A 115,343-nucleotide genomic window follows, 5' to 3' on the forward strand; every position below is an offset into this window, starting at 1 on the left:
TGGGGGTGTTGCGAAGGAATTTAATACTATTGCTATCGATGATGGGATTGCTATGGGGCATGATGGAATGCTTTATTCTTTACCTTCACGTGAAATTATTGCTGATTCTGTTGAATATATGGTCAATGCCCATTGTGCCGATGCTCTTGTTTGCATTTCCAATTGTGACAAAATTACACCTGGCATGTTGATGGCTTCCTTACGGTTGAATATCCCAACAATTTTTGTTTCAGGTGGCCCTATGGAAGCGGGCAAGATTAAATGGAAAGATCAAGATATTACTGTTGATTTAGTTGATTCAATGATCGTTGCGGCTGATGATCATAATTCAGAAGAGGAAGTTTCTGAAATGGAACGTGCCGCTTGTCCTACATGTGGTTCTTGTTCAGGTATGTTTACTGCCAATTCTATGAATTGTCTTACTGAAGCATTAGGGCTTTCTCTTCCTGGAAATGGATCAATGTTGGCTACGCATGCAGATCGTCAGCAGCTTTTTGAAGAGGCAGGCCGACGTATCGTCACATTGACAAAACGTTATTATGAACAAAACGATGAAACAGTTTTGCCGCGTTCTATCGCTTCACGCAAGGCTTTTGAAAATGCAATGATTGTAGATATTTCCATGGGTGGATCAACGAACACTGTCCTGCATCTTTTAGCGGCAGCACAGGAAGGCCAGGTGGATTTTACCATGGCTGATATTGATCGTCTTTCACGTCGTGTTCCTGTTTTGTGTAAAGTTGCGCCTGCTGTTGCTAATATTCATATGGAAGATGTTCATCGTGCTGGTGGTATTATGGGGCTTTTGGGTGAATTAGATGCAGCCGGGCTTATCGATACATCGACTTACACGGTTCATACAAAAACAATGAAAGAGGCTCTTTGTCGGTGGAATGTGAAACAAACCAATGAAAAAAGCATTTATGAATTCTATCGTGCAGCACCAGGAGGTGTATCAACGCAGGTAGCTTTTGGTCAAGCATCTCGTTATGATACTCTTGATCTTGATCGTGAAAAAGGTGTCATCCGTGATATTGCGCACGCTTATTCACAAGATGGAGGGCTGGCGGTTCTTTATGGGAATCTTGCAAAAGACGGTTGTATTGTGAAGACAGCAGGTGTTGATCAGTCGATTTTAACATTTAAAGGTCCTGCGCGAATTTTTGAAAGTCAAGATTCAGCCGTTTCAGCAATCTTGGCCGATAAAATTAAACCAGGTGACGTTGTTTTGATCCGTTATGAAGGTCCACGTGGTGGGCCTGGAATGCAAGAAATGCTCTACCCAACTAGCTATCTTAAGTCTAAAGGATTAGGGAAGGTTTGCGCGCTTGTAACAGATGGCCGCTTTTCAGGGGGGTCTTCAGGGCTTTCTATCGGTCACGTTTCACCAGAAGCTGCTGAAGGAGGTGCAATTGCTTTAGTGGAAGACGGCGATATCATAGAGATTGATATTCCTAACCGTATCATTCATTTGATGGTAGGTGACGCTGAGATTATACGCCGTCGTGTCAAGATGGAAGAAAAAGGAAACACTGCTTGGCAACCGGTTGAAGAACGTAAGCGTAAGGTTTCAAAGGCTCTAAAAGCTTATGCAGCTATGGCTACTTCTGCTGCTAAAGGTGCGGTTCGTAATATTTGATTTAAGTAAAAAATTTAATTTACTGCAGATAAGTGAAATTGACTAGAATTTTAATGTTTTTCATAATTTTTCTGATTGATCACTCTGTTTGTATAGGGGGGTATTATTGGCTATTTTGATTAAAGCTTAGAGGGATCAAAAATGTAATAATGCGATTTTTGATTGCTGCAGCTTTGTTTCTACTTCGTAGGGAGAACAAAAAGTTACCCCAAACAACACTATAAATAAGCTCTATTAAAATACCCAAAAAAGATCCTGGAGTTAAGAGATGAAATCAATTTACACTTGTCTATAAATTATACTGATCATAACAAAAAGTAATAATAATACAATGAGTTGTAAATATAAATGAAGAATAATAAAGTGATATACTTTGGATTTATCTTGACAAGGTGAGAGAGTTTACTAAAGGAACTTCTGTATCATAATGCCGATGATTAAATCACTTAGATGTAATTGATAAGGAAAAATCAGAAAAGTGAAGTTTACTTGTTAGATTGTTTATGCTTCAAATAAAAGATTATGGATACTTAAAAATAAAGAAAAATAAAAGAATTTAAAACTAAATGAAGCTTTTTTTTAAATATGACTAAGTAAATAATAAGAAATCTTTCTGCAGTTTATGAAAGAATTTATTGTGTATTCAGTTTTTTAAGGCGATAAAGCTCTTCTAGTGCAGCCTTAGGTGATAGTTCATCGGGATGGATGTTATTTAAAGCCTCTTTAATTGCATAATATTTATTTGTTTCTTCGGTTGTGGGGGACGTTGTTTGAGGAGAAAATAGCGGCAAATCATCAATTAATTTGTTTCCTTTTCCAGCCATTTCGCCTTTTTCTAATTGGTGTAGAACATCTGTAGCGCGAGTGATAACTGCTATGGGCAGTCCGGCAAGTTTTGCAACCTGTACTCCATAGGATCGGTCAGCAGCTCCTTTAGCGACTTCATGAAGAAAGATTACATCACCACTCCAATTTTTGACTTTCATTGTTACATTATGAAGGCGGTTGAGTTTTTTAGTCAGTGCTGTCATTTCATGAAAATGTGTGGCAAGAATAGCACGGCAGCGGTTTACCTCATGAAGATATTCAACGGCTGCCCAAGCAATTGAAAGGCCATCAAAGGTTGATGTGCCCCGCCCGATTTCATCAAGAATAACAAGAGAACGGTTACTAGCGTGATTGAGAATGGTTGCTGTTTCGACCATTTCCATCATAAATGTTGAACGCCCCCGTGCAAGATCATCAGAAGCACCAACACGACTAAATAAGCGGTCAACAACACCAATATGGGCTGAAGCAGCTGGAACAAAAGAGCCCATTTGTGCCATAATAGCAATGAGGGCATTTTGCCGTAAAAAAGTTGATTTTCCTCCCATGTTGGGACCTGTTAATAGCCAAATTGCTGCATATTGGTGATCTTCTTGTGCCGAAAGATCGCAATCATTAGCAACAAACGATTCTGCTGCTTGTTTTCGTAATGCTTGCTCTACAACGGGGTGGCGTCCTCCAGTGATCTGAAAGGTAAGCGAATCGTCAATTTTGGGACGACAATACCCTTGTTCTTCAGCTAAAGTAGCTAGAGCAACAGATACATCTAAAACAGCAAGCGCTTCAGAAGCTTCACGAATGAAATCAACGTGTGCGGTAATTTCATTAACGAGTGTATCAAAAATTTCTAATTCAAGCGTCATAGCGTGGTTTGCTGCGTGCGCAATACGGCTTTCGAGCTCAACAAGCTCTGTTGTGGTAAAACGCATAGCACTTGCCATTGTTTGCCGGTGGATAAAACGTTCTTTTGATTGTGGGTTATTTGTGAGAGCTGAAGCTTGTAAGCTTGTAACTTCAATGAAGTATCCTAGAATGTTGTTATGCTTAATTTTGAGTGTTTTAATATCTGTTTCTTGAGCGTATTGTGCTTGAAGTTCAGCAATAACACGACGGGATTCATCACGTAAACTGCGGGTTTCATCTAATTCTTGATGATAATTGGGACGAATAAAACCGCCATCACGTTTAAGAAGAGGCAGATCATCGGCTAATGCTTTTTCTAATTGAACATGCAAAGCAATGGGTAAATGTGAGAATATCTCTCGTACGTCACTTATTTCTTGAGGAGGCAATTCATTGCTTAGAAGTTGATTAAGTTCACTAATAATTTCAAAACCACGTTGAATTGTGGCTATGTCACGCGGACCTCCTCGACCAAGAGCTAAACGTGAAACTGCGCGCGGCATATCTGTCCCCCCTTTTAAAATGAGACGGATAGCTTTTACAAGGGAAGTATTGCTCAAAAAAAAGTCAATTGAATCAAGACGTTTATTAATGGTTAAGGGAGTAGTAAGCGGAGAAATTAAACGGTCAGCAAGAAGACGTGAGCCACCTCCTGTAACAGTACGGTCGATAGTTTTTAGTAAACTTCCATCACGTTGCCCAGATGTGGTACGAATAAGCTCAAGGTTAAGTCTAGTAGCTGCATCAATGAAAAGGGTGGCACTTTCATTTTGGCGCTCAGGTCGCATAAGAGGGGGGCGGTGAGTGATTTGTGTTTTTTCAATATAACGAATAGCCGCGGCGATTGCTGAGAGTTCTGCAGGTGAATAGTCTGCAATGCCTTCGAGAGTTGATAGTTTAAAATAACTGCAAATATCATGTTCAGCGGTTATTGTATCAAAAAGACTAAGTGGTTGAGGTGAGACGATACGGCCAAGAGCATTAAACAGCGATTTCTCTGATAGATCATGGAAAAATGAGTCGGCTACAATCACTTCTTGAGGATCTACGCACATAATATCTGTTAAGAGATTTTCATGGTGACTTTGTGTAACACGAAATATGCCCGTGGAAATATCAATCCAAGCAAGAGCAAAATCTTTTTTATCATTGGTTTTGGTGCGGGCAAGTGTCATCAAATAATTTGCGCGCGTTGGGTCAAGAAGCTTTTCTTCTGTGATGGTTCCGGGGGTAACAAGGCGCACAACATTACGCTGAACAACGGATTTTGAGCCGCGCTTTTTTGCTTCTGCAGGATCTTCTGTTTGTTCACATACTGCAACACGGTAGCCACAAGCAATAAGCTTTTGCAAGTAGTCATCTGCAGAATGAACAGGAACACCACACATGGGAATGTCTTCACCTAAATGTTTGCCACGTGTTGTGAGAGTGATCCCTAAAGCTTGGGAAGCTTCAATTGCATCATTGAAAAATAATTCATAAAAATCACCCATACGATAAAAAAGGAGAGAATCACTATTAACTGCCTTGATTTCTATATATTGCTCCATCATGGGTGTAAGGCGTTCTTGATGTGCAGTTGCAGACTGTGGAATTAAATTATTTTTATATTCAGCCTTTTCTGTCATTTTGACGTGCCCATTTCCTTTGATATAGGTTTTTACGCCCTTTTTTATTTACTTCAATGCATATCTTCATTATCTCTAAATTGAAACGTATAGTAAATTATCTATTTAAAGAAAGCATAGCGATTTTTAGCATATGAATCAAACTTTAAAATCAAGTAATTGCACTCGTTGGTAAGCGGAATATATACCGTTTTTGGAGACAAATAAGTAAGATGAAAAAAAGTGGAAAAGATCAAAAAACGTATAAAAAAGCTTATAGTGCAAGTGAGCAAGAAGCTCTTGATTTTCATAGCTGTGGTCGGCCAGGAAAGCTTGAAATTGTCGCAACAAAGTCTATGGCAACTCAGCGTGATTTAGCACTAGCTTATTCGCCGGGTGTGGCAGTTCCGGTTAAAGAAATCGCTCGCAATCCAGTATTGGCTTATGATTATACAGCAAAGGGCAATCTTGTTGCTGTTATATCAAATGGGACGGCTATCTTAGGTTTAGGAAACTTGGGGGCACTAGCATCTAAACCGGTGATGGAAGGAAAAGCGGTACTCTTTAAGCGTTTTTCAGATATCGATGCGATTGATTTAGAAATTGACACAAACGATACAGAAAGTTTTATCAATTTAGTGCGTCATTTGGAGCCATCTTTTGGTGGCATTAATCTTGAAGATATTAAGGCGCCTGATTGCTTTATTATCGAAAGCCGTTTGCGCGAGATAATGAATATTCCTGTTTTTCATGATGATCAACATGGAACAGCAGTTATTGTAGCTGCTGGCGTTCTCAATGCTTTGCATTTAACTGGGCGTGATATGAAGAATACGCGGTTGGTTTGTAATGGTGCTGGTTCTGCAGGGATTGCTTGTGTTGAACTCATCAAAGCAATGGGTTTTCCACCTGAAAATATTCTATTATGTGACACTAAAGGCGTTGTCTATAAAGGTCGTGAGGAGGGGATGAATCAGTGGAAATCTGCTCATGCTATCCAAACGGATAAACGTACTCTTGCTGAAGCGATGAAAGGAGCTGATATATTTTTCGGAGTTTCAGTTAAAGGCGCACTAACCCGTGAAATGGTCAAATCAATGGCTCCTCGACCAATTATTTTTGCTATGGCCAATCCCGATCCAGAAATTGCACCTGAAGAAGTTATGCAAGTACGTGATGACGCTATTATAGCAACAGGTCGATCGGATTATCCTAATCAAATTAATAATGTTCTTTGTTTTCCATATATATTTCGTGGTGCACTTGATGTGCGCGCGACAGTCATCAATGAAAGCATGAAAATTGCTGCAGCGAGAGCTATTGCAGATTTAGCGCATGAGGATGTACCAGATAGCGTTGCAGAAGCTTATCATGGAAATCGGCTAAAATTTGGCCCAAACTATATTATTCCCGTTCCATTTGATCCACGTTTGCTCACGGTTGTTTCAATTGCGGTAGCAAAAGCAGCAATGGAGAGTGGTGTTGCAAGAAAGCATATCGATGATTTAGAGGCTTATGAGCGTGATTTGAATGCTAGACGTGATCCCATCGCATCTACGATGCGTGGTGTTTATAATCATGTTCGTCAGGCGCCAAAGCAAATTGTTTTTGCAGAAGGCGAAGAGGAACAGGTAATGCGTGCAGCTGCCTCCTATGTTCATCAAAAATTGGGTAAGGCAATTTTGATTGGCCGTGAAAAGCAGATTAAAAATACTGCTGATGTTGCTGGAATTGATCTTGAACGTGAGGGTATTTCTATTATTAATGCTAAGCTATCTCAATATACGCATGCTTATGCTGATTATCTTTATAAAAAAATGCAACGCCAAGGTTGGTTATTGAGAGACTGCCATCGCCGTATCAATAATGATCGCAATTATTTTGCTGCTTGTATGGTAGCATTGGGTCATGCTGATGTAATGATTACAGGGGTAACCCGAAATTATGAAACAGCCTTAATGGATATACGCCGGGTAATTGATGAGAAACCAAAAGAACGATTGCTTGGTATCTCAATGGCTATTTGTCGTGAGCGAACTGTGTTTATTGCTGATACAGCTATATATGAACATCCTAGTGCCGAAGAACTTGCTGACATAGCTGAACAAACGGCCTCTTTTGTGCGTGGGTTGGGATATCAGCCACGGGTAGCATTTTTAGCATTCTCTACTTTTGGTTATATGAAAGGGCAGGTTACTCAGCACATCCAGAATGCTATCGATCTTTTGTATGAGCGTAAGGTTGATTTTGAATTTGATGGAGAAATGAGTGCTGATGTAGCACTCAATTCGAAATTAATGCAGCAATATCCTTTTATGAAATTAACAGAGCCTGCTAATATTTTGGTCATGCCTGGATATCATTCATCTTCAATTGCAAGTAAAATGTTACAAGAGCTTGGTCAAGCAACCATTATTGGTCCCATTTTAATTGGGCTAAAAAAATCTGTCCAAATTGTGCCGTTTAGTGGACACGATACAAATATCGTCAATATCGCGACACTAGCAGCTTATTATGCAGCAAAAATTGTTTAAAATTTCAGTATCTTCTTGAGACTGAAAAAATAAAAATAGATTATATTTGTTTTAAAACGATTTTTAAGATGATTGTGTTGAGTTATTCTTTTGTTCTTCAGCAATACGCTTTTGAAACAAAGCTGCAAAATCAATAGGATCGATGCGCAAGGGTGGAAAACCACCATTGTGAGTAGCATCGGATATGATTTGCCGGGCAAAAGGAAAAAGAAGACGAGGACATTCAATAAAAACCAATGGCATAACGTGTTCTTGTGGAATATTTTTAATATGGAAAATACCACCATAAATCAATTCTACATGAAATAATATTTCAGTATCATCAGCAGCTTTGACTGAAAGTGATAAGGTTACATCATAATTATCATTGCCAACTGGATTAGCATCGACATTTATGTTAATATCAATTTGTGGTGCTTTTTCTCGCGGACGCAATGACTGAGGGGCATTTGGATTTTCGAATGAAAAATCTTTTAAGTATTGGGTCAATACAGCAAAAACTGGCCCTTCATTCTTATTATTTATTTCACCTTCGGCCATATTAAACACCTTTCATATAGATACATATGTTTTTCAGGTTGCAAAATGAGATGGTTATCATGCTTTGTGCAAGGTTACAAGAAACGTTCTTTTTGTTTTTGTTATTTTTTGTTTTTGTTATAACTTTTCTATATTTTAATGATCATCATTTTTGTGCCAAGGAGATTCCTTGATATTATAGCTCTGATAATCTTCTGCGTTAAGTTCAATTATTTTTTCGGGTGCATTTTGAGTATTGGCACAGGTTTTGGCGTTAATTTTATTGTGTAATGATAAAAAGAGAAAACGGGTAAAGGTGCGTATAGGTTTTATAAGAAGTGATATTCCTAAAATATCGCTTATAAAACCAGGAAAAATAAGTAAAATCGCACCAATAATAATGAGAACATTATCAGCTATATAATCTTCTGACATATTTCCTTGGATAAGTTTTCGTTGTATATTTTTGAAAAGGCTAATACCCTGAATACGTAATAAAATACTTCCCATTATCATTGTTAAAAGGGTTAAACTCAAAGTTGCTAAAATTCCGATTTCATTTCCGACAAAAATAAAACCGGCAATTTCAACAAAAAGAACACTGAGGACAATAACCACAAAAAAGCGAGGCTTTATATGATAAAATTTTGTCACACGAAACTTCCCTTCTCAAAATTTTTATAGGAAAATTTATATATAGTTTCTTTTAAACTTAAATTAGAGACCATAAACACTATTTGAATGGTAGATTTATTTAATCTATATACTTATTGATAAATAATATTAACTGCAATGTTTATTGCAGATCACTTTAGGTTTGGAGATTGACAGCACCCATGGAATTTGACGTTGTACTTGTAATAGCTCTTGTTATTATGGTTGTTGTTTTTATGCAACTGCGTAATGTATTAGGAAAGCGGACTGGTTTTGAAAGACCTCCCTTTGATCCTTATTCTGGTTGTTCTAAAAAGCAGATTGAAACAGAGACAGTCGATCATAGTATTTCATTTCCTCATAAGACTAACACACAAAAGAAAGATTTTAGCGAAATTAATGCAATTGCACCAGAAGGGAGTGCGTTGAATGATGGTTTGCGGGCTATCTGTCAGGCCGATTCTAATTTTTCTCCTCAATTTTTTATCAACGGTGTTCAAATTGCTTATGAGATGATTATGACAGCTTTTGCGCAAGGCGATCGTGATCAGCTTAAGAATTTGCTTTCTCAGGATGTTTTTGAGAGTTTTTGTGCGGCGATTGAGCAGCGCAAAAAGAGGGAGGAGAAAGTCGAGTTCACTTTTGTCGGGATTAATAAAGTTGAATTTGTTGCAGCAGAAATGCAAAAAAGTGAAGAGTTTTTAACTGTGCGTATTGTCAGTGAAATTATTTCTGTGACTTATAATAAGCAAGACGAATGTATAGATGGTGATCCTGAAGCTATTGTAGAAATTAAAGATGTCTGGACTTTTGTTCGCAGCAGTCTATCACAGGATCCAAATTGGAAACTTTTTGCAACGGAAGATGGAAATTAAAAGGTTGTTCGTTTATTGAGTCTTTTTAGTCAAATTCAAGGAAAATTGCGGGATCAAAATGGTTAGAGGTCAAGAAGAAGAGAAGCATAAGCTATTGATGTTAGAAGATAGCTTTTTGTGGGAGAAAGTCTGTCGTACTATAATACCCCTTCATGATAGAAGCTCTTCTTTTATGAGAAAAGATGTTGAAAATATTGAACATAAAAAACTACAAGTAAGTCATGCTCTTCCATTCTCTCAACAAAATCCAAAACAATTAGCAATGGTTAAAAAAAGTAGAGGGACGGTAGAACAAACAGAAAAAATATATTTTTTCGATCGTACAACACATCGTAAAATTGCAAAGGGTCATTATCCTATTGAAGCGTGTATTGATCTTCATGGTTTTATACAGGATGAAGCTTATTTTTTCTTAAAAAAATTTCTACAATCATCTCAGCAGCGTGGATTGCGCTATGTTTTGGTTATTACAGGAAAAGGCCAATCACACGGGAGTAATGGCATTCTATGTCAGTATGTTCCTTATTGGTTATCAACACCAATTTTTCAATACTATATTCACGCATTTGAGAAAGCTTCTCGTCAGCATGGTGGAAATGGTGCACTTTATGTTCGGTTACGCAGTTTATATAAGGGAAAATAATTATAATGCTGTGGTTTGGAAAATTGTAGAAATCAATGTTTATTGTTGAATGAATTAAGAAGAAACAGCTCTTCTTTATCATAAGTGGAAATTATTCATGTTCTATTTCAGAAAATTCTTGTGGTTTAAAATAATAAGCTGTTGAACAAAATTCACATGTCACTGAAATTTGTTTGTTTTCGACTGTTTGAGCACGTTCTTTGGCAGAGAATTTATCTAATATCATTTTAATTTTTTTGCGCGAACAAGAACATTGGGCCACAATAGGAGAGGCTTTAAAAACTATAACGCCTTGTTCATGAAAAAGACGGAACAGTAATCGTTTAGGACCAACTTGAGGATCTGTAAGTTCTTCATTTTCAAGAGTTGCAGTAAGTACTTTAACTTCTTGCCATTGATCTTTAAGTTGGGCATGGGTTTTTGTTTCTTGTACTTGTTTATGTACTATATGCGTTTTATGATGAGGTGATGCCTGGGGCAAAAGTTGGGTTAAAATACCCCCTGCTCGCCAGGTTTTTGTTAATTTTCCTTGCTGATCATGATTGATTAACATGGTAACTGCCAGACGGATATCCGTAGAGATTTGTTCTGATTGATCAAAATAAGTACAGGCAACTTCTTGTAGATTTGACCCATCTAATGCAACAATTCCTTGATAGCGTTTCATATGGGAGCCTTGGTCAATGGTGAAAGCTAAAGTTCCTTTGCCAAGCAGCATTTTTGAAGATGTTTGTCCATTGATTATCGCTTGTTTTAAGTTTTTTTCATCAAAACGAGCATAACCACGCAGTTGATAGGGAGTAGTAAAGTCACATACCAGCATATTTACTGGTCCATTAGAATGGGTTTGTAAGATAAATTTGCCCTTAATTTTAAGTGAAGTTCCAAGCAGAACGGTTAAGACTAAAGCTTCTGCCAAAAGATAAGAAACAGGTTCAGGATATTGATGGCTTGTGAGAATAGAATTGACAGCTTCTCCAAGTTGTACAATACGTCCACGCACGTCAAGTTCTTCAATTTGAAAAGGAAGAACAATATCATTTCCATTCAAGTAGACATTATTAGAATAAGTTTTATTGTTGGCTTTTTCATTTTCTATGTTCATATCTTAAACTTTTTATAATTTATTTGAAGGTTATTGTGCAGAGAAAAACAGATCATGTAAACACCAGGAAAGAATCGCTTTTTGGGGATCGTTAATAAGCGTAATATGAACACCTCGTTCACGTGATCACTCAACATATTTCATTTGTGGTTTGCTACCTTTTGGTGTTGCAGTGCATAGATGAAAGTTAAAAAGAGCTGTCGTTTTGATTAAGGAATGGAGAACATTATTACCATCTCCCATCCAAGCAAATATTTTACCAGAAATTGGTCCACGATGTTCTTCATAAGTAAGAATATCTGCTAGAATTTGGCAAGGATGTGTGTCATCTGCGAGGGCGTTAATGATAGGAATTTGAGCATGTTGTGCTAGTTCAAGTATTCGGTAATATGCTGTAGTTTTTAGTGTCATGATGCCTAAAAAACGCGATAATACCCATACTGTATCAGTAATGGTTTCACTGTGACTAAGCTGCATCTCTAAAATTAGTTAACATAATTGTTTCTTCACCAAGCTATCGCATGCTGTTATCAAATGAAATGTGAGTGCATGTGAATGGGTTTTTCAAAAATCATTGCCAATGTTTTATCAACAAAGGTTTTTGAATTTTGCCCTGCTTTAAAAATTTTTTTAAGGATTGCGGCATAATCGATGATAGCGTGTGCTGTTTTCGGGGTTAAAATGGATAAGTCAGTGAAATGGCGAAAAGCATTTGTCATGAGATTACATTTATTTTTTGTTATGAATTTGTGAGAGGTGAGCAATTGCTTTCTCAATACGACGCAAGCCTTCATGTATTTCTTCGTCAGTTATGATGAGAGGGGGTAAGAAGCGTACAAAATTGTTGCTGGCACTAACACTTAAAATATGTTCATTTTCCAATGCGCTGATAACATCATTTTGGGGGATGATACACTGAATACCTATCATAAGACCTTTTCCTTGAATTGCGCAAATAACATCAGGATAAGTTTCAAGAATAGTTAAAAGTCCTTGTTTTAACTGATGAGCTACGTGTTGAACATGATTAAGAAAATCAGGCTCTGACACAATGTCAAGAACACTATTGCCAACAGCCATACCAAGAAGATTACCTCCAAAAGTTGAGCCATGTGTTCCCGGTGTCATACTTTTTGCAGCTTCATTTGTTGCAAGGCAAGCACCTAATGGAAAGCCACCACCCAGTCCTTTTGCTAAAGTAAGAATATCAGGTGTAATATCACTCCATTCATAGGCGAAAAGTTTACCTGTTCGTCCGATACCAGTTTGAACTTCATCTAAAATCAATAATAAGTTGTTTTCATCACATAGTTTGCGTAAAAGCCTTAGAGTTTCGAGAGGTACTACTCGTAGCCCCCCTTCTCCTTGAATGGGTTCAATAAGGATGGCTGCAGTATTTTTATTGATAGCATTACGTAAAGCTTTTTCATCCCCAAAAGGAACTTGAATAAAACCACTCACTTTAGGGCCAAAACCTTCAAGATATTTTTCTTGTCCGCTAGCAGCAAGTGTTGCAAGTGTGCGGCCATGAAATGCATCTTTAAAAGTGATAATTTCAAAACGCTCTGGTTGACCATGTGCATAGTGATAATGTCGGGCAGTTTTAAATGCACACTCTAATGCTTCTGCACCAGAGTTACAGAAAAAAACTTTATCAGCAAAGCTATTTGCACAAAGACGCGTAGCAAGGGTCTCTTGTTCAGGTGATTGAAAAAGATTGGAGATGTGCCAAAGTTTTTCAGCCTGTATTTTAAGGGCATCAATTAATTTTGGGTGAGCATACCCTAAAATATTAACAGCAACGCCAGATGTAAAATCAAGATAACGCTCTCCTTTGTCGGAAATAAGCCATACACCATTGCCTTGTTTAAAACACAAATTACGTCGAGCATAACTATTATACAGTGATTGTGTAGAGGTGCTTCCCATCATTATTTCCTTTATTTGTTAAGCACCGCGATCTGATAAATAAAAAATGCTACACTTATCAATGCAATGTAATCGGTACTTCAAAATCATTGATAAACTATCGCTCCAATTAATAAAAAGTCAATTAAGGTTTTTAAAAGATACGTTTACATGAAAAGGTCAGAGCAAAAGAAAGGATTTTCTCTATGATTGATTCGCAAGTTGGGGAAAACTTTTTAAAAAGACATTTCAAAAGGTAAAGACTCTTGTCATAGAGTCAGTGCATATTATAGTCTAAATAGACAAACAAGATTGTATTTACATTTGTAAATCTACAGATAAATGAAATCTTTTTGCACTTTATTTTAAAATATAAAAATTTGTTTAAAATAAAGTTAATACATTTGAAAATGCGATAGGGTGCATTTCAATGATATAATCAGAAAGGAGTTCTTGTATGGGTTGGACATGTGAACGCGTTGAACTTCTTAAGAAGTTTTGGAGTGAGGGTCTAAGTGCAAGTCAGATTGCTGCTCAGCTGGGTGGGGTCAGCAGAAATGCAGTAATCGGTAAAGTACACCGGCTAAAATTACCAGGGCGTGGTAAAACAACATCCGTGACATCGCGTGTACAAAAAACACCAGCAGGTGTTGGTTCATCAATGCCACGAATGCGCCGTGTTGCATCCTCTGTAGTTCCAGAAAGTCCTATTTCTTGCAGTGTTGGGGCAACAGCTTTGAAAATGGATTTTATAACCGAGGATGTGACAGCAGTTGATGTTATAGAGCAATCAAAAGTGGTTGTTCCTATTTCACGTCATCTTAATCTTTTGCAACTGAGTGAAAATACATGTAGATGGCCGGTCGGAGATCCTTTGTCGTCAGATTTTCATTTTTGTGGTGCTGATTCTGGTGAAGGAAATCCTTATTGCGCTTTTCATGCCAAGATAGCATTTCAACCAATGTCAGAAAAACGGCGAATAAGAATATAACTTAGATATTATCCTGTATCGGAGTTTGTACTTTATAAATAAATTTAGTTTAAAAAATAAAATTATTTTTTAAATCTAGGATTTTATAAAAGAGTTCTTTTGTAAAGATATATATTTAAATGAATATAAAATTTTCATTGGAATTTTTTGGATTCAAATTTCATTTTTGATGGTTATTATCGAATGATAATATGCATTAGTAAGTGTATAAATCATCGCAAAATTTAGGCAAAATTTTATTGTTCCACGGATATTTTTATCTATGGGCATTTTGATCTTTAAAGATGAAATTGTGTCATTCAGCCGGTATGTTTAATATTTGCTTTTTATTTTTTTATGTACTTTTACGATACAGATTTTCTTAAAACGAAGATAATGAGAATTTTGAGCAAGTTTGATAGCTACTATATTAAAACTGACTGTACATGTTTAATTATTATTAGTTTTAAGCAGTTTTTTGCTTCTATTCATAGAATTTTTTGTTACTTGTTAGCTGAATGTTGAGGCTATTATTGATATTACAGCAATAAAGCCTATCCATATATCGCTTATGATTAGTTTGGTAAAATATTTGAGCTATGGTTTATATGTGGAATTGGTAATGCTTAGAGAATTATAGTGTTAACCAAGTTGTAGTTATCTGAGAGATGAAATGCGTACTTATACAAGGAGTACACATAAAGTAAATAAAGCCAAACTAGACATACAGTGTCTACAAATTAGTTTTAAAATTCTATAAGAAAGCTAAGATGCATATTTTAGATACGGCAATGATTAAAATTAAAATATAATTGCTTATTTTATTTAATTTCTTAACAAAACACCAAAAGGTTAAAATTGTTTATTTGGGTGAAATAAATAATTTATCATAGCAGATTCTTTTACAGTTATCGCTTTTTCTATTTTTGGCAGAATTTCTGTTTGATAAATTTGCCATGTTAAAGGGCCAATATGTCTGGCAATGATGATATTTTCTTCGTTTAGAATAAAGGTTTCCGGTGGTCCATATACGCCCCAGTTAATGGCGGTATGGTTTGAAGTATCAAAAGCAGTAAATTTAAAAGGATTGCCAAAATGAGTTAAAAAACGTTTGGCATTTTCTTTGTTATCTTTAAAATTAATTCCGATAAGATCAAAACGATGATCTTTTGCGATTTTCATAAGAACGGGATGCTCTTTACGGCAAGGTGGACACCAGGATCCCCAAAAGTTAATTAATGTTATACGTCCTTTAAACTGTTCTGAATTTAAATAACCATTTCTATTTAACAAGGGAAGATGAGTTTTAGGAGCTGGTTTTCCAATTAATATATTTGAGGTGAGGAAGAGATCATTGGAGTGTTTATTTTTTATAGAGCTAAAGAGCAGTAAGATTAGTAGAAGAAAGAGCAAAAACGGTGCAAAAAGACCAAGTAAGGGAGGTAAAGATACGCTTTTTTTAAATTTGAATGGAGTGGTTTTCATTGCATTTTTCTTCCCAAATCATCTCTTTTGCTTGTAGTTGTTGCAGGATTTTTCTTTGGTATGCTCCTTTACGGAGAATATACCCAATAAAACAAAGAAGAGTGATTGCAGAAAGCATGTAGCTTAGAATGACGGTTTGTTCGTGGTGAAGAGTGCCAAGGAGAAAATCAATGCGCTGAGAAAAATTTTCTAAAAGTTTATTTTGAATGTTATTTGAGTTGGGCATGGTAAAGAGTTTTAATGTTAAATAATACGACGAGTTATTTTAGTTTGAAGTGTTTGAATATGACGACGGATGATTTCATTTTGCATGGCCATTAAATTTAATAAGATAAATAAAAGAATAAAACAAAACATCATGATTATAAGTGGCCAGAGCATGGGGCCATCAATTGTTGTGCCACCTAAACGTAAAAGTGATGCTGATTGATGAAGCGTATTCCACCAATTGACGGAAAATTTAATAATAGGAATATTAACTAATCCAATCAGTGTTAAAATTGCTGTAGCACGTGTGGCTTTTACTTGGTTATCAAAAGCACAGGCGAGCATGATAATAGCAAGATAAATAAAAAATAAGATCAAAACTGATGTTAATCTAGCATCCCATACCCACCATGTTCCCCATGTAGGGCGCCCCCAAAGGGCTCCTGTCATTAAGGCTAAGGCTGTAAAAATTGCTCCAATGGGAGCGTTACATTTGAGTGCTATATCAGCAAGATGATTATTCCAAATCAGGCTACTTAGTGCAGCAGCACTCATCATAATATAGCAAATTGTAGACAGCCACGCAAATGGTACATGAATGTACATAATCCTAACAGTAATACCTTGTTGATAGTCGTCAGGAGAATATATAATAAGAACTAATCCTAGGATAAGAAAAAACACTGTTGCGCCGGTTAACCAAGGTAAAACAGCACTGCTGATTTCCATAAAACGGGCTGAATTTGCAAGGAAAAGCTTCGTATTTTTTTGATGTGATAATTCATTCATAAGTTTATAATAAGCAAACTTTAGTTTTGCAGCAATTATCTTTTATTATTCTAATAAATATTTCAGTGTTATAGCTACTACAAAAGGGCTAAAGACACTCAAAAAAAGTGAGAAAGCAATAAGAAAAGCCAAGGCAGTAAAAAAGATGTTTGGTGTTATTGGGGCCGTCACAGCTGCAACACCAAAAATCATGATTGGGATTGTCCATGGCAGAATAATAATAAAAGTGAGAATAGTACTATGCGGCAATGATATTGCTAATGCTGCGCCAATAGCACCTATAAAAATGATAGAAGGTGTTCCACATAAAAGGGTGAGCATCGTTGCAAAAGTTGTTCTAGCATCTAAATAGAGCATAAATGCTAAAATAGGGGTGGTAAGAATAAGAGGAAGCATAGTTCCTGCCCAATGGGCAAGGCATTTGGTAAAAACAATAAGTGTTAAACTTTGTCTTTGAGTGGCAAGGATAAGTTGATCAAGATTTCCATCATCATAATCAATTTGAAACAGTTTATTAAGGTTAAGTAGGCTAGCTAGAAGAGCACCAAGCCATAATATACCTGGACCTATCCGTGCAAGAGTATCTGGATCTGGCCCGATGGCAAAAGGAATTATCATAATAACAGCAATAAAAAATAAGAGTTCTGTTAGCAAAGAAACTTGTGGCCCTAAAATTAATTTAAGATCTCGCCATAATAATGCTTTCATTTAAATGTTCTCTTCAAAAGGGTAGAAAATTCTCTAGGGCAATCGTATGGTTTTCTGAAAGACCAAGTGGTATATGGGTTGCAGTAATAATCATGCCACCTTGGTTGAGATGGTTCTGGAAAAGATTTGCAAAAATAATTTGAGTATGTCTATCAACACCAGATGTTGGTTCATCTAGAATCCAAACAGGACGATAGGATAGTAAAAGACGAGCAATAGCTACACGTCTTTTTTGTCCAGTTGATAAAACGCGAAAAGGTAAATGTCCAAGATCAGAAAGACCAATATCTGCAAGAGCTTCATGAGGAGTGCGCAAATATTGACCGTAAAACTCTGCCCAAAATTGCAAATTGTCAATGACTGACAAAGAGGATTTCATGGCATTTTGAATACTTAGATAATGACATACACTAGCTAAGGGGTATGTCTGTTTATGGTCTTTAAACACAACATACCCTTCAGTAGCTTCAAGAAGGCCGACAATGATTCGTAGTAATGTTGATTTTCCGATACCATTTGGGCCTGTAATTGTCATGAGTTGTTGTGGAAGTAAACAAAAAGAAAGGCCTTGAAATAAAATCTCTTTATTTCTATGTGCTGCTAAATTTTTACCTAATAACACCATGTAATTGCCTGTTATTCTACTTATTTTTACAGCTTTTATTACATTGTAAAATAAAAAACACGTTTTTTATGTAATTGTATCTAGAATAGTTCTAGGAATAGTTTTATAAGATGTATATTCTATCAGTTATCGATGTAGAATAGATTTTAGGATCGAGCTGCGAATTGACCGAGGAAAGCGGGGAATGAATAGCGGAAATGACTGCATTCGTATTCAAGCTGGGATTTTTATCTGCAGTTTGTGTTGTTCATTCCGGAAAATGGGTGAATGTATAACATAAGGATGAACAATCATGTCTCAAATTGATAGTTTTAATTGTCGTAAAACTTTAAGTATTGGTGGCAAAGAATACATTTATTATAGTTTGATTGAAGCAGAAAAAAACGGTCTTAAAGGTGTTTCTCACTTGCCATTTTCTATGAAAGTTCTTCTCGAAAATCTGCTACGATTTGAGGATGATCGTACAGTTAAAAAAGAAAATATTTTAAACATCGCTAATTGGTTGAATGATAAAGGCAGTGCTGGCACAGAAATCTCTTATCATCCTGCACGTGTTTTAATGCAAGATTTCACTGGTGTTCCTGCAATTGTTGATCTCGCTGCAATGCGCGACGCTATGATCAAAATTGGAGGGGACGCTAAAAAAATCAACCCTCTCATCCCTGTTGACCTTATAATCGACCATTCAATTATCGTTGATAATTTTGGCAATTCGATGGCATTTAAGAAGAATGTTGAGCGCGAGTATGAACGCAATGGTGAACGCTATCGCTTTCTTAAATGGGGGCAAAAAGCTTTTCAAAGTTTTCGTGTTGTTCCTCCAAGAACAGGAATTTGCCATCAGGTTAATCTAGAATATTTAGCGCAATGTGTGTGGATGAAAGATGAGGATGGTTGCCAGACGGTTTATCCTGACACATGTGTGGGAACTGATTCGCATACAACCATGGTGAATGGTTTGGGTGTTTTAGGTTGGGGTGTTGGTGGTATTGAAGCAGAAGCTGCCATGTTGGGACAGCCAGTTTCAATGTTATTACCTGAAGTTATTGGTTTTCGTTTAACTGGAAAGTTGAAGGAAGGTGTAACTGCTACTGACTTAGTTTTGAGGGTGACGCAAATTTTACGCCAAAAAGGTGTTGTTGGTAAATTTGTTGAATTTTTTGGTCCGGGCTTAGAATATATGACGCTTGCTGATCGGGCAACAATTGCAAATATGGCGCCTGAATATGGGGCAACCTGTGGTTTTTTCCCGATTGATAAAGAAACAATACGCTATCTCAATATGACAGGGCGCGATGAAAGTCGGATTGTTTTGGTGGAGGCTTATTCTAAGGCGCAAGGAATGTGGCGTGATGAAATGGGATCTGATCCTGTTTTTAGTGATGTAATTGAATTAGATATGGGAAGCATCGTGCCTTCTATGGCTGGTCCCAAGCGTCCTGAAGGGCGAGTTCCATTGGAAGATGTGGGGCAAGGTTTTGAGATGGCATTGGTCCATGATTATAAAAAAATTACTGGGCAGAATGATCGTTATAAGGTTGAAGGTGAGAAATATGCACTTGGTCATGGGGATGTAGTGATTGCTGCGATTACTTCTTGTACGAATACGTCAAATCCAAGTGTTCTTATTGCTGCTGGGCTTTTGGCGCGTAATGCTGTGGCAAAAGGTCTTAAAAGCAAACCATGGGTTAAAACTTCACTTGCACCTGGCTCACAAGTAGTTGAGGCCTATCTTCTTAGTTCGGGACTTCAAAAAGATTTGGATGCTTTAGGGTTTAATTTAGTGGGGTTTGGATGCACGACATGTATCGGGAATTCTGGTCCTTTGTTACCAGCGATTTCTAAAACAATAAACGATAATGGTTTAATTACTGCGGCAGTTCTTTCAGGTAATCGTAACTTTGAAGGGCGTGTATCACCTGATGTACAGGCGAATTATTTGGCTTCACCACCATTAGTTGTGGCGCATGCTTTAATGGGGACAGTACGCAAAGATTTAACCAAAGAGCCTCTTGGTAAAGGCTCAGATGGTCAATTGGTTTACTTAAAGGATATTTGGCCTACTTCTAAAGAAATACAAGAATTTATCGAAGAAAATATTACTCGTAAGATTTTTGTTGAGAAGTATGCAGATGTGTTTAAGGGAGATGAAAATTGGCAAAAAGTTCAAGTGCCTTCTGGTGTTACCTATTCTTGGGATGATCAATCAACTTATGTGCGTAATCCGCCTTATTTCGACAGTATGCAGAAAGTTCCTGGTGCATTAGAAGATATTAAAAACGCACGAATTTTAGGTTTGTTTGGTGATAAAATCACGACTGATCATATTTCTCCTGCTGGTTCTATTAAGGTTGATTCACCTGCAGGACAATATTTGATTAATCATGGTGTTGAGGTGGCTGATTTTAATCAGTATGGAACCCGTCGTGGAAATCATGAAGTTATGATGCGTGGAACCTTTGCTAATATTCGCATTCGTAATTTTATGTTGGGAACAAGTGGTCGTGAAGGAGGTTATACAGTTCATTATCCATCCAGAGAGGAAACAACAATTTATGATGCAGCAATGGCGTATAAGAAAGAGGGAGTTCCACTCGTTATTTTTGCTGGTATTGAATATGGCAATGGGTCATCTCGTGATTGGGCGGCTAAAGGTACTAATCTTCTTGGTGTGAAAGCAGTAATTGCTCAATCTTTTGAGCGTATTCATAGGTCTAATCTTGTTGGTATGGGTATTGTTCCTTTTGTATTTGAAGCGGATACAAGTTGGCAGTCGCTTGGTTTAAAAGGAGATGAGCAAATAACGATTGAAGGAATCGATAATTTAAAGCCTCGTCAGAAAACTACAGCTACAATCACTTTTTCTGATGGAATGGTGAAAATTGTGCCATTATTATGCCGAGTTGATACTGAGGATGAGTTAGATTATTTGCGTCATGGTGGTATTTTGCACTATGTGTTGCGTAATCTGGCAGTTTAAACAAAATTTATCTATTTAACGTGTATTAAGTAGGGTCTCAAAGAGGTGTTTTGCTGATTTTTAAGTTCATCTTTGAGAATCTAATTGACGTTTGTTTTCAGATTACGTTATAAGAGGATCAATAATGAAGAGCTTTGGAGCTTATGTTTATTTCAGTAAAATATTTTGTTGGGTTAATTTTTACTGATTAGTTGAAAGAGAAAGATACGATGGCGAATACACTTTCAGCCAAAAAAGCAGTGCGCAAAATCGCAGCACGTACGCAAGTTAATAAGGCCCGCCGTTCACGCGTTCGCACTTTTATTCGTAAATTTAATGATGCTTTAGCTAGCGGCGATAAAGCTTCTGCAGAAGTAGCGTTTAAAAATTTTGAACCTGAGATTATGCGTGCAGTTTCCAAAGGGGTTTTTCATAAGAATACTGCGGCGCGAAAGGTGTCGTGCTTAGCGAAACGCTTGAAAGCTTTTAGCGCCTAAATTTTTTCCAATTTATCAAATTAAGTCAGCACCGAGCAGGTGCTGGCTTTTTTTATTTTTTACACATGATGCTTTTTGTAAAAACTATACAATGGTTATTGTTATTTAAAAATAGAATAAATTTATAATGTTAAGATAGTTATCCACAAGCCTTGTGGATTGTGATAGAGTCTTTTCTTGTCAAGCTTTTTTTATTTTTTTTTAAATAAATAAATTTTTTTAGTAGTAGTAAATTTTTCGTAAAGAAAAAGTGAGTTGAATCAATGAACTTTCTTATTTGTTTTTTACAATTGTAAAATTATTACGGACTTTAATGGTCTTTTGATTTTATTTTGACCTCTTGCATTTTACCTCTGCTGTTTTGTATGGTCATTAATAGAAACTGAAAATGCACAAGGTTTACGTCAGCTAAATGCTATAGTGTATTAAGTGAAGAGTGCTTTAGCTTAAGCGGGTTTTCGGGTGAGGTTTTGGTTTCTTTATTGATATGTTTGTCATCTTGAAAAGCGTATCATACAATCACTAAAAGATAAAACTTTTTGGTCATCTTTGTTAGTGGGGTTGTAATGAGCCTATCTTGGGGGAGGATGAATCATCTCATTTGGGAAAGGAGCGCTTGCCTTGGCTACATAAATATTTAGCTGTTTGGCAGGACAAGATTATAGTTTTTATCGGAATGAGAAATGGTGGATAAATTGAGTTCTAGAACTAGTTCCTTGAAAAGGGTTTCGGTAGGTGTTCTGTCGACAGAAAAAGCAATAAATCAAATGACGAATATAAATGAAATCGGGGGTACAAGTACTCTTGGAGAGCGCTCAGTTATTTCAGAAGAGGAAGGTGCAGCTGCTTTTGTGCGTGTGATGGCGCAATTAAAAGTGCGGGTTGGTGTTGAAGCCTATACCAGTTGGTTTGGTCGTTTGAAGCTTTCTGAGTATAATCGTAATCTTGTAAAACTTTCTGTTCCTACAGCATTTTTGCGTTCGTGGATTAATAATCATTACGGTTCTCTTTTAACCAGTTTATGGCAACAAGAAAATTCAGCAATTCTTCGGGTTGAAGTTATTGTCCGTGATTTAAAGCGCGTTTCGAAAAATGGAATATGCAAAACAAGTGAAAGCCCTGTTGTTACTGTTCCTGAGGAGCAGAGTACTTCACCTTTAGCTGAGAGTTATGTGGAGCATTCAGTCAAGAGTTCTCAATCAGGAATCTTCGGTTCACCACTTGATTCGCGTTATACTTTTGAGAATTTTGTTGAAGGGGCTTCAAATCGTGTTGCTTTGGCTGCAGCACGTTCAATTGCAGAGGGGCATAAAAGTGCGTTACGATTTAATCCTCTTTTTATTCATGCGTCTGTTGGTTTAGGGAAAACGCACTTGCTTCAGGCTATTGCAGCCGCTGCTTTGAAGCGTTTAACGCCTACGCGGGTTATTTATTTGACTGCTGAGTATTTTATGTGGCGTTTTGCAACAGCTATTCGTGATAATAACGCTCTTTCTTTTAAAGAACAGCTTCGTGATATTGATCTTTTAATTATTGATGATATGCAATTTTTACAGGGTAAATCAATTCAACACGAATTTTGCCATTTGCTCAACATGTTACTTGATAGTGCAAAGCAGGTTGTTGTAGCTGCAGATCGTCCGCCAGCGGAATTGGAATCACTTGATCTTCGGGTTCGATCTCGTCTTCAGGGGGGGGTTGCTCTTGAGATTGAAGCGCCAGATTATGAAATGCGCCTAAAAATGTTGCAGCAGCGATTAAAGGTAGCGCGACAAGATGATAGTGCAATTGAAATTTCTAATGATATTTTAGAATACATTGCTAAAACAATTTTAGGATCAGGACGCGATATTGAAGGAGCATTTAATCAACTTTTATTTCGTCAGTCTTTTGAATCTGATTTGTCTTTAGAGCGTGTTGATGAGTTGTTGGGTCACTTGACACGTTCGGGTGAGCCAAAGCGTATTCGAATTGAGGAAATTCAGCGTACAGTTGCGCGCCATTATAATGTTTCTAAGCAGGATTTATTGTCTAATCGCCGAACGCGTACAGTTGTTAAGCCACGGCAAGTTGCAATGTATTTGGCAAAAGTATTGACGCCTCGTTCGTTACCTGAAATTGGGCGTCGTTTTGGAGGGCGTGATCATACAACAGTTTTACATGCTGTACGTAAAATTGAAGATTTAATTTATGATGATCAGACTTTAGCTAAAGAACTTGAATTGCTTAAGCGACTAATTGGAGAGCAGGCTGTATAACATTGATAGATTTTTGTTCTATTTGTTTGTCAAAATATCAGAAAGATTTAGTGAAAGTAACTGTTTTTGCTTGTGTAATGCCCTATTGCCATTTTAGTAGAGGTTGAATAAACTCCAACTATGATTCTTTAAGTGAATCGAGTATTTTTAGCTGAGCGAATGCCTATAGTTATGAAATAAATTATCAACGGGGATTTTTATGCACATTACAATTGATCGCAATCAATTTTTAAAATCTCTTAATCGTGTTCATCGTGTGGTTGAGCGTCGTAATACGATTCCTATTTTGTCAAATGTATTGATTAACGCAAGTGGTGATGGTGTACAATTAAAAGCGACAGATCTCGATCTTGAAGTTACGGAGTCTTCTTCAGCTAAAGTTGAACAAGAAGGAGCGATAACCGTTCCAGCACATTTGCTTTATGACATTGTTCGCAAGCTTTCTAGTGGAAGTGAGATTGTATTAAAAGTTGATAACAATCAAGCAAATACAATGTCTGTTATTTCTGGTTGCGCTAATTTCCAACTTCAATGTCTTCCTAAGGTAGATTTTCCAGAGTCGCTTCCAGGTCAGTTTAGTTGTCGTTTTTCTTTATCGGCATCAGATTTAAAGCGCTTATTTGATTGTACGCAATTTGCTATTTCGACGGAAGAAACACGTTATTATCTTAATGGTATTTATTTTCATGTTATTGATGATGGTGTTTTGAAGTTGCGTTTGGTTGCAACTGATGGTCATCGTTTAGCGCAGGTTGATATGGAGGCACCTTCAGAAATTAAGGATATGCCGGGTGTTATTATTCCTCGTAAAGCTGTGGGAGAATTGCAAAAACTGCTTGCCGAGGAAACAGAGAGTGATGTTTCTATAGAACTGTCAGAAACAAAAATTCGTTTCTCTGTTGGGTCTGTTGTTTTGATATCGAAATTAATTGACGGGACATTTCCAGAATATCAACGCGTTATTCCCCTGGGTAATGATAAAAAACTTGCTGTCAATCGACAGGATTTTTCTGCTGCAGTTGATCGTGTTTCAACAATTTCAAGTGATCGCGGTCGTGCAGTAAAATTAACACTTGAAAATGGGCAATTAAAGCTTGTTGTTAATAATCCTGATTCTGGAAGTGCAGAAGACCAATTAGTTGCAGATTATACATCAGATCCGCTTGAGATAGGTTTTAATTCACGTTACCTTTTAGATATTGCTGCGCAACTTTCAAGTGATGAAATGGTTTTTATGCTGGCTGATGCTGGGGCGCCAGCACTGATTCGTGAAAGTGATGATGCAGATGCACTGTATGTGCTGATGCCTATTCGTGTTTAAGGATAATGCGCTTTGCAGTGTAATGCTAGCCGTGTACATAAAGTAACAGTGAGACAGTTGAAATTAACGCATTATCGCAATTATTGCTCTTTCAATATTCATTTGTCAGGTCAGCATGTAGTTTTTACTGGTTATAACGGTGCTGGTAAGACTAATCTTTTAGAGGCACTATCTTTTCTTTCTCCTGGTCGTGGGTTACGGCGTGCGGCTTATTCCGATATCAGTTTTTCTAAAGGAGGGGGGGCTGCATTTGTTGTATTTGCTCGTCTCCAATGTGCTCTTTATGGTGAAGTCCATATTGGTACGACTTTAGAGGTTGGTGATAGTGGCCGAAAAGTACATATCAATGGTGTACATGAGTCGTGTGATTGTTTGACAGATTATTGCCATGTAAGTGCGTTGACTCCTTCTATGGATGGACTTTTTACTGGGCCTTCACTTGATCGACGTCGTTTTTTAGACCGTATGGTTTTGGCTATTGATTCTTTACATGGTCGGCGTATAGCAGATTATGATAAGGTTATGCGCGCTCGTAATCGTTTGTTTTTAGATGGGCGTGAAGATTGTGCTTGGTTTGATGCTTTAGAGATGCAGATGGCTGAACTTGCGACGGCTATTGCAGCTGCGAGGGTTGATGTTATTCAGCTTTTGAATGATATGTCTGAGCAAACATCATCTTATACACCTTTTCCACGGGCTTTTCTGCAAATTGATGGTTTTTTGGAAAAAGCTCTTAGAACGACATCAGCAATTGAGGTTGAAGAGCAATTTTTGGAAAGATTGCGTCACAATCGCCCGATAGATTGTGCTGCTAAGCGGACATTAGAAGGGCCGCATCGCACAGATTTACAGGTTTTTTATGCAGATAAAAATATAGCTGCAACATCTTGTTCAACAGGTGAACAGAAAGCTTTACTGACAGGTTTGGTTTTATGTCATGCGCGTTTAACAGGTATGATGTCAAATATGACACCTATTCTTCTTCTTGATGAAATGGCTGCTCATCTTGATTCTCGCCGGCGTGCTGCTTTATTTGATATGCTTGATGATTTAGGTGGTCAAACATTTATGACGGGAACAGATCGTATTTTGTTTGATTCTTTGAAAGGGCGAGCAGAATTTTTTGAGATTGAAGATGGAGCTTTATTACAGCAAGAAATGTATCCAAAGTTTTTGATGGGGTGATAATTGAGAAAAAGAGGCTTGTTGTGTCTGCAATTGTAACGGTTTTAAATGGTCCTAATTTGAATTTTCTTGGAAGGCGTGAACCAGAAATTTATAGTAGCGAAACCTTAGAAGATATTGAAAAGTCTTGCAAGGATTATGCAATAAGCCTTGGAATAACAGTACAATTTCACCAAAGTAATTATGAAGGACAGTTGATTGAGTGGATACATGAAGCAATTGGAGTGAGTGCTGGATTAATAATTAATCCAGCTGCGTATAGTCATACATCTCTTGCGATTCTTGATGCATTAAAAATGTTTTCAGGGTTGATAGTGGAGGTTCATTTGTCAAATATTTATCAACGTGAATCCTTTCGTCAAAATTCTTATATTTCTATGGGTGCGAACGCAATTATTGCTGGGTGTGGGGGTGAGGGGTATTTATTTGCACTTAATTATATTACCAAGCGGCTAAAATGTGGTATAAAAAAGGCATAAATTGGACAATATTGATAAGGCGTGTTTGACATTTTCTTAATAATTTGTTTCAAATGAGTAAAACAGCTTATAAATACTATTACTGTTTTTATGATAATTTGTTTTAATACATATAACAGGCAGGTCGGAATGAGAAACTGTTTTGAACAAATTAAGATGCTTGCCATTTTAGGGGGAGCGTTACTTTTATCTGGTTGTAAAATAGATGTTCTTCAGCCGGAGGGATATATTGCACGTCAACAGCTTACTTTAATTGTTATATGTGTTCTTGTTATGCTTTGTATCGTGATTCCAGTAATGGTTGCGGTTATCCTTTTGGCTATTAAATATCGCGCATCGAACACAGCGGCAGATTATTTGCCTGATTGGGGACACTCAAATAAAATTGAAGCTTTTATGTGGGTTATTCCAATTGTTATTGTTGCGATTTTAGGTTTATTGACAGCCTATTACACTTATAGGCTTGAACCTTCAAATCCGCTTCCAGTAGATATTGCTGGGGAAGAGAAGCCATTACAGGTCGATGTTGTGGCTCTGGATTGGAAATGGTTGTTTATTTATCCTGAATATGGTGTTGCATCGATCAATGAAATTTATGCACCGGAAGGTCGTCAGGTATTGTTGCAGTTAACGTCAGAAAACTCTGTTAATGCGTTCTGGGTGCCAAAACTTGGTACAGTTCTTTATGCTATGCCACAGATGAATGCTAAATTGCATTTAGTGGCTGATAAGAAAGGAATATTCAACGGGAGCTCAGCAAATTATAGTGGTGATGGTTTTTCAGGTATGCGTTTTCAATGGCATTCTGTGTCTGTAGAGGATTTTGATGGTTGGATTGCTAAGGTTCGGGCTAGTGGTCAAAAACTTGATCGTTCATCTTATCGTCAACTTTCAAGTGTACCTCGTATGGGTGATGTTATTGCGAAAGAAAAAGATGCTGAAGTGCGTTATTTTGCGCCTGTTGAAGAGCGGCTTTACTATCGAATTGTTAATCGGTGTGTTGATGAGAATACAGTATGTAATGAAGACTTAATGAAGCGCGCTGCTGCTCAGACACTTTGGGGTACACTTTGTTCTGTTTTTGATCCGAGTGTTCTTTAAGAAAGCATCAATCAAGGAAAAATTCTTTTTAAAAAGGTTTTTTAAAACTAAAATTCATTGGATATGGGGTGAGAAATGTTTGGAAGACTTACAGATCCTACGGCTGGTGCTTTTCATGCACTTACACATGAGCCAATTGTTCTTTATACATGTATTGCAATTTTTGTGATTGGTTTGGTTGCAGTTATTGCTTTAACGGTGCTTGGCTGGTGGGGAATTCTTTGGCGCAATTGGATTACGACAGTTGATCATAAGCGCATTGGTATTATGTATATCATTCTCGGAATTATCATGCTTGTTCGTGGTTTTGCTGATGCTATTATGATGCGAACGCATCAGGCTATGGCACTTGGTAATGAAACGGCAGGTTATTTACCTCCTGAGCATTTTGATCAAATTTTTTCAGCTCATGGTGTTATTATGATTTTCTTCATGGCAACACCAATTTTATTTGGTATTTTTAATTACCTTATACCTCTTCAAATCGGTGCTCGTGATGTCGCTTTTCCATTTGCAAATAATCTAGGATTTTGGATTACAGTTGCGGGGGCCGTGCTGCTCAATATATCTCTTGGTGTTGGCAATTTTGGTCGTGGTGGTTGGTTGATGTATCCACCTTTCTCAGAGTTACAAAATAGTCCAGATACAGGTGTCGATTATTATTTGTGGTCACTTCAGCTTTCTGGTATCGCGACAACGATGGGGGCAATCAATTTTGTTGTAACTATTATTAAGATGCGTGCTCCCGGGATGACGTTGATGAAGATGCCTGTTTTTTGCTGGGGGGCTTTTGTTAGTAATATTCTTATTTTAGTTATTTATCCTGTTCTGGCTGTAGCGTTTGCATTATTGGCAGGTGACCGTTATTTGGGTATGAATTTTTTCACCAATGCAGCTGGTGGCAATCCAATGGTCTGGATTAATTATGTTTGGATTTTCGGTCACCCTGAAGTTTATGTTTTAGTCGTTCCTGCTTTTGGGATTATTTCTGAAATAGTACCCACCTTTTCTTCAAAACGCCTTTTTGGGTATAGCTCAATGGTTTGGGCTATTTTGGTTATTTTGATTCTTTCACTTATTGTTTGGGGGCACCATTTCTTTACAATGGGTGGTGGTGAAGCTGTTAATACTTTCTTTGGAGTTGCGACGATGGTTATTGCAATTCCAACGGGTGTTAAGGTCTTTAATTGGTTGCTCACCATGTATAAGGGGCGGATTCGCTTTGAGCCTCCTATGCTTTGGTGTATGGGGATGATGTTTACATTTGTTGGTGGTGGATTGACAGGTGTTTTAATGGCGATTGTGCCTGCTGATTGGCAATTTCATAATTCTCTATTTTTGGTGGGTCATTTTCACCATACAATTATTGGGGGTGTTGTCTTTGCTTATTTGGGTGGGTTGGCTTTTTGGTTTCCAAAAGTTTTTGGCGTTAAACCAAACCGCATATTAGGTATTGCATCTTTCTGGTGTTGGTTTATTGGTTTTTATGTTGCTTTCTTCCCAGTTTATATACTTGGTTTGATGGGGGCTACGCGTCGTCTCCAACATTATATCGAACCTAGTTGGCAGCCAATGTTTATTATTGCTGCAGTGGGAGCTTTTATTATTCTTCTTGGTATCCTTTGTTTTGTACTGCAGGTTGTTTTGGCAATTTGGCATGGTATCAAGCATAAAGGGCGCTTGCCAGTAACATCGAATGATCCTTGGGGTGATGCGCGTACGCTCGAATGGTTGGCTTCTTCTCCTCCTCCTTCTTATAATTTTGCAATTATTCCAGAGGTGCAGGCTGAGGATGCTTATTGGGACATGAAGAAAAATGGTTATCAACGCCCAACGAGTGGATTTACAAAAATTCATATGCCATCAAATACATCGGCTGGAATTGTTGCAGGTCTATTCTCATTAATTGTGGGGTTTGCGCTTGTCTGGCATATTTGGTGGCTTGTTGCGATTGGGATAATTGGTTTTATTACAACGATCGTTTGTCATTCATTAATGGGCGATCACCATGGTTATTATATTCCAGCTGAAGAAGTGCAGAAAACGGAAGACGCCTTCACAACTGCTCTTAAAGAACAAGGAGTAAAAGTATGAGTGCGGTAACAATGGATAAGCATCATCACGACAATAGTTCGGTAATGATATTTGGATTTTGGATTTATATCCTTTCGGACTTGATTGTGTTTGCGACGCTTTTTTCAAGTTTTGCTGTATTTTCTGCTTCTTATGGTGGAGGTAAAGCAGGTAGTGAGTTTATTGATTTAAACTTTGTGTTAGTTGAAACAGCTATTTTGTTGTTGTCATCAATTACTTATGGTTTTGTAATGGTACAGGTCCATAAGGGTAATTTAGCTGGCGTATGTTTATGGATGGCTATAACTTTTGTGCTTGGGTCTTGCTTTATTGGGATGGAAATTTATGAATTCCGTGAACTTTTGAGCGAAGTATACTATTATGATGCTGGTGCTTATGCTGATGTTGATTTTGCAACCGGTACACAGCTTTTTGGGCGAGAGGTTCTATCTGCTTATTGGTCGGCGTTTTTTGCTTTGGTTGGTACCCACGGCCTCCATGTAAGTGTTGGTCTACTTTGGATGATTGTGATGTTCTTGCACCTGCGTCGTAATGGTTTGGATCAGAATAACAAAACACGTTTAACGTGCCTTTCAATTTTCTGGCATTTGCTTGATATTGTTTGGGTTGGTGTTTTTACTATGGTTTACTTATTAGGAGTACTGTAATGAGCATGCATGACAAAACACATAATCCAAGTACTGGCTCTTATTTGGTTGGTTTTATTCTGGCTATTTTTTTTACTTTAGGTTCTTTTATTCCTGTGATGTATGGGCTGTTGGACAGCTGGGCAGTTAGTACAAAAGTTATTTATCTCATTGGTATGGCGCTGATCCAGATTGTCGTACAGATTGTTTTCTTTTTACACTTGAATTCTGGTCCAGATGCTAAGTGGAATTGGATAACTCTGTGGTTTGCAGCTATGTGCGTTTTCATTATTATTGGGGGAACGTGGTGGGCTATTTCTCACTTGAATTATAATATGATGGGTGGTTCAGGACGCATTGTTGTACCAGAAATATTAGAAATGAATGTAACTAAACCGGAATCAGCATCAGGTGAGCAAGAGCAAGAGGAGCCGGCATCACTTCAAGAACAGAGGGAATTAGTACCAGAGGCACAAGAACCAGCATCAGGTGAAGAGCAGGAAGAACCGGCATCGGAAGATTCGCCATCTTTTAATGACTAAAGATTTTCATTTAAGAGAAAAGAGAGCGATTCTTTAGTAACAGGAATCATTCTCTTAAATAGCTTATAAGCTTAGATATTTTTGCAGGAATTTGTAGGAATTGCTAGAAATATAAGCTCTTCTACTTTTTTCTAATGTCTTAGACCATTATTCTCCTTGAGATTCTTCACTTTGTTTTAGTTCTTCAAGTGTTGGCATGGACATGATGTTGTATCCTGAATCAACATAGTGGATTTCTCCAGTAACACCTGATGATAAATCAGAAAGTAAATAAAGAGCAGATTTCCCAATTTCATTAATGTTTACAGTACGACGGAGTGGTGCATTACGACGTTGGTATGAGAAGATTGCTCTTGCGGCTGCAATGCCGTTACCAGCTAAAGTTCGAACAGGACCGGCTGAAATTGCATTGACGCGGATATTTTGAGGACCAAAGTCTGCAGCTAAATAACGCACCATAGCCTCTAAGGCTGCTTTAGCGATGCCCATAATATTGTAGTTAGGAACAACTTGCTGTGAGGCTCCATAAGTGAGTGTTAAAAGTGTTCCACCATTGGGCATGAGCTTACCCGCGCGTTGAGCAATTTCCGTAAAAGAATAAGCTGAAATTACCATTGTGCGAGTAAAGTTCTCGCGGGTTGTAACATCAACATAACGCCCTTTTAATTGTGTTTTATCTGAATAACCAATGGCATGGACAACGAAATCAACCGATCCCCACTCTTTTTTTAAATATTCAAAAACTTGATCGACATTTTCAATTTTTTCAACATCACATTCAAGCAATAATTTACAGCCAAGTTTTTTTGCAAGTGGTTGAACGCGTTTTCCAAAGGCATCTCCTTGATAAGTCAATGCTAGTTCAGCTCCTTCTTCTGCTAATTGACATGCAATGCCCCAAGCAATTGAATGATCATTCGCAATGCCCATAATGAGACCACGCTTGCCCTCCATCAAACCTTTCATATTATTTCTCCGTAAGATCGTGCCATTGTCAATCAGTTAAGAATTATCATTTATGTATAACGTTGGAAAACAAGCGTTGCATTGGTGCCTCCAAAACCGAATGTATTTGATAATACAGTATTTAATTCTTGATGATCACGGCGTTTACGGACAATCGGCATATCGGCAAAAGCGGGATCAAGTTCTTCAATATGAGCACTTTCACAAATAAAGTTATGATTCATCATTAACAATGTATAGATTGCTTCTTGAACACCTGCTGCACCTAAAGAGTGGCCCGTTAAAGATTTTGTGGCAGAAATTGGCGGGCATTGATCACCTGCCCCAAAGATTCGGCGAATTGCTTCTATTTCAGGGGGATCACCAATGGGTGTTGCTGTTGCATGAGGATTGATGTAATCAATTTTATTTTTTACAGTTGCAAGCGCCATACGCATGCATCTTTCTGCTCCTTCACCGGATGGAGAAACCATATCATGCCCATCAGATGTAGCACCATAACCGACAATTTCACCATAAATTTTTGCGCTACGTGCTTTAGCTACTTCTAACTCTTCAAGAACCAAAACACCAGCTCCACCAGCAATAACAAATCCATCGCGATTAATATCATAAGCACGTGAAGCTTTTTCTGGTGTATCATTATATTTACTAGACATAGCTCCCATGGCATCAAATAAAACAGATAACGTCCAATCTAAATCTTCACAACCTCCTGCAAAGATACGATTCTGTTTGCCGTATTGTATCATCTCATAAGCATTGCCGATACAATGGTTGGATGTAGCGCAAGCTGAAGAAATCGAATAGTTCACTCCTTTAATTTTAAAGAAGGTTGCAAGAGTTGCTGCTGCCGTGGAACTCATTGCTTTGGGTACTACAAAAGGTCCAACGCGTTTTGGACCTTTCTGACGTGTAATATCGGCAGCTTCAACAATTGATCGAGTGGAAGGTCCTCCAGAACCCATAATAATACCAGTGTGCTCATTTGATACTTCATTGGGCTCTAAACCTGCATCGGCAATTGCTTGGTCCATAGCAATATGATTCCACGCTGTTCCATGACCGTGAAAACGCATGGCTCGTCGATCAACCAATTCTTCTATATTTACGTTTGGTTTAGCGTAAACTCTGCTACGAAAGCCTAATTCAGCATATTCAGGTGCATAAGAAATTCCTGATTTTGCTTCACGCAAACTTGTTAAAACAGCTTGAAGTCCATTTCCAATCGAGGAGATAATTCCCATTCCGGTTACAACAACTCGACGCATCCACACCTCCTTGGTTCATATAGAGCACAACATTTTTTCTGATGAAATAATGCTAATCTTCTTTAAATAAAGCAACGCGTAAATCATTGGCTTTGTAAATGGCTTTTCCATCTGCCTTCACTTCTCCATCTGCTATTCCTAAAACCAAATTCCCACGTCGAATACGTTTAAAATTGATTTCATATTCAAGCAGTTGAGTTTGTGGAGTAACCATGCCTGATAATTTTGTTTCGCCTGTCGATATAGCACGCCCTTTTCCTGGTTCACCTAACCAACCAAGAAAAAAACCTGTTAATTGCCATAATCCATCTAAACCGAGACATCCTGGCATGACAGGGTCACCGATGAAATGACAATCGAAAAACCATAGATCTGGAGTGATGTCAAATTCGGCACGAACTATCCCTTTATTATATTCACCACCAGTTTCATTAATTTGAGTGATTCGGTGAATCATCAACATTGGTGGTGCAGGCAATTGCGCATTACCTTTACCAAACATTTCACCGCGAGCACAGCTCAGGAGCTCTTTATAAGTGTAGCGAGACTTTTGTTCAGTCATTGTTACTCCATTTATCTCCGTATATTTTATTGTGCTTTTTCAATTTATTTTTAAAGCAAATTTGAGGGAGAAGGAAACGATTTTATATGATATAAGGACCTTTTTTATATATTTTTATATGAAAGGCTATTTTGGGTAAAATCAAAAGTTTATATTTTATCTTCCTCATTTTGCTGAATGTCAACCTTACTTGAATATAAATGTAATGCAGTTTATATTGTGTCGATAAGCATAGACGATTTAGGGTTTATAAAAAACAGTCTGTGAGAGAGTTGTGAGTTGTTATTCCTTACCTGAATTAGAAAAGCATTTACGTCAAAATGGTTTGCGGCCAACACGCCAACGATTGGAGCTTGCAAAAATGATTTTTTCTCAAGGTAATCGCCATATTGCAGCTGAAGAACTTTATGAAGAGGCGATTAAATCAAATGTGCCTGTATCTTTAGCGACAATTTATAATACACTTCATCAATTTACGGAAGCTGGTTTATTGCGAATTATTGCTGTAGAAGGTTTAAAAACTTGGTTTGATACGAATACATCTGATCATTATCATTTCTATATTGAAGGTGAAAATCGTATTCTTGATATTCCTTGTAATTTAAAAGGGTCTCCTATCATTGAAAATTTGCCTCAACCGCCAGAGGGAATGGAAATTTCACATGTTGATTTAATTATTCGGTTAAAACCCAAAAATTAGTTTAATATTAGGAGTTAAACAATTTTATACGTAAAAAATTAAATGCAGAAGCTGAAAATTATTAATTTTTTATTTTTTCACCAGGATAAATCCCCCATAATTGAGTTTGATGAAGCCACCCGCGAATGTTACGAATATCCAGTTCGCACCAATGCCCGTCACATTGACGAATGTTTCCGATAATATTAGGTTCTACTTCTGCTAAAACTTTTGCATTATCTGTTGGGGTTTGGCGTACTATAAGTCTTTTTGTTTTATCTTTTTGCCATGGAATAGTTATAGCAGTCCGTTTTCCCGATAAAAGTGATTGGTAAACCCATCCTTCGTCACCTTCAGCATCACGAATTTTGCGCCATTGATCGTATTCTTGAATAATTTCAATAGGTAAACCCTGCTTTTGATAAGTAAAAGTAATAGGATAATTACTTCCTGGTCCCACGCGTACATTAACACGTGCAGGCTTAATTGAAGCAAATCGTGGAAGTGGTAAACCACTTGGGCCCAAATTTTGATTGGGTACTTGTGCGTACGATAAAACAAGAGAACTGAATAAGAATCCTCCTGTAATTAATATACATAATAGGAATGTTAAAAATCGAAACCAGGTAGAATTTTTCACTTTTCAACCTTTTTTACGCTTTTTTGTATATTTGCAATTTAAGATTTGGAAAATAAATAGGTCCGAGAATTATTCAAGCTATAGCATACGTTTAATTAAAGAGGTCTAAACTAATTAGGCAATTATGAAAAATTTATGAAAAATACTAAAAAAATTTGAAAATATGGATATGCAATAAGTAAAGATTGCTCATAATATTAAAATAAAATTCTCTTCTCTTAATAGAGTAATATAGAAACGCACTTTTTGGCGCTTATTCAATTAAATGGACAATTTATACACATAATTAATAAAAGTCATTTTTACGACGTTTTGATGTTTATACAACAAGCTATCTTATGAAGGAAATATGTGCAAAATTATAAACGCAAATGTTTAGTTGATATACGCTAATGAAAAACCTTGTAATAGATGATGAGCTTTATATGTTTAAAAGTAAGGGTAGAATTCAATTCTGCATCAATGAGCATATGACAGTTAAATTATTGTTTTCTGCATAGGTGGTAATAATAATTGCATTGTTGTATTTTTTAACTCTTTTCATATAAAGAGAGTGTATATTATATTTTCTAGATTGGTCGACGTTTTGCTATAATATACTGATTTTTCTTAGCAAAATGCGTGAGAACTTCTTCTAATGGTTCGATCATAACATCCATAGATTTGCCATTTGCGTGAATGATATTTTGATGATCGACCATAATAGCAACATGGCCTTTCCAAAAAATCAGGTCTCCCCGTTGAAGACTTTCATTATCTGTCAATTGTTTTCCTATAGTTTTACATTGCATATCTGTATCACGTAAAACCATCTGACCTGCCATCATCATGGAAAGCTGGACCAGTCCTGAGCAATCAATACCAAAACCACTAATACCACCCCAAAGATAAGGTGTGCCGACAAGAGTTTGTGCGACTGTAACATAATCCTCATGGATATGTTCAATAGGCTTAAGGTGACAAGAAACAATAGCTTTTCCATTTTCAAGGATAGAATACATTATATTTCGTGTCTCAATTTCATCAACAACACTTACTTTGCTTCCTATGGATAAGGCACTTTCTGCGGGGCCACGTAAGTCAGCTTGTAAATATTGAAAGGTACGTGGCACTGAAACGATATGAGTTTGTTTTATAGTTGATGTACAAAGAATGCTTGTGTCAATATAACCCACATAGTTATCTTTGAGTGATTGCCCCCATGACATGGTTTCTCCTGGTTCAAAGATTAAAAGCTCTTCTCCAAAAAGACATTCAGTTTGCCTTTCGCTTTTTTGACTTTTATCCTTAAATAAACCGGCAACCGCTGTATTAACGCGTTTTTTTTCTCCTTGAATAGGATATTGAGTTGTCATTTCTTTTGCAAGATGTTGATTTGTAGGATCATTTCTGAGTGGATATAATCGTGGATCTTTATGCATCATCTATATTAACTTTTGTTTTTGAAAAGATAATAAAGGGCACGAATAACTTGTGCATTGCCACCAATAGGATAACCCGGTTTTTCTTTTGGTATCCACCCATAAAGATCAAAATGAGCAAAATGTTGGGCTTTTTCAACAAAAGAGTTTAAAAATAAAGCAGCAGTTATGGAGCCAGCGAAGTTATCTCCAGTTGTATTATTGAGATCAGCAATCGGTGATGATAATTTTTCCTTATAGGGTTGCCAAAGTGGCATTTGCCAAAGAGGGTCATCAACACAGTTAGCAGCTTGAGAAATTTTTTGTGCCCATAATGAGTCATTGCAATAAAATGCAGGAAGATCTGGACCTAATGCTATGCGAGCAGCTCCTGTTAAACTAGCCATACAAAGCATAAATTGAGGTTTGTTTTCATCACCATAAGTTAATGCATCGGCAAGAATAAGCCGACCTTCAGCATCTGTATTGCCAATTTCAATACTTAATCCTTTTCGACTTTTTAAGATATCACTTGGTCGAAAGGCATTAGCCGAAATAGCATTTTCAACGGCTGGAATCAGAACCTGTAAACGGAAAGGTAATTGTGCATCCATAATAAGCTTAGCTAAGCCTAAGGCATGTGCACCACCACTCATATCTTTTTTCATTAGCAGCATGTTGCTGGCTGATTTAATGTCTAATCCTCCAGTATCAAAGGTCACGCCTTTACCAACTAATGTTATTTTAGGGTGATTTTCCTGCCCCCATTGTAATTCAATAAGTCGTGGTGCAATGTTGCTTGCTCGCCCTACGGCATGAATCATTGGAAAGTTTTGTTTAAGGAGTTGATCTCCACAAATGCTTTTGACATGAGCATTATAAGTTTGTCCTAGTTGGTGTGTTATGGTCTCCAAAGTATTAGGGTTCATATCATTGGCTGGAGTGTTGATGAGATCGCGGACAAAAAAGACAGTTTCATAAATTCGTTTAAGTTCATCAAGATCAATTGTGTCATGAACATGAATCGATAATGATTTACAGGAAGGATTTTGGCGATAGCGGTTAAATTGATAACTTCCTAATGCTAATCCCAAATAAGTGTTTATTTCGTTTGCAGTTGATCCTTGTAGATGCCAATGTCCGGTAGAGAGATGTTTGGCGAGAAGTCCTGTGATAAAAGGTTCTTCACCATTACCGATTCCAAATAAAACTTTTTTTAATTGCCCTGTTTCATGAGGAACAAATAATATTTGTCCTGCTTTTCCGGTAAAGTTATTGACTTTCATCCATTTGGTTGTGGATGTATCAAATGATAAATCAGCGCAATTTTTTTGGCGCACTAAAATAATAGGGCAACTATTGTCGGCACGTGTTGAAGTGAAATTAATTTGGTGTTGAAGCATATTTTTTGATCCTTATAGTTTTCGAAGTGCGACATATTCGACCAAATGGTTTCTTCCTTTGCGTAGAATAAGATTAGCCCGTGGCCGTGTTGGCAATATATTTTCCTGTAAATTTTTTAAATTAATCGTATGCCAAAGATTATCAGCAATTTTTAAAGCTTCTTCTTCACTTAAGAGTGCATAACGATGAAAATAGGATTCAAGATTTTGAAATGCTGTTTTACGTAAACGCTTGAAACGATCTAAATACCAACGGTGAATCATTTCTGTTTCAGCGTCTACATAGATTGAAAAATCAAAAAAATCTGAAACAAAAGGCATAATTTTCTTATCATTGGGAAAATTGCTGACCTGAAGCACATTAATACCTTCAACAATTAAAATGTCAGGGCGGTCAATGATAGCCTCTTCATTTTCTAAAACATCATAGGTTGTATGTGAATAAAGCGGCACGCTGACATTACCGACACCAGCTTTTATAGTAGAAAGAAAGCGCAGCAATTTTTTAATGTCATAAGAATCAGGAAAACCTTTACGATTCATACGATTTTTTTTCTCTAACACAGCATTGGGATAAAGAAAGCCATCAGTTGTCACTAGGTCGACTTTAAAGCTGGATGTCCAGCGTTTCAAAAGTTCTTGAAGGATACGTGCAGTGGTTGATTTTCCTACTGCAACAGAGCCGGAAATTCCAATGATAAAAGGAGTTTTTATTGTATCTTCTTTGTGCAAAAATTGTTGTCGTTTTTGGAAGAGTTTTTGCACTGCTTCAACGCGACATGATAACAAACGTGACAAAGAGAGATAAATGCGTTGTACTTCTTCAAGATCAATAGGATCGCCAATTGATCGTAAACGCTTAATTTCATCAAAGGTTAAAGTAAGCGGTGTATCTGCACGAAACTGGGACCATTCTTGTGCTGTAAAGATACTATAAGGAGAATAGGGGCCAGAAATGTAATTGATCAAATCATCTTCTTGATTGGTTTTTGACAGATTAATATCAATCATTTTTACCGGCCAAGAATTGTTACTGGATTGCTTTTTTTGCAACAGCAATACTTGAATATGAAAAGATAAGATACTTTAATTGTTAAAAAAATTTTATTGTGCATATTCTCTTCATTGAAAATAATTAACGATTTTGCTCAGCTTATAGTCCAATCATTCCAATACATATTAATTTGTTCCTGTGATAGACCTTGTGCCAAAAAAGACCATAAAAGTAAACGCGCTTTCACTGCAGATAAATAACCTGACATTAAGGCGCCAGAAGCGATCATATCAATTTCTGAACCTTTATAACCGTAGGTTGTTTTAGCTGTTGATCCATTATAAGAACGGCTTGCGATGATAATTGGAATTTTTTTGGCGTATTGTCGTACAATATCTGCTTCTTGAGAAGAGCAATGACCTGCACCAAAACCAGCTATAACAAGGCCTGCATAATGTCCACTTTCAAGACAGAATTTCATTAAGTTTGTATCAGATGAGAGAGAGGAGTACAGAAGTGCAACTTGGTGATTATAATTTTGGGGAAACGTAAAGGTTGTAGGGAAGAAATTTCGGTCATTAAAATAAATAAGTTTTCCTTCCAAAATTGTTCCTAAAGCACCTGCTAAATCTGACTGAAATGTTTCAACTTTGACAGTATGACTTTTCTGCACCCAGTAGGGTGAATGAATAGTGTCGTTGATCACAACCAAGACACCTCTGTTACGACTTTGTTGATCAGCAGCAACACGGGTTGCAGCTAAAAGATTAGCAGGCCCATCAGCACCTGCATCACAAGGTAGACGCATAGCGCCAGTTATAACAAGTGGTTCAACTTTATTCCAGTAAAGAGAAAGAAAAAAAGCGGTTTCTTCTAGTGTATCAGTACCTTGTGTTAAAATAATACCATCAGCACCGGCTGCGATTTGTTGTGTTGCCCATTCTATTGTTTCAAAAAGAATTTTAAAAGATAAAGATCCACTTGGTAATTGTGTTAATGTTTGAGCGTGAATATCGGCAATATTTTTTAAATCAGGAACACTTTTTATGAGGATATCTGAGGTTAAAGTTGGTTGCATTTTCCTAAAACTATCGGGCGCCATTGTAATAGTGCCACCCAATGTTCCTATGACTATTTTTTTCATAGTTTGCCCTTTAGAAAAATGCAAATTACATATGACAGTTATTTAACAACAATTTAAGGTAGCAGCAACGGTATCATTTTCTTATTTAAATAATTGAGTTAAGCTCAATCGTTGTGTTTTGCAATATATGTTCTTAAATAAAGAGATGGATAGTTGAATTTTATGTCTGATAAAGGGAAGCAATATTAAGGAGTTTTCTTATGACAGAACATAAGTCTGATAGAATGTATGGTACGACTATTGTTACTGTACGAAAGGGCAACAAAGTTGTTATGGCTGGTGATGGTCAGGTTTCACTTGGACAAACAATTATGAAAGGCAACGCACGTAAAGTGCGTCGTCTTGGGAAGGGTGGAACGGTTATTGCTGGTTTTGCAGGCGCTACAGCGGATGCTTTCACATTGTTGGAAAGATTGGAAATTAAGCTTGAACAGTATCCTGATCAGCTCATGCGTGCGTGTGTAGAGCTTGCAAAAGACTGGCGAACTGATCGCTATTTGCGTCGTCTTGAAGCAATGATGCTTGTGGCTGATAAAAAAGTAACTTTGGCTTTAACAGGTCTTGGAGATGTATTAGAACCAGAAGATGGAATCATGGCAATTGGTTCTGGGGGCAATTTTGCTTTATCGGCTGCACGGGCACTCATAGATACAGATTTGGACGCAAAAGCTATTGCGTGTAAAGCGATGAGCATTGCCGCTGAAATTTGTGTTTATACCAATGACAATTTCACGATTGAAACATTGGATACAGAGTTATAATTCTTTAAAGAAAGCTATTTTAATGTGTGTTGTATTTTCTCCTCGCGAAACTGTTTCTGAACTTGATCGTTTTATTATTGGTCAAAAAGACGCTAAACGTTCTGTTGCTATTGCCTTGCGTAATAGGTGGCGTCGGCAACAACTTGAAGGACAAATGCGTGAAGAAGTTATGCCGAAAAATATTTTAATGATAGGGCCAACAGGTGTTGGTAAAACAGGAATAGCACGTCGATTGGCAAAACTTGCTGGGGCACCTTTTGTTAAAGTAGAAGCTACTAAATTTACCGAAGTTGGTTATGTTGGGCGTGATGTTGAACAAATTATTCGTGATCTTGTTGAAATAGCAATTTCTCTTGTACGCGAAAAAAAGCGGAATGAGGTGAAAGCTAAAGCCCATATGAATGCTGAAGAGCGAGTTTTAGACGCTCTTGTTGGCAAAACGGCAAGCCCTGCTACACGTGACAGTTTTCGTAAAAAATTACGCGAAGGTGAATTGGATGTAAAAGAAATTGAGATTGAAGTAGCCGATAATAGTAGTAATGGTACTCCTACCTTTGATATTCCTGGTATGCCTGGTGCACAAATGGGTATTATGAATCTATCAGATATTTTTGGCAAAATGGGGACTCGTACAAAAATCCGCAAAACAACTGTAAAAGATGCTTTTAAACCATTAATTGATGATGAATCTGAAAAACTTCTTGATCAGGATCAAATTATTCAAGAAGCATTGCGTGTGGCTGAAAATGATGGGATTGTTTTTATTGATGAGATTGATAAGATTGCGACCAGAGATGGTGGAGTAGGTGCTACTGTTTCACGAGAAGGGGTCCAACGAGATCTTTTGCCTTTAGTTGAAGGAACAACAGTTGCTACTAAATATGGGCAAATAAAAACAGATCATATCCTTTTTATTGCTTCTGGTGCGTTTCATGTATCCAAGCCATCTGATTTATTGCCAGAGCTTCAAGGTCGTTTGCCTATACGCGTAGAGTTAAATGCTTTAACGAGGGAAGATTTACGGCGTATTCTTACTGAACCTGAAGCAAGTTTGATTAAGCAATATATTGCTTTAATGGCGACAGAAGAGGTTCATTTAGAAATTACAGATGATGCAATTGATGCTTTGGCTGATATTGCTGTTGATTTAAACGCAAGGATTGAGAATATTGGTGCACGTCGCTTGCAAACAGTGATGGAACGTGTTCTAGATGAAATTTCTTTTACAGCACCTGATAAAGCTGGCACTTCATTTAAAGTTGATGCTGCATATGTCAAACAATCTATAGGTGATCTGGCTGCAGATGTTGATCTTTCACGTTTTATTCTTTAAGGACTATCACTTGTTATCATCTTTTCTATATATTTCAATAGCTTTTAAAGTTACGTATTCTTTATATATCAAGACTTTGTGAAAGAGTTTTTGACACTCTTTCACAAGGAGATAGTAGTTAGCAACAATAAGTAAGCTACTTCCTCATTTGAGTTTTTTGGTATTTATAATTGCAATACTTTTTTTTAAAATGAGGATATTTATATTTTTTATGTGAAACGGTGGGTTTGAAATGATTGTATCGTGAAAATCTATGATAAGCTTGTAAACAAGATTGTTCTAATAAAAAACCATGAAAAGAATAACTGTTAGTTATTACAAATATTTTTGGCTATTTTAGAAGGTTATGATTGGCTTCATAAAGATTAAGTACAGCTAGTTTATTTGTTTTTTTAAGTGCTTACATAAAAAAAGAAGCTTTAATTGGCTACTAAAGAAAGTTTTTCAGAAATATATAAAATGACAAACATGACGGATTCTAGAACAGTAACGACTATCAAAACATACCAGAAATGTTATGAAATTTATTTCAAGACTGAGCGGTGGTGAACGAAATGATAAAATATTGTATCTACTATTATATCTGTCTATTCTAAATTGTGGTGCTTGAAACAAAAATCCAAAGCTATAATTTTGCATAATTTATCACTAATATAAGCGTTATTTATTTCATCATTGAAGTAAGACTTTCGATTTTATCTCTGTTAATAATAATTTATCTACTTGATTTGAGCTATTTAAACGAATCTAAAAAGTAGTTCCCAATGAAACCCAAATATTTATCAAATTATAAAAGCATGCCATCATAGGAAAAGATTTAGCTTGTTTGTCAGATAACAACAAATTTAGCATTGGAAAATTTTAAGAATTTTTGTCACAAGAATGGTCATAATTTCAAAGTTTGTGCTTGTTATTTCAAATATTTTAATTAAATCAAAAACTAGCCAATCTTAACTTGGATTGAGTTGAAGGAAATCATAGTAAAGATAATACCAGTGAGACATTAGGTCCTTAAAAAACGCTATCCTCATATGAGGATAGCGTTTTTCACGATAAGAAGAAAAAACTCAATTTTCTTTTTTCTTACTGCGGCGTTTTTGTCCAGTGTTATTTTTTTTATCAGAACTATCTTCTTTTTCTGTTTTTATAGAATCATCGAGGGCAATTTCTTTCCCAGTTTTTTGGTCAACAACTTTCATGGACAGCCGGACTTTACCACGTTCATCAAAACCCATTAATTTAACCCAAACTTTATCACCCTCTTTAACGATATCAGTTGTTTTTTCTACGCGTTCTGATGCCAGTTGGGAAATGTGAACGAGTCCATCACGTGAGCCAAAAAAGTTCACAAATGCACCAAATTCTGCGGTTTTTACAACTGTTCCTTGATAAATAGCGCCAATTTCAGGTTCATCAACAATCGAATGAATCCAACGTTTTGCTGCTTCAATAGCTTTAGCGTCGGTGGAAGCAATCTTAATTACTCCATTATCTTCAATATTAATTTTAGCTCCAGTTTGTTCAACAATTTCTCGAATTACTTTTCCACCAGAGCCAATAACATCGCGAATTTTATCTACAGGAATGTTCATCATTTCTATACGTGGAGAAAATTCGCTTAGTTCATCACGCGCACTGGTTAAGGCTTTTGACATTTCATTGAGAATGTGGATTCGACCGTCTTTAGCTTGCTCAAGTGCGATTTTCATAATTTCTTCAGTAATGCCATCAATTTTAATGTCCATTTGCAAAGACGTGATACCATTTTTTGTACCTGCTACTTTGAAGTCCATGTCACCAAGATGATCTTCATCACCTAAAATGTCAGACAAAATAGCAAAACGTTCACCTTCTTTAATCAAGCCCATTGCAATACCCGCAACAGGGCGGGCCAAAGGAACACCTGCATCCATGAGTGCAAGTGAAGTCCCACAAACAGTTGCCATTGAAGAGGATCCATTAGATTCAGTAATTTCTGATACAGCACGAATAGTATAAGGGAAAGAATCTTTTGTCGGTAATATTGGGTGAATGGCACGCCATGCCAATTTACCATGACCAATTTCTCGACGACCAGGAGAACTAATACGCCCTGTCTCACCCACTGAAAAAGGTGGGAAATTGTAATGAAGTAAGAATGTTTCCTTGTAGGTTCCTGTTAATGAGTCAATATATTGTTCATCTTCACTGGTACCCAAGGTTACGATAACAAGTGCTTGTGTTTCGCCACGGGTAAATAGTGCTGATCCGTGTGCACGAGGTAAAATACTAACTTCTGATTGAATTGAACGTACAGTTGAAAGGGTGCGGCCATCAATGCGTTTGCCAGTTTCAAGAATATTTTGGCGAACAATTTTAGCCTGTAAATGCTTGAAGACAGTGGCAATTTGATCAGCATTAAATTCACAATTTTCTTCCATTTCCGACGTAAATTTGTCGATGACTTCTGTTTTAATAGCATCAATTGCAGTGTGACGTTCTTGTTTATCGGTAATTGTATAAACTTTTTGAAGGTCCTTTTCGACCATTTTAAACATAGTTGTTTCAAGATCAGATAAATCTTCTGGAATAAAATCACGTGGTTCTTTTGCTGCAACTTCGGCAAGTTTAATGATAGCGTCAATAACGGGTTGAAAACCTTTTTGACCAAATATAACAGCACCCAGCATAATATCTTCAGATAATTCTTGTGCTTCTGATTCAACCATTAACACGGCATTTTCTGTTCCAGCGACGACAAGATCAAGTTTTGATTCGGGCATTTCATCAATATGAGGATTGAGAACATATTGTCCATTACAATAACCAACGCGAGCACCAGCAATAGGACCTACAAAAGGAATACCTGATAACGTCAATGCAGCAGAAGTTGCAATCATGGCGAGAATGTCAGGGTTATTTTCTAAATCATGCTGTATAACGGAAACAATGACTTGGGTGTCATTTTTATAACCGTCAACAAAGAGAGGACGAATCGGACGATCAATCAAACGTGAGATCAATGTTTCACTTTCACTTGGGCGGCTTTCACGTTTGAAATATCCACCTGGTATTTTACCGACTGCGTAAGTTTTTTCTTGATAATTGACGGTTAATGGAAAAAAATCTTGATCTGGTTTTGGATTTTTTGCGGAAACGACAGTTGCCAAGACAATGGTTTCACCGTAGGTGGCAATAACTGCTCCATCAGCTTGGCGTGCAATTTTTCCTGTTTCTAGGATGAGTGGCCGACCGGCCCATTCAATTTCTACCTTATGGGTTTTAAACATTTTTTATCCTTAATGGCCAGTATTCACGTTCTAGTTTTATACGTTTGTGTTTTAAAGCTGCATGCAAGACAACAAGATGCTTCTATTTTTATGGAGATAAGAATAAATCACAATTGAGATACGAAGCAACTGGCAATCGTGCCTTATGAAAATTTTTTATCAATTTTGAAGATGAAAGCAGTAAACTGATAAATGGATGTTTTTTATAAAAAACATCCATTTACTTCATTTTAGCGACGCAAGCCTAGTTTTCCAATCAGTATCTGATAGCGATTTTGGTCAATTTCTTTAAGGTAATCAAGAAGGCGGCGGCGTTTAGAAACCATCTTTAAAAGGCCACGACGAGAATGATTGTCCTTTTTGTGAGATTTAAAATGATTAGTCAAATTAGAAATACGTTCAGAAAGAACAGCAACTTGCACTTCTGGTGAGCCTGTATCACCGGCCTTAGTCGCATATTCTGTAATAAGAGCGTGTTTACGTTCAGCTGTAATCGACATCATATCATCCTTTCAAAAAATGAAAAAAAACAGTCACCCATAGCCAAGATGTCGTTCAGCAAGGGTCTACGAAAAAACGAGAAGAACCAAAATTCTTATCTATTTTGGCATTTATATAAGAAAGAAGAATAAAATGCTAGCCCTTGAAAGTATCTTGAAGATCTTCTTAGAAATAAAGTTGTTTAGTTTAAGGCTATTTTATGAAATATGGCATATCTATTTGAGAGAAGGGTTGCAGCTTTGCGCAATGTGTTTATGGTAAAAAGAAGATTAGACTGCCGATTTGGAGACAAAAGATGCAGAAAATTTCAACATTAGAGCTTTTCCGAAATTCAATGTTTCGCAATTTATGGTCAGCGAATCTTATTTTTAATTTGGGAGTTGTCATACAAGCTGTAGGGGCAAGCTGGTTGATGACTTTGATTAGTTCGTCGCATTTCATGGTTGGGCTTGTTCAAGGTGCTACAGTATTACCGCTTGTTGTTTTTTCTCTAATGGCAGGAGCATTAGCCGATAATTTTAATCGGCGTCAGATTATGTTATTTGCACAAATAGTTATGATAATTGTATCAGTTAATTTGACTGTCTTATCCTATTTAGGGTTGATAACACCTTGGCTTTTACTGTGCTTTACATTTTTGATTGGATGTGGGCTTGCTTTTCATAATCCTGCTTGGCAAGCAACAATGGGGGATATTGTGAGCAGAGAAAATATTCCTACCGCTGTTACTCTGAATAGTATTGGCTTTAATTTAATGCGCAGTATAGGTCCTGCTATTGGGGGAGTTGTCATTGCTGCTTTAGGTGGAACTTCTGCTTTTCTATTAAATGCTATGAGTTATATTCCTTTAACAAGTGCTTTATTTTTATGGAAACCCAATTGTAAGACTAATACATTGCCATTGCCACGAGAGAAATTTTTAGGGGCTATAGCAGATGGTTTGCGCTATGTTGTTATGTCGCCTAATCTTTTAAGTGTTATGGCCAGAGCGTTTCTTTTTGGTGTCGGGACGATTTCGGTTTCTGCTCTGTTACCAATTGTTGCGTGTGAAATTCTTGGAGGAGACGCTCTTCTCTACGGTACGTTACTTGGTTGTTTTGGTATAGGTGCGATTACAGCTGGCTTTGTTAATTCGTATATACGGCATTATTTTAGTTCAGAAACGATTGTTACAACTTCATTTATAGGTTTTTCTTTTGTTTGCTTTGCTTTAGCAGTAAGTCGTTCAATTATTGTAAGTCATCTTGTTTTATTTCCTGCCGGTTTGTGCTGGGTTTTAGCATTGTCGTTGTTTAATACATCTGTACAGCTTTCCACACCACGCTGGGTTGTTGCGCGTGCTTTAGCGCTTTATCAAACTGCATCTTATGGTGGTATGGCAGTTGGTAGCGTGATTTGGGGTATATTTGCTGATGTTTATTCTCCAACAGTGGCTTTGAGTATTTGTGCTCTGTTCTTAATTTTAGGAGCTCTTGCGGGCATAAAGTTTAAGATTCAAGAAATTCCTCAGATAGATTTTGATCCACTTGATCAATTTAAAGAACCGCAGCTTTTGCTTGACTTGGAAGCATGCAGTGGTCCTATCATGATTATGATGGATTATCAAATTAATGAAAATGATCTCACAGAATTTCTTGAAGTTATGGCGCGTCGTCGCCATATTCGTCGACGTGATGGTGCTCGCCAGTGGGCTCTTTTACGTAACCTTGAAAAACCAGGCTGTTGGATAGAAGTCTATCATATGCCAACGTGGGTGGATTATTTGCGTCATAATTATCGGGCCATAAAAGCAGATGCAGAAGTAAATAAGCATCTTAGTCGATTAAATTGTGCACCTAGCGGTATAAGAATACACCGTATGATTGAGTGGCAAACAATACCACAGGCTGATGAGGTATATTTGAAGCTTTCTACAGAGCAATGATCTTGGTAGAATGGTTTGGGTATAAAGCGGTAAAAGTGGATTAATTATTTGTAATAAGTGTGGGAGAATATTTTGTTTCCAAAAAGTTATCTCAGGCAGAAATTCATCCACTTGTAAAAATACGTTTTGGTTTGAATTGGTTTTTTTCAATAATACCTATAGCAAGAAGCTGGTCTTTGTGGATTATACAAACATCATTTTCATCAATGGATGTATTTTGATTGTGTAAGAGCACTGGGTTGCCCATTCTTAAATACTGTGCTTGATTTTCGCTAATGGTATAATGAGGTAAATGAACTAATGCAGCCTTTGTTTCAGTTAGTAGTTTATCAAGTGTAGAGAAGCTCCACTTGGAAAATACATAATTTTCATCTTTTTCGTCGTTATACGTTACGGCTGCTTTTAATTTATCCCATGGAATGAGATCATTTTCATTAAAAGGAGCTACTGCGATACGGCGTAAGTCAGCAATATATCCATAACAACCAAGATCACGTCCCATATCGCGTGCTAAGGAGCGTACATATGTCCCTTTTCCACATGTTATTTCAAAAATGGAATGTCCTTGGGTTGTGGTTCCAGTAAGTTTGAGAGATTCAATTTTTACTTTACGGGATGGAATTTCAACAATTTCACCTGCGCGGGCCAGATCATAGGCACGATTACCGGCAATTTTAATTGCAGAAAATTGTGGAGGTGTTTGTAAAATAACACCTGTATATTTGGGTAAAAGGGTAAGGATATCTTTTTGTGTTGGACGTTGAGTCGCTGTTTTAATTACTTCACCTTCAAGATCATCTGTTGAGCGCTCTTCTCCCCAAGCTACATGAAAATGATAGGTTTTTATACCTTCCATAACGTAGGGAATAGTTTTGGTTGCTTCGCCTAATGCAATCGGTAACATACCACACGCAAGTGGATCAAGCGTGCCTGCATGCCCTGCTTTTTGTGCATTAAAGAGCCATTTAATTTGTGAAACAGCTTCTGTTGATCTCATCCCTTTTGGTTTGTCAAGAATTATCCAACCAGAGACAGAACGACCTTTTTTTTTACGTTGTGGTGCCATGTTTTAATTTTCAGGTTCGTTATTATGAAGAAGATCGCGCGCTACTTCAGGCGAATGGAGTAGAGCATCAATTTTTGAAAAATTATCAAAACTACTATCAAACCGAAAACGCAATTCAGGGATGTATTTCATTTGTCGTAATTGATGGCTAATTTCTTTACGGATAAAACGACTATGTTTATTCAAGACTTCTATAATAACAGTATGAGAAATGTCGTGAATAGTGCTGAGGGGAGAAACAAAGCAAGTAGCAATTTTCAGATCTGCTGACATACGTACTTCAGAAATAGAAATGACAACACCTTTTAAAACATCATCAAGTAAAATATCTCGTTGTAGTATATGAGCTAATACATGGCGAACTTGCTCTCCCACTCTTAATTGCCGTTGTGATGAGCTTGTGTTTTTCATTGAACTCATAACCTTTATTACAATTTCTCTTCTCTTTACTTTTTTAAAAAATTAAAAAGAAAAGAAGTATTTATTAGTAACCCCAATAACTCGATTTATTTAACAGAGAGGAAAGCTACTAGGTAATTTATAACGTGCGATTAATATGCTCGACTCGGAAGATTTCAATGATATCGCCTATGCGTGTATCTTCATAATTTTCAAATGCTATCCCACATTCTTGGCTAACTTGCACTTCATTGACTTCATCTTTGAAACGTTTAAGTGTTTTAAGTTTTCCTTCATGAATAACAATATTATCTCGAATGAGACGAACACTTGCTCCTCGTTCTATTTTACCTTCTGTAACTCGACAGCCAGCAACTTTTCCAATTTTTGTAATATTAAAGACTTCCAAAATTTCAGCATTACCAAGAAAAGTTTCACGTTTTTCTGGTGAAAGCAAACCTGACATGGCTGCTTTGACATCGTCAACGAGATCGTAAATGATGTTATAATAACGAATTTCAATTCCTTGAATTGAAGCTAGATCACGCACTTGTTTATTAGCCCGGACATTAAAGCCAATAACAGCAGAATTAGATGCTGCGGCAAGAGAAATATCACTTTCAGTAATTCCTCCAGCACCAGAATGAACAATATGTGCACGTACTTCACCATTTCCTAGCTTTTCTAATACTGATGCAATCGCTTCAATAGATCCCCGAACATCTCCTTTAATAATAAGTGGGAATTCCTTTACACCAGTAGTTTGCAGTTTTGTCATCATTTGTTCAAGAGAACTTCGAGAACCGACTTTCCGCGCTACAGCTTTATCACGCGCCAGTCGTTGACGATATTCAGAAATTTCACGCGCTTTTTCTTCATTTACTACAACAGCAAAACGGTCACCAGCTTGCGGTGTACCTTGCATACCTAAAATTTCAACTGGTGTAGAAGGGCCCGCTTCTTTGATGTGGTTGCCATGATCATCAATCAGAGCACGAACACGCCCCCATTCATTACCCGCTACGATAATATTGGAAAGATGTAATGCACCTTTTTGCACAAGAACAGTTGCAATAGATCCACGCCCTCGGTCAAGTTTTGCTTCAATAACAATGCCTTCTGCAGTTCGTTCCGGATCTGCTTTTAGGTCAAGAATTTCAGCTTGAAGAAGAATAGCTTCTAGAAGTTTATCAAGATTTTGACCAGTTTTAGCAGAAACCTCAACTTCTAAAGTTTCCCCCCCCATAGATTCCACAAAAACTTCATGTTGCATAAGTTCTGTACGTACTTTTTGTGTATCAGCAGTTGGTTTATCAATTTTGTTAATGGCAACAATAATAGGTACACCAGCAGCTTTTGCGTGATTGATTGATTCAATCGTTTGCGGCATAATACTATCATCTGCAGCTATTACTAGAATAGCAATGTCAGTGATTTGAGCACCTCGAGCACGCATAGCTGTGAAAGCAGAATGTCCGGGTGTATCGATAAAGGTAATCTTCTGACCATTTTGTTCAATTTGATAAGCACCAATATGTTGCGTAATACTACCTGCTTCATTAGATGCAACATTAGCTTTACGAATAGCATCAAGTAAAGAAGTTTTACCATGATCAACATGGCCCATAATTGTCACGACTGGTGGACGTTGCCGCATTTTTTGAGGATCATCAGCTATATTAAAGATACCTTCTTCTACGTCAGATTCTGCAACACATTTAACTGTGTGTCCAAATTCAATAGCGATAAGCTCGGCAGTATCTACATCAATAACATCACCCGGCTTCATCATTTGACCCTGCTTCATCAGAAATTTAATAACATCAACAGAGCGTTCAGCCATACGTTGTGCAAGTTCTTGGATGGTAATAGTTTCAGGAAGAATAACTTCACGAGCAATTTTTTCCCGTGGCTCTTGGTTTTGAGCGCGTTTAAATTTTTCCTGTCTACGGCGCATTGCAGCCATTGAACGACCACGCGCACTACCTTCTTCATCTAATGCACTATTAAGAGTTAGCTTTCCACGACGGCGCTCATCGGCACCTTTCACAGCTTTAGGCGCACGTATTTCTGATTTGGAAAGATTAGCACGACGGTTACGTTTTTCTTCATCTTCATTATCATCTACAATACGTTTTTCAACTGAAGCTGTATTTTTAAACGGGACAGCTACTTTCGTTGGTTTTATTGGTTCTATTGGAGAGGTTGCAGAAGAAAGGAGTTGAGTTTGCACTGCAGTATGTTGGTTGTTTTGCTGTATCGTTTTTTCTTGAGCAGCTTGTAAACGCAAGCTTTCTTCACGCTCTTTAGCTAATCTTTCTTTTTCTTCAGCTTGTTGATGCATTATCTGTTCTTGGATTTTTGCTTCTTCTAAAGCACGAAATCTTGCTTCTATTTCAGCTGATGAAAGATTACTTTGAGCTGCAGATTTTTGGTTTATAGGTTTACTAGTTGCTTTGTCTTCAAACCGCGGTTTGGAGCGTGGTTGAACCACATGCGGTTTAGTAATTGACAATGGTGTCTCAGCTTTTTCATCAGGGCGTGTAATTTTACGTCGTTTAGTTTCAACAACTACAGCTTTTGTACGGCCATGACTAAAATTTTGTTTGACCATACTAGTTTCTAGCCCTGTTCGTTTGAGGGTCAGCGTCTTTTTGGCTGTTATCTTGTCATTAGTATTTTCACTCATTGTATTTCCTTCACGGCTTTTGCCGTCATCTTACAAGGCTTATTGTGTTCATCATCACGATAGGCGATCAGTTTATTTATCGTTTTGCTAAAACCCTCTGTAGATTTTGTATTCAATAAGGCTGCATGTATCACAAGATTAGCTCCAAAAGCCACACTCATTTCATCGCTTGTAAATAAAGATAAAACTTTTATATCCTGATTCGTTTTCTGTTGTATTGCGTAGATTGCTTGTAAAACTTTCCGTTTGCCATCTTCTGTAGCTTCTTTTGCATGAAACACGAGAGCAACTTGACCAGAGCGAATAGCAGAATCAACTTTAGTTAAACCTGTGACAACAGCACCTGCTTTTCGCGCCATAGAAAGGCTCCCAAGGGCAGCTTTTAGGAGAAGTTTATCCACAATATTAGCGAGATTTGAAGCAACCTCCACATCTGTTTTAAGATTTTTACTAAAAGCTTTACGTTTAATTGCTTCTTCAATAGTATTATAGTGAGCAGAGATCCAAATACCACGTCCAGGCAAATTAGCTTTAAGATCGGGGACAATTTGATTGTTTGGACCAACAACAAAACGGATTAACGCTCCTGTTGAAGCGCTTTTCTTTGTCACAATACAGGTCCGCTCATTCATTTAAAGTGTGTCTCCATCTACGTTATCTATTTTTTTATTTTCTATAGAATTTTCTGTGACAAAATCAGTCTGACATATCCAACCTGCTTGCACACGTGCAGCTAAAATCATAGCCTCTGCATCAGTACGTGTAATATCAAATGGGGTTAAGATACCAGAGAAGTTCTGAACCTGACTTCCTTTGCGTTCTCTCCAGCCAATTAAGTCGTCAACTGCATAACCTGCAAAATCGTCTATTGTTTTAATACCATCTTCACCAATAGCAACCAACATCGCGTTTGTCATACCAGGAAGTGCTCGTAGTTCATCAGCAACACCAAGCTTTTTACGTTTTTCATCTAATTCTTTTTCTTTGCGTTCTAAGTATTCGCGTGCACGGCTTTGAATTTCTGAAGCAGTTTCATTATCAAAACCATCAATAGAAGCGATTTCTTCAAGATCAACATAGGCAATTTCTTCAATTGAAGCAAAACCTTCTGATGCCATAACTTGTCCGACCATTTCGTCAACATCTAAAGATTCCATGAAAAGCTTACTGCGTTCATTAAATTCTTTTTGGCGATTTTCAGATTCTTCTTGTTCTGTTAAGATATCAATACTCCACCCTGTTAATTGCGAAGCTAAACGAACATTTTGTCCACGTCGCCCAATAGCAAGACTGAGTTGATCATCAGGGACGACGACTTCAATACGTTCTGCATCTTCATCGAGAACGACTTTTGAAACTTCAGCAGGCTGTAGTGCATTGACAATAAATGTTGCAGCATCAGGTGACCAAGGAATAATGTCAATTTTTTCTCCTTGCAATTCCGCAACAACAGCTTGAACCCGACTTCCTCGCATTCCAACGCATGCTCCAACAGGATCAATTGAACCATCACGTGAAACAACAGCAATTTTAGCACGCGAACCTGGATCACGTGCAACGGATTTAATTTCTATAATACCATCGTAAATTTCTGGCACTTCCATGGTAAAAAGCTTTGCCATAAATTGAGGGTGTGTGCGCGAAAGAAAAATTTGTGGCCCCCGCGATTCACGATGTACGTCATTGACAAAAGCACGAATTCGATCTCCATAGTGAAAGGACTCACGAGGAATTAGCTCATCACGCCGTATTATAGCTTCTCCGCGTCCTAGATCGACAATAACATTGCCATATTCTACACGTTTGACTGTACCAGAAATTATTTCACCAACTTTATTCTTGAACTCTTCAAATTGCTGGTCACGTTCTGCATCACGTACTTTTTGTACAATAACCTGTTTAGCAGATTGCGCTGCAATACGCCCAAAATCCATAGGGGGTAAAGGGTCGCAAAAAAAATCACCAATTTTTATATCGGCTTGATGTTTTAGTGCGTCGGACAAAGCAATTTCAGTGGTATAATCTTCAACGATATCAACAACTTGAAGTAAACGTTGTAATTTGATTTCACCTGTTTTAGAATTAATCTCAGCACGAATATTGGTTTCTTGACCATAACGTGAACGCGCTGCTTTTTGTATAGCGTCGGCCATTGCAGAAATGACAATTTCGCGGTCAATTGACTTTTCGCGTGCAACAGCATCTGCAATTTGCAGAAGTTCAAGTCTGTTAGCGCTTATAGCCATAGATTTTCTCCTTTTTTATACCATCCAAGCGGAATGATCTTAATTAATATTAATTTTGACAGTTTGTTTTCGCGGTTAAAGTGTTGAGATTATCTTCAGGGGTTAGCTGTTGACGTAAATCTTTATCTTTTTTTAGTGCATCACGAATAAGTTCATCAGTGAGCACTAGACGTGCATTCGTAACATCAGCGAAGGGTATCAAAACATCCGTTATTTCTTTGTGAGAAGCTTTATCGACATTTAAAGTAAAGCTATTTTGTGTAATATTTGTTAGTGTGCCACGAAATTTCTGACGTCCATTAATAACAACGCCAGTTTCAATTTTTGCAATATGTCCTTGCCACTTGAAAAAATCAGATTTTCTTACTAATAGGCGATCAATACCAGGAGATGAAATTTCCAAATGATATTTTCGTTCAATAACATTTTGCACATCAAGAAAGGGCGAAACAGTGCAGCTAATCATTTCGCAATCTTTTATTGTCATGGTGCCGTCAGTGCGTTCAGCCATAATCTGGAGAGTTAAGCCGTTTAAACTAGACAATTTTACGCGAATTAAACGATAACTTAAAGGTTTGAGCAATGGTGAGATAAGAGCAGCCACACGCCCTTCTATGCCATCTTCTTCAAACAGACGCGGCTCATCAATGTCATTCACGCTTTTAGTTTCGTTTATATCATTCAAGTTGTTCTTACCCACCAACATTAAAAAAGAGCGGGTCTAAGAAACCCACTCCTCATCATAAGATTAAGAATCCATTTCATTATATTCTTAAATGTAAAGTTTTTCAAGTCGTCCATGGTAAAGTGCTTCATTATCTATTTCTTAATAAAAGTAAGATAAGTAGGTACTCTTCCTTCGCGCAGAGCTTTTGCTTCATAGCGAGTGCTCTGCCATGACGGATAAGGGGTTTTCCAATCTTGAGGATTTTCTGCTTGCCATTCAAAATTGCTATGATGTGTGCAGTGGTATAGGGTCCAATTGACATAAGTATCTATATCACTGGCAAAACGGAGTTTTTTGCCTACTTTAAGAACTCGAGCAAAACGGTTGAGATTTTTTACATTGATGAATCGTCGTTTCCAATGCTTTTTTTTAGGCCATGGATCAGGATAAAAAAGGTCTATTCCATCAAGTGATGCTGTTGGTAACCAATCAAGAAGTTGTGTGGCATCATTATCATAAAGGCGAAGATGATTTTGATAATGTGTGTGTTTTTCAATATGGGTCAATATTTTTGCTATACCATTGATAAAGGGTTCTACACCGATAAAACCAGTTTGTGGAAAACGTTCCATTTCATGAATTAAATTTTCGCCTCCACCAAAACCAATTTCAAGTCGGATTTCCTTTACTTGATTAGCAAATAAAGATGTTAACTCTAAAGGTGCGGGTTTATTTAAATCAATGTTAAAGATAGGCAAAAGCGTTTTTATACACTCAAGTTGATTATTTCGTAGCCGTTTTCCTTGTCGGCGACCAAAAAAAGATTCGCTCATACGTGTTTTATGTGCAATCATGGTACTTTAATCATTGATTTAAGCGTTGCAATCAGATCGGTTTTTTCCCACGAAAATGAACCGTCATCTTCTGGTTTGCGCCCAAAATGGCCATAGGCAGCTGTTTTTGCATAAATAGGTTTATTAAGACCAAGGTGTTTTCGGATGCCTGTTGGTGAAAGGTCCATTATTTTACGGATTACGGTTTCAATAGTATTTTCGTCTATTTTTCCTGTTCCATGAAGGTTAAGGTAAATAGACAAGGGTTGTGCAACACCAATTGCATAAGAAAGTTGAATAGTGCACCGTTCGGCTAAATCAGCTGCAACAATATTCTTAGCTAAATAGCGTGCAGCATATGCTGCAGAACGATCAACTTTTGTCGTATCTTTACCTGAAAATGCTCCTCCACCATGGGGTGCTGCACCGCCATAAGTATCAACAATGATTTTGCGTCCTGTGAGTCCTGCATCACTTTGAGGGCCACCAATAACAAATTTGCCTGTTGGATTAATATACCAACTGCATTGATCGGAAATAGGAATATCACATAAAGCTTGGCGAATATAAGGCTCAACCACTGTTTGTACTTTATTTGAATCCCAATTTTCATCTAAATGCTGTGTTGACAAAACAATTGATGTTACCTCTATAGGTTTTCCATTTTTATATCGTATTGTTATTTGGCTTTTAGCATCTGGCCCCAGTTTTCCAGCTTCTCCCTCCTTTTTATGGCGTGCTATGGCGAGGAGCTCTAAAATTTTATGCGCATAATAGATTGGTGCGGGCATAAGCTCTGGTGTTTCACGGCAAGCATATCCAAACATAATACCTTGATCACCTGCTCCTTCTTGGCCTTGACGGTCAGTTGCATTATCAACCGCTTGTGCAATATCAGCTGATTGTTGACGCAAAAGAACATCAATTTTAACAGTTTTCCAATGAAAACCTTCTTGTTCATAGCCAATTGCACGAATAGCTCTACGCGTAACTTTACGAAAATGGGTAGGATTGATGATAGGAGAACCAGTTTTATCATAAATAAATTCTCCATTTTTATTTCTTTTTAAGAGTGTATCAGGAACACGTACCTCACCAGCAATAACCACGCGATTTATGCTCACTAAAGTTTCACAAGCGATTCGCATTGACCATGGATCGGTTTCAGTGTTTTGAGCTTCTTTATAAATCATATCAACGATTTCATCTGAAATGCGATCACAGATTTTGTCAGGATGCCCTTCGGATACTGATTCACTAGTGAAAAAATAATTTTGATGCGGCATGAAAACTCCCTCAAAAAAGAAAACCGGCATTTTCTTAATCATTTATTTAAAATGCTTTATTTGCCAATCCTATGGCAAGTCGTCAATGCTGATTTATGAGGCGATATTAAAGGAAAAATGTAATTTTTATGCTTATAACTTGTTTGTTTGATCTTCTTCAGAAAGAGCTTTTGCTAAATCAATAATTTTTCGACGCACTTTAGCATCAAGTATATTAGTAAAAGCGCGCATTAATTGGATTCCTTCACTGCTAGAGCAAAAATCCATGAAGTTACTCTCGCTTTCAGCAAAACCTTCTATGGGTTGAGTAACACCTTTATCAAAAAAATAAGAAACAGGAACATCCATAATTTCTGCGATTGCTTGAAGGCGACTTGCACCAACACGGTTTGTACCTTTTTCATATTTTTGGATTTGCTGAAAAGTAATACCCAATTGCTCACCTAATTTTTCTTGGGTAAGACCTAACATATTACGACGTAAACGAATACGAGTGCCAACATAAACATCTATTGGATCGGGCTTTTTTCTAGTTTTGGTCATACTGCAACTCTTTATTTTCAGCGCTTTGTTTCCAAATCAATATTAGATGCACGTAAGGTTAGTTTATCATAAATTAGGATAATATGTAATACTTTTCCCCAACGTTACTGATACGCATAACATGATATTGTATATAAGCACTCAATCATTAAGGTTGTCTTGTAAAGCCAAAACTAATACGGCACAATAGCATAAGCATGAATAAGATAAAAGTAGAGAATATTCTATATTCATTGTTCCATATTGGAATAATTGGTGACGGAATCGGGGAATCAAGAAAGCCAATAACATTTTGTTCAAGAATATCAACGATTCGTCCATAAGGATCAATCACGGCTGATATTCCATTGTTTGCTGCTCGTATAAGGGGTATTCCCAGTTCGACTGCACGCAATCGTGCTTGCTGAAAATGTTGGTATGGGCCAGGCGTTATGCCAAACCATGCATCATTTGTAACATTAATAATTGCTTGAGGTGGAGGACCTTTAAAAGTCATTTCATGCGGAAATATGGCTTCATAGCAAATGAGTGGAAGATAAGAAAATCCATTTGGCATCATAACAGTTTGGCGCACAGAAGCAGAGCTATATCCACCAATTTTATCAGCAATGGTATTTAATCCAATTTTATTCAATAAATTTGGATAAGGGAAATATTCACCAAAAGGGACCAGATGAAGTTTATCGGAAGCATTAAAAATATTGCCTTTGGCGTCAATGACTTCAATTGTATTAAAATATTGTGTTTGGGCATTGGAAAAATCAGTACTGGCTCGCACAGCACCAATAATGGCCCATTGTTGTGGCTTAAGAAATGAGGCGATGCGCATTATGATATCAGAGGTATCTGTGAGAATGTAAGGAACAGATGTTTCGGGCCATACGATAAAGTCAGGCTTTAAAGCTTGATCAGTTTCTGACACTATACTTAAGTTTAAATGAGCTGTGAATATATCTTCAGGTGTAGCATTGTCCAATTTTTTGTTTTGTTGAATGGAAGGTTGAACAATACGTACCCAATAGCTACTTTTTTGATAATCAGCAATATTAGGTGCTGTATTTAGTCGATAAAATCCAAAGACGCTATGAGCTAATATAAGCAGAAAACAAAGAACAAGTGCAGGTTTCTTTTTTTCATTCGTGAATATAACTGTAGGTAAACTATAGGCTAAAACAGCAAGAATATTCATTCCGTAAAGCCCTACAATTATATCTGATTGCATGAGCATTGGGGTTGGCATAGCTGTATAACCAAGAGCATTCCATGGAAATCCTGTAAACAAGATAGCGCGCAACCATTCTGCTAGTCCCAGTGCAAAAGCAAGGACAAAGAAACGTGTTATTCCTTTTGTCCATAACCAACCAACAATAAAACCAGCAAAAACCCAATAAAGGGCAAGATAAGCGGGAAGGCCAAAAATAACAAATGGTATTCCCCAAGCATAAGAGATCGGATCTATCAATAAAGCATTGCTTGTCCACCAAAGGCTACAAACAAAATAACCAAAGCCAAAATTTCCGCAGGTTAGTGCACTTATCAAAAGGCGTTTTTTGAGATTTTGAGTAACGTTGATTGCATCAAGTAAGATAACGAAGATAGGAAAAGTTAAAAAACTGACAGGTGTCAGATAAAAAGGTGGGAGGGCAAAGGATGTGAGTGCACCACATAAAAAAACACATACTTGTTGTTTCCAACCAGTGATAGAATGTAGGAAAGCTGTGATAAAAAGCACTGAACCATCATCCTTTTGAAGTAGCCTCTTCATTCAAGTGCTCATTTTCTGAGATACGAATGATACGTAATCGCTTAATTCGGCGTTTATCAGCTTCTAAAATACGGAATCTGTAACCAGGTATAGCTTCAATGATTTCACCTTTTGAAGGAATGCGATCAAGAATGGAAACGATCAAACCACCAATGGTATCGACTTCATCACCGTATTCTCCTACAATGAAGTCAGGACCGAGAGCTTTTTCTACGTCTTCTAGTTCAGTTCTTGCATCAACAAGCCATTTATTATCGGGTTCACGCACAATAACATTATTAATATTGTCGTGTTCATCTTCAATATCACCAACGATGAGCTCAACAATATCTTCCATAGAAACTAAACCGTCTGTGCCACCATATTCGTCAATAACTAAAGCCATTTGTGTTCGTGTGGCTTGCATACGTGTTAATAATTTACTAGCAAGCATGGAGCTGGGAACAAATAGAACTGTTCGAATAAGATCTAGTTTACCAATTGGGATATGTAACTCCTCTGTATGGCTTAACTGAAGTGGAACAGACTTCTGTCCATTTTTGGTGGAAGCTGAATTAGTAATAAATCGAGTTATATGACTAAGGATATCTCGAATATGGATTATACCTCTTGGATCATCTAAGGTTTCAGCATAAACAGGCATACGAGAATAGCCAATTTTTTCGAAATATTCGAGAGCTTCCCCAAGAGGAGTATTTATTTCTAATGCCTCGATTTCAGAACGTGGGATCATTACATCATCAATGCGTGTTTCACGCAAGCGTAAGATGTTGTGCAGCATAATACGCTCTTCAGGTGAGAAGAGCGTTGCATCATCTTCATTGTGGGCAGCAAGGGCATCAGTTAAATCATCACGAAGTGATGTGTAATTACGTCCACGTAAGAATGAAAACAAATGGCTCAGAAATGAATTTTTTTCTATATGATTTGTTCGTTGAGAGGAGGCTCCTTCAGTATGAGAAGATATTTGATTATTATTATGTGTATTAATTTTATCCACCATGGTTCTAAAATTTTCTAAGCCTTCTTTTTATAATATAATGCATAAGATGCTTTAAGTGTTATTATGTAATATCGGTTTCTAAAGTTTAATTTTTACCATTTTAAAGCAACTCAGTATAGGGATTTTTTATGGAAAGCTTTTGAAGGATTTCTCTTTCTAGTTTTTCCATTTGATTAGCCTCATCATTTGTTTCATGGTTATAACCAAGAAGATGAAGAAGGCCATGAACAATCATATGCGTTAGGTGGTCTTGAAATGATTTCCCTTCTTCTTTTGCTTCTCGCGTAATAGTTTCTCTCGCAATGATGATATCACCGAACATAAGTTTAGGACTTTGTCCAACTTTAAGAGGAAAAGCAGGAAAGGATAAAACATTGGTGGGTTTGTTTTGAGAGCGCCATTGCGCATTGATTTGCGCTATATGATCGTCATTTGTAAAAAGCAAGCTGAGTTCACTTGTTACTTTGTTTAATGACAAATGATGCATTGTGGTGGTTAATGCTTTTGTGGTGATATTATAAAGTACGTCCTCATTACCCCATTCAGCGTCTTCAATGGTGATATCAATAGTAATCATGATGGATTTAATTCATTTTTTTCAAGATTATTAGAATGGTACTTTTTTGCTTGTTCACTAGAATCGCGATCATAAGCACGAACAATAGCAGCAACAAGAGGATGGCGTACAACATCTTTTTCGTCAAAACGAATGATCGCAACATTTTCTATATCTGAGAGAATACGGATTGCTTCTGTTAAACCTGACTTTTGTCCTGTGGGAAGATCAATTTGACTTAAATCACCCGTCACAACAACGCGTGTTCCTTCTCCAAGACGTGTGAGAAACATTTTCATTTGCATGGGTGTAGTATTTTGTGCTTCATCAAGGATTACAGCTGAATGGACAAATGTCCGTCCACGCATGAAAGCCAGAGGAGCAATTTCTATGACTCCAGAAGCTAAAATGCGCTCTATCTTTTCAGCAGACATCATATCATAAAAGGCATCATAAAGCGGGCGTAAATAGGGATCGACCTTTTCTTTGAGGTCACCAGGAAGAAAACCAAGACGTTCTCCAGTCTCAACAGCAGGACGTGAGAGGATAATTCGTTCAATAATACCGCGTTCTAGGAGTGTTACAGCGTGAACAACAGCAAGATATGTTTTGCCAGTTCCTGCTGGACCTACACCAAAGACAAGTTCAGAATGCTCCATTGCTCGCAGATAAGCCTCTTGCGTTGGGGTACGAGTATAGATTGTTTTTTTATGAGTACTCAATTGTATTGGTATATGCTTTGTTACAGATTGAATTGTTTTTGAAGATTTTTGCTTTTCATTTGGCAAATTTGCCATAGCGATCGCACTTTCTGTATCTGATAAAGTAAGCTCTTGACGTGTTTTTGCTAGTTTATAGAGCTGGCTTAATACGTATTGCGCATGTTTTATGGCAGCAGCACTTCCACAGATTGAAACTTTGTTACCGCGCGCATAAATATTAAGTCCGAGTTTTTGTTCAATATAAGAAAGATTTTCATCGAATTTTCCAAAAACCATTTTTGCATAGTTGTTATTTTCAAAAGTTAAAACAATATGATCAATTTCTGATAAATTATTTTTTTCAAAGCTATTAATGTTTTTGGAAGAGGCATTTATTGCCTTTTTAGTGTGTTTTGGCTTTTCGGTTGATACCTTCAACCTATTCTCCTGTGTTATTTAAGTATGGTATATTTAAAATATAATTTTTTTCTTTAAAAGTGAAAGAGTTTTTTAAGTTAATACTTTAAACAAAACTTTAGAAATATTTTCATATATTCATTTTTTCTCCGACGAAACTGTTTGAACTCGCATTTTTAATATGAATCTCCATAATAGTGCCTGTAGAGACTTGTGCATCTACGACAACAGGTAAAAGCCAGGGAGAGCGACCTATCATTTGCCCAAAATGGCGACCAGATTTTTCGATGAGGATATTGGTTGTTTGACCAATTTTGGAACGTAAGAATGCATGTTGCTGGTCAAGAAGGAGCGCTTGTAAACGTTGAAGACGAGAATTTTTTACAGTTTCATCGACATGGTTTTTCATTGCTGCGCCAGGTGTTCCAGGACGCGGTGAATATTTAAAAGAATAAGCTGAACTGTAACCCACTTGTTTAATAAGTTTAATGGTTTCTTCAAAGTCTTCATCAGTTTCACCTGGAAATCCTACAATAAAATCGCCTGAAAAAGCAATATCCGGCCGTGCGGTACGAATTTTTTCAATGAGCCGGAGATAATGAATACTTTTGTGCTGACGATTCATTGCTTTTAAGATACGATCTGAACCAGATTGGACGGGAAGGTGCAGATAAGGCATAAGCATATCAAGATCTCGATGTGCAGCAATAAGGCTGTCATCCATATCACGTGGATGGCTTGTTGTATAACGCAGACGCTTTAAACCACCAAGTTTGGCAAGATGATAGAGAAGGTCACCAAGGCGCCAAGTTTTGCCGTTAGCACTTTGTCCGTGCCAGCCATTTACATTTTGTCCCAGAAGCGTAATTTCTTTGACTCCAGCTTCGATAAGTTGGATGGCTTCATAAGTAATCTGCTCAACAGGTCGTGATGTTTCAGCACCCCGTGTATAAGGAACAACACAAAAGGTGCAAAATTTGTCACACCCTTCCTGTATTGTTAGAAATGCGCTAACGCCTCGTTTTTGCACAGCATGTTTATTATGAGGTGGTAAATGAGTAAATTTATCTTCGACAGCGTAGTTCGTTTCAACAATTTTTTTTCCTTGTTTGACTTGTTTTAATAACTCTGGCAAGCGATGATACATTTGCGGTCCAACGACAAGATCTACTGTTGGCGCACGACGCAAGATTTCATCTCCTTCGGCTTGTGCAACACAGCCAGTCACACCAATTATTAAAGGTTTGTCAGGTGTACGTTTTTGACGTATCATCCGCAGGCGACCAAGATCAGAATAAAGTTTTTCTGCTGCTTTTTCACGAATATGGCAGGTGTTAACAAGAATAAGGTCGGCATCATTTGGTGTTTGTGTAGTCACATAACCTTCGGTACAAAGACTATCGTTCATTCGTTGGCTGTCATAAGTATTCATTTGACATCCATAGGTTTTGATAAAAACCTTTTGAGGGGAGATAGGAAGTGTATTCTTAAGATGCGACTGTTTCATGATGCATTTCTAAACGCTTTTTGCACAAATCTCAATCTGTTTGCTTAAAAGTTTTTTGCATGATGATTGCATTTTTGCGGCCATTTGGTGATTGGTAGTAAGCAAGACGTTTGGCAATCTTTTTGAATTCAAAATGCTGATAAAGAGCCAAGGCAGAAAGATTGGTTTCTTCAACTTCTAAAAATACCTTTGTGGCACGTGCATGTTGAAGATAACAAAGTATACTATCAATAAGCAGACAACCAATTCCTTGTTTTCGGTAATGAGGTTGGACAGCAATTGTAATAATTTCTGCTTCATCAAGAATAAGACGGCATAGACAAAATCCTAAAATTTGATCCGGTTGATTAATAAGACAAATTTTGTAACCGAAAATAGAATGATCTTTTAAAAAAGTATCAAATGTTTGTTCTTCCCAAGCTGGAATAAAACAATTTTGGTGAATTTGGTGAAGAAGAGCACTATCATCAGTTTGTAGTGATGTAATTTCAAAATGCTTTTTTGTTGATAAAAGTTCAGCCATTATTTTTTTCGTGGTAAGACAAAACTGGCGTTTTGTTTTGCATTGGCATCGCGTAAATAAAGTGGGCAAGGTGCAGCTTGTGACTGTCTGTTTTCAGCTAGGTGAGCATAGGTTACAACATTAGCTGCTTCACATGGGATGAGATCTGATATGGTTACGGTGTTTATTTTATTGTTTTTGATGTGTGCAGCAATAATATCGGCAGCTGGGCCAGTTAATACTATTTGTTGTGGTAAAGCTGAGATGATGTTTTCAAGTGTTTGTAAGCCAGGCGCACATAAAGCTGTAAGGTCTTTGTTAAAACTTTGATAATAGAATATTCCTCTACCAGCTTCAATAACAACAGTGATTTTTGATGTAGCATTTTTGTTGTGTGCTTGTTTTGCTAATGCTTCAAGTGCACTCACTCCAATGGCCGGTATTTCTAGTGCTAATGCTAAAGCTCTTGCAGTAGAGACACCTGCACGTACACCTGTAAACGATCCGGGTCCGATATTAATGGCAATCCGATCAATTTGATCAAGTGTGATGCCGGTTCGGTCAATTATTTGTGCAATCTGTCCAATAAGTTTTTCAGCATGACCTTTGGAAATACGTTCGCTGACACGCGCAATAACAGCTTGATGACAAGTAAGTGCAACGGCGCAATAAATTGAAGCAGTGTCTATGGCAAGGATGAACATGAACGCATTTTAATTGGATATAGCAACAGATAAAGAATTAAGTGTAGCTTTTAAAGTATTTTTATTTTGTATATTTTGCAACATTTGAAGACAATAGCAATACTAATAAATATTATCTTTTAGAATATTTTATCAGACCAGATTAGTGTTTAATATGTTGTTTGATATAGCACGGAAAAAGTGCACACAAAGGTATTACTAAAAACATTACAATTATAAAGAAATAACTGAAAGAGAGCCATAAAGGCCATGTATAGTGTCAGAAAAGAATGGACGATATAGAAAGTTCAAGGTTATTTAGATTTTATGCCACAGTATTTATAAGAAGGCAATTATTAGCTTGAAATATGCGGTATTTGTAAACACTGGTCAATTGTTAAAATGTTATATGATTAAGATTAATGAATCTTATCATAAGAAAGCTAAGAATACCGAGGATGAGTATAGAACAGGTTGAAGTAGAAATGACACTCCACCCTGCTTTTTTTAATGAACGGATATCAACATCCAATCCTACTGCTGCCATTGAAATGATAGTGGATATTTTAGCAATAAAATTAATAGGGTTGAGAGCCATTGTAGGGATCAATGCAGCCGAGCGTGTAAGCATCATTATAATGAAACCAATGATGAACCATGGAATGAAAGTATGTAGGCGTAGGTGTGTTTGTTCTGGTTGGCGATAGATGATTGACAAAATAAAAATAAGAGGACCTAGCATTAAAACCCGTATCAATTTTACAATTATTGCAATTTGAGCACTCACAGAAGATATAGGTGCTGTTGCTGCAAAAACCTGTGGTACGGCATAGACAGTCATACCCGCAAGGACGCCATATTGATTAAATGATAAATTTAGGAGTGGCTGCAAAAAGGGCAAAGTAAAAACAATAATAACCCCTAAGAGAGCTGTAAAAGCAATAGATGCAGCTACATCTGTATTTTTAGCTTTGATAGTAGATGCAGTTGCTACAATAGCTGAGTTGCCGCAAATAGCGTTACCACATGCAATGAGCATTGCTAAATGTGAAGAAAGTTTCAAAAGTCGTCCAATAACAAAACTGATAAGAATAGTTATGAATATGATAAATATAATGCTAGCAAGTAAATTCCAACCGACTGAAAAAACAGTATGAATGCTAATGTTTGCACCTAGAAGTACAATAGCAATTTCAAGAAGTGTTTTTGAGCAAAAGGTTATACCTCTTTGCAGATATTCTGGAAGAATAAAACAACTACGAGTGATGGCCCCTAATAAAATCGCCAAAACAAGACTTTCAAACCACGTTTCTGTAAAAAGCTGTTTTTCTATAATTTCTAAACCATATGCTAAAATCGATATAAATATGCATATTAAAATACCGGGACCAAAATTGATAAGAGGAGATAATTTTTTATTTAGCATTTTGATATTTTTTTAAAATACAACAACAAAAATGACCAGATAATGGAAAAGAGATTATATCTTAAAGATTGGTTCTTGCTCGTAAAGCTGCAGCTAAGGTTCCATCATCGAGATAATCTAGTTCACCACCTACCGGTACTCCATGGGCGAGTCGGGTAATTTTAACTGAAAAATTAGAAAGTTGATCGGTGATATAATGTGCAGTTGTTTGCCCTTCAACAGTAGCATTCACAGCTAGAATAACTTCTGTGATTGAGCCATTGATAACACGGTTTATTAAAGAAGTGATATTGAGCTCATCTGGGCCAATTCCATCCAGAGGGGATAGTCGTCCACCTAATACATGATAACGCGCTGGTAAAATTCCAGCTCGTTCAAGAGCCCAGAGGTCAGAAATATCTTCGACAACAATAATTGTTGTATTATCACGGCGAGAATCTGTACAAATCAAACAAGGATCAGCTGTATCTACATTGCCACAAACAGAACAAATGCTTACTTTGTTTACAGCCTCTTGTATTGCAGCTCCTAATGGCTCTAACAGTATTTCTTTTTTCTTGATAAGATGAAGGGCAGCACGGCGTGCTGAACGCGGTCCAAGACCCGGTATTCGTGCTAAAAGCTGAATGAGGCGCTCAATTTCAGGGCCTGCAATATGTTGAGACATACCATTATTCCAAAAGATTAAATTAAAGCCACTTTATTAAAACGGGAGCTTAAAATCTGGTGGAATCGGTAAACCTGCTGTTATACTTTGTGTTTTTTCTGTTATAGCCATTTCAATTTTTGCTTTGGCTTCATTATGGGCTGCCATAATGAGATCTTCAAGTATTTCAATTTCTTCAGGATTAATTAATGAGGGATCAATTTTGATTGCTGATATAGTATTTTTACCATTTAAAGTGATGCTGACGAGCCCGCCGCCGGCTGTACCTGTTATCTGCAAATTAGCCAAATCATCTTGTATTTGCTGCATTTTTTCTTGCATTTCTTTGGCTTTTTTCATCATGCTCATCATATCACGCATAGCAATTGGTTTCCTTATTCATCATTTGTATAATCATTATTTTCATTTTCGAAGATATGAGGAGTTAAATCAAGGTCATTTTCTTGTTTATTTAGACGAATATCGACGATTTTTGCTCCTGGGAAATGATTGAGAATTGTCGCAATATCGGGATCTGTTTCTACATCAGAAAAAAGAGCCCTCTGGGCTGCTACACTTTCTTCTTGTAAAGTTGGTCGCCCCCCTTCAGTAACAAAGGTTATCGTCCAATGCTTTTTAGTCCATTGATATAACATTTTTTTGATATCACGAGCTAATGAACGAGGAGCATTTTCAGCAAGTCTTAATGTTATATGTCCTGGTTCAAAAGAAACAGGGTGAACAAATTCCTTGATAAGCAATTTGAAATGTATTTCGCGGTGTTGTTCAGCTAAATTAACGATATCATGTAGGGAATTTATATTTAGAGATTTTTGTTCTGTCGTTTCCGTTTCTGGTGGAGAAGAAGCGTATGGTAAATGGACAACATTGTTAGAAAATTCGGTAGTTTGAATATTATCAAGACTTTCTTTTATTTCAAAAGAATCTGTGCCTTCAGAAAGTTGAATCCTTAATGATTCTATTGATTGAACAGAAAGGTTGGATTGATTGGCTAAGGCTGTTTTTAAATTATGTTGGTTTTGCTGTAAGTTTGAAATTTGCGAAAAAGAATGAGTCTGTTCGCCATCGGTTTTTACGGTATGGTTTATATTGCTGGTTTCTTGATGCGGATTATTTTCGCTCGTTGTGAGAGATATCTTTTCTTGTGTAAGTTTTTTCAAGGCTTCATCAAGAGTTGGCAGGTCAGCAGTGTAGGTAAGACGAATTAATACCATTTCAGCAGCTTGAATAGGGTGTGCAGCTTTATTGACTTCCTGTAAGCCTTTGAACAGAATTTGCCAGTTTCGAGAAAGAACGGGAATAGAAAGTTTTTGTGAAAAGTCTAAACCTCGTAAACGTTCCTCTTCTGTTAGGAAAAGATCTCCAGCTATCTCCGGCGTCAAACGCAACCGTGTGACCAAATGGTTGAAGTCAGACAATTCTGTTAATATCATAAAAGGGTCAGCACCTGCGTCATATTGGCTACGTAATTCGCTCAATGCGTTGACAATATTTCCTTTCATAACAAATTCGAAGAGATCAATAATACGTGCTTGATCAACTAGTCCTAACATTGTGCGTACTGAAATAGTACTAACTTTACTATTGCTATAAGCAATAGCTTGGTCAAAAATAGACAAAGCATCACGTGCAGATCCTTCTGCAGCACGAACGATTAGAGATAAAGCTTGATCCTCTACTTCAATTTTTTCATACTGAGCAATTTTACGCAAGTGCTCTATTAAAACTGTTGATTCAATACGCCGTAAGTCAAAACGCTGGCAACGTGAAAGGATTGTAATAGGAACTTTGCGAATTTCTGTTGTTGCAAAAATAAATTTTACATGTGGTGGTGGTTCTTCAAGTGTTTTTAATAGGCCATTAAATGCTTGAGTTGAAAGCATATGAATTTCATCAATAATGTAAATTTTATAGCGTGCAGAAACAGGGCGATAACGTATTTGTTCAATAATTTCACGAATATCGTCAATGCCAGTGTGCGAAGCAGCATCCATTTCTATAACATCAATATGGCGGCCTTCAATAATTTGTGTACAGTGTTCACCAAGTGTGTTAAGGACGATAGTGGGTTGGTCAATATCTTTTGTTTTGTAGTTGAGAGCGCGCGCTAAAATGCGCGCTGTGGTGGTTTTTCCTACTCCGCGAATTCCTGTTAACATCCACGCTTGTGCAATGCGTCCTGTTTCAAAAGCATTAGTAAGAGTGCGCACCATTGCTTCTTGACCAATGAGGTCTGAGAAATTTTGAGGCCGATATTTGCGAGCGAGAACACGATAAGTTGTTGCTGCAGGCAGATTTTCCATCAATGATTCCAATTTTTAAAGCTCTTGTAATATATTACAATGATATGAAAACACAGATTAAAAATATACTCTACTATAAAAGGATTTTTTCTCAATCAATTTATTTTAAGAAAATAGGACCATTTATTTAAAACACCAAAGATTTCTTTGTTTTTTAGATGCAAAGCACTTATTCTGTCATGAAGGTTTGTAAAATAGCAAAGGAGTGATTCCATTAAAAAAGTAGGAGGTCGGCACGATGACCCGTACCAAAGCTCGTTAGGGCTGCTTCTTTCCAGACCTGACCCGGTTGGCGAGTAGTTCGTCCATCACCAACCTCCCAATTTTATATTGTCGATTTAAAACAGAAAATCAAGCTTTGAAACAAAAAACATAGAAAGAATAATTAAAAAGCTTCCTTTTAAATTTAATTTATTTTTAACATAAAAAATTTTCGAGTTTTTCTTTAACACTTTGTGATTTACGGTTTTTAAATAATTTTTTTTGTACTGCGGATTGCTGAATATGCAAGAAATTGACTTTTATAACGGAAAAAGCTTATGTTTTTGTTTGAAGTAGATAAAATGTTGACTTTGCATATAGGCAATTTCTGATCAAAGCTTTCTATTATTTTTCTGTTTGTTTGCAATATGGCTTATAATTCACGGGGTGGTTAGATCATAAAAGTAAATGCCGTTAATTAATGTAAAAATTGATTTTATTTCTGAAAAAGTTTGGTTGTCCAATGTGTAAAATTTATGCAATATTCGAATTGCATTGGGTATTATAGAGGTGCAAAATTGTTCAAACTAGTTGCAGCTGTTTTTCAAATCCGGTTTTGAAAAAACACTTCCCCAAATAACTAAGTGAGTCTAACATATTTTGAGCTCTTATTAAAGCTCAAGCGTAATTTTTATAGTGTAGTCTATATTAATGTTCCTTTTACTTGTGATATGTTTAAAAACTACACTGCTTCCATAAAAAGAAGTTTATACTTAAAGGTTGAGCGTTTTTAGAATAATATCTTATATGCGGCAATGTGTGAAAATGATAAACCTGTAGCTATTGTTGGTGATAATTTTACAGTATTACACAAGAGTATTAATATGGTTTGCAAAGAGTTAATTTCTTCAAACTAAAATTTTGCGCACTTTATCAAGATCATATGGCGTGTCGACACTTAAGGGAATTGTATCAATTATTTCTACATCGATACGCATATTATTTTCTAATGCACGTAATTGTTCAAGCTTTTCACGTTGTTCGAGTGTGGATGGTGCAAGAGTTACAAATTGTTCAAGCGCTTCACGTCGGTAAGCATATAATCCAATATGATGATAAAGAGGACCGTTTCCATAAGGTGCAGTTGCACGGGTGAAATAAAGAGCACGCAGACGATTTTGGGAAATCGGTGTGCCAATAATTTTGACTACATTGGGATTTGTTTTTTCATCTTCTTCAACAAGTTTAGCGCCTAAGGTTGCAATATCAGTTAAGTCATTTTCTAAAGGCTGTAAGGCACTAATAATTTCCTGAGCGGTTATTGTTGGTAAATCAGCTTGTACATTCACAATGATATTGTATTTCCGCTCAGGATCAATGATGTTTAAAGCTTCATAGATGCGATCAGATCCTGATTGATGGTCGGTATGTGTTATGATGCATTCGTGTCCATAAGCTGTAACAGTTTGAGCGATGGCATTGTGATCCGTTGCAACAATGATACGTCCTAATGCAGCTTTTTTCGCCTGTTCAGCTACATGAATAATCATAGGTTTTCCAGCGATTTCAGCAAGAGGTTTTCCTGGAAGACGAGATGAACCCATCCGAGCGGGAATAAGAATGAGTGGTTCAAAAGTCATCACTAGAGTTCCAAATGTTGTATATTTGATATATTTATAATGGCATATTATAAAGAAAAATCTTAAACTGAAAATAATGAAAATATGAACGTTTGAATTTTAATGAAACGATCTAGATTTGCTTATTTTATTTGTTCTTCTCTGTTTTTACTAATTATTACAGGGGGGATTTTTATTTTTAATGATGCAATTTATAATTATTTTGCATCGGTTCAACATTCTTATACTGCAGATAATGATTTTAAAGAAAAGCAGGATCTATCTCACAATTATCTATCGTTAAATGAGCGTCTTCAACAAGGTAATATTGAAAATGGACGTAAAATTTTTCGTCAATGTGCTCTGTGTCACACTTCTGGGCGTGATAATTCTAATCGTGTTCTTGGTCCAACACTTTGGGAAATAGTAAATCGCCCCTTTGCGAGTGCAAAAGGTTTTACTTATTCAAGAGTATTACGTGAAAATTCTAATGAAAAATGGGATTTTTCCACTTTAGATCGCTATCTTCAATCACCTCGTAAAATATTTCCAGGGACAACTATGTCGTTTCGTGGGATTAAAAATGATCAAGATCGTGCTGATCTTTTACTCTATTTACGCAGTCTATCTGATCACCCCGTTGCTTTACCACGAGACAATGAAGATGCTAAACAAAATTAGTTTGTGCCAGAAGTTTCAACTTTACAAGCATGTGTAGTTAGTTTTATTTGTGATTTGGATTTTATCAATTTATCAGAAGAGTTGTGATCAATGTATTGTTTAAATTGATGTGATGTGACTTGATCAAAAGGTAAAAAAATGGTGGCCTATATTTTGTGGCGTCTCTTGTTAATTATACCGACACTGATTGGTATTTTAACGGTGACATTTGTCATTGTACAATTTACGCCTGGTGGACCTATTGAAAATATTATTGCTCAATTACAAGGAATGGGTGGTGATGCTGTAGGACGGGTGGCTGGTGGTAGTAGTGATCTTGGTCTTTCTTCTGATAGTGTTTTTAACGATGCGCATGCTGGCTTATCTTCTCATGGGAGTTCTAAATACCGTGGAGCACAAGGGTTGGATCCAGAATTTATAGCCAAACTTGAACGGCAATTTGGTTTTGATAAGCCACCTTTGGAACGTTACTTGACGATGCTTGGTAATTATGTGCGTTTTGATTTTGGGGAGTCTTATATACAAGGGCGTTCAGTTATTGAGTTGATTAAGGATGCTCTACCTGTTTCTCTTTCTTTTGGTTTTTGGAATTTGCTAATTTCTTATGCTATTTCCATACCATTAGGAATCCGTAAAGCTCTTAAAGAAGGGTCTGCTTTTGATGTATGGACAAGCGCTATTATTGTTATTGGCTATGCAATTCCTAATTTTCTCTTTGGAATTTTTTTAATGGTTTTTTTTGCTGGAGGGTCTTTTTTTGACTGGTTTCCATTAGGTCATTTGACTTCTGATAATTTTGATAAATTATCCTTTGGAGGCAAGATATTAGATTATCTGTACCATTTGATTTTGCCATTGACAGCGATGGTCATTTCTTCTTTTGCTACAACAACCTTGTTGACGAAAAATTGTTTTCTGGAAGAAATTCGCCAGCAATACGTCATTACAGCTCGTGCGAAGGGTTTAAGTGAACACTCGATTCTTTATGGTCATATTTTTCGCAATGCGATATTGATTGTAATTGCTAGTTTTCCTGTAGCTTTTATGGGGTCATTTTTTAGCGGATCTTTATTGATTGAAATGCTATATTCATTAAATGGCATGGGGCTTTTAAGTTATACGTCTATTGTCAATCGTGATTACGCTGTTGTATTTGCCTGTCTTTATATTTTTTCGCTAATTGGTCTTGTTGTGAGTCTCATTTCTGATATCGTTTATATGTTCGTTGATCCACGTATTGATTTTGGTAAAAAAGATTTATGATAAAAAAGATAAAATATAATCATTTGTGTGATTCAGAATTGGAACAACGATCTTTTTTTTCTCCATTGAATGTGCGTCGTTGGCGTAATTTTAAACAAAATCGTCGTGGTTGGTGGTCATTGTGGCTCTTTTTATTTTTATGTTTTTGTTCTTTTTCGGCCGAATTTATTGCAAATGATCGTCCTATTGTTGCTTCTTATAAAGGAGAGTTACTTTTTCCTATTTTTTTTGATTATTCCGATGAAAAGTTTGGTGGGAATTTAGCTATAGCAGACTTTCGAGATTCTTTAATTCAAAGTGAAATTGCAAAACATGGTTGGGCGGTGTGGCCGCTAGTTCGTTATTCCTATAATACAGTAGTGGGTAATAAAACTGTAGCATTATCACCTCCTTTTTGGCTTCAAAGCAAAGAAGAGCGTTGTATCAATTATACACAAGGAAGCGCTGATCTTGAATGTACGATAAGTCGATGGAATTGGCTTGGGACAGATGATCTGACACGTGATGTTTTTGCACGGGTTTTATATGGTTTTCGATTATCGATAATTTTTAGCATTCTTTTGACAGTTATTTCGACTATTATTGGTATTATAGCAGGTGCAGTTCAGGGATATTTCGGTGGTTGGGTTGATTTGATTTTTCAACGTTTGATTGAAATATGGTCTTCCATACCATCGCTTTATTTAATTATTATTATGGCTGCTGTTTTGGCACAGGGTTTTTGGGTGTTATTAGGGGTTATGCTTCTTTTCCAGTGGGTAGCATTGGTTGGTGTGGTGCGTGCAGAATTTTTACGTGCGCGCAATTTTACTTATATTACTGCTGCACGCGCTTTAGGGGTACCTAATCGCATTATTATAATGCGTCATTTGCTGCCAAATGCTATGGTTGCTTCCTTAACTTATATGCCATTTTTATTAACATCAGGTATTTCTTTACTAACATCACTTGACTATTTAGGGTTTGGTCTTCCGCCTGGTTATCCTTCTTTAGGTGAAGTAATGCGGCAGGCTACTTCCAATTTAAACGCTCCTTGGATTGGCATTACAGGTTTTGTTGTTATTGCTGCTTTGTTGTCTCTTTTGGCATTTATTGGTGAGGCAGTACGAGACGCTTTTGATCCACGAAAGACACTACAATGACAAAGATGCTTTCGGTACGTAATTTGTCTGTTGCATTTTGCCAAGCGGAAGAGAAGAAATACGTTGTTGACCAAATTTCTTTTGATATCGGAAAGGGAGAGATAGTTGCTTTGGTAGGGGAGTCTGGTTCTGGGAAATCGGTAACAGCACTTTCTATTTTGCAACTTTTACCTTTTGTGAAAACACTTTATCAATCAGGCGAAATTCTTTTTAATAATCAAGATCTAATGAAGCAAAAAGAAGAAGATTTGCGTAAAGTTCGTGGCAAAGATATTGCTATGATTTTTCAGGAACCAATGATCTCTCTTAATCCTTTGCACACTGTGGAGCACCAAATAGGTGAAGTTCTTAGAATACATTCAAATATATCTGGTGAATTATTACGCACACGTATTGTTGATTTGCTGACTCAAATGGGAATCTCTGAGCCAGAAAAACGTTTAGGCTCCTTCCCACATCAATTATCGGGTGGTCAACGGCAACGCGTGATGATTGCAATGGCACTTGCAAATAACCCACAATTATTGATTGCCGATGAACCAACAACTGCACTTGATGTGACAGTTCAAGCACAAATTCTCACACTGTTAGTACAGCTTAAAAAAAGCTGCAATATGTCAATGCTTTTAATTACCCATGATTTGGCTATTGTGCGTCGCGTTGCAGAGCGTGTTTACGTTATGAAAGAGGGAAAAATTGTTGAAAGTGGTAACACGAACGAAATTTTTAACAATCCCCAACATTCCTATACAAAGAAATTATTAGCGGCAGAGTTTCAAGGTTATCCTCTACTGGCTAATGATAATGCGCCTGTTTTGATGCAAGGTCAGAAAATACGTGTTTGGTTTCCAATTAAAAAAGGTTTATTACGGCGAACAGTTGGTTATGTAAAAGCTGTTCAAGATGTTGATATTACAGTTCGTGCCGGTCAAACACTTGGTGTAGTTGGTGAATCAGGTTCAGGAAAAACAACATTGGGCCTTGCACTAACACGAATGATTTCTTCTAAAGGTCAGATTTACTTTGATGATGTTGATATTAGCAATTTTACTTTCAATCAGATGCGTTCTTTGCGCCACCATATTCAAATTGTTTTTCAAGATCCTTTTGGTTCGCTTTCACCACGTATGTCTGTGAGTGAGATTATCACTGAAGGATTATCAATTCACGAACCGTATCTTTCTGATTCTGAACGCAATGATCGTGTGCTTGAAGCTTTACATGAGGTTGATCTTGATCCTGCTGTGCGTCATTGTTACCCTCATGAATTTTCCGGTGGACAAAGACAGCGGATTTCTTTCGCACGCGCAATTATTCTTAGGCCTCGTTTTATTATGCTTGATGAACCAACATCTGCTCTTGATATGAGTACGCAAGCACAGATTGTTGATCTTTTGCGCCGTTTACAACAAAAATATCATTTAGGTTATTTATTCATTAGTCATGATTTGAAAGTTGTTAAAGCGCTTGCTCATGAAGTACTCGTAATGCATAAAGGAAAAGTAGTTGAATATGATTCAGCTGATCGTATTTTTTCGTGTCCCCAAGATTCTTATACGCAAACCTTAATGGCCGCAGCATTCGCATTAGAATCTGGTCGTTTATAAACAATCACATCAAATTGCGCTGACAATCCATTATAGAGAAGGATTTTTCCAACTAAAGGTTCACCGATATTTGTGATTAGTTTGATAGCTTCCATTGCTTGTAATGTACCGATAACTCCAGGCAAAGCACTAATAATTCCTACTTCAGAACATGTAGGTATGACGTCAGTTGCAGGTGGATTAGGAAACAAATCGCGATAGTGGGGATTATTATTTTTATAAGGCATTAATACTGTCAGTGAGCCATTAAATCGGTTTATAGCGCCACTTATTAAAGGTTTAGCACATTGAGCAGCGTGGTCAGAAAGTAGATAACGTGTTGCAAAATTATCGCTCCCATCGATAATAACATGATAAGCGTTGAGAAGTTTATCCACATTACTTTCATCTAAACGTAGGCTATGTTTTTCAACTATAACATGAGGGTTTATAGCTTTTATAGTGGCTTCAGCACTAACAGTTTTGTATTGATTAATTGTATTTGTGTTATGAATAACTTGGCGTTGTAAATTAGAAAGTGAAACAATATCATTATCAACAATTCCAAGTGTTCCAACACCTGCTGCAGCAAGATAAGTAAGAACAGGAGAACCAAGACCGCCTGCACCTATAACAAGAACACGGGCCATTTTAAGCTTTTGCTGTCCCGCACCGCCAATTTCGGGTAAAACAATATGACGTGCATAACGCTCAATTTCTTCTTTGCTTAATTTTTTGTCACCTTCTTGTGTCATAGATTTTCTCTTGTCATAGTTTTTTATTGATTTAATAAATTTATGGCTCATTAACCAGTCTGTTTTTAGTGATAGGAGGTTTTATTTATGAAAATTGCTATTCAGATGGATCATATTTCAACGCTTCAGATTCAAGGAGATACTACATTTGCACTTGCTTTAGCAGCGCAAGAACGTGGACATTCTCTTTTTCATTATACTCCGGATTGTTTGTCTATGCGTGGGGATTGCGTGATTGCACGATTAGAGCCATTGATTGTACGTGATGAAGAGGAGAGTCATTATAGACTGGGAGAATTTGTGTACACGCCGTTGATGGATATGGATGTAGTTCTTTTACGTCAAGATCCACCTTTTGATATGCATTATATCACCACAACTTATTTATTAGAGCGCATTCATCCTAAAACGCTTGTTGTAAATGATCCAACATGGGTACGTAATAGTCCAGAGAAGATTTTTGTTACTGAATTTTCTGATTTGATGCCAGAAACATTAATTACAAAAGATATTGAAGAGATAAAAGCATTTAGGAATAAGGTTGGTGACATTATTATTAAACCACTCTATGGCAGTGGGGGTGCGGGTGTTTTTCATTTGAAACAAGATGATCGCAATCTAACATCACTTGTGGAAATGTTTGAACACAGTTATCGTGAACCTTTTATTGTTCAGCGTTATTTGGATGTTGTTCGAAAAGGGGATAAGCGGGTTATTTTGCTTGATGGTACACCTGTGGGGGCGATTAATCGGATTCCAGCAGAAATGGATGTTCGTTCCAATATGCATGTTGGAGGTCGAGCAGAAAGTATTGATTTAACTGAACGTGATTATGAGATTTGTGCGCGCATTGGTTCTACTTTGCAAAAACGAGGTTTTCTTCTTGTGGGAATTGATATAATTGGGGACTATATAACAGAAATCAATGTTACATCTCCCACTGGAATTCGGGAAATTAAACGCTTTGGCGGTGCGGATATCGCCTCTCTTTTTTGGGATATTATTGAACGTAAGCGTTCAAATTAATTTATCTAAGCAGATTACTCAATTATTTTGTGAGTCTGCAAATGTAAACTAGAATTCAAACTTTAGGGAGTGTATGGATGAATAAATTGTTATCAGTTGGAGTGGGGCTGATGTTTGTTACTGCGTTGCTGATTGATATTGGCAATGCTCGTGATCAAATTAAAATTGCGGGTTCATCGACAGTTTTACCTTATGAAAAGATCGTTTCTGAAGTATTTGGAGAAATTTACCCTAATTTTAAAATTCCTGTTATCGAATCTGGTGGTTCAGGTGCTGGTATTAAAGAGTTTTGCCGTGGTATTGGAAATAAGACGATTGATATCGTTAATACTTCGCGGCCAATGAAATCAAGTGAATTGCAATCTTGTTTTGATGCTGGTGTAAAGGATGTTGAGGAAATGCGCATTGGGTATGATGGCATTGTTTTTGCAACAAATATCAATGGACCTGACTGGGAATTACACTCCGTAGATGTATATAGGGCACTAGCTGCTCAAGTTGTGATTGATGGGAGATTACAGTTAAATAAAGTTACGAAGTGGAATACAATCAATAGTGCTCTTCCTGATTGGGAAATTACAGTTTATATTCCTGGTGAAAAACATGGAACACGTGAAGTTTTTGAGGAAAAATTATTAGTCGCAGGCTGTAAGGCTAGTGGAGCAGTTGAGGCAATGGAAGCTTTGGGAATGAATGAGAAGGAGATTAATGCTGCTTGTATTGCTGTACGTAAGGATGGGAGGGCCATTGATATTGATGGCGATTATTCTGAAACATTTGCTCATCTTATGTCTAATAAAACAGGTATTGGTGTTTTGAGTTTGTCGTTTTATGAAAATAATGCTGACAAACTTAAGGTTGCATACGTTAATGGTGTTGCTCCAAATAGTGAAACAGTTTCTAGTGGCGAATATTCACTTTCGCGTCCACTTTTCTTCTATGTTAAAAAAGCACATTTCGGTATTGTTCCAGGCTTATGGGAATATGTTGATTTTTTTCTTTCCGATCAAATGATTGGTCCAGATGGCCCATTAACCGATTATGGTTTGGTTGCTGCTTCTGAAGAAGAACGGCAAGTACAGCGTGCTTCTTTTTATGCTGGTACAGTGATGACTTTAAAATAATTTTCTAAAATGATGATATAGGATTCTTCAGTGCTGCTTTTTTGTAAAAATTGAAAGACAATATGCTCGTTTCTTTTGTTATTTTTCTGCTATTGGTTTTTGGTTGTATTGGCTTTTGCATTTCTTATATGCGAGCTCGTTTTCTTGAATTTATGGGATTCAAGATGCACTCTCGTGCTTATTATTATGGTTGGTGGACGTTGTTAATGACTGTTGTCCCAGCTTTTATTTTTTTAGTTTTTTGGAATGTTGGGAGTACAGTTTATTTGGAATATAATGCTTCGCAGGCAGTTAAGATATCTGTAGTGCGTGCGATAGAAATAGAAAATTATGACCTTATTTTAGAAATAATTCGTGATTTGGTTAAAATTATTCATCATTTTGAGGGGGATTTGATGACAATTTCTTACGCGAATGTACAGGAGCAATTGTCGAAAAAAGGATTTGTTTTGCCTATGGAGGTACCAGATTATGTGTTTAAGATAACACAATCGTGGTATTTTTCTTCTAAAAAACTGCAATTTATTGGTTATAGTTTATGTTTTATAATTACGCTTTGTGGTTTTGTTTTTGGGATTATACATGTTTCTCCACAACAGCGTGCACGCAATAAGGTTGAGCGTTTCATTATTATTGGGCTAGTTTGTGCATCTGCGATTACAGTTGTAACAACGATTGGCATTGTAATATCTATGTTATTCCAGACGCTGAGTTTTTTTCAATCCGTGCCATTTTTAAACTTTTTTGGGGGAACAGTTTGGGATCCTCGTTTTTCAGGCAGTGGTTCGGGGGGTGAGATAGGGCAATTTGGTTTTATACCACTATTGGCTGGCACACTTTATATTGCGTTTGTGGCAATGCTTTTTGCTGTTCCTATTGGGTTGTTTGCTGCTCTTTATATGGCCGAATATGCTTCGAGCCGATTGCGATCAATTGTAAAACCATTATTGGAGGTTCTTGCTGGTATTCCCACTATTGTTTATGGTTTTTTTGCTTTAATGGTTGTTGGGCCTTTTTTGCGCGATCTTTCTATTTCTCTTTCTGGTGGAGCCGGTTTTATTATGGCTCATAGCGTTTTGACGGCTGGTTTAGTGATGGGAATTATGTTGATTCCTTTTGTTTCATCCTTGTCAGATGATATTATTACTGCTGTTCCTCGTTCTTTGCGCGAAGGTTCTTACGGTTTGGGAGCAACACAATCTGAGACCATTAAAAAAGTCATTGTACCAGCTGCACTTCCTGGGATTGTGGGAGCACTTGTATTAACAGCATCTCGGGCAATAGGGGAAACAATGATTGTTGTGTTGGCAGCAGGCGTCGCAACCAATTTGACTCTTAATCCATTTGAGGCAATGACTACGATGACAGTTAAAATTGTTAATCAATTAACAGGTGACTTTGAGTTTAACTCACCACAAACTCTTGTAGCTTTTGCTTTAGGCATGACACTTTTTATTTTGACTCTTTTGATGAATATTTTTGCTCTTTATATAGTGCGTAAATATCGGGAGCAATATGAATGAATAGAGATTTTGTCTCGTATCGTCGTAATATTGGTCTGAGGCGTCGCTATTGGTCTGAACGCTGTTTTCGTGCTTGCGGCCTTGTTGCTATTTTTATTAGTTTATTTTTTTTAGTTATTCTTTTATGGTCTATTGTCAGTCAAGGTTATACAGCTTTTTTTCATAGTGAAATGACATTATCAATTTATTTGGATGAAAAAGTGATTGATCCGAGTGGTCAACGTGAAACCAATCCAAAGGTATTAATAACCGCAAATTATCCACTTCTTGTACGTAATGCTTTGGCTACAAAACTTGAAGTAGATTACAATGATCGGGCATCTATGCGTGATATTAATCGTATGTTTTCGAGTAATGTTCGCGTGCAGTTACGTGATATGGTAGTAAAAAATCCAAACTTGATTGGTACAACGCAAAAAATTAAAATTTTAGCAGCAGCAGATGTTGATTTAGTTTGTAAAGGACAGATTAATTTGCAAGTAGCAGAGGAAAAGCGCAAAATTTCTGATCGACAGGTAGAATGGATTAGACGCTTAACTGATGACAATACGCTTTATAAAGCGTTCAATCATGGTTTTTTTACATTTGGTGCTTCAAGTCGTCCGGAAACTTCAGGGTTAGGCGTTGCAATAATTGGCTCTTTTTATATGATGTTTATTGTTTTAGCTGTTGCGTTGCCTATAGGGGTAGCAACGGCCCTTTATCTTGAAGAATATGCATGCAAAAATACGTTTACAGATTTTATAGAGATTAATATTAATAACCTTGCTGCTATTCCTTCTATTATTTTTGGTCTTTTAGGGCTTTCTGTTTTTATTAATTTTTTAGGAATGCCACGTTCTGCGTCTTTTGTTGGTGGGCTTGTTTTAACTCTTATGACATTACCAACAATTATTATAGCCACACGCTCTGCTTTGCGAGCTGTTCCGCTGTCTATTCGTACAGCAGCTTTAGGGTTAGGTGCATCAAAGACGCAAATGGTTTTTCATCATGTTGTTCCTTTAGCAGTGCCCGGTATTTTGACTGGCACGATTATTGGTTTAGCGCAAGCGCTGGGTGAGACTGCTCCTTTACTTTTGATTGGAATGGTTGCTTTTGTTGCAGATATTCCCACTACACCAATGGATCCAGCAACTGCTTTGCCTGTGCAAATTTTTATGTGGGCGGGTGAAGCAGAACGTGCTTTTGTTGAAAAAACGTCGGGTGCTATTATTGTATTGATGGTTTTTCTTGCTGTCATGAATATTTCAGCTGTTCTTTTGCGTCGACGATTTGAACGACGTTTATAACTTCAGTAAAGTATGCGCATCCAAGATAAGGTTAGGTTTACAATGAAGGTCAAAATGCGTGGTCAAGATGTTAAGGTTTTTTATGGAGATAAGGAAGCACTCCATGGCATTACTCTTGATATCCCTGAGCATCAAGTTACAGCGTTAATTGGTCCTTCAGGTTGCGGAAAGTCAACTTTTTTACGTTGTTTTAATCGTATGAATGATACGATTGAAGGTGCTAAAGTAACAGGTTTAATTACCTTAGATGAGGAAGACATTTATGATTCGCGGATTGATGTTGTAGAATTACGAGCACGTGTGGGGATGGTTTTCCAAAAGCCTAATCCTTTTCCAAAATCTATTTTTGATAATGTTGCTTATGGGCCACGTATTCACGGTTTAGTAAAATCACGTACTGAATTGCATGATATAGTTGAAAAAAGTTTGATGCAAGCAGGATTATTCGACGAAGTTAAAGATCGTCTTCATGGACCGGGAACAAGTTTGTCGGGAGGGCAGCAACAACGTTTGTGTATTGCACGTGCTATTGCTGTGAATCCTGAAGTTATCTTGATGGATGAACCATGTTCGGCTCTTGATCCGATTGCGACTGCACGTATTGAAGAACTGATCGATTCGTTACGACAAGATTACACAATCGTTATTGTAACACATTCAATGCAGCAAGCTGCACGTGTTTCTCAATACACGGCTATGTTTCATTTGGGGCATTTGGTGGAAGTTGATGAAACTGAAGTGATATTTACTTCACCAAAGGAACAACGTACGCAAGATTATATTACGGGGCGTTTTGGATAAGTCAATTTAGGAGTATAAAATATGTCTACGAGCCATACTGTCCGTTCTTATGATGCAGAGTTAAAGTATTTGGCAGAAAAGATTGTGGAAATGGGTGGTTACGCAGAAAGAATGATTGAGCGCTCTATAGCATCTATTGTTCATAATGATTTTCAACTTGCTACTACAGTTATTGCTGATGATTTATTTTTGGATGAAGCAGAGCGCGACATTGATGAAAAAGCGATTACTATTATTTGTAAACGCCAACCGGTGGCTGTTGATTTGCGTGAAATTGTTGGTGCTATTCGCATTTCTTCTGATCTTGAGCGAATTGGGGATATGGCAAAAAACATTGCTAAACGTGCAGCTGCTATTTCAGAAATACGCCAACCTGAGATTTTTTATTGTAAGCTTGAAACGATTACAATTTTAGCACTCAATCAGTTAAAGGAAGTGCTGGACGCTTATACCAAACGCTTGTTAGATCGTATTGATGTGGTACGCGAGCGTGATAATGAAATTGATGCTTTGTATACTTCTCTTTTTCGTGAGCTTTTAAATTATATGACGGAGGATATACATAATGTTGCAGTTTGTACGCATTTGCTTTTTTGTGTAAAGAGTATTGAACGAATTGGTGATCATGTCACCAATATTGCTGAAACATTACATTATATTATGACGGGTCAGCATATGTCTTTTGATCGTCCCCGTGATGATCTTACCTATACAGTTGGAGTAGGCGATAAGAAAGCAGATTAAAGTTTTGAATTGTGTTTGAAAAATATGATGTTTTATGGATGATCTAGCTTTAAATATGCAGATCGAGTAGGTACGTTGAATGGTAAAAAATGGAAAGTTTGATTGATTTGCATAATTAAAAGAATGAGACGTGCTTTAAATTAAGATTTTCTTATTGTTTTTTCGTGTAAATGTTTTTTAGTGCCTATTATGTGTTAAGTGTTTACTGACAAGTAAATAATTAACGGTATGGTGTTATTTAACTTGCATATTTAAATTTTGAATGTTTTGAAAATATATGAATCTACTGTATAAAATAAAAAAAAATCGATGGATTATACGTATTGTCCTTTCTATAATACCGCTAGTTACTGTGGGTTGCACATCAAATCATTTAAAAGGTAAAAAGGTACCTAATAGTCAGGTAACTAAAGTGGCGGTACCTTCATTGACGGAACGTCAGTGTCTTATGCGTGCGATGTATTTTGAATCAAATCGTTCGAGTCGTGAAGGAATGATTGCGGTTGGAACTGTCGTTATGAATCGTGTCAATTCAAGTGCTTATCCGAAGACGATTTGTGGAGTCGTTGGTCAGCCTAAACAATTTGCCCCTGGTGTGTTAACGCGCCCTATGACGGAGCGAGCATCTGTTGCTCGTGTTAAAGAGGCTGCAGATGCTGTTTTACGCGGTGAACGTGATAAGAAAAGTAAAAACGCTATGTTTTTTCATACTGCAGGGTTATCTTTTCCCTATAAGAATATGCACTATGTTCGTGTTGCCGGAGGCAACGCTTTTTATGAGAAGCGGGCACGAGATGGATCGCTTCAGGTTCCTGTTAATGATCGTCTTTATGATGTTGCTTTTGCTTTTGCCCAAGATCGAGGTGATGTATCAAATTTCATAGATATGGGCTTAAAAAACAGAGGAACAAAGGCAGAAGAGATACAAATAGCATCTACTTCAATAGAAGTTGCGCAAGCGAATCCTATATCTTTTGTTGTTACACAACCTAACACAATCCCTATTCCTACACCTGCACCTAATCGTATTGCTAAGATACAAGAAACTATACCAGTTATAGCGTATACCACGCTGTCATTGGATAAGTTAAATACAGTTGTTGCAATGTTAGAAAAACAACACAAAGCCCGGTAATTTTGTGTGGAATGTTTTATCTCATATTGCACAAGTTACGGTAGGAGTAGGGCTTAAGCTACAAGAAAGACAAGGTTTTATTCTAACTGTTTCAATTATGGTTTGATAGCGTTTTACTGCTTTGCGTTTTACAGAGTCTAGGTATTGATTTAACTGCTCATTTAGAAGATGGGTTAAAAGGAACGAAGAAAGTTTCTATCACGCAAAATAGCGTTATAATCGTTCATATTTTGGCTGAAGAAGTGTAAAATTCTCCTCATATTTTATAAGGCTAGAAATTTTATACATTCAATAAGACTGTTTTTCTATCAAAAGAGTATTGATTAGTAATGTTAAGTACGCTTTGAAGAGAGATATATTGTTATTGTTGACGCACATGCTTTAATAAGTCAAAAAATTATTCAAAATAATAAGAAGATTAGTTGATTGGACGAGATTGCTTTTGTTTCACGCGTTTTGTTTATTTTTAAGAGAGGTTTGCTTTTTATAATATCTTATTGATGAAAATACTGCATGTTACGTTCTTTAGAGCAATGTTTTCTCAAATGTTTTTTAAGTAGAGCATTGTTTATAGTGAAAGAAATTGCAATGCGTGTTGACTATAAGAATATGCTTCTTATTGATTGAATAATCGGGAAGGGGTAAGCAACATAGATAGTTTTACTCAAATTGGTATGGCAGTTCCTAGTATTTTGTTAAGAGGAATTGAATTAATATGGTGAATTTTAAGAGTATTTTATTTAAAGATGCGTCATATATTAGGAAGATGAATGCCTGAACTTCCGGAGGTAGAAACAGTTCGTCGTGGGCTTGAACCGGTTTTGACTGGTGCAAAGATTATATCTGTGACGCTTAATCGTAAAAATTTGCGATTTCCTTTTCCAGAAGAGTTTTCTAAACAACTTGTGGGCAAAAAGATTGTACAACTTAATCGGCGTGCAAAATATTTATTGTTTCATCTTTCGCAAAATGAAACAATTTTGAGTCATATGGGAATGTCAGGAACGTGGCGCATAGAAAATGAGCTTTTAAGAAAAGAGCATGCTTCTATGGGCAAGTTAGTTGCGCATGATCATTTTATAATGGACGTTAGGGTAAAAGATGGTAACGTTTACCGTATCATTTATAATGATACTCGTCGTTTTGGTTTTATGCTTTTAGCCGACACAATAAAGCTTGATGAACACCCGCTTTTAAAGAAATTAGGGGTTGAGCCTATGGGGGATACGCTTTCTGGTTCTTATTTACAAAAGGCTTTTATCAATAAAAAAACATCTCTTAAAACGGCTTTGCTTGATCAGTCTATTATCGCAGGACTTGGTAATATTTATGTTTGTGAAGCGCTTTGGCGTAGCCGTTTATCTCCGCAGCGTAGTGCGTTTACATTGGCACTAAAGAGTACGAGTGCATACAAATTTGCAAATCGTTTAGCACAAAATATATGTGATGTGATTTCTGAAGCGATAATTGCTGGAGGGTCTTCTTTACGTGATTATGTGCATACAGATGGCTCACTTGGTTATTTTCAATACAATTTTTCAGTTTATGGACGGGAAGGAAAGGAATGTTTACAATGTGGAGTGCCTATTGTACGCATTTCGCAAGCTGGACGTTCAAGTTTTTACTGCCCAAAGTGTCAAAAATGAATAAACATCTTGCAAAATCTTACAACAAGCTTAAAGTTATGAGTAGCTTTCATTAGAATGGAGAGATTTTTATGCTTGATAAAGTGCTTACACATCTTGATGAAAATGTAGATAAGAGCGTTGAACGTCTTTTTTCTCTTTTACGTTTTCATTCAATTTCTACAGATTCAGCTTATAAGGATGCGTGCCGTCAAGCAGCTGATTGGTTGGTGGAAGATTTAAAAACTATAGGTTTTGAAGCTTCACGGCGTGATACACCTGGCCATCCGATGGTTGTTGGACATCACCCAGGACCTTCAGATGACTGTTTACATGTCCTGTTTTATGGGCATTATGATGTTCAACCAGTTGATCCCTTAAATTTATGGAACAATGATCCATTTGACCCTTATTTAAAAGAGCAGAATGGAGAAAAGGTTATTTGTGCTCGTGGTGCTTCAGATGATAAAGGCCAGCTTATGACTTTTGTTGAAGCATGTCGTGCATTTAAAAAAGAAACAGGTCAACTTCCTGTTAAGGTAACTGTTTTATTTGAGGGTGAGGAAGAAAGTGGCTCTCCTTCACTTATTCCTTTTTTAAAAGCAAATGCTGATGAGCTTAAGGCTCATTGTACGTTAGTTTGCGACACACCAATGTGGGATGCAAATACTCCCTCAGTTTGTATTGGTCTTCGAGGAATGTTAGGGGAAGAAGTCATTGTCACTGGAGCTAATCGTGATTTGCATTCTGGTGGTTTTGGAGGGGTTGCAGCCAATCCTCTTCGTATTTTAGCTAAAATTTTGGCTGGGCTTCATGATGAAAATAATAGGGTGACAATTCCTGGATTTTATGATGGTGTAGAAGAAACGCCTCCACAAGTTTTACAATCATGGAATGAACTTAATAGTAGTGTACAAGCAATGCTACGTCCTTTTGGTCTTTCTGTTCCTGCCGGCGAAAAGGGGCGTAGTATTTTAGAACAAATATGGGCTCGTCCTACAGCGGAAATAAACGGTATTAGTGGGGGCTATGCAGGAGAAGGGTTTAAAACGGTTATTCCTTCTCAAGCCAGTGCAAAAGTTTCTTTTCGTTTGGTTCATAAACAAGATCCTGAAAAAATACGTCAAGCTTTTCGTGATTATGTACGCAGCCTTATTCCGGCAGATTGTACAGTTACATTTAAAGATCATAGTGCTGCTCCAGCTATTCAGTTATCTCCTGATTCACCTTTTGTTGAAGCAGCAAAGGATGCTTTAACTCAAGAATGGGAGAAGTCTGCTTTATTAATTGCTATGGGTGGTTCAATTCCAATTGTTGAAAGCTTTCGATCAATTCTTGGTATGGAAAGCATTTTGGTTGGATTTGCATTAGCTGATGATGGGGCTCATTCACCTAATGAAAAATATAATTTAAAGTCGTTTCATAAAGGACAGCGGTCTTGGGCGCGTATTCTTGAAATTTTCGCAAATAGGAGGATAAATGACAGAAATTCGTGTTCATCAAGGTGATTTGCCAAATTTAGACAACTATCACGTTGATGCTATTGCGGTTGATACTGAGACTTTAGGATTACAACCGTATCGTGATCGCTTGTGTGTTGTTCAGCTTTCTGCTGGGGATGGTACGGCTGATATTATACAGATTGCTAAAGGGCAAAATAGTGCTCCTAATTTGGTTAAGTTGCTTGAAGATAAGGCAATTACCAAAATATTTCATTTTGGGCGTTTTGATCTTGCTATTTTAGCGCATACTTTTGGAGTTATGCCGGATGTCATCTTTTGTACAAAGATTGCATCAAAACTTACGCGTACTTATACTGATCGGCATGGTTTGAAGGAGATTTGTAGCGAGCTGTTAAACATTAATATTTCTAAACAACAACAATCCTCAGATTGGGCAACAGAAACTTTATCGCGTGCACAAATTGAATACGCGGCATCTGATGTTTTGTATCTACATCGTTTGAAAAGTGTGTTTGAAACACGTTTAAAGCGCGAAGAGCGAGAAAATGTTGCAAAGGCATGTTTTCAATTTTTACCGGTGAGAGCAAAGCTCGATCTTTTAGGATGGCCAGAGATTGATATTTTTGCACATAGCTGAGTTTAAAAATTTATTTTTAATCTAAGAAAAGAAGTTTTGTTAATGTAATAAAATAAAATGCCTGTATTTCATGGGCATTTTTTGTTTACTTATTTTTGCATGTATTGCTGATAAAAAATTTTATAGAGCGATTTTTTATAATCAATTTATTTGATTTGAATATTATATCGATAAATATGTACCTTTTTTATTATAGTTTCTTCCGTTAGTTTCATAAGATCAAAAGATACAAAACAAGTTTATAGGGTATAACAGTAGATAGGAAGTGGGGGCTATTAATATCTGTTGAAGGTTAGATATAAATATTTCCGAAAGTTATTTTGAGTACTATGGCTATAGTGGTACTTTTTCTAGAGAAGTGTATTCGTAACGTTTGTGTGCAGCTTTATTTATTTCTAATCACGCATTGGCCCTAATATTGCGAGGACGTAGTTATACGCTTGTTTCAAAGTATTGTTTTATTTGAGATGCAGCAAAGGCACCATAAATCCTATTATGGGTAATGAATAGGTATAAGGACGTTGCTTGGTTATATTTTCTTTGGTGCTAGTGGTGAATATCCAGTAACTGACAAAATTATCGTCTCGTACAAAAGATTAATATTTGAATTGCAAGAAAAAAATTTACAAAGTCAATGCTTTTTATTTTGTTATCGTATGCACAATCCTCATTACAGGGGTGATTACGTCGTTAAAAGACTTTATTTTTGATTGGGGCTTTCACTTTTTTCTCATCATTCTATGGATATTTGAAATAATGTGATTATATATAAAATACGTTTTGGATATTTTATATGGAGATCAAGCTATGAAAATAAAACATTTCGGAATTATAGTACTTTTCATTTTGGGTTCAAATTCTTCAGTTCAGGGAGCTAATCTTATGGTTGTGAAAGGATTGGCGCTGAATGTTGCTACCACTTTTGTTTCTACAGATTTGCATTTCGATGAGTGGAATAGCGATTCTATAAATAATACTATTTTAAATATTTCTTGTACTGATCAAAACAAGTGGACAACGAATTATGGAAAGAAATATGCAGCTTCTTTAACTCAAAACAATAAAGGCAGACCAAGTTTGAAATCAAATAAAAAACCACGGCGACCACGGTGGTCTAGAATACACCCACTTAGTTTTTAATCAATAATTCAGCGGCTTTTGTGACATTTAAAAGAATCATGAAAGGGGGATAAGTGTGTTTGTGTTTTTTATATGTTGGCTTGTATTGTGTATATATTAATTATACGAGACTTTCGGGTATTAGTTTAATTTAGTCAATCAGTAGAGATAGATGATCGGTTTATTTCTGGCTATTAATGATGTTGTGCGAGGCGCGCTATTTATTTGCGTTTCTACTGGATGATAATGGTGGTGATTCTTAACAATTGTTATTTGTATAAAGTTAGATTTGGTTTTGATAAACACTTGAACAGAAATTTAATTACGGTTTATTTTGCAGTTATTGACTATTTTAACTTATAAATTTCAGTTATTGGGGCGTTAACAAGAGTTATCTTTTTTAATAATGTACTATTTAAAAGCTGGTATTTATTACCTTTGCCTATTTAACGGGGAAGTTCAGTATTGTAGTGTACAGGTTAATGGAATGTTGGGAAAAGAAATTTATTAGATAATATAAGGATGTACATAACAGTACAATTTCGTAGAGTATTTCCAATATGTAAAATTTGTTATGTATTTAATAGGATACTGAATTTGTTATTATACTATCTTTTTAGATTAAGCTGCTATTGGCAAATTTCTGATTCTATTTTGTTAATGTAAACAAATAGATAACGTATTATATTTATTTCTATGATACATGTCTTCTTGTTAATAAAGAGCAGAAAATTATTTTTCTATAGATAATTGAAACAAAATATTGTAAAATACACTTTGAATCATATTGTGGAGATCAATCTATGATAAGATGCCTTATTATTATATGTGCTCTTACTGTGGCTTCAATTTCTATTGTGCGTGCGTCAGGTTATATGGTTATTCAAGAGCCAATACCAGTTTTTTTTCCTTCTACTTTTTCTTGGGAAGGTTTGTATTTGGGGGGGCAAATTGGTGGGGGGGTGGGCAGACTTTCTGTAAATCCTCGTATTATTTCTGGTAAAAGTACTGTTAGTAAAAAATCTCAAACAGTTTCTAGTGATAAGTATAATCTTGCAGGTTTTATTGGGGGTTTTTATATAGGTTCCAACCTTAGGCTCGACAATGGCCTTATCTTAAGTGTTGATACAGACATTGTTTTGTCTAATCAAAAGAATGTACAATTTGGTAAGCGGATGACTGTTAGTGATCAATCAGCCCTTGTACATAATGCGCTCGTTAGTCGTTTTGGGCACAAAAAATCTGGTTCGATTAAAGTGGGTAATGAGGTAACTTATAATACCACTCGTAAAGAAAAATGGGCTGGTGCTACACGGATTCGTATTGGTTTTGCTACTGGTCACATTATGCCTTATATTGCCGGTGGCATTGCTTATACGAATCTTCAAATTATTCCTTGGTTTTTAGTCAATTCAGCTAATCCTTTAAATTTAATGGCAGAAAAAAAGACGCTAATTGGTTACACTCTTGGTGCGGGGGTTAATTTTGCAATAAGTGATAATGTTATTCTTCGTGGAGAATATCGTTATTCAGATTTTGGTAAAAAGAAATTTATGGAGGTTCCGGTAAACGTTAGTTATAGCACTCATGACTTGCGTGTAGGTGTGGCATATAAATTGTAATCTTTTGTTAAGATTAATTGATGAAGAATTCTATTTTTAATGGGACTCTCAACGTTTAATTGGGAGGTGTGTCTTTTTTACTACAGATATTTAGCGAAAGTAGTTTATATAAGCTCCATATTCACACATTAGCTATGGAGTAAATTATGAATATGAAATGTGTAGTAACAGCGTCTATTTTCGCTTTAGTTTCAGCTTCTGCAGCTCAAGCAGCAGATATGCCAATTCAGGAAAGACCAACAACAGTATTGCCACAAGTTGTTGTTGCCCCAGCTTTTTCTTGGACAGGTTTTTACCTTGGTGGACAAATCGGTGGCTTTTCAAGTAAGAGCAACTCGAAAGGAACTTATGAAAAAGCACCAAATGAGCTTCTTGAAAACAATAAAGCGTTTCCTAAGTTTTCAGGTTTTGTAGGGGGCCTTTACGCAGGTTCTAACGTTGATTTCGACAATGGCTTTGTTTTGGGTGTTGACACAGACATCGTTTGGTCTGGAGAAAAAGCTAAAGCATCAAAAACGTATACTTTGGCTCAGGACGGCACTGATGATAAAAAAAGATTGGTAGCGCGGGCAGATGGTGAAGATGGTGGTACTGGTGGTGAAGGTGGTACTGGTGGTGAAGGTGATAAGCCAAACACTCCACCAGTTCCTTCTGATGTAACTAGAAATGTGACTTTTAACAGTAAATGGTCTGGTGCTACACGGGTTCGTCTTGGTTTTGCTTTTGATCGTATTATGCCTTATGTTGCTGGTGGTATTGCTTATTCGCAGATTAAAGCTTCAGTTGCACAAAGAGAAGGAGGAAGCGTAGTAGAAAAACCTCTTGAAGACTGGTCAAATTCAAAAACATTTGTTGGATACACTCTTGGTGCCGGTGTTGACTTTGCAATGACTGAAAGCGTTATGTTACGTGCAGAGTACCGTTACTCAGACTTTGGTAAAAAGTCATTTGTCAATGACAACATTGAAGTTGATTTTAAGACCAATGATTTCCGCGTTGGTGTAGCATACAAATTCTAATTTGTTGTAAGATTTAAGTTTTTTAAAGGCTCTGTTTTTGGCAGGGCCTTTATTTTTTGATAAATTTATTTTGGGGTTTATTTTTTTGCTAGTTTTGTGATAAAGCCCTGACGCGTGATGATATTTTCTTCTTAATCGTTGCTTCATACGAATTATTGATTCGGCCTTCCGCATAAATTAAACAACCATGGTTGCAGGGTTTAGGGGAATTATGCAAAAATAAAATCATAAAAGTGGACAGGAACATTTCACAATGACTGTGAAAAATGAAACAATAGATTACTCAAAGACTCTTTATTTACCAAAAACAAATTTTCCTATGCGTGCAGGGCTGCCGCAAAAAGAGCAGGAATTAATGGCTCGGTGGGAAAAGATAGGCCTTTATACCCGTTTGCGTCAACAAGCAAAAGATCGTCCACTTTATGTTATCCATGATGGCCCACCTTATGCAAATGGTAATATTCATATTGGGCATGCTTTAAACAAAGTTTTAAAGGATGTTATTGTGCGTTCATTTCAAATGCGTGGTTTCAATGCAAATTATGTTCCTGGGTGGGACTGTCATGGGCTTCCAATCGAATGGAAAATTGAAGAAAAGTACCGTGCACAGGGGAGAAATAAAGATGATGTCCCCCTTAACGAATTTCGTCAAGAATGTCGTGAATTTGCACAATGTTGGGTTACTGTTCAGAGTGAAGAATTTAAACGTCTTGGTATTGTTGGGGATTTTGAAAATCCTTACACAACAATGGCTTTTGATGCAGAAGCATGTATTGCGGGTGAATTGATAAAATTTGCCATGTCAGATCAACTTTATTGTGGCTCAAAGCCTGTGATGTGGTCTGTAGTAGAGCGCACGGCTTTAGCTGAAGCAGAGATTGAATATCATGATCATGAGTCTGAAGTTATTTGGGTTAAATATCCTATTTTAAATTCTTCTGCTCATGATTTACGCGATGCTTTTGTGGTAATTTGGACAACAACACCATGGACAATTCCTGGAAGCCGCGCAGTTAGTTACGCTTCGAAGATTTCTTATAGTGTTTATGAGGTTGAAAGTACAGAAAATGCTTTTGGTCCTCAAGCTGGTGAAAAACTTCTGTTTGCTGATGCTTTGGCTGATAGTTGTGCAGAAAAAGCAAAACTTGTTCTTAAACGTTTGCGCTCTGTTTTGAATGATGAACTTAAATCTCTTGTTCTTTCTCATCCATTGAAAGGTTTAGCTGGGGGATATCTCTATAAAATCCCGATGCTTGATGGCTCCCATGTAACAGATAGTTCTGGTACAGGTTTTGTCCATACAGCACCTAGCCATGGGCGTGAAGATTTTGAGATTTGGAATAGTTATAAGCTTGTATTGGAGCAGGCTGGTATCGATACGACTATTCCCTTTCCTGTTGATGATGCTGGTTTTTATACAAAAGATGCACCTGGTTTTGGACCAGAGCGTGAAGAGGGGGCTGCGCGCGTTATTGATGATAATGGTAAAATGGGTAATGCAAATAAAGAGGTTATTGGTGCTTTAATTCAAGCAGATCGATTATTTGCACGTGGTCGTTTAAAGCACTCATATCCTCATAGTTGGCGTTCCAAAAAACCAGTAATTTTTCGGAATACACCGCAGTGGTTTATCTCAATGGATAAAGACCTTGGTGATGGTTCAACTTTACGCAGCCGAGCTTTAGAAGCTGTTTCGATAACGCGTTTTGTTCCGTCTTCTGGTCAAAATCGTTTAGCTTCTATGATAGCAGATCGTCCTGATTGGGTACTTTCTCGTCAACGAGCTTGGGGGGTCCCGATTTGTATTTTTGCTAATGAAGATGGCGTTGTTCTTAAAGATGAACAAGTCAATGAGCGTATTTTGCAGGCTTTTAAAGCAGAAGGAGCGGATGCATGGTTTGCACAAGGGGCACGTGAACGTTTTTTGGGTGAACGTGCACATGAATCTTGGCACCAGATACGTGATATTTTAGATGTTTGGTTTGATTCTGGATCGACCCATAGTTTTGTATTAGAAGGTCGTGCTGATTTGAAATGGCCTGCTGATGTTTATTTTGAAGGGTCTGATCAGCATCGTGGTTGGTTTCAGTCTTCTCTTTTGGAAAGTTGTGGGACACGTGCTTGTTCACCTTATAAAACGGTGATTACACATGGCTTTACTTTGGATGAAAATGGCAAAAAAATGTCTAAATCTTTGAGGAATACGGTTGTTCCGCAAGATGTCATTAAAACGTCTGGTGCTGATATCTTTCGTCTTTGGGTGATGACGACTGATTATTGGGAAGATCAGCGTTTAGGCAAAAAGATTCTTCAGACAAATGTGGATTTGTATCGTAAATTGCGTAATGCAATTCGTTGGATGCTTGGAACTTTAACGCATGATACAGGGGAAGAAGTGCCTTATTGTGCTATGCCGGATCTTGAAAAGTTCATACTGCATCGGCTTTATGAACTCGATCAATTGATTAATCAATGCTACGATGCGTTTGATTTTAAAAAAATTATGCGTGCATTGTTAGATTTTTCGATCATTGAGCTATCTGCATTTTATTTTGATATCCGCAAAGATTCTCTTTACTGTGATGCGCCTTCATCAAAAAAACGTAAAGCTTCTTTACAGGTTGTCCGTGAGATTTTTAAACGGATGGTAACATGGCTTGCTCCGATGTTGCCTTTTACAATGGAAGAGGCTTGGTTGGAGCGTTATCCAGAAAGTTGTTCAGTGCATTTAGAGCAATTTCATTCTGCTCCAGAAGAATGGAAGAACGAAACATTAGCTGAGCGTTGGAAAAAAGTTAGGCAAGTTCGGAAAGTTGTTACGGGTGCTTTAGAGCTTGAACGAGCAGAAAAGCGCATTGGATCATCTTTAGAGGCAGCACCTGTTGTCTTTATTTCTGATCCAGTTTTATTGGAAGCGTTAAACAATGTAGATATGGCGGAAATTTGTATCACCAGTGCTCTAAAAATTATTCAGGATGTACCACCTTCGAATGCTTTTATTTTAAATGATGTTGAAGGTGTTGGTGTGTGTTCAAATAAGGCTTTAGGTAAAAAATGTGCTAGATCATGGCGTTATACACAAGATGTTGGAAGTGATCCAACTTATCCTGATGTTTCTGCTCGTGATGCGGCTGCTTTGCGGGAATTGCAGGAACTTGACGAAAATTGCAAAGGCTCTAAGTTAGAATAATTGAAGTAAGCTGTATTCAACGGTTTTTATCATGTGAATTCTGTCATTGCTGAGGAGGGGCTTTTATGTTAAGTGCAAAATACATTATTCTGTTCACAGATAGGCAAGTTTGTATATAATAGCCAGTCCCCTAGTTAACCAGAGTGGATATAAGTGAATCGTATGTTTGAAAAATGGGTAAGCAGTGAAAAAGCGTGAAGTCAACATAGTGTTAATGAGCACCCTCAGTGCGTGTATTTTGATAGGGTGTCGTGTGCCTGCTCCCACTTATGGGACAGATAAAGCAGTTTCATTGCAGTTTGTTGATGATATTGTGAAACTTGTTCCATCTAGTTCAACAGATAATAATCAGCCTGTTATGAAACGGCGTCCGCAGCTTGTATATCCAGAGCCAAATGCACGTGCAGTTTTACCTCTACCTCAAGCAGATAATACAGAAGACTCTCCACAGTTGAATGTGAAACAACAGCGTAAGAGGTTTTTGTTCCACCGACAAGCAACAGGTGAGGAGTATGTGAATTATCAGCGAGATCTTAGTGAGCCGCCTTTAGTTTATCGTCAACCAGCAAAGACTGCACCTGTTGGTCAAAAGGGGCAAGATGAATCAGTGAAAGAGCGTAAAAGAAAACGCGCTGCAAGAAAAGCAGGATCTGGTGAAAAGAAAAGCTTGTGGCCTTTTTAAGGGGAGGTATGTTTAAAGAGTATGTGTTTGAGGCGAAGATAAAATGTGTTTTTGATTTCGCTTTTGAGCAAAGAATTCTTTAAGCAAGTGGTTTGCTTCTTTTTCTTTGAAACCAGAATAAACCTCAGGTATGTGATGACAAGTTGGCTGTTGGTAAAAGCGTGGACCGTATTCAATAGCGCCGCCTTTTGGGTCGCTTGTTGCATAATAGAGACGCCGTATACGTGCAAATGAAATGGCTGCAGCGCACATAGCACAAGGTTCGAGTGTTACATAGAGATCGCAATCAGGAATTCTTTCATTTTGGAGCATTTCACAAGCCATACGAATAGCGCGTATTTCTGCATGTCCTGTAGGGTCACATGCAGTTTTTATGCAGTTTCCGGCACGTGCAATAATTGTTTTGCCACGCATGATAACAGCACCTACGGGAATTTCATCTTGCTTTGCTGCCAATTGTGCTTCTAAAAGGGCTATTTCCATAGGAGTAAGAGTCATATTTTTCTTTCTATGTAGAGAATAGATAATCAAATGATTATAGAAGTTTGCTGTGAAGTAATTGAACATCTTATACTTAAATTTGTGATAAAAGAAATTTTACCATTTCTTTAAAAGTGTCTACAGTTTTAATTTGAAAGTAAACAAGTGCATATTGTTGCTGTTAAAGGATAGAAAATGATGAACAATACTACTACTCTCTCTTTTCAGAATAAACGATATGATGCACGTGATAAATTTTCTAAACGATCTGGGGGCGAGAAAAATAAAAAGAAAATGGATGAAAATAATGAGAGTGAGCGGATTGCTAAAAGATTAGCGCGTGCTGGTGTAGCATCGCGTCGTGATGCAGAAATGATGATTATCGCAGGGCGTGTTGTTGTGAATGGGGCAGTTATAACTACACCTGTTTTTAATGTTACGCGTTCTGATGTTATTATAGTTGATGGCAAATTTTTGCCTCCTGTGGAACGAACACGGTTATGGCTTTACCACAAACCAGCAGGATTTGTTACAACCAACCGTGATCCTGAGGGAAGACCAACAGTGTTTGATAATTTGCCGAAAGAAATGCCCCGTGTTTTATATGTAGGTCGGCTTGATATTAATACAGAAGGGCTTTTATTATTGACTAATGATGGTGGTTTAGCGCGTATATTAGAGCTCCCTATAACGGGATGGGTGCGAAAATATCGTGTACGTGCCCATGGAAAAATTAAACAGAGTAAGCTTGATAGCCTTAAAAATGGTATTGCGATTAAGGGGATTTTTTATGGTTCGATTGAAGCATCAATTGAGCGTGAGCAGGGGTCGAATATATGGCTTTCTGTAGCTTTGCGTGAAGGAAAAAATCGTGAAATTAAGAATGTTTTAGGAGCTTTAGGGCTCTCAGTTAATCGCTTGATTCGTATATCTTATGGTCCATTTCAACTCGCTGACTTAGAAAAAGGAGCGGTTCGTGAATTAAGAGGTCGGGTATTGCGGGATCAATTAGGTGAGCGTTTGATTGCGCAAGCTAATGCAGATTTTGATTCTCCTATTCTTAAACCATTTTCAAATTCTGTGGTTTCTGTAAAAAAACAGAACAGTAAAAAGTTTTTTTTAACAAGTGATGGTGGGATTGTGTCTCGTGTAAATGGTGGTACACGGCACGAAAAGCAAAGCAGCTTTTCTGAAGGTGAAGGTCGTCGGGCACGATTGAATACGAAATCTGATGAACAATCTATGGGTAAAGCAAAAAAATTACCGCTACGTTCACGTCATTCTAATGTTTGGATGGCTCCTGGCGCACGCCCACAGGTTGAGCGTAAGAAATTTTGCTATAATGAAAGCAGTTATCATAATCGTGCAAGTGATTATGTTGATAAAAGATTTTCAGGTAAAGAGAAATTATTGGAAGGCCAATTACGAAAAGAGAAATCCGTTAATTTTAATAAAAAACATAGCAAAATACCTTATGATGCAACACGGGTTTCTAGCAAGGAAGATCAGCTTTTTAAAAAGAAGGGGAAAGTTATCAAGGGCGATTATGATAAGCGTTTTTCAGATGGCAAGCGAAAAGGTAAGTTTTGTAGTAGTAATGTAAGCAAATTTAAACCTGTGAGAAATAGAATAAAAACATCTAAGTTGTCTGGAGGCTGATGTGAGGGTTATTGGTGGTAAATTTGCTGGGCGTATTTTATCATCTCCTCTTGGTCAATCCATTCGCCCGACAAGTGATCGTACGCGCGAAAGTCTTTTTAATATTCTTGTTAGCCGAGAAGAACAATTTTGGGAAAATAAGCGCGTTCTTGACCTTTTTGCTGGTACTGGTGCTTTAGGTATTGAGGCACTTTCACGTGGTGCAAAAGCTGCTATTTTTGTTGAAAACTCAGTTGAAGGGCGTGGTTTAATTCAGAAAAATATTGAATCTTTTGGATTGCAAACAATTGGGCGGATTTTGCGTCGTGATGCTACTAAACTTGGTAATATTGGAACAATGCTTCCATTTGATATTATCTTTGCAGACCCACCTTATGGTTATTGCCTGGGTGAAAAAGCTTTTATAAAAGTTCTTGAAGGTGGGTGGGCAAAAGCTGGAGCACTTTTTGTGCTCGAAGAAACAAAGGGGGCCGTTATTAATTTACCCGATACATTGTGTTTAGATGATGAACGCTTTTATGGTGAAACAGTCATACGTATGTATAAGCTTCAATCATAATCTTTAATTTGAGAAAAGTCATTTTTCATGATGATTGGTTATATTCACCTTTAAATTTATTTATCTGAGTATTTTAAAAAACAATCATAATTTTTATGAGTTTACTTCTGAATTATATTTTTAGTGGGCTAAACTTAATATTGTGGTAATTATTAGTAAATGTATGAATATTGCCTTACTTTATAAAGTACGTTTTCTTTAATAGTTTATAAAGACGTAGATATGATGAATAATTACTGCTAAAATAAATGTGCTTTCGGTCTCCCAAAAAGTACGCTATTTTCAATGATATACCATGGCAACAATCTTACCTAAGTGCATAGTGGTTGTTGGCCATATTGAAGTAAAAAATAATTGATAGGTATAAGGTAGAGCAAGTGAAATCAGATAATAAGAGATAAGTTGGTTTTATGTGATACCAAAATATAAAGGCACTTTCTGAAATTATGGCAAAGTTTTATTAATAAGATTGGGGGTTACTGATTAGTTATATACAGATGCACTAAGATATAATTCAATATTGTTATATTTGATCAAGTCAGATCAAGTACTGAGAATTTTAAAATAAAGAACTAACGTTAGTAGTGTTAGAGAATTAAAAATTGATCAATATGGATAGCAAAACATAGGGGGTATTGCTTTATATTTTTCTTAGAACTCGAAGAGTGAAAGAGGCAAAATAAAATGAAAATTGGTTTAGCGTTTGGTAGTGGGGGAGCGCGTGGTTTTGGTCATCTTCCGGTTATTGGAGCGCTTGAGGATTTGGGTTTAAAGCCAAGTGTTATTGCTGGATCTTCTATTGGTTCGATTGTGGGTGCTGGTTTAGCTGCTGGAATGACACAAGCTAATTGGGAAGATTATTGCCTTTCAACTTTTTCTCATTCAAATAATGCTCTGCGTCGTTTATGGTCTTTAATGCCTCTTTCATGGAAAGAGCTATGGGAATGCGGTTTGCGTTTTTTTCAATTTAATTTGGAGTCTATTTTAGAGAGTTTTTTACCATACAATTTTCCACGAGATTTTTGTGCTTTAAAAATTCCTTTTTGTGCTGTGGCTACAGATTTAAAAACAGCAGAAATGGTTGTTATTCAAGAAGGAGATTTGCGTTCAGCTTTAGCTGCTTCCTCTGCTATTCCTGGTTTATTTAAGCCAGTTTTGCGCAATCATATTTTATTGGTTGATGGGGCGGTTTGTAATCCGGTACCTTTTGATTGCTTTATTGAACCAGTTGATCTTTCAATTGGTGTCGATGTTATCGGACCACCAATAGTTGATTATAAAAATAAGCATATTTCAGTTGCGGAAAGCCTTATTGCTGCAAGTGTTATAGGACAACAGGCACTTGTTAGAGCGCGTTTGCGGTTTTCAAATTTGGATCTTTTATTGCGGCCTCCTATTGATGGAATTCATATTTTAGATTTTCTTGAAGCCAAAGAGATTTTACAACGTTTAGCGCCTTTTCGTGAAAAAGCTAAGAGAGAAATTTCTCAATTAATTGAAAGTTCAATGGTGCATTAATAGTGCATAATTTGGCTATGAGTATATAAAATGATGTTTTGTATGATTTTGTTTAATGCTTTATCATTGTAAATAGTAAATATTTTAAGGAGCTTATAATGACTGTCGAAGAACAAATTGATAAAGCTGTTTCATTGATTGAAATGGCGAAGCGTTTTGGGGCAGATGCTGCTGATGCTGTTATTGTTCATTCGCATTCTGTTCGTGTATCGGTTCATCTGGGGAAAGTTGAATCGACAGAAGCCTCCGAAAGTGATGATTTTACATTAAGGGTTTTTGTTGGGAAAAAATTAGCAAGTGTTTCTGCTAATTTGGCAGCATATCCGGAAGAATTAGCAGAACGTGCTGTTGCAATGGCTAAAGCTTCACCTGATAATTTGTTTGAAGGTCTTGTAGATAAAGGATATTTAGTCACTCATCCTAAGGATCTTGATCTTTTTGATGATTTTGTTCCGCAAAGTCATTTTTTAACAGAAGATGCTTTGAAAATGGAAGCAGCAGCTCTTGATGTTAAAGGGGTCAACAATTCCAGTGGTGCTACAACAGCTTACGGCAATAGTGGGCTTGTTCTTATAACCAGCAATGGTTTTTGTGAGGGGTATCGTTCTAGCTATTTTTCACGTTCTTGTAGTGCGCTTGCTGGTGAAGGTACAGCAATGGAACGAGATTATGATTACACAACTTCTTTACATTTTTCTGATTTGGAAGACGCAGAAGTTATTGGCAAAAATGCAGGATCAAGAGCAGTTCGGCGTTTAGGAGCAATTCGTGCAGCTACGGGGGTTATTGATGTTATTTTTGATCCACGTGTAGCTCGCGAAATTGCTGGGCATATTGCATGTATGGTTAATGGAGCATCAGTTGCTCGTAAAACAAGCCTTCTACAAAATTTACAAGGGACAAGGGTGATGAAGCCTGATGTCAATGTAACAGATCAACCTTTAAGATTGCGCGGAAATGCTTCTCGTCCTTTTGATGGTGAAGGGGTAGAAGGGCAAACATTGAATATTATTGAAAATGGTGTTTTAAAAACTTGGCTTCTTTCATCATCAGCAGCTCGTGAATTGGGGCTTAAAACTAATGGGCACGGTGTACGTTCCGGATCGTTTATTCAACCAGCGAGTACTAATTTTGCTATTGAACCGGGTTCAGTGTCGTCTCATGATATGATAAAAGCTTTACGGAATGGTTTTTATGTTACAGAATTATTTGGACATGGGGTTGATTTTGTTACTGGTCAATATAGTCGTGGCGCTTCCGGTTTTTGGGTTGAAAATGGTGAAATTGTTTATCCAGTGAGTGAAGTAACTCTGGGCTCTGATTTACTTCATATGTTAGCTCATTTAACACCGGCTACTGATATTGATAGACGTTATGCAACAGCTTCTCCAACATTGTTAATTGAAGGAATGACACTTGCAGGAAAATAACGCGAATTATCATTCTGATCTTAATCTTTTGCTTGATGTTTGTCGAGAAGCGGGAAGCTTAGCGATGAAATATTTTGGATATGAGCAAGAAATTTGGATTAAAGATGGCAATTCACCAGTCAGTGAGGCGGATTTTGCAGTTGATCATTTTTTGAAAAAACGACTTCTTGAGGCGCGACCAACTTATGGTTGGATTTCAGAAGAAATGGAAAATAATGAAAAACAACAGGTTTATGAACGTTATTTTATGGTTGATCCCATTGATGGAACGCGTGGTTTTCTTTCTGGCAGTGTTGATTGGTGTATTTCGGTTGCCATTATTGAAAATGGGCGTCCTGTTGTAAGTGTTTTGCAGTGTCCAGCTAAAGGTGATGTTTATGCTGCTGTCGCTGGTCAGGGGGCGACGTTAAATGGCGTAAAACTACCTCGCTTAATGTCATCTCACGTTGATCGGAAATATAGAGCTTCTCTTGATCAATCAGTTGCTCAAAAGTTACCGTGCGATTTTTTAAATCAGGTTAGTTTTTTTCGTTATATTCCTTCTCTTGCCTATCGTATTGTCCTTGTTGCTCAAGGCGAGATTGATTTTGTGTTGGTTCGGCCAAATTGTTATGGCTGGGATATTGCTGCTGCTGATCTTATTTTGCAGGAGTGTGGTGGATGTTTTAAATCACTTGATGCACCGTTTATTTTTTATAGAATTGAGCCTTGTCAATATGGCTTTTTAATTGCCGGTGAAAATAATTGCTGCCAAAATATGATAGATGTTGTTCGTCAAGCAAAGTTAGTTTAATCAAATGAACATAAGACTAAAATTTAATGATACGGAGGCAGTAATGAATAAAACCAATGAGAAGAAGCAATTATTGCACCTTGTATTTGGTGGGGAATTAAAAAATCTTGATGATAATCAATTTAAAAATATTAATGATTTTGATATAGTAGGCATTTTTCCAGATTACCAATCAGCTTACGCAGCGTGGCGGGCAAAGGCGCAAAGTAGCGTAGATAATGCATTGCAACGTTATTATATTGTGCATTTGCATCGACTTCTTGATCCAGAAATAAGTGATACATAAAAATTATAAGTATTCAAATATTATCTTCTGGCTACAATAGAGCAGTCAGATTAAATTGACTGGATTTGGCATCAAGATGAATGAAACAATTCAAAAGAAAAAGGATAATCTTTTAAAGCGATTTTGGCGAAAAAATCGTCATTCATTGATGAAAACGTGGTTTGTACAAGTTTTTGTTGTATGGTTATTGGTGAATTATTTACGTTTTGTTTATTGGACAAATCCGCGGTTAAAAAATTCAGATGATCTTATAAAAACGTATAATGCTTATAATCCATTTATTATCACATTTTGGCATGGGCGCCATATTATGGCGCCTTTTCTGCGTTCTCGAGATGAAGTGGTTATGGCTATGTTTTCTCGTTCTGCAGATGCAGAAATAAATGCACAATTGGCAAAAAAACTGGGGCTTGAAATTGTACGTGGTTCAGGGGGAAGAGACCAAACACATCACGTAAATAAAAGGGGGGCACAAGCGTTTTTAACGCTAAAAAACGCTCTTAAATCTGGAAAAACGGCAGCTATGATTGCGGATATCTCGCATAAAAAAGCACGTGAAGCTGGAAGAGGAATTATTTTATTAGCCAAATTATCTGGTCGTCCTATTATTCCTTGTGTATACGCTTTTTCAAAAGAGAAAATTCTTGAAAAAACGTGGGATAAAACTGCAATTCCACTGCCCTTTGGGCGTTCAATTGTTCTTGTTGGGGAGGCATTTTTTGTTTCCAAAGATGCAAGTGATATTTTGCTAGAAGAAAAACGCATGCAATTAACAGATATAATGAATCGCTTGACAGATGAAGCTTATAATCGTCTTGCAATAGGTGAATAAGGTTTATTGAAGATGATAGAATTAAAAGCACGGTTAACTCTTTCAATTTATCGGGCAGTTGGTTTTTGCTCACGTCCTATAGTACCCTTTTATTTATTTTGTCGTACTATGTGTGGAAAAGAAGAGCGGGGCCGTCAGAAAGAACGTTTGGGTAAAAGTCATCAAGTGCGTCCTCAAAGTCCATTGATTTGGTTTCATGCGGCCAGTATTGGAGAAACACTTTCTCTTTTCCCACTTATTAATTATATTTTATCTTTAAAAATTAATGTATTGTTGACAACAAGTACTGTGACATCTTCTACTCTTGTGAAAAGTCATTTTGGTAGTCGGTTAATTCATCAATATGCCCCACTGGATTTAGAACCGGCTATACGTCGTTTTATAGGCAATTGGAAACCTGATTTAGTATTGATTTGTGAATCAGAAATCTGGCCTTTACGTATAAAAACACTTGCCAAAATGCGCATTCCACAAATCCTAATTAATGCGCGTATGTCTGAACATTCTTTTAAAGCGTGGCAGAAATGGTTACCCTTTGCTCAGCACATTTTTAAACATATTGATATGGTTATTTGTCAAAGTGACAAGGATGTAGCTTATTACCGCGCACTTGGGGTAAAGTCTGTTGCACTTTCTGGTAATCTTAAAACTGATGTTGTTCCGATTATAAATCAATCGTTGCTTACACGTTATTGTAATGCTATTGGAAATCGTCCAGTTTGGGCTGCTATTTCAACCCATGAAGGGGAAGAGAAGATAGTTTTTGAGGTTCATAAAGTTCTTAAAAATTATTGGCCAGATTTATTAACAATTGTTGTTCCACGTCATCCTGAGCGTTCAGAAGATATTATCAAGGCATGTAGTGATAAAGGCTTACGTTTTATTCGTAGAAGCAGCCATGCTGTTCCAGATGCAAATACAGATATTTTGTTGGGAGATACAATTGGAGAAGTGGGGCTTTTTCTTCGTTTATCGAAAGTTGCTTTCATTGGTAAATCGTTATGTGGTTACGGTGGTCATAATCCATTGGAATTGGCTTTGCTTGGTGTAGCTATTTTGACAGGGCCTCATGTCGCAAATTTCCGAGATATATTTGAACATTTTTTATCTCATGATGCAGCTTGTGTAGTTGAAGATACTGCGCAACTTGCACTTCAAGTACAGAAGCTTTTAACAGATGAAACATTTCGGCAAGAAATGGTTAATAAAGCTTATGAAATAGCAACAAATATGGCAGGTGCACTTGAGCGCACATTAAAGATTCTTGATCCATTTTTGCAGCCACTTGTAATACAGACAAGTTTAAGCCAGTGTCGGGGTGGGTATGCTTATTAAAGCTCCCCATTTTTGGTGGAAAAATAAAAGTATTTTACGTTTTTTATTTACACCAGTTGCTAGAGTTTATGGCTATTTTTCACGTCATCGTATGAAAAGACGGCCTTCTGTTATTGATTTGCCAGTTTTGTGTATTGGTAATTTTACATTAGGTGGAGCAGGCAAAACGCCTGTTGTGATTGCTTTTGCTAAAGTAGCCAAAGAGCTTGGTTTTATTCCTGGTATTGTATCACGTGGTTATGGAGGAAGGGCTAAAGGTGTACGTCTCATTAATGAAAAATATGACAATGCACATGATGTTGGGGATGAACCGCTTTTACTTGCACGTTATGCTTTGGTTGCAGTGTCACCTGATCGTTACGCAGCGGCACAACGCCTTAAAGAAGAAGGCTGTGACCTTATTTTAATGGATGATGGGTTTCAAAGTCGTCGCCTTTATATGGATTATGCATTACTTGTAGTAGATGCAATGCGCGGTTTTGGAAATGGGGCTGTTTTCCCAGCAGGGCCCTTGCGTGCACCATTAGAAACTCAATTTTCTTTGATGGATAGTGTTTTAATCATTGGTCACGCTGCTTCTCATAATGATGTGGCTTTTTTGGTAGCAGGTTCTGGAAAATCTTTGTATTATGCTCGTCTTAAACCCGTAGTTGCTGATGAGGTTACTGGAAAATCTTTTTTGGCGTTTGCAGGTATTGGCAATCCAGATAAATTTTTCGAATCCATTAAGGAAATGTCTGGTTATGTTATGCAAACGCATTCTTATCCAGATCACTATTTTTTTACCAGCACGGATCTAAAGAATCTTGTGCAAAAGGCCAAAATTCATAATTTGTGGCTAGCTACAACTGCTAAAGATTATATTCGTATACAAGCGAATGGCTTGCAAAAGGAGTTAAAAAATCTTATCGTATTTGATGTTGAAGTCGATTTTATTCAAACAGACTTTTGCCATATGTTGCTTGAAGAGGTGATGGCCCGTTTTAGAAAACGCAAGCATTCTTTTTAATCTATATTTAAAGGCACCAGTTTCTGCTTTACAGGTTTTCATTCGCTATTTTTAATAATTGGCGAAGATGTGGGTTGCATTCAAGTTCACGACGATAAGACAATTCACAACTAGCATATGCTTCTTGACGATGATGATTCCAGTATTTTAGGTCATCTATGGGAATTTTTTGTCCGCTTACAGCACAAAGAGTATAAGTTCCATATTTTACAATTTTGTATCCATTACTAGAATATTGAATAGTTGCTTCACATTCATTATTAGAAAACATTCTTTATAGACCTTTTATTCTTAATAAGGCATGTAAAGTGCCATAAGATGCTTTATAAAGTCGAGAGTAAATTAAAATATTTTTTTAGTTAGAATAATGAACGAGATTTATTTTCTTCCAAAAAGACGTTCTATATCAGCTAATTTAAGCTCAATATAAGTAGGGCGGCCATGATTGCATGTGCTTGAATTAGGCGTTGCTTCCATTTGTCGTAAAAGAGCATTCATCTCTTTAGGATGCAAAACACGTCCTGAACGTATTGAGCTATGACAGGCCATGGTTGCTGCAACATGATTGAGCATTGCTTTTAAATTATCTGTGGTATCATACTCAGCTGCTTCATCAACAAGATCTTTGATAAGAGCATGTGCATTGATTTCCCCTAACATGGTAGGTGTTTCACGCACTACAATTGCTCCTGATCCAAATGCTTCAATTCCTAAGCCAAACTTCTGCAAAACATCTTTATGCACTAAAAGACACGCTGCATCTTCTTCAGAAAGTTCTACAATTTCAGGAATAAGTAATAGTTGTGAAGGCAATGGTTTGGAGTAAAGTGCATTTTTAAGGGCTTCATAAACCAATCTTTCATGAGCAGCATGCTGGTCTACAATAATCAAACTATTTTTGGTTTGAGCGACAATATAGTTTTTATGAATTTGTGTTTTTGCGGCTCCTAATGGATAGTGTAATTCTTCTGATGTGGGGGGATGAGTTATAGCACCTATGTCACTACTGGGTGTGTTTACATACTCTATCATTGGGGTTATATTTTCTCTAAAACTAGAAGAGTCAGGAATATCTACTGGTTTATGATCTGCTGGTAGAGTTCTTGGTGTAGTTTCTGGTGTAACATGATGTGGTTGCGGGCTATAAGAAAAAGGCTGATGAGGGCTCCTAAAAGTTTTGAATGATTGTCTTTGAAATGCAGCTAGCATTGCTTTAGAACCTGTTGAAGTGGGGCGAATACCAGTTTGACGTAATGCTTCATGAATGGCTCCAATAATTAATCCGCGAATTAAGCCAGGATCACGGAATCTTACATCAGCTTTTGCTGGGTGCACATTGACATCTACATCAGCAGTTGGCAAATCAATAAAAAGAATGGATACAGCATGGCGATTTCGAGCGATGACATCGGCGTAGGCTCCCCGAATTGCTCCCCATAAAAATTTATCACGCACTGGACGCCCATTAACATAGACAAATTGATGAAGGCTATTACCACGATTGAAGGATGGCAAACAGGCAAAACCAGTTAAACGAGTTCCTTCACGCTCAGCATTGAGTGTAATGCTATTGGAGCCAAATTCTTTTCCCATAATCTGTGTAATACGCTCTAATTGCCCTTGGGTATTATTTTCAACTGCAGGTAATTCTATGAAAGTTCGATCTTTACCAGAAAGAGAAAAGCGGATATGTGGGAATGCAATAGCAATTCGTTTAATCATATCTGTAATAGCACTCATTTCAGCACTATCAGTTTTCATGAATTTTAATCGCGCTGGTGTCACAAAGAATAAGTCACGAACTTCAACAGTAGTTCCAGAATTAGCTGCAGCGGGTTTTGGTCCTTCAATTTTTCCTGCTGTAACGGTAATTTCAGCAGCACTATCAGCATCTTGTGTTCGTGAAATGAGTTTAAGTTTAGCAACAGAACCAATAGAGGGTAAAGCTTCCCCTCTAAAACCAAGAAAACAAATATTATGTACATCATCGACAAGTTTAGATGTACAATGACGAGAAATCGCTAAAGTTAATTGATCTTGAGGGATACCACAGCCATTATCACTTACTTTTATAAGGTTTTTTCCACCGTTTGCTGTAACAATTTCGATACGAGTTGCTCCTGCATCAATAGCATTTTCAACAAGTTCTTTGACAACATTAGCTGGCCGTTCAATAACTTCACCGGCGGCAATTTGGTTAATAATAGTTTCACTGAGATGACGTATAATCATAGTTTAATTTAACAAGATTCGTTTTTGCTGTATAGAAAGAGTACAAAATATTTACTCACTATCTAAGACTGAGATAGACTGAAAATATTTCTAAGAATGATTTTGTTGACTTCCCATGGAGAGAATAGCACATAATTGGAATGTTCAAGATTTTGATTCTTAGATCATACTTTACCAAAGACTGTTCTATCTTTATAATTTTAAATTATATTAATTGTGATTATAAACTCGTTGAATACATCGGTAAAAAATGAGTTTATTACCCTTAAACAAAGCTGATGATAACTAATGATCTAGGTCAAAAAGAGGCAAAAAAAATGAAAGGCAGGATATATGGTGTGCACGAGCGGTATTCTCGCAGATAGTGATATACGAGCTTTAATTGATAGTAACGTTCTTAAAACTATTTGTTCATTTGATACCGATCAAATACAGCCTGCAAGTATTGATTTACGTTTGGGAAAAAAAGCATATCGTATACGTGCTTCCTTTATGCCAGGGCCGGATACAAAAGTTTTTGATAAGCTTGAACGATTAAAATTGCATGAATTTGATTTACAAGATGGGGCAGTTTTAGAAACAGGTTGTGTTTATATTGTTCCCCTTTTGGAAAGTTTGGATTTGCCAAATATTTTTTCTGCGGTTGCTAATCCTAAAAGCTCTACAGGACGGTTAGATGTTTTTACACGTGTGATTACAGATAATGCTCAAGAATTTGATAAAATTTATACAAGTTATCATGGTCCACTTTATCTTGAAATTAGCCCACGTACATTTCCGATTTTAGTACGTACAGGTTCGCGTTTATCACAGCTTCGGTTTCGTAAGGGACAAAGTTATTTAAATGGAATTGAGTTGCATGCTTTGCATAAAAATGAAACCCTTATATCGGATGATTTTCCCAATATTAGCGACGATGGCATTGGGCTTTCTGTTAATTTGAAAGGAAATGAAGACGGGCTTGTAGGTTATCGTGGTAAACATCATACGAGTGTTATTGATATTGATCAATGTGCTGTTGCTAATGTTTTAGATTTTTGGGAACCTATTTATGATTGTGGTAAAATGGAATTGGTTCTTGACCCTGATGAGTTTTATATTTTAGTTTCACAAGAATCTATCCATGTTCCACCGCTTTATGCTGCTGAAATGACACCGTTTAATCCCTTAGTTGGTGAGTTTAGAGTACACTATGCAGGTTTTTTTGATCCAGGATTTGGGCATACACAGGCAGGTGGAAAAGGAGCTAGGGCAGTTTTAGAAGTACGTAGCCATGAGGTTCCATTTATCTTAGAGCATGGTCAAATGATCGGTCGTTTGGTGTATGAGCGTATGCTAAATCGGCCGTCATTTCTTTATGGGTATGATATCGGTTCACATTATCAAGCACAAGGATTAAGACTGTCTAAGCATTTTAAATGAATTTAGAAATATAGATTTTGGTGAAATATATAAAAAGTTCATTTTTTAAGGAAACAGCTTTGGCATTTCACATATAGAAAGAGGGTATTCGTACATAAAAAAGGTATTGCTGTGATTATTTCTTCGACTTTTGATTATCGCAAAGCGGCAAAGCGTCGGCTTCCTCCTTTTTTATTTCACTATATTGATGGTGGTGCTTATGCTGAGGAAACAATGCATCGTAATTGCAGAGATCTTCATGCACTTACATTGCGTCAACGGATTCTTAAGCAAGTTGGAGAGGTTGATCTTTCAACGCAGATTTTTGATCAAATACTAAATATGCCGATTGTGCTTGCGCCTGTTGGGTTAACTGGCATGTATGCACGTCGTGGTGAGGTGAAAGCTGCACGCGCGGCTGTTGCAAAAGGTATTCCTTTTACTTTATCTTCTGTTTCAGTTTGCTCTATTGCAGAAGTACAGGCAGCAGTTGGAAATGCATTTTGGTTTCAACTTTATGTTCTCAAAGATCGTGGGTTTATGCGTGATGTGTTAGAGCGATCTTGGGCAGCTGGTGTACGCACATTAGTTTTTACGGTTGATATGCCGGTTCCTGGTGCACGTTATCGTGATGCTCATTCGGGGATGTCTGGGCCTTATGCTGGGTTACGCCGTGTGTTACAAGCTGTTGTTCATCCTCATTGGGCTTGGAATGTTGGTGTTATGGGGCGTCCGCATGATCTTGGAAATGTTTCCACTTATCTTCACAAGAAAATTAAATTAGAAGACTATATTGGCTGGCTCGATGAAAATTTTGATTCATCGATTGCTTGGTGTGATTTAGAATGGATTCGGGATTTTTGGAAAGGAAAAATAATTCTGAAAGGTATCCTTGATCCACAGGATGCGCGTGAAGCAGTGCAATTTGGTGCTGATGGTATTGTTGTTTCTAATCATGGTGGGCGTCAACTTGATGGAGTGTTGTCAACTGTGCGGGCGTTGCCAGCAATTGCAGAGGCTGTAAGAGGTGATTTGACTATTTTAGCTGACTCTGGCGTTCGCTCTGGCCTTGATGTTGTACGCATGGTGGCACAAGGGGCAGATGCCGTTATGATTGGCCGTGCTTTTGCTTATGCGCTTGCCGCGACAGGTGAGAAAGGGGTTGCTCATCTTCTTGATCTTTTTGCTAAAGAAATGCGAGTGGCTATGACATTGATTGGTGCTCGTACAATAAAAGAAATTACACGTGAAAATTTAGTCAATTAACTATAAGAGTTGATTAACACAAAAGCGTGTTATGTTCATGTTCTTGGAAAGAAGGTTAATTAAAAACAAGAAAATATAATTTTTAGAACAAAGTGTAATTTTATATCTTTGTTTTTAACATCTGAAAAAGTGCTAATGCTTTTTTGTATTAATATTTTAAATATATCGTTCTTATACGTGAGTGGCAAATTAGTTCATGATTTTTAGGCCGGAAATCAAAGTGTATTTTTTCTATATAGAAGAAGTGTGAGTAAATTCCTCAGGTCTTATTATATTTAATATTAAGAGAATTTTTCCTAGTAGCGATTGCAAATCACTATTAAATGATATTCAGTTTTTTGTGCGTTGAGTGATTGTGTCACTATAGCCCTGAAAGGGCGCTAAGTAAAATTCATCATTTTTTCTTTTTGAATAAGATAATTGGCAACATATTGAACAAGATACATAAATCACAAACAATTTACATTACGACCTGTAAAAGGTAAAGGTAACATTTAACAATGTAAAGCCTTCTCTCTACGCAGATTACACAAATTTACGCAAGAGCATAAATCCACATACAGATAAGTTGAGTGTGAAATTTATTTATCACACTGAATTGATATCACAGATAAGTTTTAGGCAAGTATAAAGTGTTAAGGTGCTTAGTACTTTTCTTTGATTTGTGAAAGAAACTTGTTGTTTTAGTTTCTGTGAAATTTCATTTCTACTTATACTTGTATTATTTTTATTACAGTTCTTTTGAAGATTAGTGGGAGACTATTTGTTAGAGTTATCGTAGCTAAAGAGGAGGTTTATGTATATGAAATATCTAATGACAGTGTCTGTTTTTGTTTTGCTCGCACCTTCTGTGGTACAAGCAGAAAATAGTACAATTCCTCAAGAATCAATGTCTGTTGTGCCATCAGTTATTGTTGTTCCTGCTTTTTCTTGGACAGGTTTTTATTTTGGTGGTCAGTTTGGTGTTTTTTCGAGCAAGACTGATCTAAGTTCAAATTATTTAGAGAATGGTAATATTGAAAAATGGGCTTTGATTAGAAAAGATTTTATGCCTAAACTTTCGGGGGTTGTTGGAGGTTTTTATGCAGGTTTTAATGTTGATCTCAGCAACGGTTTTATTTTAGGTGTTGATACGGATATAGTTTTGTCTGGTAAAAAGGACATAAAGACTATTAATATAGACAATTATGGTGCAAATGAAGAGTTAAAAAATGAAAGTATAATAAAAGATTGTGAAGGGATGGTTGCTACTTTTGGTTGTAGTATTGTTAAGGATTATAATGAGAATGCTGTTTCAGGAATTAAATTTGCGACTTATAATCATACTTTAAAACAGAAATGGGTTGGTGCTACGCGGGTACGTATTGGTTTTGGTGGTCGTGTTATGCCTTATATCGCTGGTGGTATTTCTTATACACAGCTTCAAGGTGTCTTATTGAGGTTGAGCGAAGAACAAGGTCAAATAGTGAATGACACGGTGAGAGAAACAAGGACAATGATTGGTTATATTTTGGGTGCTGGTGTTGACTTTGCAATGATTGATAATATTATTTTGCGCACAGAATACCGTTATTCAGATTTTGGTAAAAAGAAATTTGCAAAAGGTGGAGTTGAACGTAATTACGAAGCTAATAATTTTCGCGTTGGTGTAGCTTATAAATTCTAATGTTTATAAGATCAGATTATGAAAAAACTCCATAAAATAGAGTTTTTTTAATCAGTTTGCACTAAAATATCGTTTTTCTAAGCGGAAAAAGGTTAACTTATTTAGTTAATTGAGTTTTGGCAAGTTTGTGTGTTTATAATGGTAGTCCTATTAATTTCGAGCTTATCGTCAATAGTGAAGGAAAAACGACATCAATTACACTCAATACAGTTTCTCCCATCACAGAATATAAGAATGATATTTTTATACGTTTTAGGGCAAGCGACACAAATGTTGGTGCGACAACAATAACCGTCAATAGCTTAAATGGGAGGCCTGTTTATAAAATGAGTGATGCGGGTATTATACTCCTTAGAAGATGGTGAACTACAAAAGGGTTGTTTATGAGCTTATCTATATAACAACACCTTAACAAGGAAGTTTGATAGTTGGTATTTATTAAGCCCAACTCTTAAAACACCTGCCAAGATAAAAATTTTTTCACCTGGGTTTATTGCAACATTTGCTATGCAAACACTATCAAGCGGTTAGCTTATATGTGATGGTGCAAGCTATGAGCGAAAAAATATCTTCGGTTATTCAAGGCAATAGGTGAACATTGGGGGACAAACAGCGATACCACTTTTAAAGTGCCCGATTTTAGGGGGATGTTTTTACGCGGTTTTGATGATGGGCGCGGTATAGATCAAGGTAGAAAATTTGCCTAAAAGCAACAAGATAGCTTTAAAGCACATACACATACATGCACCGTTCAATCAGCAGGGGCACATATGTATGGGCATAAACGTTTAGTATACACGTCGGCGCGTACGGTTGGTTCCAGGACCCCCAATTTATATTAACGAAAAAACATGGAATGCTGTCTCGGCAGAGGTACATACACATAATGCCACGATTTCTTCAACAGGCGGATTAGAAATACGCCTTGTTAATACAACGGTTGTTTACGCTATAAAATTCTAAGGTTTTTTTAAGGTGCTTAATAAAATCCATCGGCGATTGATGAGATTGCCGATGCGGGGCAAATTCATGTCCTTTTTTATGCAAGTCATAGATTAGTCCATGCGTCATTAAATAAGATCATTGATAAGGCCAAATACAATATTCGGTATGATCTTTTAAGCGCTTTTACAACTAAAGAAGAGACAGATTAACGTATTGAAGCTTTACGAAAAGCCATTAATGAGTTGTGTTTGCAACTTTACCGACCTATTTGTGATGAATTTTGTGCGAAGGAGTTTTGTAAGAGTTGTGTAAGTAATGCAGCATACGAGGAATTATAAGTTAAGAGTCTTGGCTCAAAATAGTGTTTTTCTGTTTCATCAAAGGCAGTTTCTTATGTAAAGCGAATGATATCTAGAGGTTGTGAGAATGATTTAGCAATAGCGGATCCAGCTCACACACTTTTGCTTTTTAATGTTAAAATAAAGCACAGTTTATTTGTAATATGGGATTTTCTGTTAAGAGTACTATAAGATATAAACATATTGTAAGATATTATAAGATGCCTTTTTTAAAGAAATTGCATGTTGTGTAAAGTAATTTATACCATTTGCAGTATTGGTTAAGTTTATGCTTTTAGTTATTGCTTGATGGAGAGCATAGTATTGTAGCTAGTATTTTTTGGGTATACCAATAATAAAGAAGTGGCAAATAGTGTTAAAGTAGTTTTAATTGCAATAGACGTTGTTAAAGAGTGCGTTATGCTTATTGCTAAGTTTGTATGGTACCAATTTATCAACGAAATTTATAGTTTATATTTATAGAAGAAGCATCAAAGAAGCTCAAACACATCAAGGCTTAGTATAACGTATTATGGTTTGATAACCTAAAAAAATGCATTTACTGTGATCGCACAATCCATGGAATTTACAAGAAATTTCAGTAGATATTATATCACCACTTGGAGGTGTTTGTTTTTTATATATTTTAGATTTTGTATATTTTAGCGTATTTATTAGTTTTAGAGATTTTTTTTTGTTTATGGGTTTAGGTCATGGTTTAATGTCTAGGCGCTTTGTTTGATGTTTTGATTTTATGTGTGTTTTGTTTGTTGTTTGAAGATGTGTGTTTTAGCTTTGTGGGTGTTGAGAGTGTTTTATATTAGGGTATGGTGTTTTTAGGTAAGGGTTAGAGTTGGGAGGATTTTATGGGGTTTAAGCCATTTTAGTATGGTTTAGTTTTAGTTTTCTTTTTTTTAGAATAGTTTAGTCTCTTTTAACCTGACAGGTTAAAGGGGAACATGTGGGTTATGGTTATGCGTTGTGTTTTTAAGCATCATGTTTATTTATGTGTTGTCTCAACCGCTCTTATGGCTGGGCTTTCCCTTATAACGTCTCATACTTCAAAGGCGTATGCTCAAGCACATAATTGTGGGAGTGGTGGTGGTGTTGGTACTGTTAAAAATGATAATAAGCCGATTGTGTGTGATAGTAGCAGTGGGACAAAGACGCTGAATAGTAGTGGTGGTGGTGAGATAAAGATAAATATGGATAAGGACCCTGGTAAGTCTGCTGTGACGGTAACGGGGTCGGGGACGAATATTACGATAATAAAGAAGATAACGGTTACGGGGTCGGGGGGGAAGGGGAGTGATCAAAAGCCGGTGATTAAGGTGCTTAATAAAGGACAGCTGACGTTGGATGAGGATGTTGATGTTAAGGGGGTGACGGGGGGGATGCAGAAGGTGATAGCGGTTGAGGGTCAAGGGTCTTCTGTTACGTTGAAGGGGAAGTTGACGGGGTTTGAGAGGGTACAGGTGAAGAATGGGGGGATGGTTGTTTTTGAGAAGGGGGTGAAGGGGATTGAGGGGATGAAGGTGAAAATTAATGATGGGGGGATGGTAAATATGATGGGGGATGTGGCTTTTAATAGTGTTGGTGGAGCGGGGATACAAATTACGGGGGATGGGGCGGGGAAGGCTACTGTGATGGGAGTGGGGAGGACGATGACTGTTAATGGAAGTGGGAGTGGGATACAGATGGAGGGGTCGGGAAATGCTGATGTGATGAGGTTGAAGATTAAGGGGAGTGGGGGGACGGGGGTGAGTATGCAGGGGACGGGGGTGATGGAGTTGACTAAGGTAGAGGTGTCGGGGTTCAAAAAGGGGGTGGATATGACAGCGGGGAAGTTGGTGATGATGGGGGAACGGTGACGTTTGAGAGTGAGAGGGGGAATTGGGGGGTGAGGGTGGGGAGTGGGGTGGAGAGTGCTAGTTTGACGGATGTAAGGATTATGGGGACGAGTGGAAATAGGGAGGGTAAGGGGGTGATTATGGGTGGGACGAAGATGACGATGACTAATGTGGATATTTCAAAGGTTAAGGTGGGGGTAGAGGTGCAGGCTGGGACGTTGAATATGATGGGGGGGACGGTTACGTTTGAGGGTGGGAACGGGAATTGGGGGGTGAAGGTTGAGAATGGGGCGACGGCTAATTTGATGGGTGTGGCGATTATGGGGACGAG

Annotated in this window: 99 protein-coding genes, 1 other RNA gene and 2 pseudogenes (2 of these 102 cut by a window edge); 55 read left to right on the forward strand and 47 right to left on the reverse strand. The window is 37.1% G+C overall.

What is annotated here, in order from left to right; genetic code table 11:
• Window positions 1-1,639, forward strand: the 3' portion of a protein-coding gene (ilvD, locus tag BBBE_RS00430) for a dihydroxy-acid dehydratase (RefSeq protein ID WP_010700658.1). Its footprint begins 200 nt before the window's first position; only the last 1,639 of its 1,839 coding nucleotides appear in the window; its start codon lies beyond the left edge, outside the window; the stop codon is at window positions 1,637-1,639.
• A 632-nt stretch (window positions 1,640-2,271) separates the two neighbouring features.
• On the opposite strand, the gene mutS is transcribed toward ilvD, so the two are convergent.
• Window positions 2,272-4,998 (reverse strand): DNA mismatch repair protein MutS, encoded by a 2,727-nt coding sequence (gene mutS / locus BBBE_RS00435; RefSeq protein WP_010700659.1) that lies wholly within the window; start codon window positions 4,996-4,998, stop codon window positions 2,272-2,274.
• 212 nt (window positions 4,999-5,210) lie between these two features.
• Here mutS and BBBE_RS00440 point away from each other — a divergent pair, with 212 nt between their 5' ends.
• Window positions 5,211-7,511 (forward strand): NADP-dependent malic enzyme, encoded by a 2,301-nt coding sequence (locus BBBE_RS00440; RefSeq protein WP_010700660.1) that lies wholly within the window; start codon window positions 5,211-5,213, stop codon window positions 7,509-7,511.
• 63 nt (window positions 7,512-7,574) lie between these two features.
• Here the strand turns inward: BBBE_RS00440 and secB are convergent, their stop codons facing one another.
• On the reverse strand, window positions 7,575-8,051 hold the full coding sequence (gene secB, locus BBBE_RS00445; protein ID WP_010700661.1) for a protein-export chaperone SecB: 477 nt from the start codon (window positions 8,049-8,051) through the stop codon (window positions 7,575-7,577).
• A gap of 135 nt (window positions 8,052-8,186) precedes the next feature.
• Window positions 8,187-8,684 (reverse strand): FxsA family protein, encoded by a 498-nt coding sequence (locus BBBE_RS00450; protein WP_010700662.1) that lies wholly within the window; start codon window positions 8,682-8,684, stop codon window positions 8,187-8,189.
• 182 nt (window positions 8,685-8,866) lie between these two features.
• Between BBBE_RS00450 and BBBE_RS00455 the strand changes: the two genes are divergently transcribed.
• The gene (locus BBBE_RS00455; protein ID WP_010700663.1) at window positions 8,867-9,559 is read left to right on the forward strand and encodes a Tim44/TimA family putative adaptor protein; all 693 of its coding nucleotides are present in this window, start codon (window positions 8,867-8,869) and stop codon (window positions 9,557-9,559) included.
• A gap of 58 nt (window positions 9,560-9,617) precedes the next feature.
• Window positions 9,618-10,202: a Smr/MutS family protein gene (locus tag BBBE_RS00460; protein ID WP_010700664.1), complete on the forward strand. Its 585-nt coding sequence runs from the start codon at window positions 9,618-9,620 to the stop codon at window positions 10,200-10,202.
• 91 nt (window positions 10,203-10,293) lie between these two features.
• Here the strand turns inward: BBBE_RS00460 and BBBE_RS00465 are convergent, their stop codons facing one another.
• The 3 genes and pseudogenes from BBBE_RS00465 to BBBE_RS00475 form a co-directional block, all read right to left on the reverse strand.
• Entirely contained in the window at window positions 10,294-11,307 is a 1,014-nt protein-coding gene (locus tag BBBE_RS00465) for an Hsp33 family molecular chaperone (RefSeq protein ID WP_010700665.1), read from the reverse strand.
• A gap of 129 nt (window positions 11,308-11,436) precedes the next feature.
• Window positions 11,437-12,026, reverse strand: a pseudogene (locus BBBE_RS07685) (Rossmann-fold NAD(P)-binding domain-containing protein); the annotation flags it as partial.
• 10 nt (window positions 12,027-12,036) lie between these two features.
• Window positions 12,037-13,236 carry an aspartate aminotransferase family protein gene (locus BBBE_RS00475; protein ID WP_010700666.1) on the reverse strand — a complete coding sequence of 400 codons (1,200 nt, stop codon included), beginning with the start codon at window positions 13,234-13,236 and terminating at the stop codon, window positions 12,037-12,039.
• Window positions 13,237-13,672: 436 nt separating this feature from the next.
• Between BBBE_RS00475 and BBBE_RS00480 the strand changes: the two genes are divergently transcribed.
• Window positions 13,673-14,206, forward strand: coding sequence for a GcrA family cell cycle regulator (locus BBBE_RS00480; protein ID WP_010700667.1), 534 nt, complete (start codon window positions 13,673-13,675; stop codon window positions 14,204-14,206).
• Between the two features lie 831 nt (window positions 14,207-15,037).
• Here BBBE_RS00480 and BBBE_RS00485 read toward each other — a convergent pair.
• From BBBE_RS00485 to ccmA, 5 genes are read right to left on the reverse strand one after another with little or no spacing between them, the layout of a single operon-like run.
• On the reverse strand, window positions 15,038-15,670 hold the full coding sequence (locus BBBE_RS00485) for a DsbE family thiol:disulfide interchange protein (protein WP_010700668.1): 633 nt from the start codon (window positions 15,668-15,670) through the stop codon (window positions 15,038-15,040).
• Window positions 15,645-15,896 carry a heme exporter protein CcmD gene (ccmD, locus tag BBBE_RS00490; RefSeq protein ID WP_022708589.1) on the reverse strand — a complete coding sequence of 84 codons (252 nt, stop codon included), beginning with the start codon at window positions 15,894-15,896 and terminating at the stop codon, window positions 15,645-15,647. The genes BBBE_RS00485 and ccmD overlap by 26 nt, the downstream gene beginning before the upstream one ends.
• 17 nt (window positions 15,897-15,913) lie before the next feature.
• Window positions 15,914-16,666, reverse strand: coding sequence for a heme ABC transporter permease (locus BBBE_RS00495; RefSeq protein ID WP_010700669.1), 753 nt, complete (start codon window positions 16,664-16,666; stop codon window positions 15,914-15,916).
• 45 nt (window positions 16,667-16,711) lie between these two features.
• The gene (gene ccmB, locus BBBE_RS00500) at window positions 16,712-17,374 is read right to left on the reverse strand and encodes a heme exporter protein CcmB (protein WP_010700670.1); all 663 of its coding nucleotides are present in this window, start codon (window positions 17,372-17,374) and stop codon (window positions 16,712-16,714) included.
• A 13-nt stretch (window positions 17,375-17,387) separates the two neighbouring features.
• A complete protein-coding gene (gene ccmA / locus BBBE_RS00505; RefSeq protein WP_010700671.1) occupies window positions 17,388-17,999 on the reverse strand; it encodes a heme ABC exporter ATP-binding protein CcmA in 612 nt (203 codons plus the stop codon).
• A 292-nt stretch (window positions 18,000-18,291) separates the two neighbouring features.
• Here ccmA and acnA point away from each other — a divergent pair, with 292 nt between their 5' ends.
• The 10 genes from acnA (at window position 18,292) to cyoD (ending at window position 31,061) form a co-directional block, all read left to right on the forward strand.
• Window positions 18,292-20,979, forward strand: coding sequence for an aconitate hydratase AcnA (acnA, locus tag BBBE_RS00510; protein WP_010700672.1), 2,688 nt, complete (start codon window positions 18,292-18,294; stop codon window positions 20,977-20,979).
• 209 nt (window positions 20,980-21,188) lie between these two features.
• A complete protein-coding gene (gene rpsT / locus BBBE_RS00515) occupies window positions 21,189-21,455 on the forward strand; it encodes a 30S ribosomal protein S20 (RefSeq protein ID WP_007476123.1) in 267 nt (88 codons plus the stop codon).
• A 683-nt stretch (window positions 21,456-22,138) separates the two neighbouring features.
• A complete protein-coding gene (dnaA, locus tag BBBE_RS00520) occupies window positions 22,139-23,713 on the forward strand; it encodes a chromosomal replication initiator protein DnaA (RefSeq protein ID WP_010700673.1) in 1,575 nt (524 codons plus the stop codon).
• Window positions 23,714-23,912: 199 nt separating this feature from the next.
• A complete protein-coding gene (gene dnaN / locus BBBE_RS00525; protein WP_010700674.1) occupies window positions 23,913-25,034 on the forward strand; it encodes a DNA polymerase III subunit beta in 1,122 nt (373 codons plus the stop codon).
• A gap of 12 nt (window positions 25,035-25,046) precedes the next feature.
• The gene (recF, locus tag BBBE_RS00530; protein WP_010700675.1) at window positions 25,047-26,219 is read left to right on the forward strand and encodes a DNA replication/repair protein RecF; all 1,173 of its coding nucleotides are present in this window, start codon (window positions 25,047-25,049) and stop codon (window positions 26,217-26,219) included.
• A gap of 23 nt (window positions 26,220-26,242) precedes the next feature.
• A complete protein-coding gene (aroQ, locus tag BBBE_RS00535) occupies window positions 26,243-26,698 on the forward strand; it encodes a type II 3-dehydroquinate dehydratase (protein WP_010700676.1) in 456 nt (151 codons plus the stop codon).
• A 129-nt stretch (window positions 26,699-26,827) separates the two neighbouring features.
• A complete protein-coding gene (cyoA, locus tag BBBE_RS00540) occupies window positions 26,828-27,799 on the forward strand; it encodes a ubiquinol oxidase subunit II (protein ID WP_010700677.1) in 972 nt (323 codons plus the stop codon).
• A gap of 75 nt (window positions 27,800-27,874) precedes the next feature.
• Window positions 27,875-29,893: a cytochrome o ubiquinol oxidase subunit I gene (gene cyoB / locus BBBE_RS00545; RefSeq protein ID WP_010700678.1), complete on the forward strand. Its 2,019-nt coding sequence runs from the start codon at window positions 27,875-27,877 to the stop codon at window positions 29,891-29,893.
• Window positions 29,890-30,540, forward strand: coding sequence for a cytochrome (ubi)quinol oxidase subunit III (locus BBBE_RS00550; RefSeq protein WP_010700679.1), 651 nt, complete (start codon window positions 29,890-29,892; stop codon window positions 30,538-30,540). The genes cyoB and BBBE_RS00550 overlap by 4 nt, the downstream gene beginning before the upstream one ends.
• The gene (cyoD, locus tag BBBE_RS00555; RefSeq protein ID WP_010700680.1) at window positions 30,540-31,061 is read left to right on the forward strand and encodes a cytochrome o ubiquinol oxidase subunit IV; all 522 of its coding nucleotides are present in this window, start codon (window positions 30,540-30,542) and stop codon (window positions 31,059-31,061) included. The genes BBBE_RS00550 and cyoD overlap by 1 nt, the downstream gene beginning before the upstream one ends.
• 147 nt (window positions 31,062-31,208) lie before the next feature.
• On the opposite strand, the gene fabI is transcribed toward cyoD, so the two are convergent.
• From fabI to fabA, 3 genes are read right to left on the reverse strand one after another with little or no spacing between them, the layout of a single operon-like run.
• Entirely contained in the window at window positions 31,209-32,027 is an 819-nt protein-coding gene (fabI, locus tag BBBE_RS00560) for an enoyl-ACP reductase FabI (RefSeq protein ID WP_010700681.1), read from the reverse strand.
• Window positions 32,028-32,077: 50 nt separating this feature from the next.
• Window positions 32,078-33,298: a beta-ketoacyl-ACP synthase I gene (gene fabB, locus BBBE_RS00565; RefSeq protein WP_010700682.1), complete on the reverse strand. Its 1,221-nt coding sequence runs from the start codon at window positions 33,296-33,298 to the stop codon at window positions 32,078-32,080.
• A 52-nt stretch (window positions 33,299-33,350) separates the two neighbouring features.
• On the reverse strand, window positions 33,351-33,860 hold the full coding sequence (gene fabA, locus BBBE_RS00570) for a 3-hydroxyacyl-[acyl-carrier-protein] dehydratase FabA (RefSeq protein ID WP_010700683.1): 510 nt from the start codon (window positions 33,858-33,860) through the stop codon (window positions 33,351-33,353).
• A gap of 274 nt (window positions 33,861-34,134) precedes the next feature.
• On the opposite strand from fabA, the gene irrA reads away from it, so the two are divergent.
• Entirely contained in the window at window positions 34,135-34,560 is a 426-nt protein-coding gene (irrA, locus tag BBBE_RS00575; protein WP_010700684.1) for an iron response transcriptional regulator IrrA, read from the forward strand.
• 61 nt (window positions 34,561-34,621) lie between these two features.
• Here irrA and BBBE_RS00580 read toward each other — a convergent pair whose 3' ends face one another.
• The 5 genes from BBBE_RS00580 to BBBE_RS00600 form a co-directional block, all read right to left on the reverse strand.
• Complete coding sequence (locus tag BBBE_RS00580; protein ID WP_010700685.1) at window positions 34,622-35,179, reverse strand: SH3 domain-containing protein; 558 nt, start codon at window positions 35,177-35,179, stop codon at window positions 34,622-34,624.
• 569 nt (window positions 35,180-35,748) lie between these two features.
• Window positions 35,749-36,603: a C40 family peptidase gene (locus BBBE_RS00585; RefSeq protein WP_022708590.1), complete on the reverse strand. Its 855-nt coding sequence runs from the start codon at window positions 36,601-36,603 to the stop codon at window positions 35,749-35,751.
• 5 nt (window positions 36,604-36,608) lie between these two features.
• Complete coding sequence (locus BBBE_RS00590) at window positions 36,609-37,982, reverse strand: leucyl aminopeptidase family protein (RefSeq protein WP_010700687.1); 1,374 nt, start codon at window positions 37,980-37,982, stop codon at window positions 36,609-36,611.
• A gap of 12 nt (window positions 37,983-37,994) precedes the next feature.
• Complete coding sequence (coaA, locus tag BBBE_RS00595; RefSeq protein ID WP_010700688.1) at window positions 37,995-38,993, reverse strand: type I pantothenate kinase; 999 nt, start codon at window positions 38,991-38,993, stop codon at window positions 37,995-37,997.
• Between the two features lie 137 nt (window positions 38,994-39,130).
• Window positions 39,131-40,120 carry an asparaginase gene (locus BBBE_RS00600; protein ID WP_010700689.1) on the reverse strand — a complete coding sequence of 330 codons (990 nt, stop codon included), beginning with the start codon at window positions 40,118-40,120 and terminating at the stop codon, window positions 39,131-39,133.
• A gap of 200 nt (window positions 40,121-40,320) precedes the next feature.
• Between BBBE_RS00600 and hslV the strand changes: the two are divergent.
• Together hslV and hslU are read left to right on the forward strand one after the other, a co-directional pair.
• Window positions 40,321-40,900: pseudogene (gene hslV / locus BBBE_RS00605) on the forward strand (ATP-dependent protease subunit HslV); the annotation flags it as partial.
• Window positions 40,901-40,903: 3 nt separating this feature from the next.
• Complete coding sequence (gene hslU / locus BBBE_RS00610) at window positions 40,904-42,214, forward strand: ATP-dependent protease ATPase subunit HslU (RefSeq protein WP_010700691.1); 1,311 nt, start codon at window positions 40,904-40,906, stop codon at window positions 42,212-42,214.
• Between the two features lie 1,067 nt (window positions 42,215-43,281).
• On the opposite strand, the gene pnp is transcribed toward hslU, so the two are convergent.
• Both pnp and rpsO read right to left on the reverse strand, forming a co-directional pair.
• Complete coding sequence (gene pnp, locus BBBE_RS00615) at window positions 43,282-45,483, reverse strand: polyribonucleotide nucleotidyltransferase (RefSeq protein ID WP_010700692.1); 2,202 nt, start codon at window positions 45,481-45,483, stop codon at window positions 43,282-43,284.
• Between the two features lie 230 nt (window positions 45,484-45,713).
• Window positions 45,714-45,983, reverse strand: coding sequence for a 30S ribosomal protein S15 (gene rpsO, locus BBBE_RS00620; protein ID WP_010700693.1), 270 nt, complete (start codon window positions 45,981-45,983; stop codon window positions 45,714-45,716).
• A 296-nt stretch (window positions 45,984-46,279) separates the two neighbouring features.
• Between rpsO and BBBE_RS00625 the strand changes: the two genes are divergently transcribed.
• On the forward strand, window positions 46,280-47,908 hold the full coding sequence (locus BBBE_RS00625; RefSeq protein ID WP_010700694.1) for an MFS transporter: 1,629 nt from the start codon (window positions 46,280-46,282) through the stop codon (window positions 47,906-47,908).
• Window positions 47,909-48,011: 103 nt separating this feature from the next.
• On the opposite strand, the gene truB is transcribed toward BBBE_RS00625, so the two are convergent.
• From truB to BBBE_RS00730, 22 genes are all read right to left on the reverse strand, one after another.
• Window positions 48,012-48,974, reverse strand: coding sequence for a tRNA pseudouridine(55) synthase TruB (truB, locus tag BBBE_RS00630; protein WP_010700695.1), 963 nt, complete (start codon window positions 48,972-48,974; stop codon window positions 48,012-48,014).
• A 3-nt stretch (window positions 48,975-48,977) separates the two neighbouring features.
• Window positions 48,978-49,385, reverse strand: coding sequence for a 30S ribosome-binding factor RbfA (gene rbfA / locus BBBE_RS00635; protein ID WP_010700696.1), 408 nt, complete (start codon window positions 49,383-49,385; stop codon window positions 48,978-48,980).
• Window positions 49,386-49,512: 127 nt separating this feature from the next.
• Window positions 49,513-52,062: a translation initiation factor IF-2 gene (infB, locus tag BBBE_RS00640; RefSeq protein ID WP_010700697.1), complete on the reverse strand. Its 2,550-nt coding sequence runs from the start codon at window positions 52,060-52,062 to the stop codon at window positions 49,513-49,515.
• On the reverse strand, window positions 52,059-52,694 hold the full coding sequence (locus BBBE_RS00645; protein WP_010700698.1) for an RNA-binding protein: 636 nt from the start codon (window positions 52,692-52,694) through the stop codon (window positions 52,059-52,061). The genes infB and BBBE_RS00645 overlap by 4 nt, the downstream gene beginning before the upstream one ends.
• The gene (gene nusA, locus BBBE_RS00650) at window positions 52,695-54,308 is read right to left on the reverse strand and encodes a transcription termination factor NusA (RefSeq protein ID WP_010700699.1); all 1,614 of its coding nucleotides are present in this window, start codon (window positions 54,306-54,308) and stop codon (window positions 52,695-52,697) included.
• A 49-nt stretch (window positions 54,309-54,357) separates the two neighbouring features.
• Window positions 54,358-55,014 carry a ribosome maturation factor RimP gene (rimP, locus tag BBBE_RS00655; RefSeq protein WP_010700700.1) on the reverse strand — a complete coding sequence of 219 codons (657 nt, stop codon included), beginning with the start codon at window positions 55,012-55,014 and terminating at the stop codon, window positions 54,358-54,360.
• A 113-nt stretch (window positions 55,015-55,127) separates the two neighbouring features.
• Window positions 55,128-55,829 (reverse strand): tRNA (guanine(46)-N(7))-methyltransferase TrmB, encoded by a 702-nt coding sequence (trmB, locus tag BBBE_RS00660; RefSeq protein WP_010700701.1) that lies wholly within the window; start codon window positions 55,827-55,829, stop codon window positions 55,128-55,130.
• Complete coding sequence (metK, locus tag BBBE_RS00665) at window positions 55,826-57,094, reverse strand: methionine adenosyltransferase (RefSeq protein WP_010700702.1); 1,269 nt, start codon at window positions 57,092-57,094, stop codon at window positions 55,826-55,828. The genes trmB and metK overlap by 4 nt, the downstream gene beginning before the upstream one ends.
• A gap of 132 nt (window positions 57,095-57,226) precedes the next feature.
• Window positions 57,227-57,637, reverse strand: coding sequence for a helix-turn-helix domain-containing protein (locus BBBE_RS00670; protein ID WP_010700703.1), 411 nt, complete (start codon window positions 57,635-57,637; stop codon window positions 57,227-57,229).
• Window positions 57,638-57,785: 148 nt separating this feature from the next.
• A complete protein-coding gene (gene lnt, locus BBBE_RS00675) occupies window positions 57,786-59,402 on the reverse strand; it encodes an apolipoprotein N-acyltransferase (protein WP_010700704.1) in 1,617 nt (538 codons plus the stop codon).
• Entirely contained in the window at window positions 59,377-60,405 is a 1,029-nt protein-coding gene (locus BBBE_RS00680; protein ID WP_010700705.1) for a hemolysin family protein, read from the reverse strand. Before BBBE_RS00680 ends, lnt begins: the two co-directional genes overlap by 26 nt.
• Before the next feature lie 100 nt (window positions 60,406-60,505).
• A complete protein-coding gene (ybeY, locus tag BBBE_RS00685; protein ID WP_010700706.1) occupies window positions 60,506-60,982 on the reverse strand; it encodes an rRNA maturation RNase YbeY in 477 nt (158 codons plus the stop codon).
• Window positions 60,979-62,100 carry a PhoH family protein gene (locus BBBE_RS00690; protein ID WP_010700707.1) on the reverse strand — a complete coding sequence of 374 codons (1,122 nt, stop codon included), beginning with the start codon at window positions 62,098-62,100 and terminating at the stop codon, window positions 60,979-60,981. The genes ybeY and BBBE_RS00690 overlap by 4 nt, the downstream gene beginning before the upstream one ends.
• Before the next feature lie 109 nt (window positions 62,101-62,209).
• Entirely contained in the window at window positions 62,210-63,586 is a 1,377-nt protein-coding gene (gene miaB, locus BBBE_RS00695; RefSeq protein ID WP_010700708.1) for a tRNA (N6-isopentenyl adenosine(37)-C2)-methylthiotransferase MiaB, read from the reverse strand.
• A 31-nt stretch (window positions 63,587-63,617) separates the two neighbouring features.
• Window positions 63,618-64,109: a ribosomal protein S18-alanine N-acetyltransferase gene (gene rimI, locus BBBE_RS00700; RefSeq protein ID WP_010700709.1), complete on the reverse strand. Its 492-nt coding sequence runs from the start codon at window positions 64,107-64,109 to the stop codon at window positions 63,618-63,620.
• Window positions 64,109-64,792: a tRNA (adenosine(37)-N6)-threonylcarbamoyltransferase complex dimerization subunit type 1 TsaB gene (tsaB, locus tag BBBE_RS00705; protein ID WP_010700710.1), complete on the reverse strand. Its 684-nt coding sequence runs from the start codon at window positions 64,790-64,792 to the stop codon at window positions 64,109-64,111. The genes rimI and tsaB overlap by 1 nt, the downstream gene beginning before the upstream one ends.
• 376 nt (window positions 64,793-65,168) lie before the next feature.
• The gene (locus BBBE_RS00710) at window positions 65,169-66,197 is read right to left on the reverse strand and encodes a YeiH family protein (RefSeq protein ID WP_010700711.1); all 1,029 of its coding nucleotides are present in this window, start codon (window positions 66,195-66,197) and stop codon (window positions 65,169-65,171) included.
• 61 nt (window positions 66,198-66,258) lie between these two features.
• Window positions 66,259-66,864, reverse strand: coding sequence for a recombination mediator RecR (recR, locus tag BBBE_RS00715; protein ID WP_010700712.1), 606 nt, complete (start codon window positions 66,862-66,864; stop codon window positions 66,259-66,261).
• A gap of 36 nt (window positions 66,865-66,900) precedes the next feature.
• Complete coding sequence (locus tag BBBE_RS00720; RefSeq protein WP_010700713.1) at window positions 66,901-67,224, reverse strand: YbaB/EbfC family nucleoid-associated protein; 324 nt, start codon at window positions 67,222-67,224, stop codon at window positions 66,901-66,903.
• A 14-nt stretch (window positions 67,225-67,238) separates the two neighbouring features.
• Window positions 67,239-69,167, reverse strand: a complete 1,929-nt coding sequence (locus BBBE_RS00725; RefSeq protein WP_010700714.1) for a DNA polymerase III subunit gamma/tau — start codon at window positions 69,165-69,167, stop codon at window positions 67,239-67,241.
• A 222-nt stretch (window positions 69,168-69,389) separates the two neighbouring features.
• Window positions 69,390-69,487, reverse strand: an RNA gene (gene ffs, locus BBBE_RS07150) — signal recognition particle sRNA small type.
• Window positions 69,488-70,276: 789 nt separating this feature from the next.
• Entirely contained in the window at window positions 70,277-71,008 is a 732-nt protein-coding gene (locus BBBE_RS00730; protein ID WP_010700715.1) for a 3-deoxy-manno-octulosonate cytidylyltransferase, read from the reverse strand.
• Window positions 71,009-71,110: 102 nt separating this feature from the next.
• On the opposite strand from BBBE_RS00730, the gene BBBE_RS00735 reads away from it, so the two are divergent.
• From BBBE_RS00735 to BBBE_RS00750, 4 genes are all read left to right on the forward strand, one after another.
• A complete protein-coding gene (locus BBBE_RS00735) occupies window positions 71,111-71,668 on the forward strand; it encodes a c-type cytochrome (protein WP_010700716.1) in 558 nt (185 codons plus the stop codon).
• 138 nt (window positions 71,669-71,806) lie between these two features.
• The gene (locus tag BBBE_RS00740; protein WP_010700717.1) at window positions 71,807-72,931 is read left to right on the forward strand and encodes a microcin C ABC transporter permease YejB; all 1,125 of its coding nucleotides are present in this window, start codon (window positions 71,807-71,809) and stop codon (window positions 72,929-72,931) included.
• Window positions 72,928-74,073, forward strand: coding sequence for an ABC transporter permease (locus tag BBBE_RS00745; protein ID WP_010700718.1), 1,146 nt, complete (start codon window positions 72,928-72,930; stop codon window positions 74,071-74,073). The genes BBBE_RS00740 and BBBE_RS00745 overlap by 4 nt, the downstream gene beginning before the upstream one ends.
• The gene (locus BBBE_RS00750; RefSeq protein WP_010700719.1) at window positions 74,070-75,680 is read left to right on the forward strand and encodes an ABC transporter ATP-binding protein; all 1,611 of its coding nucleotides are present in this window, start codon (window positions 74,070-74,072) and stop codon (window positions 75,678-75,680) included. The genes BBBE_RS00745 and BBBE_RS00750 overlap by 4 nt, the downstream gene beginning before the upstream one ends.
• Here BBBE_RS00750 and BBBE_RS00755 read toward each other — a convergent pair.
• Window positions 75,626-76,414: a molybdopterin-synthase adenylyltransferase MoeB gene (locus BBBE_RS00755; RefSeq protein WP_010700720.1), complete on the reverse strand. Its 789-nt coding sequence runs from the start codon at window positions 76,412-76,414 to the stop codon at window positions 75,626-75,628. The genes BBBE_RS00750 and BBBE_RS00755 overlap by 55 nt on opposite strands.
• Before the next feature lie 87 nt (window positions 76,415-76,501).
• Between BBBE_RS00755 and gshB the strand changes: the two genes are divergently transcribed.
• From gshB to BBBE_RS00830, 15 genes are all read left to right on the forward strand, one after another.
• On the forward strand, window positions 76,502-77,440 hold the full coding sequence (gshB, locus tag BBBE_RS00760; protein WP_010700721.1) for a glutathione synthase: 939 nt from the start codon (window positions 76,502-76,504) through the stop codon (window positions 77,438-77,440).
• A 77-nt stretch (window positions 77,441-77,517) separates the two neighbouring features.
• Entirely contained in the window at window positions 77,518-78,564 is a 1,047-nt protein-coding gene (locus BBBE_RS00765; RefSeq protein ID WP_010700722.1) for a PstS family phosphate ABC transporter substrate-binding protein, read from the forward strand.
• 62 nt (window positions 78,565-78,626) lie between these two features.
• Entirely contained in the window at window positions 78,627-80,087 is a 1,461-nt protein-coding gene (pstC, locus tag BBBE_RS00770; RefSeq protein WP_010700723.1) for a phosphate ABC transporter permease subunit PstC, read from the forward strand.
• Window positions 80,084-81,376 (forward strand): phosphate ABC transporter permease PstA, encoded by a 1,293-nt coding sequence (pstA, locus tag BBBE_RS00775; RefSeq protein ID WP_010700724.1) that lies wholly within the window; start codon window positions 80,084-80,086, stop codon window positions 81,374-81,376. The genes pstC and pstA overlap by 4 nt, the downstream gene beginning before the upstream one ends.
• Window positions 81,377-81,418: 42 nt before the next feature.
• Window positions 81,419-82,177: a phosphate ABC transporter ATP-binding protein PstB gene (gene pstB / locus BBBE_RS00780; RefSeq protein ID WP_010700725.1), complete on the forward strand. Its 759-nt coding sequence runs from the start codon at window positions 81,419-81,421 to the stop codon at window positions 82,175-82,177.
• 21 nt (window positions 82,178-82,198) lie between these two features.
• Complete coding sequence (phoU, locus tag BBBE_RS00785) at window positions 82,199-82,921, forward strand: phosphate signaling complex protein PhoU (RefSeq protein ID WP_010700726.1); 723 nt, start codon at window positions 82,199-82,201, stop codon at window positions 82,919-82,921.
• A 295-nt stretch (window positions 82,922-83,216) separates the two neighbouring features.
• A complete protein-coding gene (locus tag BBBE_RS00790; protein WP_035464596.1) occupies window positions 83,217-84,056 on the forward strand; it encodes a cell wall hydrolase in 840 nt (279 codons plus the stop codon).
• A gap of 770 nt (window positions 84,057-84,826) precedes the next feature.
• Window positions 84,827-85,702 carry a bifunctional DNA-formamidopyrimidine glycosylase/DNA-(apurinic or apyrimidinic site) lyase gene (gene mutM, locus BBBE_RS00795; RefSeq protein WP_010700728.1) on the forward strand — a complete coding sequence of 292 codons (876 nt, stop codon included), beginning with the start codon at window positions 84,827-84,829 and terminating at the stop codon, window positions 85,700-85,702.
• 71 nt (window positions 85,703-85,773) lie between these two features.
• A complete protein-coding gene (locus tag BBBE_RS00800) occupies window positions 85,774-87,189 on the forward strand; it encodes a M20/M25/M40 family metallo-hydrolase (RefSeq protein WP_010700729.1) in 1,416 nt (471 codons plus the stop codon).
• Window positions 87,161-87,781: a ribonuclease D gene (locus BBBE_RS00805; RefSeq protein WP_010700730.1), complete on the forward strand. Its 621-nt coding sequence runs from the start codon at window positions 87,161-87,163 to the stop codon at window positions 87,779-87,781. The genes BBBE_RS00800 and BBBE_RS00805 overlap by 29 nt, the downstream gene beginning before the upstream one ends.
• Window positions 87,782-88,588: 807 nt before the next feature.
• Window positions 88,589-88,921, forward strand: a complete 333-nt coding sequence (locus tag BBBE_RS00810; protein WP_010700731.1) for a hypothetical protein — start codon at window positions 88,589-88,591, stop codon at window positions 88,919-88,921.
• A gap of 782 nt (window positions 88,922-89,703) precedes the next feature.
• Window positions 89,704-90,522: an outer membrane protein gene (locus tag BBBE_RS00815; protein WP_010700732.1), complete on the forward strand. Its 819-nt coding sequence runs from the start codon at window positions 89,704-89,706 to the stop codon at window positions 90,520-90,522.
• Between the two features lie 146 nt (window positions 90,523-90,668).
• Window positions 90,669-91,541 (forward strand): outer membrane protein, encoded by an 873-nt coding sequence (locus BBBE_RS00820; protein WP_010700733.1) that lies wholly within the window; start codon window positions 90,669-90,671, stop codon window positions 91,539-91,541.
• 253 nt (window positions 91,542-91,794) lie between these two features.
• The gene (ileS, locus tag BBBE_RS00825) at window positions 91,795-94,731 is read left to right on the forward strand and encodes an isoleucine--tRNA ligase (RefSeq protein WP_010700734.1); all 2,937 of its coding nucleotides are present in this window, start codon (window positions 91,795-91,797) and stop codon (window positions 94,729-94,731) included.
• A gap of 184 nt (window positions 94,732-94,915) precedes the next feature.
• Complete coding sequence (locus tag BBBE_RS00830; RefSeq protein WP_010700735.1) at window positions 94,916-95,413, forward strand: hypothetical protein; 498 nt, start codon at window positions 94,916-94,918, stop codon at window positions 95,411-95,413.
• Between the two features lie 12 nt (window positions 95,414-95,425).
• On the opposite strand, the gene BBBE_RS00835 is transcribed toward BBBE_RS00830, so the two are convergent.
• Window positions 95,426-95,911: a nucleoside deaminase gene (locus BBBE_RS00835; protein ID WP_010700736.1), complete on the reverse strand. Its 486-nt coding sequence runs from the start codon at window positions 95,909-95,911 to the stop codon at window positions 95,426-95,428.
• Window positions 95,912-96,187: 276 nt separating this feature from the next.
• On the opposite strand from BBBE_RS00835, the gene BBBE_RS00840 reads away from it, so the two are divergent.
• The 9 genes from BBBE_RS00840 to lpxK all read left to right on the forward strand — a co-directional run bounded on the left by BBBE_RS00840 (window position 96,188) and on the right by lpxK (window position 105,314).
• Window positions 96,188-97,552 (forward strand): pseudouridine synthase, encoded by a 1,365-nt coding sequence (locus BBBE_RS00840; RefSeq protein WP_035464599.1) that lies wholly within the window; start codon window positions 96,188-96,190, stop codon window positions 97,550-97,552.
• A gap of 1 nt (window position 97,553) precedes the next feature.
• Window positions 97,554-98,111 carry a 16S rRNA (guanine(966)-N(2))-methyltransferase RsmD gene (gene rsmD / locus BBBE_RS00845; RefSeq protein WP_010700738.1) on the forward strand — a complete coding sequence of 186 codons (558 nt, stop codon included), beginning with the start codon at window positions 97,554-97,556 and terminating at the stop codon, window positions 98,109-98,111.
• Between the two features lie 684 nt (window positions 98,112-98,795).
• Complete coding sequence (locus tag BBBE_RS00850) at window positions 98,796-99,629, forward strand: patatin-like phospholipase family protein (RefSeq protein ID WP_010700739.1); 834 nt, start codon at window positions 98,796-98,798, stop codon at window positions 99,627-99,629.
• 98 nt (window positions 99,630-99,727) lie between these two features.
• Entirely contained in the window at window positions 99,728-101,059 is a 1,332-nt protein-coding gene (locus tag BBBE_RS00855) for a TldD/PmbA family protein (RefSeq protein ID WP_010700740.1), read from the forward strand.
• Window positions 101,046-101,852, forward strand: a complete 807-nt coding sequence (locus BBBE_RS00860) for a 3'(2'),5'-bisphosphate nucleotidase CysQ (RefSeq protein WP_010700741.1) — start codon at window positions 101,046-101,048, stop codon at window positions 101,850-101,852. The genes BBBE_RS00855 and BBBE_RS00860 overlap by 14 nt, the downstream gene beginning before the upstream one ends.
• A gap of 43 nt (window positions 101,853-101,895) precedes the next feature.
• On the forward strand, window positions 101,896-102,138 hold the full coding sequence (locus BBBE_RS00865; RefSeq protein ID WP_010700742.1) for a DUF4170 domain-containing protein: 243 nt from the start codon (window positions 101,896-101,898) through the stop codon (window positions 102,136-102,138).
• Between the two features lie 76 nt (window positions 102,139-102,214).
• Window positions 102,215-102,970 carry a lysophospholipid acyltransferase family protein gene (locus BBBE_RS00870; protein ID WP_010700743.1) on the forward strand — a complete coding sequence of 252 codons (756 nt, stop codon included), beginning with the start codon at window positions 102,215-102,217 and terminating at the stop codon, window positions 102,968-102,970.
• 12 nt (window positions 102,971-102,982) lie between these two features.
• A complete protein-coding gene (waaA, locus tag BBBE_RS00875) occupies window positions 102,983-104,305 on the forward strand; it encodes a lipid IV(A) 3-deoxy-D-manno-octulosonic acid transferase (protein ID WP_010700744.1) in 1,323 nt (440 codons plus the stop codon).
• Window positions 104,295-105,314: a tetraacyldisaccharide 4'-kinase gene (gene lpxK / locus BBBE_RS00880; RefSeq protein WP_010700745.1), complete on the forward strand. Its 1,020-nt coding sequence runs from the start codon at window positions 104,295-104,297 to the stop codon at window positions 105,312-105,314. The genes waaA and lpxK overlap by 11 nt, the downstream gene beginning before the upstream one ends.
• A 28-nt stretch (window positions 105,315-105,342) precedes the next feature.
• Here the strand turns inward: lpxK and BBBE_RS00885 are convergent, their stop codons facing one another.
• Window positions 105,343-105,585: a DUF2093 domain-containing protein gene (locus BBBE_RS00885; RefSeq protein ID WP_010700746.1), complete on the reverse strand. Its 243-nt coding sequence runs from the start codon at window positions 105,583-105,585 to the stop codon at window positions 105,343-105,345.
• A 107-nt stretch (window positions 105,586-105,692) separates the two neighbouring features.
• A complete protein-coding gene (mutL, locus tag BBBE_RS00890) occupies window positions 105,693-107,546 on the reverse strand; it encodes a DNA mismatch repair endonuclease MutL (protein WP_010700747.1) in 1,854 nt (617 codons plus the stop codon).
• A 333-nt stretch (window positions 107,547-107,879) separates the two neighbouring features.
• Here mutL and BBBE_RS00895 point away from each other — a divergent pair, with 333 nt between their 5' ends.
• The 8 genes from BBBE_RS00895 to BBBE_RS07485 all read left to right on the forward strand — a co-directional run.
• Window positions 107,880-108,968 (forward strand): 2'-deoxycytidine 5'-triphosphate deaminase, encoded by a 1,089-nt coding sequence (locus BBBE_RS00895; protein ID WP_010700748.1) that lies wholly within the window; start codon window positions 107,880-107,882, stop codon window positions 108,966-108,968.
• A gap of 111 nt (window positions 108,969-109,079) precedes the next feature.
• Complete coding sequence (gene lldD / locus BBBE_RS00900; protein WP_010700749.1) at window positions 109,080-110,213, forward strand: FMN-dependent L-lactate dehydrogenase LldD; 1,134 nt, start codon at window positions 109,080-109,082, stop codon at window positions 110,211-110,213.
• A gap of 796 nt (window positions 110,214-111,009) precedes the next feature.
• Window positions 111,010-111,879, forward strand: coding sequence for an outer membrane protein (locus tag BBBE_RS00905; protein ID WP_022708593.1), 870 nt, complete (start codon window positions 111,010-111,012; stop codon window positions 111,877-111,879).
• Between the two features lie 116 nt (window positions 111,880-111,995).
• A complete protein-coding gene (locus BBBE_RS07305; protein ID WP_152023172.1) occupies window positions 111,996-112,244 on the forward strand; it encodes a hypothetical protein in 249 nt (82 codons plus the stop codon).
• Window positions 112,245-112,466: 222 nt separating this feature from the next.
• A complete protein-coding gene (locus BBBE_RS07630) occupies window positions 112,467-112,586 on the forward strand; it encodes a tail fiber protein (protein ID WP_081632661.1) in 120 nt (39 codons plus the stop codon).
• 106 nt (window positions 112,587-112,692) lie between these two features.
• Window positions 112,693-112,842, forward strand: a complete 150-nt coding sequence (locus BBBE_RS07380) for a hypothetical protein (protein WP_192812774.1) — start codon at window positions 112,693-112,695, stop codon at window positions 112,840-112,842.
• Between the two features lie 1,288 nt (window positions 112,843-114,130).
• Complete coding sequence (locus BBBE_RS07385; RefSeq protein ID WP_192812775.1) at window positions 114,131-115,033, forward strand: hypothetical protein; 903 nt, start codon at window positions 114,131-114,133, stop codon at window positions 115,031-115,033.
• Window positions 115,030-115,343, forward strand: the 5' portion of a protein-coding gene (locus BBBE_RS07485) for a hypothetical protein (protein ID WP_010700752.1). It continues 1,135 nt past the right edge of the window; the window shows 314 of its 1,449 coding nt (coding positions 1-314); the start codon lies at window positions 115,030-115,032; its stop codon lies off the right edge, out of view. The genes BBBE_RS07385 and BBBE_RS07485 overlap by 4 nt, the downstream gene beginning before the upstream one ends.

It is taken from the genome of Bartonella bovis 91-4, from assembly GCF_000384965.1.
GTDB lineage: Bacteria > Pseudomonadota > Alphaproteobacteria > Rhizobiales > Rhizobiaceae > Bartonella > Bartonella bovis.

Excerpts from the sequence above, each read along its gene's own strand:
- metK (WP_010700702.1), bottom strand. The coding sequence starts at position 57,094 with ATGCCGCATCAAAATTATTTTTTCACTAGTGAATCAGTATCCGAAGGG.
- BBBE_RS00745 (WP_010700718.1), top strand. The coding sequence starts at position 72,928 with ATGATAAAAAAGATAAAATATAATCATTTGTGTGATTCAGAATTGGAA.
- BBBE_RS00480 (WP_010700667.1), top strand. The coding sequence starts at position 13,673 with ATGGGTTGGACATGTGAACGCGTTGAACTTCTTAAGAAGTTTTGGAGT.
- BBBE_RS00840 (WP_035464599.1), top strand. The coding sequence starts at position 96,188 with ATGGATGAAAATAATGAGAGTGAGCGGATTGCTAAAAGATTAGCGCGT.
- BBBE_RS00625 (WP_010700694.1), top strand. The coding sequence starts at position 46,280 with ATGCAGAAAATTTCAACATTAGAGCTTTTCCGAAATTCAATGTTTCGC.
- rpsT (WP_007476123.1), top strand. The coding sequence starts at position 21,189 with ATGGCGAATACACTTTCAGCCAAAAAAGCAGTGCGCAAAATCGCAGCA.
- phoU (WP_010700726.1), top strand. The coding sequence starts at position 82,199 with ATGTCTACGAGCCATACTGTCCGTTCTTATGATGCAGAGTTAAAGTAT.
- BBBE_RS00440 (WP_010700660.1), top strand. The coding sequence starts at position 5,211 with ATGAAAAAAAGTGGAAAAGATCAAAAAACGTATAAAAAAGCTTATAGT.
- BBBE_RS00600 (WP_010700689.1), bottom strand. The coding sequence starts at position 40,120 with ATGAAAAAAATAGTCATAGGAACATTGGGTGGCACTATTACAATGGCG.
- BBBE_RS07385 (WP_192812775.1), top strand. The coding sequence starts at position 114,131 with ATGGTTATGCGTTGTGTTTTTAAGCATCATGTTTATTTATGTGTTGTC.
- BBBE_RS00680 (WP_010700705.1), bottom strand. The coding sequence starts at position 60,405 with ATGGTGGATAAAATTAATACACATAATAATAATCAAATATCTTCTCAT.
- BBBE_RS00740 (WP_010700717.1), top strand. The coding sequence starts at position 71,807 with ATGGTGGCCTATATTTTGTGGCGTCTCTTGTTAATTATACCGACACTG.
- mutS (WP_010700659.1), bottom strand. The coding sequence starts at position 4,998 with ATGACAGAAAAGGCTGAATATAAAAATAATTTAATTCCACAGTCTGCA.
- dnaA (WP_010700673.1), top strand. The coding sequence starts at position 22,139 with ATGGTGGATAAATTGAGTTCTAGAACTAGTTCCTTGAAAAGGGTTTCG.
- BBBE_RS00485 (WP_010700668.1), bottom strand. The coding sequence starts at position 15,670 with ATGAAAACCACTCCATTCAAATTTAAAAAAAGCGTATCTTTACCTCCC.
- ccmA (WP_010700671.1), bottom strand. The coding sequence starts at position 17,999 with ATGGTGTTATTAGGTAAAAATTTAGCAGCACATAGAAATAAAGAGATT.
- truB (WP_010700695.1), bottom strand. The coding sequence starts at position 48,974 with ATGGCACCACAACGTAAAAAAAAAGGTCGTTCTGTCTCTGGTTGGATA.
- acnA (WP_010700672.1), top strand. The coding sequence starts at position 18,292 with ATGTCTCAAATTGATAGTTTTAATTGTCGTAAAACTTTAAGTATTGGT.
- BBBE_RS00885 (WP_010700746.1), bottom strand. The coding sequence starts at position 105,585 with ATGTTTTCTAATAATGAATGTGAAGCAACTATTCAATATTCTAGTAAT.
- fabI (WP_010700681.1), bottom strand. The coding sequence starts at position 32,027 with ATGAAAGGTTTGATGGAGGGCAAGCGTGGTCTCATTATGGGCATTGCG.
- BBBE_RS00750 (WP_010700719.1), top strand. The coding sequence starts at position 74,070 with ATGACAAAGATGCTTTCGGTACGTAATTTGTCTGTTGCATTTTGCCAA.
- BBBE_RS00465 (WP_010700665.1), bottom strand. The coding sequence starts at position 11,307 with ATGAACATAGAAAATGAAAAAGCCAACAATAAAACTTATTCTAATAAT.
- BBBE_RS00850 (WP_010700739.1), top strand. The coding sequence starts at position 98,796 with ATGAAAATTGGTTTAGCGTTTGGTAGTGGGGGAGCGCGTGGTTTTGGT.
- mutL (WP_010700747.1), bottom strand. The coding sequence starts at position 107,546 with ATGATTATACGTCATCTCAGTGAAACTATTATTAACCAAATTGCCGCC.
- pstC (WP_010700723.1), top strand. The coding sequence starts at position 78,627 with ATGCTCGTTTCTTTTGTTATTTTTCTGCTATTGGTTTTTGGTTGTATT.
- pstB (WP_010700725.1), top strand. The coding sequence starts at position 81,419 with ATGAAGGTCAAAATGCGTGGTCAAGATGTTAAGGTTTTTTATGGAGAT.
- BBBE_RS00495 (WP_010700669.1), bottom strand. The coding sequence starts at position 16,666 with ATGAATGAATTATCACATCAAAAAAATACGAAGCTTTTCCTTGCAAAT.
- miaB (WP_010700708.1), bottom strand. The coding sequence starts at position 63,586 with ATGAAACAGTCGCATCTTAAGAATACACTTCCTATCTCCCCTCAAAAG.
- BBBE_RS00590 (WP_010700687.1), bottom strand. The coding sequence starts at position 37,982 with ATGCTTCAACACCAAATTAATTTCACTTCAACACGTGCCGACAATAGT.
- pnp (WP_010700692.1), bottom strand. The coding sequence starts at position 45,483 with ATGTTTAAAACCCATAAGGTAGAAATTGAATGGGCCGGTCGGCCACTC.
- recR (WP_010700712.1), bottom strand. The coding sequence starts at position 66,864 with ATGTCTCAACATATTGCAGGCCCTGAAATTGAGCGCCTCATTCAGCTT.
- BBBE_RS00730 (WP_010700715.1), bottom strand. The coding sequence starts at position 71,008 with ATGACTTTTGAACCACTCATTCTTATTCCCGCTCGGATGGGTTCATCT.
- hslU (WP_010700691.1), top strand. The coding sequence starts at position 40,904 with ATGTGTGTTGTATTTTCTCCTCGCGAAACTGTTTCTGAACTTGATCGT.
- BBBE_RS00870 (WP_010700743.1), top strand. The coding sequence starts at position 102,215 with ATGAATGAAACAATTCAAAAGAAAAAGGATAATCTTTTAAAGCGATTT.
- dnaN (WP_010700674.1), top strand. The coding sequence starts at position 23,913 with ATGCACATTACAATTGATCGCAATCAATTTTTAAAATCTCTTAATCGT.
- mutM (WP_010700728.1), top strand. The coding sequence starts at position 84,827 with ATGCCTGAACTTCCGGAGGTAGAAACAGTTCGTCGTGGGCTTGAACCG.
- waaA (WP_010700744.1), top strand. The coding sequence starts at position 102,983 with ATGATAGAATTAAAAGCACGGTTAACTCTTTCAATTTATCGGGCAGTT.
- ileS (WP_010700734.1), top strand. The coding sequence starts at position 91,795 with ATGACTGTGAAAAATGAAACAATAGATTACTCAAAGACTCTTTATTTA.
- BBBE_RS00855 (WP_010700740.1), top strand. The coding sequence starts at position 99,728 with ATGACTGTCGAAGAACAAATTGATAAAGCTGTTTCATTGATTGAAATG.
- cyoD (WP_010700680.1), top strand. The coding sequence starts at position 30,540 with ATGAGCATGCATGACAAAACACATAATCCAAGTACTGGCTCTTATTTG.
- BBBE_RS00905 (WP_022708593.1), top strand. The coding sequence starts at position 111,010 with ATGTATATGAAATATCTAATGACAGTGTCTGTTTTTGTTTTGCTCGCA.
- ccmD (WP_022708589.1), bottom strand. The coding sequence starts at position 15,896 with ATGCCCAACTCAAATAACATTCAAAATAAACTTTTAGAAAATTTTTCT.
- fabB (WP_010700682.1), bottom strand. The coding sequence starts at position 33,298 with ATGCGTCGAGTTGTTGTAACCGGAATGGGAATTATCTCCTCGATTGGA.
- rimP (WP_010700700.1), bottom strand. The coding sequence starts at position 55,014 with ATGTTGGTGGGTAAGAACAACTTGAATGATATAAACGAAACTAAAAGC.
- coaA (WP_010700688.1), bottom strand. The coding sequence starts at position 38,993 with ATGATTGATATTAATCTGTCAAAAACCAATCAAGAAGATGATTTGATC.
- rpsO (WP_010700693.1), bottom strand. The coding sequence starts at position 45,983 with ATGTCGATTACAGCTGAACGTAAACACGCTCTTATTACAGAATATGCG.
- BBBE_RS00670 (WP_010700703.1), bottom strand. The coding sequence starts at position 57,637 with ATGACCAAAACTAGAAAAAAGCCCGATCCAATAGATGTTTATGTTGGC.
- ccmB (WP_010700670.1), bottom strand. The coding sequence starts at position 17,374 with ATGAAAGCATTATTATGGCGAGATCTTAAATTAATTTTAGGGCCACAA.
- BBBE_RS00800 (WP_010700729.1), top strand. The coding sequence starts at position 85,774 with ATGCTTGATAAAGTGCTTACACATCTTGATGAAAATGTAGATAAGAGC.
- BBBE_RS00645 (WP_010700698.1), bottom strand. The coding sequence starts at position 52,694 with ATGAATGAGCGGACCTGTATTGTGACAAAGAAAAGCGCTTCAACAGGA.
- BBBE_RS00550 (WP_010700679.1), top strand. The coding sequence starts at position 29,890 with ATGAGTGCGGTAACAATGGATAAGCATCATCACGACAATAGTTCGGTA.
- BBBE_RS00455 (WP_010700663.1), top strand. The coding sequence starts at position 8,867 with ATGGAATTTGACGTTGTACTTGTAATAGCTCTTGTTATTATGGTTGTT.
- lpxK (WP_010700745.1), top strand. The coding sequence starts at position 104,295 with ATGCTTATTAAAGCTCCCCATTTTTGGTGGAAAAATAAAAGTATTTTA.
- BBBE_RS00810 (WP_010700731.1), top strand. The coding sequence starts at position 88,589 with ATGAAAATAAAACATTTCGGAATTATAGTACTTTTCATTTTGGGTTCA.
- rimI (WP_010700709.1), bottom strand. The coding sequence starts at position 64,109 with ATGGCTGAACTTTTATCAACAAAAAAGCATTTTGAAATTACATCACTA.
- tsaB (WP_010700710.1), bottom strand. The coding sequence starts at position 64,792 with ATGTTCATCCTTGCCATAGACACTGCTTCAATTTATTGCGCCGTTGCA.
- fabA (WP_010700683.1), bottom strand. The coding sequence starts at position 33,860 with ATGACTGAACAAAAGTCTCGCTACACTTATAAAGAGCTCCTGAGCTGT.
- BBBE_RS00815 (WP_010700732.1), top strand. The coding sequence starts at position 89,704 with ATGATAAGATGCCTTATTATTATATGTGCTCTTACTGTGGCTTCAATT.
- gshB (WP_010700721.1), top strand. The coding sequence starts at position 76,502 with ATGAAAATTGCTATTCAGATGGATCATATTTCAACGCTTCAGATTCAA.
- BBBE_RS00585 (WP_022708590.1), bottom strand. The coding sequence starts at position 36,603 with ATGATGCATAAAGATCCACGATTATATCCACTCAGAAATGATCCTACA.
- BBBE_RS00865 (WP_010700742.1), top strand. The coding sequence starts at position 101,896 with ATGAATAAAACCAATGAGAAGAAGCAATTATTGCACCTTGTATTTGGT.
- secB (WP_010700661.1), bottom strand. The coding sequence starts at position 8,051 with ATGGCCGAAGGTGAAATAAATAATAAGAATGAAGGGCCAGTTTTTGCT.
- BBBE_RS00820 (WP_010700733.1), top strand. The coding sequence starts at position 90,669 with ATGAATATGAAATGTGTAGTAACAGCGTCTATTTTCGCTTTAGTTTCA.
- BBBE_RS00765 (WP_010700722.1), top strand. The coding sequence starts at position 77,518 with ATGAATAAATTGTTATCAGTTGGAGTGGGGCTGATGTTTGTTACTGCG.
- nusA (WP_010700699.1), bottom strand. The coding sequence starts at position 54,308 with ATGGCTATAAGCGCTAACAGACTTGAACTTCTGCAAATTGCAGATGCT.
- infB (WP_010700697.1), bottom strand. The coding sequence starts at position 52,062 with ATGAGTGAAAATACTAATGACAAGATAACAGCCAAAAAGACGCTGACC.
- pstA (WP_010700724.1), top strand. The coding sequence starts at position 80,084 with ATGAATAGAGATTTTGTCTCGTATCGTCGTAATATTGGTCTGAGGCGT.
- BBBE_RS00755 (WP_010700720.1), bottom strand. The coding sequence starts at position 76,414 with ATGACACAAGAAGGTGACAAAAAATTAAGCAAAGAAGAAATTGAGCGT.
- rbfA (WP_010700696.1), bottom strand. The coding sequence starts at position 49,385 with ATGAAAAACACAAGCTCATCACAACGGCAATTAAGAGTGGGAGAGCAA.
- BBBE_RS00475 (WP_010700666.1), bottom strand. The coding sequence starts at position 13,236 with ATGGGAAGCACCTCTACACAATCACTGTATAATAGTTATGCTCGACGT.
- cyoA (WP_010700677.1), top strand. The coding sequence starts at position 26,828 with ATGAGAAACTGTTTTGAACAAATTAAGATGCTTGCCATTTTAGGGGGA.
- lnt (WP_010700704.1), bottom strand. The coding sequence starts at position 59,402 with ATGAAGAGGCTACTTCAAAAGGATGATGGTTCAGTGCTTTTTATCACA.
- BBBE_RS00720 (WP_010700713.1), bottom strand. The coding sequence starts at position 67,224 with ATGCGTGATATGATGAGCATGATGAAAAAAGCCAAAGAAATGCAAGAA.
- ybeY (WP_010700706.1), bottom strand. The coding sequence starts at position 60,982 with ATGATTACTATTGATATCACCATTGAAGACGCTGAATGGGGTAATGAG.
- BBBE_RS00710 (WP_010700711.1), bottom strand. The coding sequence starts at position 66,197 with ATGCTAAATAAAAAATTATCTCCTCTTATCAATTTTGGTCCCGGTATT.
- cyoB (WP_010700678.1), top strand. The coding sequence starts at position 27,875 with ATGTTTGGAAGACTTACAGATCCTACGGCTGGTGCTTTTCATGCACTT.
- BBBE_RS00460 (WP_010700664.1), top strand. The coding sequence starts at position 9,618 with ATGGTTAGAGGTCAAGAAGAAGAGAAGCATAAGCTATTGATGTTAGAA.
- trmB (WP_010700701.1), bottom strand. The coding sequence starts at position 55,829 with ATGATTGCACATAAAACACGTATGAGCGAATCTTTTTTTGGTCGCCGA.
- BBBE_RS00895 (WP_010700748.1), top strand. The coding sequence starts at position 107,880 with ATGGTGTGCACGAGCGGTATTCTCGCAGATAGTGATATACGAGCTTTA.
- BBBE_RS00835 (WP_010700736.1), bottom strand. The coding sequence starts at position 95,911 with ATGACTCTTACTCCTATGGAAATAGCCCTTTTAGAAGCACAATTGGCA.
- BBBE_RS00805 (WP_010700730.1), top strand. The coding sequence starts at position 87,161 with ATGACAGAAATTCGTGTTCATCAAGGTGATTTGCCAAATTTAGACAAC.
- BBBE_RS00725 (WP_010700714.1), bottom strand. The coding sequence starts at position 69,167 with ATGGAAAATCTGCCTGCAGCAACAACTTATCGTGTTCTCGCTCGCAAA.
- BBBE_RS00735 (WP_010700716.1), top strand. The coding sequence starts at position 71,111 with ATGAAACGATCTAGATTTGCTTATTTTATTTGTTCTTCTCTGTTTTTA.